Origin of the sequence: Phytohabitans houttuyneae (assembly GCF_011764425.1) — a bacterium.
GTDB lineage: Bacteria > Actinomycetota > Actinomycetes > Mycobacteriales > Micromonosporaceae > Phytohabitans > Phytohabitans houttuyneae.
The window spans coordinates 460,126-575,468 of sequence record NZ_BLPF01000002.1 but is presented as its reverse complement, the minus strand read 5'-3'; the positions used below and the strand labels follow the sequence as shown (position 1 = coordinate 575,468).

The 115,343-nt window shown below is 69.5% G+C and carries 79 protein-coding genes and 4 pseudogenes (2 of these 83 only partly in view); 25 read left to right on the top strand and 58 right to left on the bottom strand.

Annotation, left to right across the window (positions count from 1 at the left end):
- On the bottom strand, positions 1–2,652 hold the 5' portion of the coding sequence (locus Phou_RS25990; protein WP_173060031.1) for an endo-1,4-beta-xylanase. 441 nt of this gene lie to the left of the window's left edge; the window shows 2,652 of its 3,093 coding nt (coding positions 1–2,652); it begins with the start codon at positions 2,650–2,652; its stop codon lies off the left edge, out of view.
- A gap of 326 nt (positions 2,653–2,978) precedes the next feature.
- Here Phou_RS25990 and Phou_RS25985 point away from each other — a divergent pair, with 326 nt between their 5' ends.
- The gene (locus Phou_RS25985; RefSeq protein ID WP_173060028.1) at positions 2,979–3,404 is read left to right on the top strand and encodes a cellulose binding domain-containing protein; all 426 of its coding nucleotides are present in this window, start codon (positions 2,979–2,981) and stop codon (positions 3,402–3,404) included.
- Positions 3,405–3,479: 75 nt separating this feature from the next.
- Here Phou_RS25985 and Phou_RS25980 read toward each other — a convergent pair whose 3' ends face one another.
- Positions 3,480–5,969 (bottom strand): ATP-binding protein, encoded by a 2,490-nt coding sequence (locus tag Phou_RS25980; protein ID WP_173060025.1) that lies wholly within the window; start codon positions 5,967–5,969, stop codon positions 3,480–3,482.
- Positions 5,970–6,039: 70 nt separating this feature from the next.
- On the bottom strand, positions 6,040–7,035 hold the full coding sequence (locus Phou_RS25975; protein ID WP_173060022.1) for a cellulose binding domain-containing protein: 996 nt from the start codon (positions 7,033–7,035) through the stop codon (positions 6,040–6,042).
- 141 nt (positions 7,036–7,176) lie between these two features.
- Here Phou_RS25975 and Phou_RS25970 point away from each other — a divergent pair, with 141 nt between their 5' ends.
- Complete coding sequence (locus Phou_RS25970) at positions 7,177–7,614, top strand: VOC family protein (protein WP_173060018.1); 438 nt, start codon at positions 7,177–7,179, stop codon at positions 7,612–7,614.
- 5 nt (positions 7,615–7,619) lie between these two features.
- On the opposite strand, the gene Phou_RS25965 is transcribed toward Phou_RS25970, so the two are convergent.
- Both Phou_RS25965 and Phou_RS25960 read right to left on the bottom strand, forming a co-directional pair.
- Complete coding sequence (locus Phou_RS25965) at positions 7,620–8,519, bottom strand: universal stress protein (RefSeq protein ID WP_173060015.1); 900 nt, start codon at positions 8,517–8,519, stop codon at positions 7,620–7,622.
- Positions 8,520–8,535: 16 nt separating this feature from the next.
- Positions 8,536–9,369: a SigB/SigF/SigG family RNA polymerase sigma factor gene (locus Phou_RS25960; RefSeq protein WP_173060013.1), complete on the bottom strand. Its 834-nt coding sequence runs from the start codon at positions 9,367–9,369 to the stop codon at positions 8,536–8,538.
- Positions 9,370–9,527: 158 nt separating this feature from the next.
- On the opposite strand from Phou_RS25960, the gene Phou_RS25955 reads away from it, so the two are divergent.
- The gene (locus Phou_RS25955) at positions 9,528–10,445 is read left to right on the top strand and encodes an LLM class flavin-dependent oxidoreductase (RefSeq protein WP_173060010.1); all 918 of its coding nucleotides are present in this window, start codon (positions 9,528–9,530) and stop codon (positions 10,443–10,445) included.
- A gap of 67 nt (positions 10,446–10,512) precedes the next feature.
- Here the strand turns inward: Phou_RS25955 and Phou_RS25950 are convergent, their stop codons facing one another.
- Positions 10,513–11,577: a Gfo/Idh/MocA family protein gene (locus Phou_RS25950; protein ID WP_173060007.1), complete on the bottom strand. Its 1,065-nt coding sequence runs from the start codon at positions 11,575–11,577 to the stop codon at positions 10,513–10,515.
- A gap of 413 nt (positions 11,578–11,990) precedes the next feature.
- Here Phou_RS25950 and Phou_RS25945 point away from each other — a divergent pair, with 413 nt between their 5' ends.
- Together Phou_RS25945 and Phou_RS25940 are read left to right on the top strand one after the other, a co-directional pair.
- Positions 11,991–13,100, top strand: coding sequence for a cellulose binding domain-containing protein (locus Phou_RS25945; protein ID WP_246273869.1), 1,110 nt, complete (start codon positions 11,991–11,993; stop codon positions 13,098–13,100).
- A 116-nt stretch (positions 13,101–13,216) separates the two neighbouring features.
- Entirely contained in the window at positions 13,217–13,594 is a 378-nt protein-coding gene (locus Phou_RS25940; protein WP_173060004.1) for a DUF1304 domain-containing protein, read from the top strand.
- Between the two features lie 45 nt (positions 13,595–13,639).
- On the opposite strand, the gene Phou_RS25935 is transcribed toward Phou_RS25940, so the two are convergent.
- From Phou_RS25935 to Phou_RS25905, 7 genes are all read right to left on the bottom strand, one after another.
- Positions 13,640–13,879 (bottom strand): hypothetical protein, encoded by a 240-nt coding sequence (locus Phou_RS25935; protein ID WP_173060001.1) that lies wholly within the window; start codon positions 13,877–13,879, stop codon positions 13,640–13,642.
- A 256-nt stretch (positions 13,880–14,135) separates the two neighbouring features.
- The gene (locus Phou_RS25930; protein ID WP_173059998.1) at positions 14,136–15,659 is read right to left on the bottom strand and encodes a non-reducing end alpha-L-arabinofuranosidase family hydrolase; all 1,524 of its coding nucleotides are present in this window, start codon (positions 15,657–15,659) and stop codon (positions 14,136–14,138) included.
- 331 nt (positions 15,660–15,990) lie between these two features.
- Entirely contained in the window at positions 15,991–17,004 is a 1,014-nt protein-coding gene (locus tag Phou_RS25925) for a LacI family DNA-binding transcriptional regulator (RefSeq protein ID WP_173059995.1), read from the bottom strand.
- A gap of 37 nt (positions 17,005–17,041) precedes the next feature.
- Positions 17,042–18,751: an amylo-alpha-1,6-glucosidase gene (locus Phou_RS25920; RefSeq protein WP_173059992.1), complete on the bottom strand. Its 1,710-nt coding sequence runs from the start codon at positions 18,749–18,751 to the stop codon at positions 17,042–17,044.
- A 33-nt stretch (positions 18,752–18,784) separates the two neighbouring features.
- The gene (locus tag Phou_RS25915) at positions 18,785–19,594 is read right to left on the bottom strand and encodes a carbohydrate ABC transporter permease (RefSeq protein WP_173059989.1); all 810 of its coding nucleotides are present in this window, start codon (positions 19,592–19,594) and stop codon (positions 18,785–18,787) included.
- On the bottom strand, positions 19,591–20,484 hold the full coding sequence (locus Phou_RS25910) for a carbohydrate ABC transporter permease (RefSeq protein ID WP_173059986.1): 894 nt from the start codon (positions 20,482–20,484) through the stop codon (positions 19,591–19,593). The genes Phou_RS25915 and Phou_RS25910 overlap by 4 nt, the downstream gene beginning before the upstream one ends.
- A gap of 17 nt (positions 20,485–20,501) precedes the next feature.
- Positions 20,502–21,755 (bottom strand): sugar ABC transporter substrate-binding protein, encoded by a 1,254-nt coding sequence (locus Phou_RS25905; protein WP_173059983.1) that lies wholly within the window; start codon positions 21,753–21,755, stop codon positions 20,502–20,504.
- A 255-nt stretch (positions 21,756–22,010) separates the two neighbouring features.
- Here Phou_RS25905 and Phou_RS25900 point away from each other — a divergent pair, with 255 nt between their 5' ends.
- From Phou_RS25900 to Phou_RS25890, 3 genes are all read left to right on the top strand, one after another.
- Complete coding sequence (locus Phou_RS25900) at positions 22,011–23,849, top strand: RICIN domain-containing protein (protein ID WP_173059980.1); 1,839 nt, start codon at positions 22,011–22,013, stop codon at positions 23,847–23,849.
- Between the two features lie 640 nt (positions 23,850–24,489).
- Entirely contained in the window at positions 24,490–26,301 is a 1,812-nt protein-coding gene (locus tag Phou_RS25895) for an alpha-galactosidase (RefSeq protein ID WP_173059977.1), read from the top strand.
- 81 nt (positions 26,302–26,382) lie between these two features.
- Positions 26,383–27,417, top strand: coding sequence for a LacI family DNA-binding transcriptional regulator (locus Phou_RS25890; protein WP_173059974.1), 1,035 nt, complete (start codon positions 26,383–26,385; stop codon positions 27,415–27,417).
- Here the strand turns inward: Phou_RS25890 and Phou_RS25885 are convergent.
- The 4 genes from Phou_RS25885 to Phou_RS25870 all read right to left on the bottom strand — a co-directional run bounded on the left by Phou_RS25885 (position 27,410) and on the right by Phou_RS25870 (position 34,607).
- Positions 27,410–28,390, bottom strand: a complete 981-nt coding sequence (locus Phou_RS25885; protein WP_173064519.1) for a LacI family DNA-binding transcriptional regulator — start codon at positions 28,388–28,390, stop codon at positions 27,410–27,412. The two genes, Phou_RS25890 and Phou_RS25885, sit on opposite strands and share 8 nt — an antisense overlap.
- Before the next feature lie 179 nt (positions 28,391–28,569).
- Positions 28,570–29,961 (bottom strand): glycoside hydrolase family 10 protein, encoded by a 1,392-nt coding sequence (locus tag Phou_RS25880; protein ID WP_173059971.1) that lies wholly within the window; start codon positions 29,959–29,961, stop codon positions 28,570–28,572.
- Positions 29,962–30,046: 85 nt separating this feature from the next.
- Complete coding sequence (locus Phou_RS25875; protein ID WP_173059968.1) at positions 30,047–32,872, bottom strand: glycosyl hydrolase family 95 catalytic domain-containing protein; 2,826 nt, start codon at positions 32,870–32,872, stop codon at positions 30,047–30,049.
- Positions 32,873–32,999: 127 nt separating this feature from the next.
- Complete coding sequence (locus Phou_RS25870) at positions 33,000–34,607, bottom strand: glycoside hydrolase family 27 protein (protein WP_173064516.1); 1,608 nt, start codon at positions 34,605–34,607, stop codon at positions 33,000–33,002.
- A gap of 357 nt (positions 34,608–34,964) precedes the next feature.
- On the opposite strand from Phou_RS25870, the gene Phou_RS25865 reads away from it, so the two are divergent.
- Both Phou_RS25865 and Phou_RS55645 read left to right on the top strand, forming a co-directional pair.
- Entirely contained in the window at positions 34,965–36,002 is a 1,038-nt protein-coding gene (locus tag Phou_RS25865) for a methyltransferase (protein ID WP_173059965.1), read from the top strand.
- Positions 36,003–36,172: 170 nt separating this feature from the next.
- Positions 36,173–36,232: pseudogene (locus Phou_RS55645) on the top strand (VOC family protein); the annotation flags it as partial.
- Between the two features lie 487 nt (positions 36,233–36,719).
- Here Phou_RS55645 and Phou_RS53045 read toward each other — a convergent pair.
- From Phou_RS53045 to Phou_RS53035, 6 genes are all read right to left on the bottom strand, one after another.
- Positions 36,720–37,808, bottom strand: coding sequence for a GGDEF domain-containing protein (locus Phou_RS53045; RefSeq protein WP_281365120.1), 1,089 nt, complete (start codon positions 37,806–37,808; stop codon positions 36,720–36,722).
- A 1,988-nt stretch (positions 37,809–39,796) separates the two neighbouring features.
- Complete coding sequence (locus tag Phou_RS51280; protein WP_218579201.1) at positions 39,797–41,506, bottom strand: serine/threonine protein kinase; 1,710 nt, start codon at positions 41,504–41,506, stop codon at positions 39,797–39,799.
- A gap of 256 nt (positions 41,507–41,762) precedes the next feature.
- On the bottom strand, positions 41,763–42,587 hold the full coding sequence (locus Phou_RS25850; protein WP_173059962.1) for a carbohydrate ABC transporter permease: 825 nt from the start codon (positions 42,585–42,587) through the stop codon (positions 41,763–41,765).
- Positions 42,584–43,492 (bottom strand): carbohydrate ABC transporter permease, encoded by a 909-nt coding sequence (locus Phou_RS25845; RefSeq protein ID WP_173059959.1) that lies wholly within the window; start codon positions 43,490–43,492, stop codon positions 42,584–42,586. Before Phou_RS25845 ends, Phou_RS25850 begins: the two co-directional genes overlap by 4 nt.
- Positions 43,489–44,004, bottom strand: a complete 516-nt coding sequence (locus Phou_RS53040) for a type 2 periplasmic-binding domain-containing protein (protein WP_246273868.1) — start codon at positions 44,002–44,004, stop codon at positions 43,489–43,491. Before Phou_RS53040 ends, Phou_RS25845 begins: the two co-directional genes overlap by 4 nt.
- Before the next feature lie 77 nt (positions 44,005–44,081).
- Entirely contained in the window at positions 44,082–44,852 is a 771-nt protein-coding gene (locus Phou_RS53035; RefSeq protein WP_246273867.1) for an ABC transporter substrate-binding protein, read from the bottom strand.
- Between the two features lie 243 nt (positions 44,853–45,095).
- Between Phou_RS53035 and Phou_RS25835 the strand changes: the two genes are divergently transcribed.
- Together Phou_RS25835 and Phou_RS25830 are read left to right on the top strand one after the other, a co-directional pair.
- A complete protein-coding gene (locus Phou_RS25835; protein WP_173059956.1) occupies positions 45,096–46,118 on the top strand; it encodes a LacI family DNA-binding transcriptional regulator in 1,023 nt (340 codons plus the stop codon).
- Between the two features lie 53 nt (positions 46,119–46,171).
- Positions 46,172–47,158 carry a glycoside hydrolase family 68 protein gene (locus Phou_RS25830; RefSeq protein ID WP_173059953.1) on the top strand — a complete coding sequence of 329 codons (987 nt, stop codon included), beginning with the start codon at positions 46,172–46,174 and terminating at the stop codon, positions 47,156–47,158.
- On the opposite strand, the gene Phou_RS25825 is transcribed toward Phou_RS25830, so the two are convergent.
- From Phou_RS25825 to Phou_RS25795, 8 genes and pseudogenes are all read right to left on the bottom strand, one after another.
- Complete coding sequence (locus tag Phou_RS25825; RefSeq protein WP_173059950.1) at positions 47,107–48,426, bottom strand: hypothetical protein; 1,320 nt, start codon at positions 48,424–48,426, stop codon at positions 47,107–47,109. The two genes, Phou_RS25830 and Phou_RS25825, sit on opposite strands and share 52 nt — an antisense overlap.
- Before the next feature lie 150 nt (positions 48,427–48,576).
- On the bottom strand, positions 48,577–48,855 hold the full coding sequence (locus Phou_RS25820; protein WP_173059946.1) for a hypothetical protein: 279 nt from the start codon (positions 48,853–48,855) through the stop codon (positions 48,577–48,579).
- A 333-nt stretch (positions 48,856–49,188) separates the two neighbouring features.
- Positions 49,189–50,052 carry an amidohydrolase family protein gene (locus Phou_RS25815; RefSeq protein ID WP_173059943.1) on the bottom strand — a complete coding sequence of 288 codons (864 nt, stop codon included), beginning with the start codon at positions 50,050–50,052 and terminating at the stop codon, positions 49,189–49,191.
- 5 nt (positions 50,053–50,057) lie between these two features.
- A complete protein-coding gene (locus Phou_RS25810; RefSeq protein WP_173059941.1) occupies positions 50,058–51,104 on the bottom strand; it encodes an ABC transporter permease in 1,047 nt (348 codons plus the stop codon).
- Positions 51,097–51,738 carry an ATP-binding cassette domain-containing protein gene (locus tag Phou_RS53030; protein ID WP_246274073.1) on the bottom strand — a complete coding sequence of 214 codons (642 nt, stop codon included), beginning with the start codon at positions 51,736–51,738 and terminating at the stop codon, positions 51,097–51,099. Before Phou_RS53030 ends, Phou_RS25810 begins: the two co-directional genes overlap by 8 nt.
- A 407-nt stretch (positions 51,739–52,145) precedes the next feature.
- Positions 52,146–52,619: pseudogene (locus tag Phou_RS53025) on the bottom strand (ATP-binding cassette domain-containing protein); the annotation flags it as partial.
- A gap of 25 nt (positions 52,620–52,644) precedes the next feature.
- Positions 52,645–53,712 carry a sugar ABC transporter substrate-binding protein gene (locus Phou_RS25800; RefSeq protein ID WP_173059938.1) on the bottom strand — a complete coding sequence of 356 codons (1,068 nt, stop codon included), beginning with the start codon at positions 53,710–53,712 and terminating at the stop codon, positions 52,645–52,647.
- A gap of 59 nt (positions 53,713–53,771) precedes the next feature.
- Positions 53,772–55,073, bottom strand: coding sequence for an enolase C-terminal domain-like protein (locus Phou_RS25795; RefSeq protein ID WP_173059935.1), 1,302 nt, complete (start codon positions 55,071–55,073; stop codon positions 53,772–53,774).
- A 250-nt stretch (positions 55,074–55,323) separates the two neighbouring features.
- On the opposite strand from Phou_RS25795, the gene Phou_RS25790 reads away from it, so the two are divergent.
- The 4 genes from Phou_RS25790 to Phou_RS25775 are packed head-to-tail and all read left to right on the top strand — an operon-like array spanning position 55,324 to position 58,819.
- Positions 55,324–56,028 (top strand): FadR/GntR family transcriptional regulator, encoded by a 705-nt coding sequence (locus Phou_RS25790; RefSeq protein WP_173059932.1) that lies wholly within the window; start codon positions 55,324–55,326, stop codon positions 56,026–56,028.
- A 20-nt stretch (positions 56,029–56,048) separates the two neighbouring features.
- The gene (locus Phou_RS25785; protein ID WP_173059929.1) at positions 56,049–57,074 is read left to right on the top strand and encodes a zinc-dependent alcohol dehydrogenase; all 1,026 of its coding nucleotides are present in this window, start codon (positions 56,049–56,051) and stop codon (positions 57,072–57,074) included.
- Positions 57,071–57,832, top strand: coding sequence for an SDR family oxidoreductase (locus Phou_RS25780; protein ID WP_173059926.1), 762 nt, complete (start codon positions 57,071–57,073; stop codon positions 57,830–57,832). The genes Phou_RS25785 and Phou_RS25780 overlap by 4 nt, the downstream gene beginning before the upstream one ends.
- Before the next feature lie 6 nt (positions 57,833–57,838).
- Positions 57,839–58,819, top strand: coding sequence for an aldo/keto reductase (locus Phou_RS25775; RefSeq protein ID WP_173059923.1), 981 nt, complete (start codon positions 57,839–57,841; stop codon positions 58,817–58,819).
- A gap of 45 nt (positions 58,820–58,864) precedes the next feature.
- Here Phou_RS25775 and Phou_RS25770 read toward each other — a convergent pair whose 3' ends face one another.
- The 9 genes from Phou_RS25770 to Phou_RS25735 form a co-directional block, all read right to left on the bottom strand.
- Positions 58,865–59,494 carry a hypothetical protein gene (locus Phou_RS25770; RefSeq protein WP_173059920.1) on the bottom strand — a complete coding sequence of 210 codons (630 nt, stop codon included), beginning with the start codon at positions 59,492–59,494 and terminating at the stop codon, positions 58,865–58,867.
- Positions 59,495–59,531: 37 nt separating this feature from the next.
- Positions 59,532–61,934 (bottom strand): family 43 glycosylhydrolase, encoded by a 2,403-nt coding sequence (locus tag Phou_RS25765; protein WP_173059917.1) that lies wholly within the window; start codon positions 61,932–61,934, stop codon positions 59,532–59,534.
- Between the two features lie 63 nt (positions 61,935–61,997).
- Positions 61,998–64,424 carry a glycoside hydrolase family 43 protein gene (locus Phou_RS25760; RefSeq protein ID WP_246273866.1) on the bottom strand — a complete coding sequence of 809 codons (2,427 nt, stop codon included), beginning with the start codon at positions 64,422–64,424 and terminating at the stop codon, positions 61,998–62,000.
- 259 nt (positions 64,425–64,683) lie between these two features.
- The gene (locus Phou_RS25755; RefSeq protein WP_173059914.1) at positions 64,684–65,577 is read right to left on the bottom strand and encodes a sugar phosphate isomerase/epimerase family protein; all 894 of its coding nucleotides are present in this window, start codon (positions 65,575–65,577) and stop codon (positions 64,684–64,686) included.
- A 4-nt stretch (positions 65,578–65,581) separates the two neighbouring features.
- On the bottom strand, positions 65,582–66,766 hold the full coding sequence (locus tag Phou_RS25750) for an ABC transporter substrate-binding protein (RefSeq protein ID WP_218579200.1): 1,185 nt from the start codon (positions 66,764–66,766) through the stop codon (positions 65,582–65,584).
- A 10-nt stretch (positions 66,767–66,776) separates the two neighbouring features.
- Positions 66,777–67,757, bottom strand: coding sequence for an ABC transporter permease (locus tag Phou_RS25745; RefSeq protein ID WP_173059911.1), 981 nt, complete (start codon positions 67,755–67,757; stop codon positions 66,777–66,779).
- The gene (locus Phou_RS53020; protein ID WP_246273865.1) at positions 67,754–67,894 is read right to left on the bottom strand and encodes a hypothetical protein; all 141 of its coding nucleotides are present in this window, start codon (positions 67,892–67,894) and stop codon (positions 67,754–67,756) included. The genes Phou_RS25745 and Phou_RS53020 overlap by 4 nt, the downstream gene beginning before the upstream one ends.
- Before the next feature lie 17 nt (positions 67,895–67,911).
- A complete protein-coding gene (locus Phou_RS25740) occupies positions 67,912–68,727 on the bottom strand; it encodes an ABC transporter permease (protein ID WP_246273864.1) in 816 nt (271 codons plus the stop codon).
- A complete protein-coding gene (locus Phou_RS25735; protein ID WP_173059908.1) occupies positions 68,724–70,229 on the bottom strand; it encodes a sugar ABC transporter ATP-binding protein in 1,506 nt (501 codons plus the stop codon). The genes Phou_RS25740 and Phou_RS25735 overlap by 4 nt, the downstream gene beginning before the upstream one ends.
- A 459-nt stretch (positions 70,230–70,688) precedes the next feature.
- On the opposite strand from Phou_RS25735, the gene Phou_RS25730 reads away from it, so the two are divergent.
- The 3 genes from Phou_RS25730 to Phou_RS25720 all read left to right on the top strand — a co-directional run bounded on the left by Phou_RS25730 (position 70,689) and on the right by Phou_RS25720 (position 77,165).
- Positions 70,689–74,234, top strand: a complete 3,546-nt coding sequence (locus tag Phou_RS25730; protein WP_173059905.1) for a ThuA domain-containing protein — start codon at positions 70,689–70,691, stop codon at positions 74,232–74,234.
- 74 nt (positions 74,235–74,308) lie between these two features.
- Entirely contained in the window at positions 74,309–75,778 is a 1,470-nt protein-coding gene (locus tag Phou_RS25725) for an arabinofuranosidase catalytic domain-containing protein (protein WP_173059902.1), read from the top strand.
- Between the two features lie 28 nt (positions 75,779–75,806).
- Entirely contained in the window at positions 75,807–77,165 is a 1,359-nt protein-coding gene (locus Phou_RS25720) for a ricin-type beta-trefoil lectin domain protein (RefSeq protein WP_173059898.1), read from the top strand.
- Positions 77,166–77,216: 51 nt separating this feature from the next.
- Here Phou_RS25720 and Phou_RS25715 read toward each other — a convergent pair whose 3' ends face one another.
- The 12 genes and pseudogenes from Phou_RS25715 to Phou_RS25660 form a co-directional block, all read right to left on the bottom strand.
- Positions 77,217–80,729 (bottom strand): ThuA domain-containing protein, encoded by a 3,513-nt coding sequence (locus Phou_RS25715; protein WP_173059895.1) that lies wholly within the window; start codon positions 80,727–80,729, stop codon positions 77,217–77,219.
- 140 nt (positions 80,730–80,869) lie between these two features.
- Complete coding sequence (locus Phou_RS25710; RefSeq protein WP_173059892.1) at positions 80,870–82,192, bottom strand: extracellular catalytic domain type 1 short-chain-length polyhydroxyalkanoate depolymerase; 1,323 nt, start codon at positions 82,190–82,192, stop codon at positions 80,870–80,872.
- 32 nt (positions 82,193–82,224) lie between these two features.
- Positions 82,225–83,538, bottom strand: a complete 1,314-nt coding sequence (locus Phou_RS25705) for a CE1 family esterase (RefSeq protein WP_173059889.1) — start codon at positions 83,536–83,538, stop codon at positions 82,225–82,227.
- A 56-nt stretch (positions 83,539–83,594) separates the two neighbouring features.
- Positions 83,595–84,890 (bottom strand): annotated as a pseudogene (locus Phou_RS25700) (glycoside hydrolase family 43 protein); the annotation flags it as partial.
- A gap of 335 nt (positions 84,891–85,225) precedes the next feature.
- A complete protein-coding gene (locus tag Phou_RS25695) occupies positions 85,226–86,548 on the bottom strand; it encodes an endo-1,4-beta-xylanase (RefSeq protein WP_246274072.1) in 1,323 nt (440 codons plus the stop codon).
- A 387-nt stretch (positions 86,549–86,935) separates the two neighbouring features.
- Positions 86,936–88,501, bottom strand: a complete 1,566-nt coding sequence (locus Phou_RS25690) for a sigma-70 family RNA polymerase sigma factor (protein ID WP_246273861.1) — start codon at positions 88,499–88,501, stop codon at positions 86,936–86,938.
- Between the two features lie 11 nt (positions 88,502–88,512).
- Positions 88,513–89,559, bottom strand: coding sequence for a zinc-dependent alcohol dehydrogenase (locus Phou_RS25685; RefSeq protein WP_173059883.1), 1,047 nt, complete (start codon positions 89,557–89,559; stop codon positions 88,513–88,515).
- 17 nt (positions 89,560–89,576) lie between these two features.
- Entirely contained in the window at positions 89,577–92,444 is a 2,868-nt protein-coding gene (locus Phou_RS25680; protein ID WP_173059880.1) for an NEW3 domain-containing protein, read from the bottom strand.
- Between the two features lie 130 nt (positions 92,445–92,574).
- Entirely contained in the window at positions 92,575–93,798 is a 1,224-nt protein-coding gene (locus Phou_RS25675) for a mandelate racemase/muconate lactonizing enzyme family protein (protein WP_173059877.1), read from the bottom strand.
- A 1-nt stretch (position 93,799) separates the two neighbouring features.
- On the bottom strand, positions 93,800–94,627 hold the full coding sequence (locus tag Phou_RS25670; protein ID WP_173059874.1) for a carbohydrate ABC transporter permease: 828 nt from the start codon (positions 94,625–94,627) through the stop codon (positions 93,800–93,802).
- Complete coding sequence (locus tag Phou_RS25665; RefSeq protein ID WP_173059871.1) at positions 94,627–95,595, bottom strand: carbohydrate ABC transporter permease; 969 nt, start codon at positions 95,593–95,595, stop codon at positions 94,627–94,629. Before Phou_RS25665 ends, Phou_RS25670 begins: the two co-directional genes overlap by 1 nt.
- A gap of 4 nt (positions 95,596–95,599) precedes the next feature.
- Positions 95,600–96,868, bottom strand: a complete 1,269-nt coding sequence (locus Phou_RS25660; RefSeq protein WP_173059868.1) for an ABC transporter substrate-binding protein — start codon at positions 96,866–96,868, stop codon at positions 95,600–95,602.
- Between the two features lie 144 nt (positions 96,869–97,012).
- Here Phou_RS25660 and Phou_RS25655 point away from each other — a divergent pair, with 144 nt between their 5' ends.
- Complete coding sequence (locus Phou_RS25655; protein WP_173059865.1) at positions 97,013–97,783, top strand: FadR/GntR family transcriptional regulator; 771 nt, start codon at positions 97,013–97,015, stop codon at positions 97,781–97,783.
- A gap of 19 nt (positions 97,784–97,802) precedes the next feature.
- On the opposite strand, the gene Phou_RS25650 is transcribed toward Phou_RS25655, so the two are convergent.
- A complete protein-coding gene (locus tag Phou_RS25650) occupies positions 97,803–100,178 on the bottom strand; it encodes an RICIN domain-containing protein (protein ID WP_173059862.1) in 2,376 nt (791 codons plus the stop codon).
- 243 nt (positions 100,179–100,421) lie between these two features.
- On the opposite strand from Phou_RS25650, the pseudogene Phou_RS56080 reads away from it, so the two are divergent.
- A pseudogene (locus tag Phou_RS56080) lies at positions 100,422–101,762 on the top strand (extracellular catalytic domain type 1 short-chain-length polyhydroxyalkanoate depolymerase).
- A gap of 61 nt (positions 101,763–101,823) precedes the next feature.
- Here Phou_RS56080 and arfA read toward each other — a convergent pair.
- On the bottom strand, positions 101,824–103,332 hold the full coding sequence (gene arfA, locus Phou_RS25635; RefSeq protein ID WP_173059859.1) for an arabinosylfuranosidase ArfA: 1,509 nt from the start codon (positions 103,330–103,332) through the stop codon (positions 101,824–101,826).
- A 597-nt stretch (positions 103,333–103,929) separates the two neighbouring features.
- Here arfA and Phou_RS55625 point away from each other — a divergent pair.
- A complete protein-coding gene (locus tag Phou_RS55625; protein WP_173059856.1) occupies positions 103,930–106,185 on the top strand; it encodes an endo-1,4-beta-xylanase in 2,256 nt (751 codons plus the stop codon).
- A 79-nt stretch (positions 106,186–106,264) separates the two neighbouring features.
- On the opposite strand, the gene Phou_RS25625 is transcribed toward Phou_RS55625, so the two are convergent.
- Positions 106,265–107,092, bottom strand: coding sequence for a PaaX family transcriptional regulator (locus Phou_RS25625; protein ID WP_173064499.1), 828 nt, complete (start codon positions 107,090–107,092; stop codon positions 106,265–106,267).
- Between the two features lie 309 nt (positions 107,093–107,401).
- Between Phou_RS25625 and Phou_RS25620 the strand changes: the two genes are divergently transcribed.
- On the top strand, positions 107,402–108,550 hold the full coding sequence (locus tag Phou_RS25620) for a CE1 family esterase (RefSeq protein WP_308784494.1): 1,149 nt from the start codon (positions 107,402–107,404) through the stop codon (positions 108,548–108,550).
- Positions 108,551–108,576: 26 nt separating this feature from the next.
- Here Phou_RS25620 and Phou_RS25615 read toward each other — a convergent pair whose 3' ends face one another.
- The 3 genes from Phou_RS25615 to Phou_RS25605 all read right to left on the bottom strand — a co-directional run bounded on the left by Phou_RS25615 (position 108,577) and on the right by Phou_RS25605 (position 112,063).
- Entirely contained in the window at positions 108,577–109,602 is a 1,026-nt protein-coding gene (locus tag Phou_RS25615) for an SMP-30/gluconolactonase/LRE family protein (RefSeq protein ID WP_246273860.1), read from the bottom strand.
- Between the two features lie 87 nt (positions 109,603–109,689).
- The gene (locus tag Phou_RS25610; protein WP_173059853.1) at positions 109,690–110,946 is read right to left on the bottom strand and encodes a cellulose-binding domain-containing protein; all 1,257 of its coding nucleotides are present in this window, start codon (positions 110,944–110,946) and stop codon (positions 109,690–109,692) included.
- Positions 110,947–111,106: 160 nt separating this feature from the next.
- Positions 111,107–112,063 carry a PaaX family transcriptional regulator gene (locus tag Phou_RS25605; protein ID WP_173059850.1) on the bottom strand — a complete coding sequence of 319 codons (957 nt, stop codon included), beginning with the start codon at positions 112,061–112,063 and terminating at the stop codon, positions 111,107–111,109.
- Between the two features lie 223 nt (positions 112,064–112,286).
- Here Phou_RS25605 and Phou_RS25600 point away from each other — a divergent pair, with 223 nt between their 5' ends.
- The gene (locus Phou_RS25600; protein WP_246273859.1) at positions 112,287–113,306 is read left to right on the top strand and encodes a LacI family DNA-binding transcriptional regulator; all 1,020 of its coding nucleotides are present in this window, start codon (positions 112,287–112,289) and stop codon (positions 113,304–113,306) included.
- A 100-nt stretch (positions 113,307–113,406) separates the two neighbouring features.
- A protein-coding gene (locus Phou_RS25595) for an alpha/beta hydrolase (RefSeq protein ID WP_173059844.1) crosses the window boundary here: on the top strand, positions 113,407–115,343 show its 5' portion. It continues 280 nt past the right edge of the window; 1,937 of the gene's 2,217 nt are visible here — the first part of the coding sequence; the start codon lies at positions 113,407–113,409; the stop codon falls past the right edge of the window.

Below are 115,343 nucleotides of genomic sequence, written 5' to 3'. Positions count from 1 at the left end.
CACCGGGTCGGCCACCTCGGCCAGGACGTAGAGCGTCTGGTCCTGCCAGAGCGTGCGTACCGTCGCGATCGCACCGCCGTCACCCTCGACGGACTTGGCGGTCGTGACCGCGTTGGCGTCGGCCCACACCTGGTCGACCGTGCCGTCGACCGTCACCGCGCTGCGGGCCTGCCGAACCTCCAAATAGGACAGCTCCTCGACCAGCGAGAGCGTGCCGGTGACGCCCGGACTGTTCCAGCCGACCGTGCTCGCGCCGTCGGTGGCCCGTACGTCCAGGGCGAGCGTGTCGCCCAGCGCCGCTCCGGACAGCGGCAGGTGTGCCACCACGGCGTACCCGCCGTCGCGGGCGGTGACCACGGCGCTCGCGCCACCGGCGGTCGCGCCGTCACGGCCGACGGTGTACGTGGCATCGCCGAGCTCGAACGTCACCGCGTCCGCGGCCTCCACGTCGCCGTCGGTGACGGTGACGTACGCCGTGAGGTGATCGGGTGCCCAGCGCAGCTGGAAGCCGGCCACCTCCTCGACGGGGTGCAGCGGAAGCTTGGACCACTCCAGCGACCTGGTCGCCGCCGCGTCCAGCGGGACCGTGCCCGCGAACACGTTCGCGGTGCGCAGCCGGGGTGGCAGGTCCTGCCCGCCGACCGCGCCGTAGTAGGCCGGCTTCGCCCGCAGCGAGTCGTTGAAGATCAGCGGGGCGCCGTTGGCCGACCGCCAGCTGCGGCCGTCGGTCAGACCCCACACGGTCACGGAGAACATGTCGTCGGCGTACTTGCGGAACACGTTGAACGCGTCCCGGAAGTAGTACCCCTGCTCGATGCGGAGCGCCTCGGTGACCGGCGTGCCGGTCGGCACGTCGAACTCGGTCACCGCCTGCGTGACCGGCATGTCCTCGAACGCCGCGAGCGCGTCGTCGAGGGCGGAGACCGGCATCGAGAGGTTGACGTGGAACTGGTGCCCCACGCCGTCGACCGGAACGCCGCGGGCGAGAAGCCGCTCGACCAGGGCAATGTAGCGGCCCCGCTTGCCGGCCTGCTCGGTGTTGTAGTCGTTGATGAACAGCTTGACCGGGCGGGTCACGCCGTCCGCGGCGTAGACCTCGTTGAACGCCTCCTCGGCGTACTGGAAGGCGAGATCGATGTACTGCTCGCCGAGAATGTTGTACCAGTTGCTGCGGCGCAGGCCGTCGGCGAAGTCGCCGGTGTCGGCGATCACCTCGTTTACCACGTCCCACGCCACCAGCGGGTTGGTGTCGCTGCCGAACGGGCCGTAGGTCTCGCTCATGTGCTCGGCGATGGCGAAGACGTGCGTGCGCAGCCGGTCACGCAGGACCTGCTGGTCGGCCGCCGAGTTCGTCAGCGGCTCGCCGGCCTCGTTCTGGAAGAACCACGCCGGCGTCTGGCTGTGCCAGACCAGCACGTGCCCGTACACCGAAAGGTCGTTCTGCTGCGCGAACCGCATGATCGCCGTGGCCTGCTCGTGCGGGGTGAAGGCGCGCTCCGCGTTGTACCAGGACTCGGGCTTCATGTGGTTTTCGGCCGTGACCTGGTTGAAGTGGCGCAGCAGCAGCTCCGACGGACCGCCGGCGGTCTCGCGGCTGTCGATGGCGACGCCGAGCGGGAAGTCGACGGTCTCGTGGATGCCGGTGAGGTCCTCGATGACCGGGGGCTCGGGCACCCGCACGAGGACGTCGTCGACGAGGAAGGGGCTCGTGTTGCCGGTGGCCCCGTTCTGGTAGCGGGTCTCGAAGTAGAGGAACGCGCTGTCGGCGACCGGCGCGGTGAAGCTCGCCGTCACCTGCGTCCACCCCGTGTTCGTGATCGTGTCGAACCGGGCCAGCGTGCTGAACGACTGGCTGCCGCCCGCGCTGCTCTGCAGGCTCAGCCAGATCTCGTCGGTCGGCTGGTCTTCGGCAAACCGGAGCCAGGCGCTCAGCTCGTACGTCGCGCCGCCCTCGATCTGGCCGGTCACGTCGTGCCCGATGCCGGCGCCCTGGTTTGGCCGGTTCGTCACCAGCGCGGCGGCCGCGCCGCCGTGCGCCACACCGCTGAGCTCCAGCGCCGGCGCGCCCTGGCCGCCGTCGCGCGGCACCCAGCCGTCGAACCCGTCCTCGAAGTCGGTGTCCAGGACCACCGTGCCCGGCTCGGGACCGCCGTCGCCGGGCGCGGTGATGAGGATGTCGTCGACGATCAGCGTATACGGCGCGGCGAGGTTTTCACTACCGATGTAGATCTGGAACTGGGACGGGTCGGTGCCCTCCGGCGCGGTCCAGCTCCCGGTGAGGGTGGTCCAGCCGGCGGCGCTCACCGATCCGTTTCCGATCCAGGTGAAGGCCGGCTTGGCGACGAAACGGACGCCCGGCGTGCCGGCGGTGCCTTCGGGAAGCCGTGCCCGCATCGACAGCGTGTACGTGACGCCGGGCTCGAAGATCCCGGCCGGCGACTGGATGCCTTCGAAGTCGTTGTCGCGGTCGACGATGTGCAGTGCCTTGCCACCCTCGGGCTGGTCAGCCACCTCGAGGGTGACAGAGCCGCTCTGGGTCCAGGTACCGGTCGTGCCGTCCTCGAAGTTGGCGGCGCTGACGGTGACCGTGTCCGCTCCGGCGGCCAGGCCGGCAACGGCGACCGAACCGGTGACGGCCAGACAGACCGCCACTACCGCTCTCAATCTGCGCGAAAACCTATGTTTGCGGCGCATGGGCATGCTCCTAGATCGGGCTTTTTTGGGGCGCACCAACGCCCGGCGTGCCCAGGCACCAGGAGATGGAACGGCCCGCATCTTATCGATGTCCTATGCGGCCGTCGATGCCCGCGGTCCCACCGTCCACTTTGTCCAGATGACATCGAGGAGTGCCGGCGAGCGGAACACTCGCCGGCCTCCGCGCCATGACATGCGGCAAGCCGATCGGCCGATTGACAATGGCACCGACCCCACGAGACTTTGACGTTGGTCGATTAGTTTACGGTCCGGGAGGCAGCACCATGACGGGATCGTCGGCGCGTAGAGCGATCCGGTTCGCGGCGATGGTCGCGGCCGTGCCGCTCGCGGTGGCCATGTCGGGCACCGCGAGCGCCGCGCCGGACGCGGCAACCTCCGACCCGGGCGGCGTGACCTGCGAGTACATCGTGTTCGGCGCCTGGTCCGGCGGCTTCAGCGCCGACCTCAAGATCGTCAACAACGGACCGACGATCAACGGCTGGACGGTCCGCTGGACCGCGCCCGTGCCGACCAGCAACGTGGTCGGCTGGTCGGCGCGGATGACCCAGCAGGGTTCGCAGATCGTCGCGGTCAACATGGTGTGGAACGGCGTGGTGCGCACCGGCGAGACGCGCGCGTTCGGATGGAGCGCCACGGCGCCGTCAGCCGACGTGCCGACCGACATCACCATCAACGGCACGCCTTGCTAGGGCGCGGCCACTGACGTTTCCGGATCCGGCAGGGCCTGGTCGCCGGGAGACCGGCGAACCACAGTGGACACCGCACTAGCCGAGTCGTCCTCGCACCCGCTCGGTCTCCGGCACGCCCAGCGCCGCGTAGATCTCCAGCGCCCGCCGCCACCACGCGCACGCCTCCTCGCGCTCGCCGAGCAGGTCGAGTGCTTCGGCGCCGCCGTCCAGAGCGCGCGCCAGCTCGAACCGCTCGCCGGCCGCCTCCGCAAGGTCGGCCGCGGCCCTGTGGTGGCCCAGCGCCGCCTCCAGCTCCCTCAGCGCCCGCAGTGTCTCGCCGAGCGTGTTGAGCGTTTCGATCTCCAGGCCGCGGTCACCGGTCGTCCGGCTGATCGCCAGCGCCCGGTGCAGGTGGTCGCGCGCCTCGTCGAGCCGCCCCTGCCGCCGGTGCACCGCACCGATCGTGCCCAACGCGCTGCCCTCACCGCCGCGGTCACCGGACTCGCGGCAGTGCGCGAGCGCCCGCCCCAGGTGGGCCAGAGCGTCGTCGTGGCGGCCGAGGAGGCTCTCGACCGCGGCGAGGTTGCCCAGCGCGTACCCCTCGAGGCGCCGGTCGCCCACCGCCACGAAGAGTTCGGCCGCCCGGCGCTGGTGTTCGGCCGCCTCGGCGTACCACCCAAGCCGCCTGAACAAGGTGCCGAGGTTGACAAGCTGCGAGCCCTCGCCGTGCCGGTTGCCGGTGCGCCGGTAGCCGGCCAGTGCCTCGGTGAGGTGAGCTTTCGCCTCCCGGTAGTCGCCGAGCCGCTCGTGGACCAGCGCGAGCCGCGCGAACGCCCGCGCCCGCCCTTCCGGATCGTCGAGCTCCTCGTATCCCGAGATGGCGCGCTCGAAGTGCGCCCGTGCCTGCTTGTGGTTGCCCAGCCACCAGTGGATGCCACCAAGGTTCGTGAGCACCGCCGGAAGGCCGCACGCCACACCCGACCCGCCCTGTGCGAGAGCCGCCGAGAGGGCCGCTTCGTGTACCGCGAGCGCCTCCTGGTAGTGACCGCCCACCTCGAAATGGCGCCACAGGATCCGGGACAGCTCGACGCTGTACCGCCCCCAGCCGTGCGCGGCCGCGTGCCCGGCCACCGCGACGAGGTTGGAGCGCTCATCGTCGAGCCAGGCGGTGGCGGCGACCGGCTCGTCCAGCACCGGCCGTGGCGTACGTGGCGGCGCGACCGCGGGCCGCCCCCGCCGTTCGTGCGGGAAGAGGGCGTCCATCGCGGCGCCCGCGGCGCCCAGGTAATGGTCGAACAGCCGGGTCAGGGCCGCCTCCGGCTCAGCGCAGTTGGCCGCGTGCTCCACGGCGTAGGCACGCAGCAGGTCGTGCATCCGGTACATGGCGGCGCCGGCCGGCTCGACAAGGTGTGCCCGGCCGAGTTCGGCGAGCAGCAGCCGCGCCTCGGCGAGGCCGGTGTCGGCCAGCGCGGCCACCGCGTACGCGTCCACCTCCCGCCCGGGGTGCAGGCCGAGCCGGGCGAACGCCTCCCGGCCGGACGGGGAGAGGTGGCGGTAGGACCACGAGAACGCGGAGCGGGCCGCGGTGCGCGGGTCACCGGCCGCGTCGAGCAGGTCGAGCCGCGCCTGCTCGTCGTGCAGATCCGTGGCGAGGTCGGCGAGGGGCATCCCGGGGTGGGTGGTCGCGAACTCGGCGGCGATCCGCAGCGCCAGCGGCAGGTGGGCGCAGCGTCCGGACAGCGCCGTCGCGGCCGCCGGGTCCGCGTCGACCCGGGCGCCGACGAGGGTACGCAGCAGGTCGACCGCCTCCGCGTCGGTGAGTGCGCCGAGGTCCAACCGGCGCGCTCCGTCGCGCGCCACCAGGCCCGCCAGCGAGTCGCGGCTGGTCACCACGGCCAGGCATGAGGGGGTACCGGGAAGCAGCGGCCGGACATGGTCGGCGCTCGCGGCGTTGTCGAGCACCACGAGCACCCGCCGGTCGGCGAGGACCGTCCTGAACTGCGCCGCACGCTCGTCCGGTTCGCCGGCGATCTCCCCGGCCTCGACGCCGAGCCGCCGCAGAAACCCGGCGAGCGCGTCGGCCGGCGCGACCGGCGGACCGGGATCGTAGCCGCGCAGGTCGACGTAGAGCTGGCCGTCGGGGAAGCGGCCGGCGACCCGGTGCGCCCAGTGCACGACAAGGGCTGTCTTGCCCACCCCGGCCGTGCCGGTCACCGCCGCGAGACGGGCGTCGCCACCGACGAACGCGTCGAGCGCGGCCAGCTGCGCCGCCCGGCCGGTGAAGCCGAACACGTCGGCCGGCAGCTGCCGCGGTACCCCGGGAGACCCGCCGCGGCGCCGCTCCTCCTCGACCCGGTCCCGCACGGTGGCCAGCGCGCCCTGTTCGGCCGGGGTCGCGCCGAACAGGCGGATCAGCGCGTCGAACCGCCCGGTGGGCGGCAGGATCCGGCCGGTGAGATATTCGCCGATGATGCCGCGCGACCACCCGGTGGCGGCGGCAAGCTCCCGGTAGGTCAGCTCGGCGCCGCCGGTACGGCGGGCGTGCCGGCGGCGCAGCGCGCGAAGAACCCGGGCGAGGTCGTCCAAAGTACGTGGCTCGACCTCGCCCCACAGGTTCAGCGAATAGACACGGCGGTCAATGGATAGAGCGTACGCATCACGCGGCCGGGCAGGGCAGCCCGTCGACGGTGAAGCCGCTCGGTGGGACGGCCGCCACCCCGCCGCCGGAGAAGCCGACGGTGATCTGGCCGCCGGGTCCGATCCGGGCCGAGTAGGCCAGCGGGGTGAGCATGCCGCTGTCGCCGTCCCGGGTCAGTGCGCCGTTGAACGCGCTGCCCGCCGCCATCGTCGCCGGCAACGTGAACCGGATCGTCCAGCCGGTGGTGGCGACCGCTGTCGTGTTGACGAGCGTGACGTTGGCGACGAACGACCGCCCCGTGCCGTAGGAGATGACCTGGGTCCGGCAGGTCATCGTCGCGGTGAGCGCGAGGGTCGTGAAGCTGACCGGGTCCGAGCGCACGGACTGGTTGCCGTTCGCGTCAAAGGCGATGACCGCGAACGTGTACGTGGTGCTCGGGCTCAGCCCGTACATGGTCTGGAACCGTTCGCCCCACCCGACCGTGCGGATCGTGGTGAAGGCGCCCCCGATGAGTTGCTGCAGGTGGTACCCGGTGACCCGGACGTTGTCGGTGGCCTCGCCCCAGAAGACGGTGGCCACGGTGGTGGTGAGGCTGACGCCGTTGGACAGCGGCGTCGGCGGCTTCGCCGGCGGCACCGCGTCGGGCGCGGCCAGCGTGGTGAACGTGACCGGCGCGGAGTACGCGCTGCGCGTGTTGTCCAACCCTTCGTGCGGCAGGGAGTAGACCCGGAACGTGTACGTGGTGGCCCGGCTGAGCCCGCTCAGCACGAGGTGGCCGGACGATGCGCGGGTGTACTCCCGCCACGCCCCGTTGACGTTGCGCTCGACCACGTCCTGTGCGGCGAGGCCGTCACTCAGCCAGTCCAGCTCGGCGCTGGTGTCCGCGACGTAGAGCGCCTTGAGGTTGGTCGGCGTGGCGAGTGGGGTGGCGGCGTGGGCGGGTGCCGGTGCCAGTGCGGAGGCCAGCACGACGACCAGCACCGGTACGGCGGCGCGGGCGAGGCGGCGGAGCACGGAAACCTCCTAAGGTCGATCGATGGCCGCCAGTGCGAACGGGCGCCCAGGCCCGAATGATCCGTCGATCCGCGCGCCCGCCGGCGCGATGCTGGACGTGATTGGACACCGTTGGACGCCTGCTCTGGCAGGATCCGAGGCATGACCGGAATTCCCGCACGACTGTCGATAGTCACGCTGGGCGCCCGGGACATGGGCGCGCTCCGCGGCTTCTACCGGACGCTTGGTTGGCAGGAAATGCCCGGCGCCGACGACACCTGGGCCGGCTTCCTGCTCGGCGGCGTACTGCTGGCGCTGGCCCCGATGGGTGACGTCACCGACGAGGCCGCACCCGGCAGCCCTCAACCGACCGGCTGGTCGGGCGTCACCCTCGCCTGCACCGTCGACACCCGCGACGACGTCGACCGGGTCTTCACCGCAGCCGTGGCCGCGGGCGCCACCCCGGTCGCCGCCGCGACCGATCGGTCCTGGGGCGGCCGCTCGGCGTTCATCGCCGATCCCGAGGGCAACCGGTGGGAGATCACCTGGGGCCCCGAGGCCGCCTTCGACGAGCGCGGCGCCCTGCTTACCTGGGGCTGACGAGGTCAGTCGCCCGCCGCCGCCGGCCGGATGACCGCGACCGGGCACGAGGCGTGGTGCAGCACCGACTGGCTGGTCGACCCGAGCAGCAGCCCGGCGAACCCACCGTGGCCGCGAGACCCGACCACGACCATGGCGGGGCGCTCATCGGCGGCCAGCAGCGCGTCGGCGGCGTTGGCCTCGACGGTCCGCGCCTCGACCGGCAGGTCCGGGTAGCGCTCCCGGCCGGGCCGCAGCGCGCCGGCGAGCACCTGCTGGGCGGCCTGCTCGTACCGCTCCCGGTTGTAGCCGCTGCTCAACATCGCGGCCGCTTCGGCCGGTCCGGTCGGCAGTGGGACGCTCCAGGCGTGTACCGCCACCAGCCGGGCGCCGAGCCGGCTGGCCTCGGCGAACGCGAACGCCACAGCCGCGTTCGAGGGCTCGGATCCGTCGACGCCGACGACGACCGCGCCATCGGAGGGCGCTTGGCCGCGGACCACCACGGTCGGGCAGTGGGCGTGCGTGGCCAGCTGGGAGCTGACCGAGCCGAGCAGTAGCCCGGCGAACCCGCCGTGGCCGCGCGAGCCGACCACCACCAGGTCGGCTTTCGTCGAGGCGTCCACCAGCACCGCGGAGGCACCGCCGGGCTCCAGGTCGGTGGTAACCGCGGCAGCGTCCACCCGGTCCCCGGCGACCTGGCGCGCAGCCTTCAGGACGGCCTCACCCGCGCGGAGGTAGTCCGCGAGATCGCCCTCCGACGCGGGATCGGCCGCGAAGAACGGGATCGCCGGTACCGCCATCGGCGCGGGATGAGCGTGGACGAGTCGCAGCCGCCCGCCGTGGTGCTGGACCCGGGCAGCGGCCCACCGGACCGCCGCGTCCGACTCGACGGAACCGTCGACGCCGACAACAACAAGATCGGACATCGCCACCTACAAGTGCTTAACCGAGGTCGGCCAACTGGCCGCGCAGTTTGACCAACGCCTTGCTCAGCAGCCGGGACACGTGCATCTGCGACACGCCGATCTGCTCGGCGATCTGGCTCTGGGTGAGGTTGCCGTAGAACCGCAGGATCACGATCTTCTGCTCGCGCGGGTCGAGTGTCGCCAGCGCGGGCTCCAGCGCGACCTTCAGCTCCGCCTGCGCGAACTCGGGGTCCGCCTCGCCCAGCATGTCGCCGAGCTCGGAGCCGCTGTCGGAGGACATCGGCGTGGACAGCGACACGCTGTTGTACGCGCGGGCGCCTTCCAGCCCTTCCAGAACCTCTTCCTCGGTGATGTTCAGGTGGGCGGCGACGTCCGCGACCGTCGGCGAGCGGCCCAGGCTGTGCGACAGGACGGTGTTGGCCTCGGAGATGGCCAGCCGCAGCTCCTGCAGCCGCCGCGGCACCCGCACACCCCAGGTCCGGTCCCGGAAGTGGCGCTTGATCTCGCCGATGATGGTGGGGATCGCGTAGCCCACGAAGTCGACACCGCGCTCGGGGTCGAACCGGTCGACGGCCTTGATAAGACCGATCATCGCGGTCTGGACCAGGTCGTCGAGGGGCTCGCCGCGGCCGTGGTAGCGGTTGGCCAGGTGCTGGGCCAGCGGCGCGAACGCGTTGATCGTCTGCTCCCGCAGGGCAGGCCGCGACGGGTGGCCGGCGGGCAGCGCCGACATGGCCGCCAACAGGTCCGCGCCTTCGCTGCGCGGCTTCGGCTCCTTGACCGCGCTGGCCGGGGCAGCGGTGGTGGCGGAAGGGGAAAGAAGGGTGTCAGTCACGGTGGGTCCTCCCATAGTGGCGTCCCTCGTTTCCGGGGTGCCGGTCACCTTGATCACCCTCACGGTAGACCATTCAGCCACTCGAAGGGTAGCCGAAAGGCTGAGTATTTTAACAGACTAAAGCATGGAAAACCGCGCAGATCGCCCAACGGTTGTTCGGTAGGGTCTCGGCCATGCGGTACGGCGCGCATCTACCGTTGATCGACTTCGAGGATCAGGGCTGGCAGCCGCGAGCTTTGGCCTCCTACGCGGCCGCGGCGAGGCACCTGGGGTACGCGTGCGTCACCGCCAACGACCACCTTGTCTTCCAGCGGCCCTGGCTGGACGGCCTCGTCGCCCTGGCGGCGGTGGTGGAGGCCAGCGGCGACCTGGAGCTGGCCACCTCGGTGGCGCTGCCGGTCGTGCGCGGGCCGGTGGCGTTGGCCAAGGCGGCCGCCGCGCTGGACGTCGTGTCCGGCGGCCGGCTCGTCCTCGGGGTGGGGCCGGGCTCGTCCGCGCACGACTACGAGGCCGCCGGCGTGCCGTTCGGCGAGCGGTGGCCGCGCTTCGAGGAGTCGATCCAGGTCCTGCGGGCCTGCCTGACGGACGGCGCGCCGTTCGAGGGCCGTTTCTACGCGGGCGGGCCACCGCTGCGGCCGCGCCCGCCGCGAGTGGACGGACCGCCGATCTGGGTCGCCAGCTGGGGCTCGGACGCCGGCCTGAGACGCGTCGCGCGCCTGGGCGACGGCTGGGTCGCCTCGGCGTACAACACGACGCCGGCACGGATCGTGGACGCGCGCGCGAAGCTGGCCGCCGCGCTCGAACGGGACGGCAGGAGCCTCGACCGTTTCCCGTGCGCGCTGGCCACGATGTGGACCTACGTCACGGACGACAGCCGCGCCCGCGACACGCGGCTGGCAGAGCTGGCGGCGATGCTGAACCGGCCGGTGGAGCAGCTGTCCGGCCGCGTGCTGGTGGGCCCGGCGGAGAGCTGCGCCGCCCTCGTACGGCGGTACGCCGAGGCCGGTGTCGACCGGATGTTCATCTGGCCGTTGGCCGACGCCGAGGTGCAGCTGGCCCGCTTCATGCGGGACGTCGTGCCCCTGGTCTGACGCCAGCCCGGCTGCTGGGTCGGGTTCTACGATCGGGCAATGCCCTCGCGGCGAAGGGCATCCGCGATCACATCCGCGTGAAGGTCGACGTGACGTCCCGGAAGGTGCCGTGCTCGGCGGAGTCGTGGATTGCGGTCATGACGTCGACGATGTGTGCGGCGAGGTCGCCGTTTGCGTGGTGTGGGCGATTGGTGCGGATGCCGACGGCCATGTCGCAGATGCCGATGCCGCGTCCGTCGGTTGGGGAGTCCGGTGTGGGGATGGTGGTCCAGTCGCTGTCGCTGGTGGCGCGTAGGCGTACCGGGCCGGTGAAGGTGTTGGGGTTGGGTGCGGCGAGGGTGGCTTCGGTGCCGGTGATTTCGAAGAAGTCCTGGCGGGGCAGGGTCGCGTCGAAGCTGAACACGACGGTGGCGACCGGGCCGGAGGCGTACTCGATGAGGGCGGTGACGTGGGTGGGCACGGTGACCGGGAAGCGTTGGCCGGTGCGGGGGCCGGCGCCGATGACGCGTTCGGGGAATCCGGTGCGGTTGAGCGCGGCGACTCGGGTGACGGGTCCGAAGAGGGCGGCGAGGGCGGTCAGGTAGTACGGCCCCATGTCGAACAGCGGACCGCCGCCGGCCTGGAAGAGGAACTCCGGATCGGGGTGCCAGCGATGGGGTCCGGGGCCTTGCTCGAGGACGATCGCGGACAGTGGTGTGCCGATCCGCCCGTCCGCGACCGCCTGGCAGGTGGTCTGCATGCCCGCGCCGAGGAAGGTGTCGGGCGCGCCGCCGGTGCGGACGCCGGCGGCCTGCGCCGCGGCGAGCACGGTGCTGGCCTCCGTCGGGGTGAGGGCAAAAGGCTTTTCGGTGTACACGTGTTTGCCTTCGGCGATCGCGGCGAGTGCCACGGGTGCGTGTGCGGCTGGCACGGTCAGGTTGACGACGAGTTCGACCTCGTCGTGGGCGAGCACGGTGTCCAGGTCGCCGTGGACGGGGACGCCGTAGCGGGCGGCGGCGCTGGCCGCGCGGGCCGGGTCGAGGTCGGCGCAGGCGACGACGCGCACCTCCGGCCGGTTTGCGAGCGTGGCCAGGTATTGGTGGCTGATCGTGCCGCAGCCCACGACGGCCACACCGACCGGGTTTACCGCCATGCCTACCTACCTGCCTCACGGTCGCTCGTGGGTTGCGGCACCCCCAGGGCGGGCCGCGGCCGTTGACAACATTAACTTCGCCCGAAGAGGTGATCGATCCCATCGACTACGCCTGCGTCGAGTCGTACCCGATGCGCAACACAGTGCGTCCGTACGTCGAACAGACCGTCGACGAGCTCGCGGTCGCCGACATCCGCGCCGACGTCAGGTTCACTGTGGACAATGTCCGGATGCTGTACCTGCCGGCGACCCGGAGTCAGTACGAAAAGACAAACCGGCGTGCGGCTCACGCCGTACGCCGGTTTCCGCGCACGCATTTACGCAGAGACCTTGACGTTCGTCGATTGATGGGCCATCTTTCTGCCATGTTTGGCGCGCTCTCACGTCCCACTCGACGCCTTCTCCTGGGCCTCGTGGCCACGGTCACCCCGGCCGCGCTCCTCGGGGCGGTCCTCGCCGTCCCCAACGCCGGCGCCAGTGCCACACCGCTGGCCGTCCTGAGCACCGCCCCGCCCTCGACCGTCCCGCCCTCCACGCCGTCCACGTCGCCGTTTCCGCCGAACCCGCCGACCAACCTGACCGCGACAAGCGTCAGCCGATTTTCGATCACGCTCAGCTGGACCGCCGCGCGACCCGGCTGCTGCCCGGTCACGGGGTATCGGATCTCCTACATCGAGGCGTTCTACGACGTCGGCAGCAGCATGACCGTCGGCAACGTCACCACGGCCACGCTGACGGTCAAGTCCGGTACTGAGTACCTGATATATGTGACGGCGGTGGACTCCCAGGGACGTACGTCGTCGCTCTCGCCGCCGTTGAAGGTCGTCACGCCGGTGACCGACACCGGTCCCGACACCACGCCACCCGCGGCGCCGACCGGGCTGGTGGCCAACGACGTCACCGGCGCGAGCGCCGCGCTGAGCTGGTCGCCGTCGACCGACAACGTGGGCGTGACCGCGTACAACGTGTACCGGTTCGACGGCGTTTTCATCTCCTCGCTGCTCGCCACGGTCACGGGCACCAGCTACACCGTCGCGCTGGAGTCACGGCGCTTCGACTACTACGTCCGTGCCCGCGACGCCGTGGGCAACGTGTCGATCGCGTCCAACGTGGTCACCCTGACCGGCACAGGAACGTCACCACCGTCGGTGACCACCGCACCGCCGGTCTCGCCCACCTCGTCCAACCCGCCGAACAGCACCTGCCTGGTGCGGTACGACGTGGAGGCGACCTGGACCGGTGGGTTCGTGGCCAGGGTGACCGTCGCCAACACCTCGCCGGCGCCGGTCAACGGCTGGATCCTCACCTTCACCTTCGGCGGCGACCAGCGCATCCGCAGCGCGTGGAGCGCCCAGTACACCCAGACCGGAGCCGACGTGACGGCGCACTACATGGACTGGAACCGGACGATCTCGGCCGGCGGCAGCGTCTCCTTCGGCATGCACGGCTCCTGGTCGGCGAGCAACGCGGCACCGTCGACGTTCGCCCTGAACGGCTCCCCCTGCCGCGCGATCATCGAGTAGGTCCCGAGGACAACAGGCGCCCTCCCGAAGACCATTCGGGAGGGCGCCTCCGTTCGTCCGTAAGGTGTCGGGCGAGTCGTGTGCGGATTGGACGGCGCGGCGGTGACAATCGCCGGATGAACGCCGTCGCTCAGTTCGCCGCCGTGGTCGCGGGGCTGATCCACGTCATGATCTTCGCCATGGAGAGCCTGCTGTTCACCCGGCCGGCCGCGCACCGCAGGTTCGGTGTGCGGGCCGATGATGTGGCGGCGGTCCGGCCGTGGGCGTTCAACCAGGGTTTCTACAACCTGTTCCTGGCGGCCGGCGCGCTGGGAGGGCTGTTCGTCCTCTGGGGCGGCGCTGAGTCGGCGGGGCGGGCGGTGGTGGTCTTCGCCTGCGCCAGCATGCTCGCCGCCGCGCTCGTGCTGCTGGCCACCAACCTCCGGATGGCCTCCGCCGCGGCCGTGCAGGGACTGGCGCCGCTGGTCGCCCTCGCGTTCGTCGTGTTCGGCTGAGCGCCCGTCCGTCAAGGAAGAAAGGGGGCGCGCCGCCTCCGGCTCTCAGTACGTGAAGGTCCAGAGGAACCAGTACGAGTAGCGCTGCTCGCAGTAGTACCAGTCCCACGAGCCAGCCGCCGCACCCTCGAAGCCGTAGTTGTTGCAGAACGAGTAGTCGAAATAGACACCGCGCAGCACGCCGCCCGGCGGGTCCGCGGCGGCCGGGGTGGCGCCGAGCCCGACAATGCCACCCAGTGCGAGCGTCGCCGCCACGGCCAGCGTCGCCAATCTACGTCCGCGCATGAAGCCTCCCTCGCGAGCGTCCACAGTGCACGGCGACTTTCCGTCGAGCCGGGCACCAGGACATCGAAGTCTGTAAAAATAAGGCTCACATGGGCCAGACGCGGCGCGGCTCCCGACAACGGCCAATGCCGCCGCGATGATCCGCCAGCACGCGCTCGGACGAACGGGCATTCATCCTTGTCAATAGCTGAATGCGCGAGCCGCGAAAAGACGGGCGGGCCCGGTTTTGTGCCGGGCCCGCCTGTGTGGGTGGTGTTTAGCGTTGGAGGGTGAGGAGGCCGGGGCGGTAGGGGAGTAGGCCGTAGTCGCCGCCGGAGTTGGGGGAGCGTCCTTGGTAGAGCAGTCGGAGGTTGCAGGGGTCGATGGTCATGGTTTGGTCGGCGTTGGTGCGGATGAGTTCGCCGTGGCTGATGTCGTTGGTCCAGGTGGCGCCGCTGTTGGCTTTGCCGGCGAAGGGGTTGTTTTCGGTGGTGGCTTGGGGGGTCCAGGTGCCGCCGAGGTTGGTGGCGGTGAAGGAGCGGAAGTAGCGGCCTTGGGAGCCGATGGCTTCGACGATCATGAGGTAGAGGTTTTGGTTTTGGATTTTGTAGACCTGGACGGCTTCGAAGAGGTTGTTGGTGCTGTCGGTCATGATCGTGGTGTAGTTGCTGCCGAAGCTGCCGGGGAAGTTGCCGATGGGCATGCTGGCGCGGTAGATGCGGCCGTTGTCGCCGGCGAAGAACAGGTACATGTTTTGGCTGTCGCCGATGAGTGCTTGGTCGATGGGTCCGGTGCTGGAGTTGGAGATGCTGCCGGAGAAGAGGGTTTGGTGTGCTGACCAGGAGTTGACGTTGGTGGGGTCGGTGGAGGTGCGGTAGGAGAAGGCGGGGCCGCCCCATTGGTAGGCCAGGACCCACAGGTTGCGGGGGGCGAAGTAGAACAGTGAGGGTGCGACCGCGGAGAACGGCATCTGGTTTTGGCTGGCCGAGCCCATCTCGGAGAAGTTGGTGAACAGGCCGAAGTTCATCGACCCCCACGAGGTGCCGGTGTCATGGGTGGTGGCGTAGACCAGCTGCCGACCGTTGTACGGCGCGTGCGTGAAGTCCTTCAACGACACCCACCCGGACCGCGGGTTCGCCAACACACCCGACGACGACCACCGGTAACTCGACGGCAGCGAACACCCATTCGGCGGCGGCGTCGTCGGTCCTGTGGTCGGATTCGTCGGCGTCGTCCCGCCCATGCGGACCAGCTGCCACTGCTGGTTGGTGCCGCCCCAGTCGCGGTACTGCACGACGTTCGCACCGTCGTTGGTCGCGGCGCCCTGCACCTCGACCGCCTTGCTGCTGTTGCGGTTGATCAGCCGGACGTAGCCGCCGTCCGAGTCGGCGAGGCGGAACTGCTGGTTGGTGCCGTTGGTGTCGGACCACTGCACGATCGCGCCGCCGTCGGCGGTCGACCAGTTGTACACGTCGAGCACCTTGCCCGAATGGCGGGACTTGAGCCGGTAGTAGCCGCTTCCGGAGTCGACGAACTGCCACTGCTGCTGGGCGCCGTCGTTGCGCGTCCACTGCGTGATCCGCGCGCCGTCGTTGGTGGCCAGGTTGTACAGGTCCAACGCCTTGCCACTGTTTCGATTCACCAGCACGTACCACGCGGTGGTGTCCACCGTGGCCGCCGACGCAGACGTCGCGGCGACCGTGATCACGCCGCCGCCCACGACCACCGCGGCAGCGACGGCGGCTAAACCAGACCGCCATCCGCGCCGCCACCTCGCATTGCGCGCAGACCCAACCGGCATAGCGTCTCTCCTTTCGAGCATCTGGGACCGTGCCGTGGGGCGCGTCGCTGGCGGCGCGGACACCGGCGACCTGTCACGACTTGTTAGCGTTAACAGTTCCTCAACGGCGGGGTTCAGGAATGAACTTGTAGGACTGACAGCGACTGTGAACGATAACAGTGACATCCGTCAAGATGTAACGGGAATGTTTCGGAAGAAGTCTCGGCCCGGCGCCGTCAAGCTAAACCGATCCGGCACAAGGCTTCGGCGTCCGGTTCGAGCTGCGCAAACCGCCGCGGCACGGGGTGCCACGGACTGCGGCGGGACACCTACCGCAAGCCTTACGGGAGGCTCAGCGCCGCGGCACCGGACCGGTGCTGGAGCGCAACGAGACCGGCGGGATGTACAGCCGGTGTCGCCGCGCCGCCCCCGGCGTGGCGATGCTCTCCAGCAGCAACGTCACCGCCTCGGTGCCCATCTCCACGATCGGGACGTCCGCGGCGGTCAGGGGCGGGCGGAAGTCTTCGGCCCAGTGCCTCGCGGCAACGCCGGTGATGGAGAAGTCACGCGGCACGACCAGCCCGGCCGCGTCCAACGCCCGCTGCATGCCGGGCAGAGCCGCCTCGTTGACCGTCGCGATCGCGGTCAGCTCCGGATGCGCGGCCAGCAACTGCTCGACACACGCCTCCCCCGCCGCGGCGTCGTCGCCGCAGCACACCTCGACGCCGGTGAGTCCCCGGTCGGCCACGGCCGCGGTGAAGCCGGCGAGGGCGCGATGGCCCGGCCCGTACCCGGCGGCGACAAGCTCGGCCGACCGGTTCACCAGGGCGACGTGCCGGTGCCCGAGGTCGGCCAGGTGCTCGACACAGCGGGCGATCAGGCCCGCGTAGTCGACATCGACCCACGCCGTGTCGTGCGGATCTGCGGTACGGCCGATGGTGACGAACGGCAGCCCGGTCTGCTGCAGGCGACTCACGCGGTCGTCCTCCAGCCGGATCTCCATCAGGATCACGCCGTCGACCCGCCGGCCACTGACGATCCGCTCGAACGACCGATCGTGGTCTCCGCCCGACGGCGAGAGCAGCACGTCGAGGTCGACGCGCGCGGCCGCCTCCACCACGCTGGCCACGAACCCGAGCTGCATGTCGGTCAGCCGCTGGCTGGCCGGCGGGATGACAAGCCCGAGCGTGTGGGTGCGTCCCTCCCGAAGGGCGCGGGCGCTGGCGTTGGGGCGGTAGCCCAGCTCGTCGATGACGGCTTGAATCCGCTGCCGGGTCCCTTCGGACACCGCCCGCTTGCCGCTGAGCACGTACGAGACGGTGCTGCGCGACACGCCCGCCCGGCGAGCGATCTCCCCGATGTTCATCCCACTCCCGGCCCTCGAACCGATTCGCCCGCCCATTCTAGTGAGGGGTCGTCCGGCGCCGCTCGTGCGCGGCGGCGAGGATGAGGTAGCTGCTGGCGGTCCAGGTGTACGCACGATCGCGCAGGCCGGCGCCCGTTTCGGCGTCGAAGTTCTCGGCGAAGCCCGACTTTTCGCACAGCGCCCGGAAGCGCTGGCTGACCTCGTCGGCGAGCGTGGTGTACCCCGCGCGCCGCAGGCCATCCTCGATCAGCACGGTCGAGGGTGCCCAGATCGGGCCGCGCCAGTAGCCGTCGGCGGTGTAGTGGCACGAGTCGAGCGGCTCGGTGGCCAGGCCGTGCGCGGTCAAATGGGTCTCGATGCGGGCGGCGAGCGCGGCGGCGACCGGGCCGGGCAGGTCGTCCCCGAGCACGATCGGCATGAGGTCGAGCAGGCTCGTGCTGGCGTGACGCTGTCCCGTGCGGGCACCGCGGGCGTCGAACCGGTCTCCGGTCCACAGCTGGTCGAGCAGGGCGGCGCGGATCTGCTCGGCCGCCTGGCTCCACCGGGTGTTCGGTTGGTCAAGCTCCGCGGCCAGGTCGGCCAGGCAGCGCAGCTGCACGACGAGGAACGCGGCGAGGTCGGCTGTCTCGATGACCCGGTCGCCGTCGAAGGTGGTGGCGTTGTCCCAGCCGCTGTCGTTGCCGTGCTGGTAGTGCGGCAGCTCGTGGCCGGGCACCCGGCGGGCGGTCAGCCAGAACCCGGTCCACCGGGCCAGCCGCTCGTAGGTCTCGGTGAGGGCCGCCCGGTCCACGGGCGGGTCGAGGCGCTGCCGGAGATGCCGCAGCGCCCAGCCGTGGATGGGTGGCTTGACGTAGTTGTAGAGGATCTCCGAGTGGGTCACCGAGTCGGGCAGCGCGCCGGCCGGATCCTGGTGGTCGAAGGGCAGCTGAAACTGGTGCCACGCCAGCTCGGGGTCACCCGCGGCCAGGGCGATGGCGTTGAAGCAGTGATCCCAGCTCCAGACCTTGTCCATCCAGTGTTTGGACATCAGCACGGCCGGCCGGGTGACGAAACCGGCGGGCGCGACGGTGGCGGACCACAGCACGTAGGCGGCCAGCTCGGCGGCCGGTGTCTGTGCCGTGCGCCAGGGCGCGACAGCGTCGACGAAGCCGGCGAAGTCCGCGGCGGCGTGGCGGTGAAGCTCGTCGAACGGGACGTTCTCGGCGTACGGGAGCCGAGCGGTCTGGTACTCCTCGATGGCGATCTCCCACGCTCGCCCGGCGTTCAGTGTCAGGGATCGCGGTGCGGCACCCAGCGCTTCGACACCCTCGGCCCGGTCGAGGTCGCCGCGCAGCACGGTGACGCGGTACCGGCGGCCGGTCTCGTAGGACGTGAACACGTGCGAGCCGTCGACCGGATCGCAGTAGAGGTAGGTACCGCTGAAGGGGGTGAGCGTGCCGGCGGCAGCTTCCACGCGCATGCCGAGTCCGTCGCCGCGCAGGCGGACGGTGTCCGGGCCGTCGTAGACGAGCTCGACGCGGCCACCGTCGTGGCGCCAGGTCAGCAGCGCGGGTGTGGCGACGGCGGTGGCGGGCGCCGACGGCGTGAACCGGAGGATCGCGTGCAGCCCGGTCTGGTGCGAGACAAGGTGCAGGTCGTCGGCGTACGTTTTCTCGGCTACCACCGGGGAGACGTTGAGCCAGGATCCGCGGTAGCTGAACGGGATGTCCTGGAGCGAGAACGCCGGACCGGATGGGGCGACGGTCATGGGTGGCAGCTGCCTTTCCTCGTACACGATGGGTCAGTCCTTGACGGCGCCGGCGGTGACACCGGCGGCGACGTACCGCTGGGCCAGGACCAGCAGGATGGTGGCGGGGACGGAGGCGACGACCGCGGTGGCCATGATGGCGTTCCACTGCTGGTTGTTGTTTCCGATGTAGTGGTAGATGCCGAGGGTGATCGGCTGATGATCGCCTCCTCCGTCCAATGTGGAGGCGAAGATGAAGTCGGACCAGGCCCACAGGAAGGCGAACAGCGAGACGGTGACGACCGCGTTCCGGCTGACCGGCAGCACGACCGACCAGAAGGCGCGCAGCCGGCCGGCACCGTCGATGACGGCGGCCTGCATCAGCTCGTCCGGGATCCCGGACATGAAGGCGGTGAAGATGAGTACGGCAAACGGCACCGCCAGCGTGGAGTCGGCCAGGATCAGGCCGGGCACCGAGTTGAGCACGCCCAGGTTGAGGTAGATGGCGTAGAAGCCCATCGCCATGATGATGCCCGGGATCATCTGCGCGATCAGCAGAACGAAGCTGAAAGCCCCGCCGCCGACCGGCCGCAGCTTGGCCAGCGCAAACCCGGCCGGGGCGGCGAGCGCCACGGTGAGGGCGACCGTGCCGAGGCCGATCAGCAGGCTGGTGCCGAGGTAGGGCAGCTGCTGGTCGAGCACCGCCCGATAGCCCTCCAGCGTGCCCCGCAGGGGCACCAGGTGTGGCGGGTCGGCGCGCATGTCCTGGTCGCGGGTCAACGACACGTTGACCATCCAGTACACCGGGAAAAGCATCACGGCGGTCAGCGCCAGCCCGACGGCTGTCTTCAGCAGGCGCTTCATGCCCACTGCCTTCGCTGGAGCCGGATGTAGACGAGCCCGGCGGTGAGGGCCATGACGATGAGCAGGTTTCCGACCGCGGCGCCGGGCCCGAAGGACGGCAGCAGGCTGCCGAACCCGAGCCGGTACGACCAGGTGGCGAACGTCGTGGAGGAGTCCGTCGGCCCACCCCTGGTCATGATCCAGATGATGTCGAACACCTTGAGCGTGTAGATCAGTCCGAGCAGCAGCGTGATCGCCGAGACCGGCCGCAACAGCGGAAACGTCACCCGCCAGAAGCGCTGCCACCCGGTGGCGCCGTCCAGCGCCGCCGCCTCGTACAGGGCGACCGGGATCGACTGCAGCCCGCTGTAGAGCACGACAAGGTTGAACGGGATGCCGATCCACACGTTCGCGATGATCACTGAGGCCAGTGCCCAGTCCGGTGACGTGAGCCAGTTGACCGGACCGACTCCGACGGTGCCGAGCGCGGCGTTGACGACGCCGGCGTCGCTGTTGAGCATCCACGACCACGTCGACGCCGACACGATCAGCGGCAGCAGCCACGGCACGAGAAACAGCGCCCGCAGCGTGCGGGACAGCGGGAAGTGCTGGTGGAAGAAGACCGCCAGCGCCATCCCGATGCCGAACTGGAACGCCAGCGACGCGACGGTGAAGACCACCGTGTGCGCCAGCGCCGGGCCGAAGGTCGGGTCGGACAGGATCTTCTGGTAGTTGTCGAGGCCGGCGAACGGTGCACCGCCCTGCACGAACGAGCGGACGGTGTACTCGCGCAGGCTCAGCTCGATGTTGCGGTAAAGCGGGTAGGCGTAGAAGGCGAGCAGGTAGATCGTCACCGGGGCCAGAAACAGCCACGCCGTCCACCGCCCGTCGACGTGACGGTCGCGGTTCATCGTCCGGGCTTCTGGCACTACTTCGTGGCACCGGCCGCGGCGGCCTGCGCGTCGGTCAGCGCCTGCTGCGGTGTCCTGGCACCGCTGAGCGCCGCCTGCATGGCCGTCCACAGTGGTTCGGAGATCTTCGGGTACTTGGTACCGAGGTTGTCGCCGGTGCGTCCCTTGGCGGCCTTGACCGCCTCCACCCAGACTTCGAGCTTCGCGTTGGCGGCCACCTGCTTGGTCTGCACGGCGGCGACCGGCGCGATGTACGACAGCGTGGTGTCGGTGGCCAGCAAATTGTCGCCGCTGGTCAGGCAGGTGACGAGCTTCTGGCTGGTCGCGTACCGCTCGGTCTTGCCCTGCACCGGGATCGACACGAACTCGCCACCGGTCGGCGCGGGCGCGGTGCCCCCGGAGCTGGCCGGGATGGGGATGATGCCGTACTCGAAGTCGAGCTTCTCCGCGTTGGCCAGCTGCCACGTGCCGTTCTCACTGAAGGCGTAGTCGCCGCTGGCGAACTCCTGCCAGCTCGTCGTCTGGGTGTTGTTGATGACCGAGTTCGGCGCGTACCCCTGCTTCAGCCAGTCGGTCCACAAGGCCAGCGCGGACACCGCCTGCGGCGAGTCGAGGTCGGTCAGCTGCGCGCCGGATCCCCAGAACCACGGCAGGAACTGGAAGCTGCCCTCCTCGGTACCGATGGCCGAGAAGGTGATGCCCTTCTTGCCCGCCGCCTTGACCTTGGCCAACGCGGCGGTGAGGGTCGGCCAGTCCCGCACCGACGCCACGTCGACGCCGGCCTTGCCCAGCAGGTCTTTGTTGTAGTAGAGCGCCAGCGTGTTCGCGCCGATCGGCACCCCGTAGGTCTTGCCGGCGACCTGGCCGGCGCCGAGCAGGTTCGGCTCCATGGTCGAGGTGTCCAGCTTGTTTTCCTCGGTGGTGGTGAGCGCACCCGCCTCGGCCAGGGTCGAGATCACCGGGTTGTCGACGATCAGCACGTCCGGCGAGTTGTCCTGCTGGGCCGCCAGCAGCGCCTTGTTGGTCAGGTCGGTGGTGTCGTAGCCGGTCCGCTCGACGGTCACCCCGGCGGACGTGCCGCAGCCTTTGAGCAGCTTGACCCACTCCGAGTCGTCAGCGAACTGCGGATAGGGGTCCCAAATCGTGTAGGTGCCGCCGGCTTCGCCACCGGCCGGGTCGTCGCCGGAGGAGCAGGCGGCCAGGCCGGCGGCGACCGAGACCGCAATCGCGGCGGCGCTGACCACGCGCCACCTGAACGTGGATGTCGTCATCTGGTGCCTCACTTGGGTGTCGATCTTCGAAGTGCGTCCAGAGGGTGCGTGTCCTGCCGCCGCGTGCCTCCCGAGGCCGGCGACCACCGTGCGAACCGATTCGCCGAATCGGTTCGCCAGAACATAGGCCCCGGCGCCGCGGTCGGTCAAGGCTGACTAAGCGGCATCCTCAACAACCCATTGACACACGTGAGAACCGAACCTAAGCTCCCCGCGAATCGATTCGCGATCCTTCCACCCCCGAGGGAGTTGCCCATGAGACCCACGCTCAGGAGCAGACTCATCCCCGCCCGGACCGCCGCCCGGGTGGCGATCGGCCTGCTCACGGCCGTCGCCGCCGTCGCGGTCGCGCCATCCCCGGCCCAGGCGGCCGACGAGTCGATCAGCGTCAACTTCGCCACCGCAGGCAGCGCGCCGACCTACCGCGCGTCCGGCTGGATCTACGGCATGACCGAGAACGCCTCCGGACCGGCGGACCACTTCTACCGCGACGTGAAGTTCCGGTACATGCGCGCCGGCGGCGCCCAGCTCGCCTCGCCCGGAGGCTGGGTCAACGGCGGCTACGAGCGCCGCTGGAACTCCACCGTCGCGCAGGCCCGCCGCACGATCGCGCTCGGCGGCGAGTTCATCCTGCTCCCCCACGACCTGTGGGGCGCCGACGGCTACCCGATCTCCCGGTTTCCCGGCGACAACAACAACTGGACCGACTACGACAACTTCCTCACCCGCCTGATCAACGACGTCCGCGCCGCGGGCATCACCGTCCAGTGGGACATCTGGAACGAACCCAACATCACCCTCTTCTGGAACCGGCCCCAGGCCCAGTACTTCGAGCTCTGGCGCCGCAGCTACCAGCGCATCCGCGCGGCGTTCCCCAACCAGCTCATCGTCGGGCCCAGCTGCGCCTGCGTGCCGTCCACCTCGCACGCCTTCTGGAACCAGTACCTGGACTACATCCGCGCCAACAACGTCGTCCCGGACATCATCAGCTGGCACTCCCTGCCCGGTGACCCGGTCGCGAACGTGGCCGCCGCCAACGCCACCCTCGACCCGCGCGGCATCCCGCATCCCCGCCCGTACCAGATCAACGAGTACGGCGACCCCAACGAGCAGAACCCCGCCGACGGCGCCTGGTACATCGCACGGCTCGAGCGGGCCGGCGCCGACGGCCTGCGCGCCAACTGGGCCGGCGGCAACAACCTGCACGACTTCCTCGGCAACCTGCTGCTGCGCAACAGCGCCGGCCAGCACGTGCCGAAGGGCGAATGGTGGGCCTACCGCTTCTACGGCTCGCAGACCGGCCAGATCGTCGCGGTCACGCCGAGCGCCAACTACGACGCGTTCGCCACCAAGGCCAGTGGGTCGGCGAAGATCCTCGTCGGCGGCGGCAGGACCACCGGCAACATCGCCGTCAACCTGCAGCGCCTGGACACCACCAGCGGCATCGTGCAGAACAACCAGGTCCGCGTGCGGGTGCAGCGCATCCCGCACAACAACGGCGGCGCCGTCCAGAGCCCGATCACGGTACAGAACTCCGTGGTGACGCTCTCCAACAACGGCACGACGGTCAACCTGCCGCACACCGCCATCGACGACACCTTCACCGTCACGCTGCTACCGCCGTCCGACAACGACTTCCAGTCGGTCGCCGTCGCCCAGCACTCCCAGCAGTGCCTGGACAACACCAACCGCGGTACGGCGGACGGCAACGTCCAGCAGCAGTACTACTGCGAGGGCGGCGACCAGCAGCTGTGGAACTTCCGGCCGGTCGCCGGCGTCGCCAACACGTACACCGTCGTCAACCAGCAGACCGGCAAGTGTCTCGACGTCTCCGGCGTCTCAACCGCCGACGGCGCCACCGTGCACCAGTGGACGTGCATCGGCGGCGCCACCAACCAGCAGTTCACCCTCCGGAAGGTGACCTACTCCGGCAACGACAGCCACGACTACCAGCTCGTCGCCCGGCACAGCGGCAAGTGCGTGGACGTGAGCACGATATCCACCGCCGCGGGCGCCCGCGTCCACCAGTGGACCTGCAACCCCGCCGGTCAGGGCAGTCCGCTCAACCAGACCTGGCGGCTGTGGGGCCGCTAGGCCCCGTTTAAAAGAGAGAATCGTCAAGGCGTGCCGGGATCCAGGCGACTGTGGCCTGGGCCCGGCGCAGCCCCGCAAGGACTCTCCAAACAGGACCCTGGGCCGATCCGCGTCGCGAGCTTTGGGTCGCGGTGGGCGAATCCGTCCACAACCGAGCGGGGTGGTCGCCGTTGTCTGTGCCGAGCTGGGGCGTCTTCCCAGCTCACGGTGTCGACGCCGCAGTGGCTGGCTTTACGGGGTAAGGCATTGACCAGGATGCGAGCCCGCCCGCGGTTTGGCGCCGTCGTCGCGGTCTGTGACTGCCGATCAGGTGCGGGCGGGGCGACCTTCGAGACCTTGGTGAGTTTGCACGTTATTTCGGCGCTAACTTGCCAAGATCTGGCGGAGCGGGCTCCCAAGCTGAGCTGGGCGCACCGCGGAGGGTGAGGCCGCGGGAGCAACGGTCCGGACCACGACGGACGTCGCGGTAGCCCGGATCTGTCTTGAATTGGATCTTCTGAAACCCCGAGCGGTCCGGCGCCGCGCCGACCCCTTGACGAGTCGATCGCCATAGTTCACAGTCAATGGACCGGGTAGTGGCAAACGTCGATCCATGCGTATGTAGCAGGATGTTCACGCTAACAACGGTCTGGGAGATCGGATGTCTCACCTTCGTCGGCACCTGGCGCTGGTCGCCATCGCTGTGCTCGTGCTCGCCACCGCCGTCGCGGTCGAACGGCCCGCACCAGCCGCGGCCTGGGACAACGGCACCGCCAACACCCCGCCGATGGGGTGGAACAGCTACGACGCGTTCAACTGGAGCGTGACCGAGGCGGACGTCCGCGCCAACGCCGACTACATGCGTGACAACCTGCGCCAGCACGGCTGGCAGTACATCGTCATCGACTGGGGCTGGTACTACCCCGGCCGGCACAACAACAGCCCCAACCAGGATGCCAACCTCCAGCCGCGGCTGCGGATGGACGCCAACGGGCGGCTGCTGCCGGACACCACGCGCTTCCCGTCGGCGGCCGGTACCAACGGGTTCAAGCCGCTGGCCGACTACGTGCACGCCCAGGGCCTCAAGTTCGGCGTGCACCTCATGCGCGGCATCCCCCGCCAGGCCGTGGCCGACAACGTGCCGATCCTGGGCACCTCCTGCCGGGCCAACCAGATCAACAACAGCACCACGGCCGCGTGGCTCAACCTCATGTGGGGCCTGAACATGTCCAACTCGTGCGCGCAGGCGTACCTGGACTCGGTCTTCCAGCTCTTCGCCTCCTGGGGCGTCGACTTCGTCAAGGTGGACGACATCGCCGCACCCACGTACCGGCAGGCGGAGGTCGAGGGCTACCGGACCGCCATCCAGCGCAGCGGCCGCCCGATGGTGCTCAGCCTGTCGCCCGGCGCGACACCGCTGGCCAGCGGCGCCCACGTGCAGGCCAACGCGCACATGTGGCGCATCGTCAACGACCTGTGGGACAACTGGCCCGCCCTCGACGCGCTCTTCGACCAGCTGCGCAACTGGACCCCGTATCGCGCCACGGGAGCCTGGCCTGACCCCGACATGATCCCGATCGGGCGGCTGTCCAAGTTCGGGCCGGTCGGCGCCACCCGATACTCCAGCCTCACCCCGGACGAGCAACGCACGCTCATGACGCTGTGGGTGATCAACAGGGCGCCGCTGATGTGGGGCGGCAACCTTGTCGAGAACCGCGCCGCGGAGCTCGCCCTGATGACGAACGCCGCGGTGCTCGCCGTGGACCAGAACAGCACGAACAACCGCCAGCTCTACGGCGGCACCCGGCAGGTGTGGACCGCCGACGTGCCCGGCACCGACCACCGGTACGTCGCCTTGTTCAACCGGGAGGGCGCGGCGGCCAACGTCACGCTGAACCTCGCCGACCTCGGCATCGGCTCGGCGACGGTGACCGACCTGTGGTCCGGTGCCGGGCTCGGCACGGCGTCCGGCACGCTCACCCGCTCCATCCCGGCGCACGGTGCGGGCCTCTACCGCCTGGCACCCCAGAGCACCACGCCGGTCCCCACCGGGTACACGTTCACCGCGCGGCACAGCGGCAAGCTGCTCGACGTCTACAACGCCTCCACGGCGGACGGCGCGAACGTGGTGCAGTGGGCGGCGAACGGACAGACCAACCAGCGGTGGCGGGTCCAGGACGCGGGCGGGGGCTACTCCACCGTCGTGAGTGCCAGCAGCGGCAAGTGCCTCGACGTGTACGGCGGCAGCGGCGCCACGGCCGACGGTGTGCGGGTGGTCCAGTGGACGTGCAACGGCGGCACCAACCAGCAGTGGCAGGTCCAGGATGCCGGTGGCGGCTACGTACGCCTCGTCGCCCGCCACAGCAACAAGTGCCTCGACGTCCTCAACTCCGCCACCGCCGACGGCGCGCAGGTCGTGCAGTGGGCCTGCGGCAGTGGCACCAACCAGCAGTGGGCCCGCACCGCCGTCTGACGGGCCGCGTTGCCCCGGAACAGCGCCGTGGCCAGCACATTGTGCCCGGACGGCGCTGAACCGGGGCCGTAGACTCCACCCGTGATCCAGGAGGGTGAGTCACAGGCGCACGGCGCCGGACGGCGCGGCGACGTGTCGATCGCGACGATCGCGAGGCTGGCCGGCGTGTCGCGTCCGACGGTGTCCAAGGTGCTGAACGGCCACCGTGGCATCAGCACCCGGACCCGCCAGCGAGTGGAGGCACTGCTGCGCGAGCACGGATACCGCTGGCCGATGCCGGCGACGACGCCCTGCCTGGAGGTGGTCTTCCACCAGATGCTCGGATCGATCGCGATCGAGATCTTGCGGGGCGCCGACGAGGTGGCCAGCGCGCGGGAGTGCACCGTCGGGTTCACCGATATCCGTCAGCAGACGGTGGCAGGTCTGTCCTGGGTCGAGCCGATGCTGCGACGGCGCCCCATCGCGGTCATCGCGGTCTCCTCCATGGTCACCGTCAGCCACGGGGAGCAGCTCGTGGCCAGCGGGATCCCGCTGGTGGCCATCGACCCGATCGACGAGCTGTTTCCCACCCCCGCCGTCGCCTCGAAAAACGTGGACGGAGCCCGCACCGCCACCCGCCACCTGCTCGACCTGGGTCACCGGCGGATCGGCGTGGTGACCGGTCCTGTCCGCGACCTGTCCGCGCGGGCGCGGTTCGACGGGTTCCGCGACGCCCTCGCCGGCGCCGGCATCGCGTCCGACACCAGCCTGCAGCGGCACGGCGCCTTCACATTCGAGGACGGGCGAGATCTCGGATTGCAGCTCATCGCACTCCCCCAGCGGCCGACGGCCATCGTGTGCGGCGACGACCTGCAGGCGCTGGGCGTCTACGAGGCGGCCCGGCAGGCGGGCCTGCGGATACCCGACGACCTCAGCGTCGTCGGCTTCGACGACATCGGCCAGGCCGCCTGGGCCGCACCGCCGCTGACCACGGTGCGGCAGGAGTTCGCGCAGATGGGCGCGGCGGCGGCGCGGCTCGCGCTGGCCCTTGCCGACGGCGAGCGGCTGACCCAGGACCGGTACGAGCTGGACACCACGCTGATCGTGCGGGGCAGCACCTCGACCGCTCTCAGCTGACCCACGCGGTGCTGGCCCGCACGACAAGCGCGGGTGGCAGCTGTACGTGCGCCACCGGCGGCACGCCGTCGAGCCGGTCCAGGAGCATCGCGAGGCTGTGCCGCCCCAGCTCGGCGAAGTCCTGGCGAACGGTGGTCAGCGGAGGCAGGAAGTAGCCGGAGTCCGGTGTGTCGTCGAAGCCCACCACGCTGACGTCTTCCGGCACCCGCCGCCCGGCCTCGTGCAACGCCCGCAGCACGCCGAGCGCGATCTGGTCGTTGGCACAGAAGACAGCCGTCACCGACGGGTTTCGCGCGAGCCTCTGCCCCCGCTCGTACCCGGATCCGGCGCTCCAGGACCCGGGCCTGATCACGGGTACCGGCGCGCCGGCGTCCAGGAGGGCACTGCGCCATCCCACGATCCGTTCACGGGCCTCGGGCCAGTCGAAGGGTCCGGCGACGTGGTGGACGGTCGCATGGCCGAGGGTGAGCAGATGCTGGGTGGCAAGGCGGGCGCCGGCCAGGTTGTCGACCCGCACCGTGGGTACGGCGCCGTCGACACCCCCACCCACGCCGACCGCCGGCGGGCCCGTCAGCACCGCGGCGATCGCGTCCAACAAGGCCGGCTTCGGTGCGACCGCGATGATTCCCTCGACGGCGTGCTGGCAGAGGCGGTCGACGGCTCCGTGGACCACCTGGCGCTCCACCGTGCGGACGTTGGCGACCGTGACGAGGTACCCGGCGGCGCGTGCCGCTTCCTCGATGCCGAACAGCATGGAGGCCGGGCCGAAGAGCGTGGTCTCGACGCCGATGACGCCGAGGATGCCGGACCGGCGGGTGACCAGGGTGCGGGCGGCCAGATTTCGCCGGTAGTCGAGCGCCTGCATCGCCGCCAGCACCCGCTGGCGGGTCTCCGGCCGCACCCTGGGATGGCCGTTCAGCACACGGGACACCGTCTGGTGTGAGACGCCGGCGTGCCGTGCGACGTCGCGCATGATGACCGAGCGCGGGCGCTCGTCGACGGCGAGCACGGGTACGGACCCGCTGGGCGTGCGGTCCACCGGCCGCGCCTCGCGTTCGTCTTCCAACGCTGGGAAACCTCGCATTCACCGGGCTCCGCGGTGGCCGGTGCGGAGCTTGCCCTCTCCGCACCGGCCTTTCCCGCGGAGGTAGGTCAGGTGGCTGTGCAGGATGGCGTCAGCCCACCGGCGGTGCCGGTGGCCTGGAAGCCGAACTCGGCCGACTGCCCGGCCGCGACCCGGCCGTTGTAGTCCACATTGGTCCATTGAACGGTCCCGCTGCTGCCGCTGCGGTTGGCGCTCCAGGCACCGGTGACGGTGACACCGGATGGCAGGGTCAGCGTGACCCGCCAGCCGTTGATGGCCGCGGCGCCGGCGGTGACCCGGATGTTCGCGACGAATCCGCCGTTCCACTGGTTGACGGTCGCCGCGGCGGTGCAGCCACCGGATGGTGGCGGCGTGGTCACCGGCGGGGTGGTCACGGGAGGAGTGGTCACCGGCGGTGTGGTCCGGGGCGAGGTGTTCGGCGTGGTCGGGATGGGGGTGCCCTGGTTGAGCTCGCGCAGGACGGAGTCGTAGGCGGCCTTCTTGTTGCCGGCGCAGTCGAACAGCAGCGCGTTGTCCGAACCCCGCCACGAGTCACAGTCACGCACGCCCCACACCGTGATGCCCGTACACCGCGACACCGCAAGACAGGCCCGCGTCACCGTCGCGTAGATGTTCGCCTGGTTACCACCCTGCATCACATCCAACTCGGTGATCTGCACATCCACACCCAGGTCCGCGAACCGCTGAATGTTCGCCTGGTACGACGAGTCAATCGTCGTACCCAAATGCGACTGCAACCCCACACAGTCAATCGGCACACCACGAGCCTTGAAATCCCGCACCATATTGTAGATACCGGTCGACTTCGCGTTGATCCCATCAGTGTTGTAGTCGTTGTAACACAACTTCGCACCCGGATCCGCCGCCCGCGCCGCCCGGAACGCCGCCTCAATCCAATCATTACCCGTCCGCTGCAAATTCGAGTCCCGACGACCACCAGACCCACCATCAGCGAACGCCTCGTTCACCACATCCCACGAATGAATCTGCCCACGAAAATGCGTCGCCACCTGCGTCACATGATTAATCGCCGCATTACGCAGATCCCCACCCGACAAACCCTGCGCCCAACCCGGCTGCTGCGCATGCCACAACAACGCATGCCCACGCACCGACATACCCCGCGACCGGGCATGACTCACAATCCGATCACCCGCACCATAACTAAAACTCCCCCGCTGCGGCTCAGTCGCATCCCACTTCATCTCGTTCTCCGCGACCAAACTGTTGAACTCACGGTTCAACACCGTCATGTACGTACTGTCATTGAACTTGTACGTACCAACCGCCGCACCAAAGTAACGACCCTTCTCCGCAGCCGAACCGCCCAGCGTCGTGCCGGCCGCCGCCGAGGAAGCCAGGACCATCGCCAGGCCGGCGGCCACAGCGCCGGCGGCGACCGCGCCGATTCCGAACCTAATACGTTTTGAGATTCTCATGTGGACTGTGCCCTTCAGGGGTGGTGAGGGAGGGGGTGGCGGCGCGGGGTCGCCCGGACCCCGCGCCGCCGGGTGGGGAGTGTGGTCAGGTGGTCGTGCACGTGAGGTTGGTCGGTGGGTTGTTCACGCCGCCGGCCGAGGCGATGAAGCCGAACGTGGCCGAGCCGCCGGCGGGAAGCGCGCCGTTGTAGGCGACGTTGGTCACCGTCACGTTCGCGCCGCTCTGCGTGTGGGTGCCGCTCCAGATCTGGTTGATGACCTGCCCGTTCGGGAAGGTCCAGGAGACGGTCCAGCCCCGGATCGGCGACGACCCGGCGGTAACGGTGACCTCGCCCTGGAAGCCGCCCTGCCACGAGCCGGTGACCGCGTACGTCGCCCGCGCCCCGGACGGCGGCGGCGAGCTGGTCGCAGTCACCGATGGGGACGCGCTCGCCGTGGGCGTGGCGGTGAGGCTGGGTGAGGCCGTCAGGCTGGGTGAGGCCGTCACGCCGGGTCGCGCCGCCCGGTAGGTGTGGCCGGCCCGGACAGCGAGCTGGACGACATCGCTCTCGGGCCGGGTGGTGGCCGGTGTGGTGCCGTCGGTGGTGTCGACAAGGGTGAAGCTGCCGGTGAACAGCCGGGCGCGCAGCCGGACGGTGCCGTCGCGGTCGGCGCGGACCAGGAGCTCGTCGGCCTGGCCGCTGGTCCAGGCCGCGCCGACGGTGTACCCGCCCCGACCGCGCAGGCCGGCCACCTGCCCGCTCGGCCACGCGCTCGGCAGCGCCGGCAGCAGGTGGAGCTCGCCGTTGTGGCTTTGCAGCAGCATCTCGGCGATGCCGGAGGTGGCGCCGAAGTTGCCGTCGATCTGGAACGGCGGGTGCAGGTCGAACATGTTCGGCGCCAGCCGGTCGGTGCGCACCAGGTCGCGGATGAGCTTGTGCGCGCGGGCGCCGTCCTCCAGCCGCGCCCAGTAGTTGATCTTCCAGGCGAGCGACCAGCCGGTCCCGTCGTCACCGCGCAGCTCCAACGTCCGGCGCGCCGCCTCGTACAGCTGGGGTGTGCCGCGCCGGGTGATCTGGTTGCTGGGGTGCAGGCCGTACAGGTGGGAGACGTGCCGGTGCGCGGGCTCGGTCTCGATCCAGTCGGCCAGCCACTCCTGGACGTTGCCGCGAGAGCCCACCCGCATCGGTGGCAACCGGTCCCTGGCCGAACGGACCTGCGATCGGAAAGTGGTGTCCACCCCGAGCACCTCGCTGGCCCGGGCGACGCCGTCGAACAGGTCACGCAGGATCTGGTTGTCCATTGTGGGCCCCGCGCAGACGCTGACGCCCGAGTGGTGGGCCAGCTCGGGCGAGTTGGACGGGTTGGTGACGAGGTACCCGAGCGTCGGATGGGCGACCAGCGTGTCGAGGAAGAACTGGGCGGCGCCCTTCATCGCCGGGTAGTTAACGCGCAGGAACTCGGCGTCGCCGGTGAACAGGTAGTGGTCCCAGACCAGCGTCGCCAGCCAGGCGCCGCCTGTCTGCCACATGCCCCAGAACGCCCCGTCCACGACCGACGAGCCGCGCCACCCGTCCGTGTTGTGGTGCGCCACCCAGCCGCCCGCGCCGTACTGCGCCTGTGCCGTGCGGGCACCGGTCACCGCCAGGTCCTTGACCATGTCGAAGACGGGTAGGAAGCACTCGCCGAGGTTTGTCGTGTCGGCCGGCCAGTAGTTCATCGGCAGGTTCGCGTTGATCGTGTACTTCGAGTCCCACGGCGGGGCCATCGAGTCGTTCCAGATGCCCTGCAGGTTGGCCGGCTGTGTACCCGGACGCGACGAGGAGATCAACAGGTACCGGCCGAACTGGAACAGCAACGCCGAGAACTGCGGGTCGTTCACGCTGGCGTGCTGCGCGATCCGTACGTCCGTCGGTTGGTCGGCGGCGGCCGTACGGCCGAGGTTGATCGAGACGCGGCCGAACAGGGCCTGGTAGTCGGTGACGTGGCGGCTGCGCAGCTGGTCGAAGGCAATGTTTCGGGCGGCGTTGAGGCGGGTGCGTGCGATGCCCTGGTAGTCGCCGTTGACCGTGCGGAAGTTGACGTAGCTGGAGCCGATCGAGACCAACAGCGTGACGCTTGTGGCACCGGAGACCCGCAGCGTGCCGCCGGAGCTGCTCGCCGTGCCGCCGGTGACGGCGGCGTTGGCCAGGGCGAGAAACCGCACCGTGCCGTTGAGGCCCTCCATGTTGCCGGAGATGCCGTCCAGGCCGATCGTGGCGCCGTCGGGGCTCGACACGGTCGTCCGTTGTGGACTGTCGAATGTGGCGTTGAACGTGATCGAGTTGGCGCGGTCGGCGGTCAGCCGGATCACGATCACCTGGTCCGGTGCGCTCGCGAACACCTCACGCTGGTAACGCACACCGTTCAGCACGTACGTGGTGGTGACTGTCGCGGTGGTGAGGTCCAGTGTCCGGGTGTACTGCGAGGCGCCGCTGGCCGAGCCGAAGGCCAACCGCAGGTTTCCCACGGGTTGGTAGGCCAGCTGTCCGCCAGGCGTGCCCATCATCGTCTGGTTGATCAAGTCCTGCGCCTGGCTCCACTGGTCGGCGTAGACCCGCCGCCGGATCTCGGCAAGGTTGGCCGCGCCGCGCGTGTTGGCCGAGTCGTACGGTCCGCCGGCCCAGATGGTGTCCTCGTTGAGCTGCAGCCGCTCGGTGTCGACGTTGCCGAACACCATGGCGCCCAGACGTCCGTTGCCGACCGGCAGCGCTCGCAGCCAGTCGGTGCCGGCCGGCTCGTCGTACCAGAGAGCCAGGTCGTCAGCGGCCAGCACCGCCGGCGGCGGTGCGGAGTTGGCGCGGGCGACCGCGGCCCATCCCGCCGGTAGCAGTGCGGCTCCGGCACCGGCCGCACCGGCGGCAAGGAGCTTCCTTCGTGTCACGTCGGGCATGGCGATTCTCCAAAGCAGCGTGATCGGCTGCCGCCGTCACCGCGGGCAGAGCCGGCGTGAGGGCGGTGCCCGCCCCGCCGGACGGCCCCTGCCTACGGGCCGTCCGGTCGAGGCGGTGTGGGTCCGCTCAGGCTCGGGTCCAGCGCTGGTTGGTCCCGCCGTGACAGGTCCAGACGATCACGGCGGTGCCGTTGGCCGTGCCGCCGTTGTTGACGTCCAGGCAGAGCCCGCTCTGGCCGTTGCTGACCGTGCCGTTGCTGTTGAGCGTCCACCGCTGGTTGGCGGCGCCGTTGCAGTCCCAGATCTGCACCCGGGTACCGCCGGTCGCGTTGGCGGGCACGTCCAGGCACTTGCCCATCACCTGCAGCGCCTGCCCGTTCTGGGTGAACTGCTGGTTCGAGTTGCTGTGGCAGTCCCAGATCAGCATCTGCGCGCCGTTGGCCGTGGACGCCTGGTTGACGTCGAGGCAGCGACCGGATCCCTCACTGCGCAACCGGAACGTGGTCGCCGGTGGCGTGGTGCCACCCCCGCTGACCCGGTAGACGGCGGTCCCGTGCCCCGGAACGGTGGCCGAGATCGCGCCCGTGCTGGTCGAGGTGCCGCCGGTCCACAAGTCGCGCAGGGTGAACGAGGAGCCGCTCTTTCCGATGGCGGCGGCGGTGGTCGAGACGGTCGTCGAGGAGCTGCCCTGGTTGAACAGCGCCACCGCGACGTCACCGTTGGCGAGCCGCTTGGCCAGCACGCGCCGCGTACCGTCGTTGGAGACCTGGACCGCCTGCAGCCCCAGCGTGTCCTGGTTGACGGCGATCAGGTCGGCGTTGTTCAGGATCGCCAGGGTGGCCGCGCTCGACGCGCGCACGTCGTTGCCCGCGATCAGCGGCGAGGCCATGATGGCCCACAGCGCGAAGTGGCTGCGCTGCTCGGTGTCGGTCATGCCGCTGCGGCCGACCTCCATCATGTCGGGATCGTTGAAGCCGCCCGGTGCCGCGTACCCGGCCAGCGGCACGTTGACGTTGACGATGTTCTGGATGCCCATCGGGTACCCGTTGGTCTGGCCGGTGTCCCAGGCGTTGGTGATGTCCTCCGTGGTGCGCCACATGTTGGACACGTCGCTCCAGTTGCGCAACGGGCCGGTCTTCTCGTGGATGCTGTTGGGATTGATGCTGTAGACGATCGGGCGTCCGGTCGCCGCCAACGCGTCCCGCATGCGGGCGAAGGCCGTCACCTGGTCGTTGATCGTGCCTTCCGGCGAGCACCAGTCGTACTTGAGGAAGTCGACGCCCCAGGCCGCGAACTGCCGGGCGTCCTGCGCCTCGTGGCCACGGCTGCCGGTGGCGCCCGGGTAGGAGTTGAAGTACTGGGCGCAGGTCTCGGCCGCCGGCACCTGGTAGATGCCGAACTTCAGGTTGCGGGCGTGCAGGTAGTCGCCCAGCGCCTTCATCCCGGACGGAAACCGGCTCGGATCGCCTTGCAGGTTGCCCGCGGAGTCACGGTTGGGGTTGAACCAGCAGTCGTCGACCACCACGTACTGGTATCCGCGGTCCCGCATGCCGGTGCTGACGATGGCGTCGGCCATCTGCCGGATGAGAGCTTCGTTGATGTTGCAGCCGAAGGTGTTCCACGAGTTCCAGCCCATCGGCGGGGTCCTGGCGACGCCGTTGTTCAACGCCTGCGCGGGCTGGCTGGCGCCGACTGCCACGGCGCCGACAGCTGCTGCTGTCACCGTTGCCATCATCAGCGCGGCGCGTGCCCAGCGGGCACGCGCGACCTTCGTCGATCTCACGTGGTCCTCCGTGTCGATGGGAGTGCCGGCAGCAACCGGCGAGTTGTTCACGTTCACATAACGCGGCCGCATAAGTCGGCGATCGACCGCTATCACTGCGAACCGTACGACGATCGTCAGATGTAAGTCAACAGAATGCGTAACCTTGTGGAAATCATTCGAGTGGACTCCACAGAAGAGTTCGTCATAACAAAAATTGGTCAGATAGTTCGGGCCAATGGTCGAGGCGCGCCCTCCTTAACACGCCCCGCGCTTCGCTAAGATGGCGCGGGGAAAGTTCATTGATCATCGGCGATCGGATGATGACTCATGGCGGATGAGCCGGCGCAGCGGGTGTTCGATGCGGCGACAGAGGCCGACGCGGCGGCACCGGCCGGGCCACCGGCACCCACGCGGATCATCGAGCTGTTCGCCGGGTTCATGGTGTCCAAGACGCTCTTCGCCGCGCTCGAGTTCGGCTTCTTCGGCGCGGTCGGCCCGGACGGCGCCACCACGGCTGAGCTCGGCGAGCGGTGCCGCATCCCGGAGCGCAGCGCCCGGGCGATCGCCGACCTGATGACCGACGCGGGTCTGCTGATCCGCGACGGCGACAGGTTCCGCAACGCCCCCGACGCCGAGGCGTTCCTTGCCGGCCGCGGACCGTTCGACCTGCGTCCGCTCGCGCGGTATTGGGACATCGTGAGCTATCCGACGTGGACAAACGCCGCGACGGCGTTCCGCACGAGGCAGGGCGTGCGCACCGAGCTCACCGAGGCGCAGACCGAGGCGTACGAGGCGGCGGTCGCGCTGGTCACCGCCGAGACAGCCGCCGACCTCGCCGGTGCCTACGACTTCAGCGGCCACCGCCGGCTCCTGGACGCCGGGGGCGGCTTCGGCACCTTCGCCAAGCCCATCCTGGAGCGCAATCCGCACCTGGAGGCCACCGTCGTCGACCTGCCCGAGGTGGCGACGATCGTCGCGGAGGAGGCCGCGTCCGGGGCGTTCGCCACCCGGCTGACGGCGGTCGGCGCCGACCTGTTCGCCGACCCGATCCCCGGCGACCACGACGCGATCCTCGTGGCCAACGTGGTGCACCTGTTCGCACCCGAGCGCATCGTCGAGCTGCTGCGGAGGCTGCGCGAGGCCATCTCCGCCGACGGCCGCCTGCTGCTGGTCGACTGGTGGCGCACCGACGTGGCGCCCCACCCGTCCGCACGCTTCGGCGCCGGAGAGTTCCTGATGATCAGCGGTGGCGACCTCTACCAGGTGGACGAGGTCGCGGGGTGGCTCGCTGAGGCCGGCTGGCGGTTTCTCGAGCTCCAGCCCCTGCCGCCGCCGTCCGGCCTCATCCTCGCCGCACCCGCGTAGCCGCCGGCAGCGTGCCCGCCCCGCCGGTCGTGGTCTGGGCCGTTGCTCCCGCGGCGGGGTCAGGACGTGCCACAACAGTTCCACCTGGATTTCCGCGCTGACGACCTCGATGCGATGGAAGAGCTGGTGCTGAGCTCGGCGCGGCCAAACCCGGCCACCAGCCCGGCGACGGACGCTGGCGGGTGTTCCTGGATCCGGCCGGCCACCCCTTCTGCCTGACGTCCTCCTGACATCACCGGCGTGAGTCCGGCCCCGAGTTAGAGGTGAGCTGCCGCTACACCCGCGGTTGCCGCCTCACCCTCCGCGGGGGCCCAGCTCGACTCAGGAGCCCGCTCCGGCAGATCTTGGCAAGTTAGCGTCGAAATAACGCGCAAACTAACCAAGATCTCGACGCTCACACCGACCCAACTGATCGGCCGTCACAGACCGCTACGACGGTGCCGAACTGCGGGCCAACCCCGTAATGCTGGCCCCTGCGGCGCGGACATCGTGAGCTGGGAGGACACCGGAGTAATCCCAGCTCGAAGTCGAGAACGCTAAGTCGCCAAGATTTGCGGGAGCGGGGTAAGCAGGGCGACCGCGGAGGGTGAGGCCGCGGGAACGCACCCCAAAACGCCCGCTGCGCTCCACGTTTCCCCGGGGCCCGCGCAACGGTCCGGACCAGCGCGGACGTCGCGGTAGCTCGCGTCTCGTTTGGGTCTCTTGGTCGAGAGCGGCCTAGGCACCATCCGTGTCGGCGCACCTGACGCGGTTGCGGCCGGCGCGCTTGGCCCGGTAGAGCTCGACATCCGCCAGCTCCACGAGGTGGTCGGCGCTGGTGCCGGCAGTGGGCACCGCGGCGGCCACGCCGATGCTCGCGGTGACCACCCCGGCGGCGACCATGTGGTGCGGCACCCCCAGGCCGAGCACCGCGGTCCGCAGCCCTTCGGCGATGTCACCTGCGACGTGAATGCCGGTGTCGGGCATGATGACGGCGAACTCCTCACCGCCGTAACGGGCGACGAGGTGGCCGGCGAGGCTGCGCTGCCTGAGCAGATCCGCGACGCGGTGAAGGCACTCGTCGCCGGCCGGGTGTCCATAGTGGTCGTTGTAGCGCTTGAAGTGGTCGACATCGATCATCGCCAGCGCCAAGGAGCTGCCGGCCCACACGGCGCGATCCCACTCGGTGTTGAGCACCTCTTCGAAGCGCCGCCGGTTGGCCAGGCCGGTGAGAGCGTCGGTGACGCTGAGCCGCTCGAGGTGCTCGTTCGCGATGGCCAGCTGCCGGGTCCGCTCGGCCACCTTGCGCTCCAACGACGCGTACACCAAGGCGTTGTCCAGCGAGACGGCGAGCTGGCCGGCGATGAGCATGAGGCCGTCGAGGCGCTCGGTGGAGAACGCCCCGCGGATGAGCCGGTTTTCCAGCAGCAGCAACGCCTGGAGCGTGGCGCGGTTGAGGATCGGCACCGCCAGCAGCGAGCAGCAGCTGTGCCCGTCGAAGTACGGGTCGCGGGCAAAGCGGTCGTCTGAGAGCGCGTCACTGAGCAGGAGGGGCTCACGGGTCCGTTCGACGTACCGGACCGCGGAGAGCGGGACCAGGCGGCGGTGGACGGCCTCGTCGAGCGAGATCGAGGCGGTCTCGGACGTGGCCGCGGGCAGGCGCCAGGTGCCGGTGTTCGCCTCCCACAGCAACAGCTGGACGCCCGTGGCGCCGGTCATCGCCGACAGCACATCGACCACGCGGTGCCGCAGGCCGTCGAGGCTGGTCTCGGAGCTGAGCGCCTGCGAGGCGGCCAGGATGCCGAGCAGGTCGATCGCGCCGGTCATGATGCTGGCGCGGTGGGCGGGGGCGTCACCGGCCGATCCGGGTGCCGGCAGCGCTCGCACGCCGTCGGCGACGAGCAGGTCGGGGTTGGCCTGGCGCAGCCGCTCGACCTTCGCCGTCGCGCCCCAGTCCAGGTAGCCGCGGCAGGCGTCGGCGAGCAGCGCGTGACCGGTGTGCGCGACGCCGTGGGCGAGGTAGAAGCGGGCGGCGCGCTCGGCGATGAGCGCCCGGTGCCACGGCCGTTGTGGCACGCTGGCGTCGCGCTGGGCGCTGTCGAAGGCGGACACCGCGGCGCGGAAGTCGCCGGTCGCCCACGCCCGTTCGGCCTGCACCAGGTGCCAGAGGTGCCGGAAGTTGGTCGGGGCGTCGGCCGCCCGCGCCCTCCACCACTCCGCGACGGTGTCCAGCTCCGCCAGCAGCGCGCTGCGCTGCGGGGCATCCGCTTCGGCGGTCCGGACGCCGGCGGCCAGGGCCAACGCGCGGGTCAGGTACGCCGGCACGGACAGGTACAGGTTTTCCATGAAGGGAAGCAGCGCCATGGCCGCCGCCGAGTGCCGGTCCAGCTCGGCCGGCTCGTCCAGCACGGCGGCCGCCAGCGCGCGGGTGATGTGCACGTTGCTGGCCACGGTGGGGTTGTCCGCCAGCCGATCGGAAGGGGCGGGCGCGTCGATCGGCGCACCGCGCAATGTGGACAGCAGCCACGCGTACGGCTGGGTGAGTGCGGCGCTGTGCTCGTTTCCGGTCCGCCGGGCGATGCCCAGCGCCGCCTCGACGTCGGGAATGTAGGCGTCCAGCGTTGGCGCGCAGTCGAGCATCGCGTACACCAAGACGTTGGCGGTCCAGCACGCGTTCTGCACGTCGCCGCCCTGCAGCAGCCCTTCCCATGCCCGCCGGGCCTGTGCGACGCACTCCTCCAGCGGGGCAAACCAGTGCCCGGCGGCGAACGCGTACAGGAAGCGGGCCTGTGAGGTGTCGGGCTCGTAGCCCCGCGCCTCACTCACCGCGAGGACCCGCCGCATCATCCGGTACCCGGTGCGGTAGTCCTGCCGCCGCCGGGTCGTCGCGAACGGCAGGTGCGCGACCGGGCCGACCAGCGTGCGGCCGGGGCCGTGCTCGACCCACATCCACACCGCCTGCAGCACCAGCCACACCATCGTGGCCGGGTTGCTCTGGAACGCCGGCGGCAGCATCCGGTTGATCAGCGCGGCGGCGGCGAGCAGCGACGGGTCGGTGATCTCCGGGCGGGCCAGGTCGTCGTCCTCGCTGGTGCGGTCCAGCCACCGGTACAGCGCGTCGAGGCTGCGGTCGACCTCGCCCTCGAGCTGCTCCACCGCCGGCATGGCCACCCCGAGCCGCCGCAGCACCTCGATGCCGACCTCGATCGCCTCCTGCGGCCGCGACCGGTTGGCCAGGCTGGAGACCTGCACCAGCGTCGCCCCGGTCCGCTGCACCGGGTCGGTGGCCAGCCGGTCGATGACCCGGTACACCTCGTCGGCGTCGTCCAGCCGGCCGAGGCCGTACAGCGCGGCGAGCCGGCCGGTGTGCAGCGCGATCAGCAACGCGCTGTCGTCGGCATCGGCCAGCCGCACCGCCGCCGACAGCAGCCTCTCCACCAGCGAGTAGTTGCTGACCAGGCGCGCCTCTTCCGCCGCTCGACGCAAGAGTGCGACCGCCCGCCGGCGCTCGTCGGGGTCCCGCACGATGTCGACAAGGTGCAGGTACTGCTGAGCGGCCACAGTGGACAGCTCAGGCCGCGCGGCCAGTCGCCTGGCCAGGTGGAGCCGGACCGTCCGTTGCCGCTCCGGTGTCAGGTACGCCAGGGCGCCTTCCCAGACGCGGTCGTGGCGGAAGCGGACCGCCTCCTGATCGGCGGACTCCATCACCAGCAGCCCGTCTTCCAGCGCGGGACCGAGCCGCTCCCGGACCGTGGAGGCGGGAAGGTCGGTGGCGGCCCGGAGCAGGTCGACCTCCACCCGGCCGCCGAGACAGGTCATGAGCTCCAGCAGGCCGCGGGTCTCCGGCGGCAGCGCCGCGACCCGCGTGGTGAACAGGTCGGGCAGGTCCACCGGCCCGGCTGCGCCGCGCAACGCGGACGGGTCCCACTCCCAGCCCTTGTCCGCGGGCCACAGCACCCCGTCGCGCCGCAGCGAGTTGAGCAGCTCCACCGTCTCGTACGGGTTGCCGCCGGTGCGCCGCAGGAGGGACTCGGCGAGGGGGCGACCTCGTCGACCTCCATCCGCAGCATGTCGGCCACCAGCGTCGCGAGGCTCGTGGCGCTCAGGTCGCCGAGCCACAGCCGGGCCGGACCGGTCTTTTCCCGCTGCCACCGGGAGATCAGGGCGGCCAAGGGGTGGTCGGCTTCCGGCTCCCGGTAGGCGCTGACCAGCAGAAGTCCGTCCACTTTCTCGTGCCCGCCGAGCACCATCTCGACGAAGCCGACCGGCGTCCGGCCAGCCCACTGCAGGTCGTCGACGACGAACACGACGGGCCGCTCGCGGGACGCCACAGCGCGCAGGATCTCCAGCGAGTTGCGCTGTGCCCGCGCCTCGGCGGTCAGCGGGTCGCCCCGCTCCGGCTCCACCCGCAGCAGCGTCGCCAGCTCGGGCGTGACCGCCGTGGCAAGACCCGCGCCGTGTCCCAGTGCCCGCAGGATGCGGCCGCGGACCTCGGCAAGCTCGTCTTCGGGCAAGGCGAGCAGCAGCCGGCCCAGCGCCCGGAAGGCCTGATGGACGCCGTCGAACTCGAGGTCGCGGCGGTACTGGTCGAACTTGCCGGACACGAACCAACCACCGCTGGCCGCGACGAGGGGTCGCAGCTGTTCGATCAGCGACGTCTTGCCCACGCCGGGGGCACCGCCGACGAGCAGTCCCGGACAGTTGCCGACCTTGCTCGCCTCGAACGCCGCGGCCAGCGCGTCGATCTCGCTGTCTCGCCCGACGATGCGCGAGGGTGGCCGCAGGCGCAGCGGGAAGTCCCGCTCCCCGATGTGCAGGTGCTCGGCCGAGCCCTCGCGCACCCGCACCAGGTCGTGGATCAGCCCTTCGGCGGTTTGGTAGCGGTTGTCCGGTTCCTTTTCCAGCAGGTGCATGATGATCGCGGAAAGGGAGCCTGGGATGGCCGGGTTTACCTCTGCCGGCGGCACCGGCACGCGGGCAAGATGATCATGTACCAGCTGCAGCGGGTCTCCGGCTCCGAACGGCGGCTTGCCGGTCGCCGTCTCGTACAGCGTGGCGCCGAGTGCGTACAGGTCGGCGCGCTGGTCGACGGCCCGGCCGGTGCGGCCGGTGAGCTCTGGCGCCAGATAGGGCAGGGTGCCCACGATCTCAGTCGGGGTGAGATCCGGACGAGTCTGCACGAACGTCGTCGCCAGGGCGAAATCGATCAGCCACGGCTCCCGGGTCTTATCGCTGACGAGGATGTTCGTCGGGCTGATGTCCGTGTGCATCACGCCTCGCTGATGCATCCCCGCGACCGCCCGCCCGAGGCTCAGCGCGAGGGCGATCAGGTCGACCGGACGCCAGGGCAGCGCCGTGCCGCCCAGCGAGACACCGCCGACGTCCGCCAGCAGGATGGCTCCGGGTCGCGCCGGCGCCGCCGCCAGCTGCGCGATGCCTGGAAGCCCTGACAGCCGGCTCAGGATGGCGAGCTCGTGCCGCAGGCGGCGGTCGGCGTCCGGACCCAGCGGTTCCTTACTGATCACACTGCCATCGGCAAGGAACACTCGTGTCACCCGACAACGGGCGCTTTCGTGAAGAAGCGCCGTTTGAGCAGCGGCCCCGCGTTGATCGTTTGTCACCGCTTCGCCGATGCCTCCATCCGACAGATCAGGATGCGTGGGTGCCGGCGCGGCGGCATGAATCACGACCAACGGCGCCAAGACGCGATCAGTCTAGACTCACGTTAACGTTCACGGGATTCCCACTCGCCCACTGGATGAGTTTTCTTCGGTTGCATCTTCACCCCTTCAGCGAGCCCTGGAGCAGTGCCTTGATGAACTGGCGCTGGAAGATGAGGAACACGATGAGCGTCGGGGTGAGGATGAGTAGCGAACCGGCGCACAGAAGTACCTGATCGGTCCCCCATTGCCCCTGGAAGGCGCCGAGCGCGCCGGCCATCGTGCGTTTTGCCGGGTCGTCGACGAGCACGATCGCGAGCAGGAACTGGTTCCACGTCCACAGGAACAGCAGGATCGTCAGCGAGGCGATGGCCGGCCGGGCGAGGGGCACCTGCACCCGCCAGAAGAGCTGCCAGGTGTTGCTGCCGTCGACGCGGGCGGCGTCGGCGAGCTCCTGCGGGACGTTGACGAAGTGGGCACGCATCCAGAACACGGCGAACGGCATGTAGAGGCCGATCAGCGGAAGGATGATCGCCCATCGGGTGTTGAGCAGGCCGAAGTCGCGCACCTGGTAGTAAATCGGCGTGATCACGGCCTCGAACGGCAGCGTGAGGCCGAGCAGGAAGAGCAGGAAGGCGAACCGGCCGCCGGGCACGCGCAGGTGGCCGAGGCCGAAGCCGGCCATCGTGGCGATCAGCACCGCCACCGGTACGACGCCGGCGACGATGAGCAGGCTGGAGCGCAGCAGTGCGGACATGTTCGCGACGTCGAACGCGTCGACGAAGTTGCCCCACTGTGGGTCCGAAGGCCAGGCCAGGCCGGTGGGGACCGTGCCGCGCGGCTGCAGGGCCGCGGACAGCATGCTGACGAACGGCAGCAAGGTGACGAGCACCAGGGCGATGAGGAACAGCCGGCCGGTCAGCTGCTCGCGTCGGCTCAGGTTCATCCCTTGTCCTCCCTCGTCAGCCGCTGGATCGGCAGCACGCACAGCAGCACCAGCGCCATGAGCACCACGCCGAGGGCGGAGGCGAGGCCGACCTGGCGCTGGGCGAAGGCGAGCCGGTAGATCTCCAGGCCAGGCACGGTGGTCTGCAGGCCGGGGCCGCCGCCGGTGGCGATGTAGACGATGTCGAAGCTGGCCAGCGCGGCGATCACGGTGACGGTCAGGCACACACCGATCTCCTGGCGCAGGCTGGGCAGCGTGACGGCGAGGAACTCGCGGACCGGACCGGCGCCGTCGAGCCGGGCCGCCTCGTACAGCGCTGGGTCGATCTTGCTCATGCCGGTGACCAGCAGGATCGTGCACAAACCGAGCAGCACCCAGGCGCCGATCACGCCGACCGCCGGCAGCGCGGTGTCGAACTCGCCGAGCCACGCCCGCGTCAGCCCGCCCAGGCCGATGCCTCGCAGCAGCTGGTTGACCAGGCCGTTCGACGACAGCAGCCAGCTCCAGGCGATGCCGGCGGCAACCAGCGGGATCACCTGAGGCAGGAAGAGGATGGTACGCACCGTGGTGCCGAACACGCCGGTGGTGATCCGCCGTACCAGGGTGGCGACCAGCAGGCCGAGGCCGACCGGGATGAAGCTGAAGAAGATGATCAGGATGAACGCGTTTCCGATGATCTTCAGCAGGTCGCGGTCGGTGAAGACCGTGACGTAGTTGGACAGGCCCGCCCAGCGCGCCACGCCGATGCCGTTCCAGTGGTAGAGCGAGTACTGGAACGTCAGCGCGAGCGGCCGCAGCACGAATACCGCGTACATGAGCAGTGCGGGCAGCACCCAGAGCCACCCGCTCCACCGGGCCGTGCGGGCCCACCGGCGTCGGCGGGCCCGCACGGCTGGTGCGGTCACTGGGACAGTTCCTTCTCGTACTCGGTCTGCACGGCCTTGACGTACCCCTCGGGGGTCTGCTGCCCGGCGACGAGCTTCTGCATCTCCGGGGTGATCGCCGAGGCGAAGATGGCGCCGGTGGCGTTTGCGGTGAAGTCCACCGCGCCGTTTTCCGCACCGAGCTGCTGCGAGGCCTTGAGCGTCTCGGACAGCACGGTCCCCTCGGCCGCGGGCGGGACGGTCAGGTCCGGCGGTCCACCAGGGCTGGAGCCGCCGAGCTTCACGGTGATCTCGCGGGCCTTGTCGTTCGTGTGAACCCAGTTGAGGAAGAACGCGGCCGCGTCCGGGTTCTTGGCCTTCGCGCCGACGCCGAAGGTGTTCGGCGCGGACATGGCCACGTGCTTGGCACCGGCGCTCTCGCCGGGGAAGAGGAAGAAGCCGACGTTGCCCGGCATGCCCTTGTCGAGGTTGGCCGACTCCCAGTCGCCGTTGAACATGAACAGGCCGCCACCCTTCTGGAACTGGCCCATCATGGCGGTGTAGTCGATCGCGTTCGCGTCCTTCGGGAAGTACCCGGACTGCGCCCACTTCTGGATGGTCTGGGTGGCCTTCAGCGCGGCCGGTGTGTCGAACGTGGCGCCCGGCTTCTGGAAGATCCAGTCGGCGATCTGGGCCGGGTCGCCGAACTGGTTCTGCAGTGCCTGGTGGGGAAGTTGATACCCGCCGTGTTCTTGTTGAACTGCATGATGGGCTGCACGTTGGCCGCCTTCGCCTTGGCCAGCAGCTGTTCGAACTCGGCGACTGTTGCCGGCGGCTGCGTCATGCCCACCCTCTGGGCGAGCTGCTTGTTGTAGAAGACGCCGGTAACGCTGTACCCGAGCCCCATCGCGTAGAGCGAGCCGCTGCCGCGCGGCCGCCCGCCCTCGGCGACCCGCAGCTGCACGAGCTGGGAGGCGGGAAACTTGTCCCAGCCGTACGCGGTGAAGTACGGGTCGAGGTTCTTCAACAGGCCGTCCTTGACCAGGTCGACCATCGTGGGCAGGCGGATGATGTCCGGCGCGCTGTCCGAGGCGAGCACGCGTGGCGCGTTCTCCACGATGACCGTGAACTGGTCCTCGCGGACGTTGAACTTCACGTTCGGGTGCTGTTTGGTGAACTCGTCGGCGAGGGCCTTGGCCAGCGGGAAGCCGGTCTCGGCGTACATCTCCAGCGTGATCTGCTCGCTGCCGAGCTCGGTGCTTACCGTGCCGCTGGCCGGCCCTGACGCCGGCTCTTCGGCGCCGGGCGCACTGCACGCCGCGGCCGCCATAACCAGGGCCATCACCGGTGCGGCGAGTACCACGCCGCGCCGCGACAGGCGCTTTGCTGTGTCTTCAGGCATCTATGGCTCCTTGCTCAGCATGAGCGAATGAGTTCGCTAAACTGATTTAGCACGAGCATGGCCGCGACGATGAGCACTGTCAAGGACCATTCGGCAACGACCCGGAAACAGCCGGTTCACGTGCTGGCGCACAAGGGGCACGACGCTACGATCGCCGGCAGAGGGCCGCCTTGCCGCTTCCCCGGGCACCGGCATCGCATCATGATGGGGCGAAGCGGCGCAGCCGCCTGATTCGGAGGACTGATGGGGCACAAGCGAGCGACCCTCGCGGACGTGGCACGCCGTGCCGGGCTGTCCAAGACCGCGGCGTCGATGGTGCTCAACGGGCGCGAGGGCACCCGCCTGTCCGCCGAAGCGCACCAGCGGGTGTTCGCCGCGGCCGAGGAGCTCGGCTACCGGCCGAACGTGGCCGCGCGGAGCCTGCGCACCCGCAAGACCGCCACCATCGCGTTCGTCTCCGACATCGTCGCCACCACCCGGTTCGCCGGCGACCTCATCCGCGGCGCGCTGGACGCCGCCCGCGAGCACGACCACGTGCTGCTCATCGCCGAGACCCAGGGCGACGTCGCCTTCGAGCAGTACGCGATAGACGCGATGCTGGACCGCCAGGTCGACGGGGTCATCTACGCCGCGATGGCCACCCGCCGCCTCACCGTCCCGCCCGCCCTGCTCGCCGGCCCTGTGGTGCTGCTCAACGCCACGAGCCCGGAAGGCCTGCCCTGCGTGCTTCCCGACGACGAGCGCGCCGGGCGCACCGCGGCCGGCGCGCTGCTGGACAAGGGCCACCGGGACCGGATCGCGATCATCGGCCGAAACCGGCTCAAGGAGACCGATCCCGAGGTGTCACTGGCCGCCGGCGCCCGGCTGCGCGGCATCCACGACGCACTCGACGAGGCCGGCACGAGCGTCCACCGCGAGGTCTCCTGCCCCGACTGGCTGCCCGAGCACGGCTACGCCGCCATGCGGACCCTGCTGCGCAGGCCGGACCGGCCCACCGCGGTCGTCTGCATGAACGACCGCCTCGCGTTCGGCGCATACCAGGCGCTTGCCGACGCCGGGCTGAGCGTGCCGCAGGACGTCTCGGTCGTCTCGTTCGACGACGACCCGATCGCCGCGTGGCTGCGCCCGGGCCTGTCCACCGTCGCCCTGCCCCACGAGACGATGGGCCGCCGCGCCGTGGAACTGCTCCTGGACGGCCGCGCCGCCGGACCCACCGTCGTCCCGATGTCGTTGCGCAGGCGCCGGTCCATCGCGTCGCCGGCCTGACCAGACCGGCTCCGGCGTCGCGCTAAACCGATTTAACTGCTACCTTTCGGCGCATGCTTCGACTCCCCGACCACTGGGTGTGGGACAGCTGGTACGCGCAGGACGACAGCGGCGCCTGGCACGCCTTCTTCCTGCGCGCCTCCCGAGCCCTGCTCGACCCCGAGCGCCGGCATCACCGTGCCACGATCGGCCACGCCGTCTCCGACGACCTGCGCTCGTGGCGCCTGCTGCCGGACGCCCTTGTCGCGGCCGACGCACCGGCCTGGGATGACCTGGCCACCTGGACCGGTTGCACGGTCCGCGGGCCGGACGCGCGGTGGTACATGTTCTACACCGGGGTCAGCCGGGCCGAACGTGGCCTGGTCCAACGGGTCGGGCTCGCGGTCTCGGACGACCTGATCACCTGGCACCGGCACGGCACCGAACCCTTGGTCGAGGCCGACCCGACCTGGTACGAACTGCTCGACCCGACCGCCTGGTACGAGCAGGCATGGCGCGACCCATGGGTTTTCGCCGACCCGGACGGCGACGGCTGGCACATGCTGCTGACCGCACGCGCCCGCACCGGGCCGGCCGAGGGGCGCGGTGTCATCGGGCACGCGACCTCACCGGACCTGCTCACGTGGACTGTCCAACCCCCACTGTCCACTCCGGCCGGCTTCGGCCACCTCGAGGTACCTCAGGTCGCTGTGGTCGACGGCCAGCCGCTGCTGCTCTTCTGCACCAACGCCGGTGCGGTCGAGGACCGCGTGTGGGTGGTGCCGGGTGCCGGCGTCACCGGTCACTGGGACGTGGCGTCCGCGCAGCCGTTCCCGCACCCGCACCTCTACGCGCCCCGCCTCGTCCCGTACGGCCGCGACGGTTGGGGTGTCATCGGTTTCGTCGACCGTGTGGACGGCGCGTTCGTCGGCGAGCTCAGCGACCCCATCCCGGTCGGGTACCACCCGGCGGCGGGACTGGTGGCCCGCACGCCGGATGGCACTCCCGATCAGGCTTTGCTCTGGTCGAGCAGCCAGCGCAGCGCCGTACCGTCCTCATAGGTCGGTCCGTACGCGGCGTGGTAGTCCGGCAGCGTGAACGCGGCGTCCTCGTACTCGACGTAGTGCAGCAGCGCCGCGATCTGCTCCGGGCTCTTTCCCCGCGCCGTGTACGCGTTCGTCAACAGGGCGCGGGTGTTGCGGGCGAGGTTGATGTTCAGCAGGTGGTCGTGCACGCCATGCGTCACCCACAGCGGGATCTCGGCGGCCGCGATGGCCGCCGCCTGGTCGGCGTTCACCGCGAACCCACCTGTCACCAGCCCACCGGCGAACAGGTCCGGCCGCTTGGCGTACGCGTTCCACAGCAGTTGCGCGCCGTAGGAGACGGTGGTCGCGTAGATCCGCCGCTTGTCGACCGCGAAGTCCTTGGCGAACTGGTCCAGCATCTTCACCAGCAGGTCCGCCTCGGCGGCGCCGCCCACCCGCTGGTTTTGCGGTGCGAGCACGATGACGTCCTCGTTGCTGCCCGTCCACTCCGGCTGCAGCCAGGCGGTCGCGGGGATGTCGGCGGCCACCTGGACCAGCGAGTTGTCGCCGTCCCAGCCCATGCCGTGGCCGGGCAGCACGACCATCAGCGGGTACCTCTTGGCCGGGTCGTAGTTCTTCGGTAGGTGGTAGTGGTACGGCAGGACCATCCCGCCGCTGAGGTACGAGCCGTAGGTGAACTCGTCGACCAACTGGTTGACCGGCTTCGCCGTCATCTCACGCGAGGTCGTCGGGGTCGCCTTGGCAAGCACCGCGCCCTTGCCGATGCCGAAGCGCGGCTGGCCGTACACCGCCTTGCGCTGCACCAGGCGGGTCGGCAGGTCCGGGTTCACCTTGACCGTGCACAGGAAGGTCGGGCACTTGGAGACGATGACGGTCCAGCCCGCGTTCTGGTCCGCGTCAAGCTCGACGATGACGTAGCGGCCGGATACCGAACGGTGGTCCGCCCGGGTCGCGGCGGCGTTGTTGACGTAGGTGCGGGTGACTGTGCGGTCGGTCAGCTTGGGCAGGTCCTCGATGGGGTTGAACCGGAAGTTGTAGAGGGTGTCCTGGACCGCGAAGGTGGAGTTGTCCAGCTCGCGCGGGTTGACGTTGGCGCCGTACTCGACCGCCACCGCGGAGACCTTCTGACCGTACGTGTAGACGGTCGTGATCGGGGTGATGCTGCGGATCCCCTCGTCCGCACCGCCACCGCCAGGACCGCCGGCCTGCCCCCCGTACGCCAGGCCCGATGTCGCCAATGCCAGGGTCGAGGCGATCGCCACGGCCCGTCTGCCGATCTGCATCCAGCTTGTCCTTTCCGGGAGCTAAACTGATTTAGCAGCGAGCATGCTAGGGAAGATCGAGACGTGTCAAGCAAAACCTGCGGTGCCGGCTGCCGATCGCACAGACGATTGCGCCCGCCCTCACGTTGATGGAGTGCCCGGTTGTCCGCACTACCAACGGCCACCGCGGGGCCAGGTGAACTCGCTGCCGCGGCGGCTAATCGTGAAGAAGCCCAGATAGGCGGCGCCGACCAGGCCGTGTGCGAAGAGGAGCTGCCAGATCTGGTACGCGCCGAGACGACCGCGCTCAGCGCCCTGTCCCACGTCGGCCTGCGCGACGTGACCGTACCGAGGGCGCTGGGGCGTCCCGCCGACCTGTGCGAGTGCCTGTGCGGAGAGGAGCCGCTTGGCGTCCCCGCAGACGCCGACGTCGGTGAAGCTCTCCGGCAACGGCGCTCACGACCGTGACCTCGAAGTCGGCTGGATGGGAGGCAGCGTCGCCGGTCAGGCACGCTGACCCTATTGGTCTAGCCGGTGCTGACCTCGGCCGGCGTCCGAAGCCGCATGGCCGATCAACTCGTAGCGACGGGCGAACAGTGCGCCGCGCGCCTGACCGGACCGCGTCGATTCACGGTGACGAGCACCCCATCAGTTAGTGCCTCGCCCACGCGGTGCCCATGGTGTGCCGGCCGCGGAGATAGACGCCGACCTTGAGAACGTACCCTCGCGACAAACCTGACATGGAAGCCCTCGCGGACGCTGTTTGCGCGCGCGTAGGCCGACCTACCGGTCGGAGGCCGCGAGCTGGTAGACCCGCTGCGCGGTCTGTCGCCAGATCTGGTCCTGCTCGCGCTCGTCGCAGCCGGCGAGCAGCCCGCGCACGACGTCGATCCAGCCTTGATAGGTGGTGGCGAGCAGGCAGACCGGCCAGTCGGAGCCGAACATGAGGCGGCTGGGCCCGAAGGTCTCGAGCGCCTGGGACACCGCCGGTGCCAGATCGGCCGGCCGCCACGACGACCAGTTCGCCTCCGTCGCCAGACCGGAAAGCTTCGCGGAGATGTTCGGCAGCTGGGCCAACGTGCGAAGGTGGTCGGCCCACTCTCGCAGGTCACCGGTGGCCAGCGGCGGCTTGCCCAGGTGGTCGAGGACGAACGCGACCTGTGGAAGGCTTTCCACGAGACGGATGGCCGCGGGCAGCTGATGGTGCCGGATCACCAGGTCGAAGACGAGGCCGGCATCCGCGACCGCGGCCAGGGCGCGGCGGATGGTGTCGTACTCCAGAAAGGCCGGGTCGGGCTCGCCCTGCACGAGGTGGCGGATGCCGACCAGCTTGCCGCCGCCGGGTCCGCCCTGGAGGCGGCGGATGCGGTCGGCGACGCCGGGGGTGGTGAGGTCGACCCAGCCGACTACTCCCCTGATCAGCTCGCTGCGTGCCGCGACGGCGAGCAGGTCGATCGTCTCAGCTTCGGAGTGGATCGTCTGCACGACGACGGTACCCGTGACGCCGGACGGCTTGGCTTCCAAGGCGAGATCCGCCGGTTCGAAGTCGGCGTCGATCGCGGCCATGCTCGCCGGGTCGATCCAGGGTTGGGGAAAGCGCTCGCGGTTCCACAGATGGTGGTGCGCGTCGATGATGTCTCCGGGCATGAGCGTCACTCCTGTGCCTTGCCGCCGGTGATGCGGGAGACGACGAGCGCGATGAGGATGATCGCCCCGTTCAGTGCGCCGATCCACTGCGCCGGCACGCCGGCGAGTGTCAGCACGTTCTGGATCATGAAGAGCAGCAGGATCCCGGTGAACGCGCCGAACATCGTGCCCTTGCCGCCGTTGAGGCTGACACCACCGATGACTGCGGCGGCGAAGACGGTGAAGATGGCGCCGTTGCCTTGGGAGGCTGCGACCGAGGCGAGCCGGCCGGACAGCAGCAGGCCGCCCAGCGCGGCGAGCACACTCGCGCCGATCAGGGCGATCCACAGCACGCGGTCGGTGCGGATGCCCGCCGCTTTGGCCGCGTCGACGTTGCCGCCGATCGCGTAGAGGGAGCGGCCGAACCCGGTGTATCCGAGCAGCACGATCCCGGCCGCGAAGAGGGCGACACAGATCCAGATCGACGCCGGGACGCCGAGCCAGACGGCGGTGCCCAGGTACATCATCGACTCGGGCAGGTTGAAGAAGGTCTGCCCGCCGGAGATCCCGGTGAGCAGGCCACGCAGGACGATGAGCATGCCCAGCGTCACGATGAACCCGTGCAGCCCGAACCGGACGATCAGTGCCGCGTTCGCGATGCCGATGAGCGCCCCGACCAGGAGGGTGATCGGGATCGCCCAGGCACCGGACAGCAGTCCGGTGCCGTGGCCCGCGCCGACGGCAACGGTCATCCACGCGGCGACGCCCGGCGCGAGCCCGAAGGTGGACTCCAGTGACAGGTCCATCTTGCCCGCGACCAGGACGATCGTCTGCGCGAGCACCAGCAACGCGACCTCGGACATGGTCTGTGCGATGTTGATGAGGTTGTCGGGCTGGAGGAACACCGGGTTGACGAGCTGCCCGACCACGGCGATGAGTGCGATCGCCGGTACCAGGGCGAGGTCTCGTAGCCGCGCGAGGGCGAGCCTCCCCAGCGGCCGGCGAGGCGGTGGCCCGGCTGCGACCGCGGAGCCGTCAGGAACGGCGGCCGCGGCGGTCATGGTCTTAGGCATCGACGGTCAGTCCTTCCATCGCGGCGACAACGTCGTGGTCTCGCCAGCCGCTGGGCAGTTCGGCGACGATCCGCCCCTGGAAGACCACCAGGACGCGATCGCAGATACGGAGGTCGTCGAGCTCGTCGGAAGCCACGATGACGCCGGTACCGGCTGTCGCGACCTGGTCGACCTTGTCGAGGAGGAACTCCTTCGACCGCACGTCCACACCCGCGGTGGGCGTGATGAGCACCAGCACCTTGGGGTCGTTGGCGAGGGCGCGTGCCATGACGACCTTCTGCTGGTTGCCGCCGGAGAGCCCGGAGACCGGCAGGTCGGGTCCGGGCGTCTTGATGGCGAGGGCGTCGATCAACGTGTTGGCGACCGCGTCACGCCGGCGTGTGCTGAGAAAGCCGGCCGTGCCGAGCCGTTCGGGGATCGTCATGGTGGTGTTGTCGGCGATCGACATGTTCGCCACCAGGCCTTGGTGGTGACGGTCCTGCGGCACGAACCCGACGCCGCTGGCGAGGGCGGCGCTGACGTGACCCGGCCGCGGCGACTGGCCGTCGACGGTGATCGTGCCCGCGTCGGGCGTGCGGAGTCCGACGATCGTCTCGGCCACCTCCGTCTTGCCGCTCCCACCGGCGCCCGCCAGCCCGACGATCTCCCCGGCGCCGACCTGGAACGAGATGTCGTCGAACAGGCCGTCCAGGCGTAGGCCGGCGACGTCGAGAACGACATCGGTATCGCCGGTCTGGGCCGTCCGCGACCGGGGACGTCGAGCGCTGTGGCCTCACCGGTCATGGCCGCGACGAGTTCGCCGCGGGGGAGGTCGGCGACGGGTGCGGTGACGATGTGGCGGGCGTCGCGAAAGACGGTGACCATGTCACAGATCTCGTAGATCTCCTGCAGATGGTGGCTGATGAACAGGAAGGTGACGCCCTGGGTCTGCAGGTCGCGGATGTGGTCGAAGAGCCGGGTGATCGCGCCGGCGTCGAGCTGGGCGGTCGGCTCGTCGAGGATGATGAACCGCGCGCCGAACGACAGTGCCCGCGCGATCTCCACGAACTGGCGCTGCTCGACGCTCAGGTCCTTGGCCTTGGCGTCGACGTCCACACCGACCGACCAGACGTCGAGCAGGTCGCGCGCACGCTGGCGCAGGGAACGCCAGCTGATCAGTCCGAGGCGGCCCCGGTCGTAGCGGTTGAGCAGAAGGTTTTCGGCGACGGTCAGCTGCGGGATGATGGTCGACCTCTGGTAGACGCAGGCCACCTGCCGCCGCCAGGCGTTTCGGTCGGACAGCCGTGGCGCCGCCGCGCCGGCGAACAGGACATGTCCCGCGTCCGGTGCCTGCAGGCCGGTCAGGATCGACACGAGGGTGGACTTGCCCGCCCCGTTGCGGCCGACGAGGGCGTGGGTCTCCCCCGGCAGCACACGGATCTGGGCCTGGTCCAGCGCGACCGTCGAGCCGTACCGCTTCGTGACGGTGACCGCCTCCGCCACGGGCGGGCCTGATGGTTTCTCGTTGCCGCTCATGTACCCGCCTCTCCTCCGCGGCCGGCTAGCCGATGTTGTTGCCCCACAGGGACTTGTCGTCGGGCTTGAGGCTCGGCACACCGCCGTACTCCGCGCCGTCCGCGGTGACCAGGGGTGCGGAGAGCTGGTCTTCGAGCACGCCGTCGCGTACCTGGATGATGGTGCTGTCGTGGTCGGTCGGGCCAGGCTGGAAGGTCTTGCCCTCGATCGCGGCCTTCAGGTACTGGAGCGCGTACTTCGCGTAGAGGTCGGCGGGCTGGGAGACGGTGGCGTCGATGTTGCCGGCGGCGATGTCCTGCAGCTCCTTCGGGATGCCGTCGTTGGAGACGACGAAGACGTGCTTCGGGTCGCTCGGCGGTGCGAGCAGGCCGCGCTGCTTGAGCAGCTGGAGCGTGCCGGCCAGGGCGAAGCTCGACTGCATGTACACACCCTTGATGTCCGGGTGCTCGGTCAGCCGGATCTGCAGCTTCTGCGAGGCGAGCGCGCCGTCCCAGTTTGTCGCCTCACCGAAGACCGTGATGCCCGGGTAGCTCTTCTTCATGCAGTCGTTGAACGCCTCGGTGCGGTCGCGGCCGTTGATCGATGCCAGATCGCCCTGCAGCATGACAACCTTGCCGGCGCCCTTGAGCTTGGTGCCGAGGAAGTGGCACGCCTTCTCGCCGTAGGCGCGGTTGTCCGCCCGGACGACCATGAAGACCTCGCCCTGGTCCGGGCGGGTGTCGATGGTGACGACCGGAATCTTCTTGGACGCCAGCGACTGCAGCGCCGGTGCGATGGCGGCGGTGTCCTGCGGTGCCATCGCGATGCCCTTGACGCCCTGGCTGATGAACGACTGCACGTTCGAGGTCAGCTTCGCCACGTCGTTCTGCGAGTTGGTGGTCTTCAGATCCAGCCCCAGCTCGGTGGCGAACTGCGGGGTGTACTTGATGTACGAGTTCCAAAAGTCGGTGTCGGAGCGCGGGTAGTCGACGCCGACCACTGCTGCCTTGCTGCCGCCGTCGGCACCCGTCGTATCGTCGCCGCCGCACGCGCTCAGCAACGCTGCGGCGGACAACAGGACTGCCGCGGTCGCGGCGATGCTTCTCGGTTTCATCACAACTCCTATGTGGAAGATGCCCGGAGGTGAAGCGTGGGGAGCTGAGCGTGCCGCTCTCAAATCTCGTTGTTCCACTGTGGACCGTCAGGGAACCGGTACGCGACCACCGACTCCTGGTGCATCCGCGCCCCGATGCCAGGAGCCTGCGGTGCGAGGTAGCGCCCGTCCCGGACGGTGACCGGATCGACGAAGTGCTGATGCAGGTGGTCCACGTACTCGATGACCCGGCCCTCGGTGCTGCCGCTGACCGCCACGTAGTCGAACATCGCCAGGTGCTGGACCATCTCGCAGAGCCCGACCCCGCCCGCGTGCGGACAGACCGGCACCCCGAACTTGGCGGCCAGTAGCAGGATCGCGATGTTCTCGTTAACACCAGCCACGCGCGTGGCATCCAGCTGGAGGACGTCGATCGCGCGCGCCTGAAGCAGTTGCTTGAACATGACCTGGTTGTGGCAGTGCTCGCCGGTGGCCACCTTGATCGGCGTCACGGCCTCGCGGATCGCGGCGTGGCCGAGCACGTCGTCAGGCGACGTCGGCTCCTCGATCCAGTACGGGTCGTACGGAGCCAGCGACCTCAACCAGGTGATCGCCTGCTCGACCCCCCACGCCTGGTTGGCGTCGATGGCGATGCGCACGTCACCGCCCACGGCTTCGCGGGCGAGCGCGACCCGCCGGATGTCCGCCTTGTTGTCGGCACCGACCTTCAGCTTGATCAGACCGAAGCCCTCGGCGACCGCCTCCCTGGCGAGCCGGACGAGCTTCTCGTCGGTGTAGCCCAGCCAGCCAGGCGTGGTGGTGTAAGCCGGATAGCCGTGGGCGAGCAGGTCTCGCTGTCGCTGCTCCCGACCCGCCTGCGCCCGCTGCAGCAGGTCCAGCGCCTCTTCCGGTGTCAACGCATCGCGCAGGTACCGAAAGTCGACCAAGCTGACCAGCTGCGCCGGGGACATCTCGGCCAGCAGCCGCCACAACGGCTTGCCCTCGCGGCGGGCGTACAGATCCCAGGCCGCGTTGACGACGGCACCGGCGGCCATGTGGATGGCTCCCTTGTGCGGGCCGAGCCAGCGCAACTGGCTGTCGCCGGTCAGCCGCTCGGAGAACGCGCGCAGGTCACCCAGGACGTCCGCGACCGGCAGGCCGACGACCAAGGGCGCCAGCGCTCGGATCGCGGCGACCTGAAGATCGTTGCCACGCCCGACCGTGAACGCCAGCCCGGTCCCTTCCTCGCCGCCGCTGGTGCGGATCGTCACGTACGCCGCCGAGTAGTCCGGCTCCGGGTTCATCGCGTCGGAACCGTCCAGCTCGCGAGAGGTGGGGAAGCGGACGTCAACCGCGTCCACCGAGGTGATCACCTCAGACATTGCGCCCGCCCATCTCAGCCGTAGACCGCCTTGCCCACGAAACCATGGGCCATGGGATGTCTTTATAGCCCTCGACCACCTCGCCGTCTAGACACGTCCTGGAAATCTGGCCCACTAAAGGGCTTTCACTCCGAGGCACGGCATCCACGAAAACGCGAATGTTTCCAGACATGGGATCACCTGCTACGGTGAGCACGCGAAATCGTCGACCGCTGGCCGCCTCGCCGGCGAGACCAGCCAAGGGACCCACATGTCGCTGACCGACAAGGCGATGACACGCCTCCGCGAGATGATCCAGTCCGGCGAGCTCCCGCCGGGCTCTCGACTGCCGCCGGAGCAGCAGCTCGCCTCCGATCTGGGCGTGGGGCGCAACATCATGCGCGAGGCCGTGCGTGCGCTGGTGGCCGCACGGGTGCTCGAGGTCCGGCGGGGCAACGGCACCTTCGTGACCAGCCTTGAGCCACGCCTCCTGCTGGAAGGCATCAGCGGCGCCGTGGAGCTGCTGCGCGGCGACACCATGCTGGAGCTGACCGAGGTGCGGCGGCTCTTCGAGACCGCCGCCACCGGCCTGGCCGCCACTCGCATCTCACCTCAGCAGCTGGCCGAGGTCAAAGGCCACCTCGAGGCGATGCGCGCGGCGGCCGACGACGTAGAGCTGCTCAACCAGCACGACGCCGCGTTCCACCGCGCGGTGGTCGCGGCCACCGGCAACGAGACGCTGTCGACCGTCCTCGAAGGCATCTCCAGCCGGACCGTGCGCGCACGCGTGTGGCGGGGTCTGGTCGACGCCGACGCGGCCGGGCGGACGCTGCGCGAGCACGAGGCGATCTACATGGCGCTGGCCGCCGGCGACGCGATCCAGGCGCAGGCGGCCGCCCTGATGCACATCACCACCACGGAGACCTGGCTGCGCGCCCACCTTCGCGACGACCCGGACGCGCCGAGCGGCTCCTGACATCCCGAGCGAGGGTTCCTATGCGTTCAGCCCTGTACACCGGCAACTCGACCATCGTCGTGGAGGACCGTCCGCCCGTCCCGCCGGCCGCCGGCGAGGTGCAGATCGACGTCGCCTACACCGGCATCTGCGGTACCGATCTGCACATACTGCACGGCCACATGGACCATCGCGTGCGTGTCCCGCAGACGATCGGCCACGAGATGTCGGGCCGGATCGCCGCCGTCGGCGCGGGAGTCACCGACCTCGCCGCCGGCACGCCGGTGACCGTGATGCCCCTGCGGTGGTGCGGCACCTGCCCCGCCTGCCGGGCCGGTCACCAGCACATCTGCCAGCGGCTCGACTTCATCGGCATCGACTCGGTGGGGGCCATGCAGCAGCGCTGGACGGTACCGGCCGATGTCGTCGTGCCCCTGCCGGCCGGCCTGCCGCTCACCCACGGCGCCCTGGTCGAGCCGACCGCGGTCGCCGTCCACGACGTGCGCCGTTCGGGCCTGGGCGCCGGGGAGACGGCGGTCGTGATCGGCGGCGGGCCGATCGGTGTGCTGATCGCACTCGTGGCTCGCTCGGTCGACGCGGACGTCGTTCTGGTGGAGGTCGACGCGCAACGGCGGGAGATCGCCGGACAGCTCGGCATCCGGACGCTTGACCCCGCGGTCGACGACCTCGCCGGCGAAGTCGCGGCGATGACCGGCGACGCGGGCGCGGCCGTGGCCTTCGAGGTCTCCGGCTCCGCCGCGGGCATCGCCACAGCTGTCGAACTGCTCGCTGTCCGCGGCCGGCTCGTCGTCGTCGGCATACACAGCCAGCCACGGGAGATCGACGTGTTCCGCTTCTTCTGGCGCGAGCTCACGATGATCGGCGCCCGTGTGTACCAGCGTGCGGACTACGACACCGCGATCGAGCTGCTGAGTGCCGGCAGGGTCGGCGCGGAAACCCTGATCACCCACGTGGAGCCACTGACGAACACCGCCGAGGCCTTCGCGAGACTGCGCGGTGGCGGCAATGTCATGAAGGTCCTCATCGACTGCCAGGAGACCTCGTGAACCCGTTCGACCTGTCCGGCCGGCTCGCTGTCGTCACCGGAGCCCGCCGCGGTATCGGCCTGGCCATCGCCGACGCGCTGGCCGCCGCCGGCGCGGACATCGTCGCCGTCAGCGCACAGCTGGAGACCACCGGCAGCGAGGTGGAAAAGCGCGTCCGCAGCCACGGCCGGGGCTTCACCGGGTACCGGGTGGACTTCGCCGACCGTTCCGCCGTCGCCGACCTCGCCGCACGGCTCGAGGACCGTGACCAGGCCGTGGACATCCTGGTCAACAACGCGGGGACGATCAAGCGCGCCCCGGCCGCCGAGCACACCGACGACATGTGGGACGAGGTTGTCGCGGTAAACCTGTCGGCACAGTTCATCCTGAGCCGCGAGCTCGGCCGGGCAATGGTTGCCCGCGGCCGCGGAAAGGTCATTTTCACCGCCTCGCTGCTCAGCTTCCAAGGTGGAGTCAACGTGCCCGGCTACACGGCGGCGAAGTCCGGCCTGTTGGGGCTCACCCGTGCCCTCGCCAACGAATGGGCTCCGCACGGCGTCAACGTCAACGCTGTCGTCCCCGGCTACATCAGCACCGACAACACCCGGGCGCTGCGCGACGACCCGGCCCGCAACACCGCCATCCTCGATCGCATCCCCGCCGGCCGATGGGGCCGCCCCGAAGACCTGGCCGGTGCCGTGGTCTTTCTCGCCTCGCCGGCAGCCGACTACGTGCATGGCGCCGCCATCGCCGTCGACGGTGGCTGGCTGGGGCGGTAGGCCGCGATGAAGACCGTGGCCGTACAGCGCCGACCCGAGGTCCACCTCACCGAGCTCGGCTTCGGCGCCTCCCAGGGCGGCAACATGTACCGCGTGCGCAGCGACGAGGAGTTCGCCGCGGCGGTCGACACGGCCTGGGACGCCGGGATCCGATACTTCGACACCGCCCCTCACTACGGCCTCGGGCTGTCCGAGCGGCGCCTCGGAGCCGCGCTGCGCTCGCGACCACGAGACGACTTCGTGCTCTCGACCAAGGTGGGACGGCTGCTGGTGCCGTCGGCGGACACCGCGCATCTGACCGACACCGAAGGCTTCGAGGTGCCGGCCGACCACCGCCGCGTCTGGGACTTCAGCCGCGACGGCGTGCTGCGCTCCCTCGAATCCAGCCTCGAGCGCACCGGCCTGGACCGCATCGACGTCGTGTACCTGCACGATCCCGACGAGCACTGGCAGCAGGCCGCGACCGAGGCGATACCGGCGCTGGTCGAGCTGCGCGCCCAAGGGGTCATCCGCGCCATCGGTGCCGGCATGAACCAGTCTCCGATGCTCACCCGCTTCGTCCAGGAGACCGACATCGACCTGGTGATGTGTGCCGGCCGGTTCACGCTGCTCGAACAGGGTGCGCTGGATGACCTGCTGCCGGCCGCCGAGGCGCGTGGCGTGGCGGTGGTGATCGCCGGCGTCTACAACTCGGGGCTGCTGGCGCGCGACTGGCCCTCGGCGAACGCCACCTACAACTACCAGCAGGCTCCGACCGACCTGCTCGACCGCGCGACGCGCATCGCGCGGATCTGCCAGAGCCACGGCACCACTCTTCCCGAGGCAGCGCTGGCGTATGTGCGGGCTCACCCCGCGGTCACCTGCACCGTCGTCGGGATGGGCACGGCGACTCAGGTTCGGCAGACCCTCCAGCGGGCGGGCGCTGACGTCCCGGCCGCGCTGTGGCCGGCGCTGGCGGCGGCCGGACTGATCAAGACTGGGATCTGAGGGGGCAGGTGGAGGGCCGCGTCGCGGCGGCCCTCCACCGGTGCGTCATTCGAACAGGGACAGGGTCAGCGTCGACGTGTACGAGCCCGCCGCGACATCCGCCGGAGCCCGCAGGAACAGGTTGGCGTTGACCGAGTACGAGTCACCGGCGACAGCCTCGGAGTCGAACGTCGACACCAGCAACTCCTGGTCCACCAGACCGACATTGTTCCCCGGCTGCGTCGGCTCGTCGAGAACCGTCACCACCTCCTCACCCTCGGTCACCAACCCGGTGTCACCGCCATCGATCAGGTTCGGCGCCCAACCCAGATGACCGGCACTGATCGCCGGCTGCCCCCCATCACCCGCGAAGTCCGTCGCACTGCCCAGCACGGCCCACGCCGCACCCTCCGGCACCTCCTCCGCGATCCGCGTGTCGGTCACCGTGACCGTCGGCAACGTACCGACGAACTGCCGGACCAGCAGCGTCGAACCGTTTTCGGCCAGCGCCACCGAGTCACCCGCGATCGACATCGCCAGCACACCCGGCTCCCGGATCTCCTCGATGTCCACCGTGACCCGCACATCGTCACTGTCCCCCGGCGCCGCCACCGCCGGCGACGCCAGCGCGAGCGGCCCGGCCAGTACCGCCGCCGCGGCACCCGCCGCGACGAGCCTTCTGCGTCTTCTGCTCATGCGATGTTCCATCGTCCTTTCTGGAGTTGGTCCGGAGCTATCCGGTACAGGCGAGGCCGGGATAGGCGGCGGTGTGGACGGTGACCACGTCCGCGCCGTCGATGGTCCCGCTGGCGCGGATGGTCGCCGAGCCGGCCGCGATCGAGGACGTCCGGGTCGGGAACGACTGGTAGGCGTTGGCTCCGGGCGCGACGCCGGCGACGGCCCGGTCGCCGTAGACGGTCTGCATGGCGATGTCCACCGGCAGGTCGTGGCCGTTGCGCGCCTGCACCGCGAGGTACGCCTTGCCGGCGACGCACCGCGGCTGGGCGGTGACGGTTATCGGCAGCTCGGCCTGGCCGGGTGCGAATGCCCAGTTGTCGATCTCGACGAGGTCCTGGCCCGCCGGCCCGTCGTACGTGAAGTAGACGTCGTGGACACCGTTGACCCCGCTGAGCTCGGCAGTGGCCTCGGCCCATTCGCCGCTCGGCGCACCGGCCGTGATGGTGCCGACCACGGGGCCGGTGAGCGAGTCCAGGCGCACCTGAACGCGCGCACCCGCGGACAGCGCCCGCAACTTCGCGGTCACCGTCGCGGCGCCGCCGGTGCCGAAGTCGACCGATGACAGCGCGGTCCAGTCGCCGCTGTCGACGTCGCGCAGCACAAGGTTGGGTGCCGCCGCGCCGAACTCGGCGGACGCGCCGTCGACCTTCGCGGTGGCGATGCCCTTGCTCCAGCCGAGGGTTTCGGCTTCGAAGACCCGGTACGGGTCGAAGCTCTCGACCTGGTCCACGCCGGCGTAGGTGCCGACCACCTGCTGGATCGTGCCGTCCGGGTTGAAGGTCAGCTCCTGGATGTGCGGGCTGCGGTACCCCTGCGTGGTGTTTCCGTTGATGCGCTTGTTCAGCGTCGGCGCGTGGTAGGTGAAGTAGTACCTGCCCTGGAACTCGAACACAGACTGGTGGTTGTTGCCGCCGGTGCCGGCGCCGAAGAACTGCGACTGGTTCGGGAAGAGCACACCGGCGTAGGTCTCCTTCGGCCACGACATCGGATCGTCGGAGATCATGTAGCCGATCTGCCCGCCGCCCGGGTAGCCGGGCAGCGGGGTCTGCGAGCCGCCGAAGTCGTTGCCGCCGAAGTGCGAGGAGTACGAGAAGTAGTACCTCTCCCCGCGCTTGAAGACATGGCCCGCCTCGAACGACACCGGCGCGTCGACGACCACGGCGCTGCCCTCGGTAGAGACCATGTCGTCGCCGAGCCCGATCGCGCGGATGTTCTTCGGGTTGTTGAAGCGCTCGGCCGGCGGCATGCTCGTCGACGCCGGGCCCCCGCCGAAGTACAGGTACGCCTCGCCGTCGTCGTCGACGAGCGGAGCCGGGTCGAACTTCCACGCCACGTCCTCGGCGCCCGGTGTGGAGCCGTTGATCAGTGTGGTGGTGCGCTCGCTGGTCCACGGACCCAGCGGCGACGCTCCGGTGATCACGTTGCTCGAGCCGCCGCCGTTGGCGTAGTAGAGGAAGAACTTCTCGGTGCCGTTGACGACCTTCCGGGCCATGCCGGGCGCCCACGAGTTGCTGGTGAAGGGCGCCACGCCATTGGGACCGGCGACCTGGATCTCGCCGTGGTCCGTCCAGTTGACCAGGTCCGCGGAGGACAGGACGGTGATCTGGTTGATGTTGCCGTAGTTGATGGTCGGCGACACGCCGGTCACCGGGTCGGGCGCGTAGCCCTGCGTGTCGTTGGTCAGGTACATGTACACGCGGCCGCCGTGCACGAAGCCGAACCCGTCCGCGCCGAACTTGTGCCCGATCAATGGGTTGTGCTCTCCGGGCAGCTTGCCGACGACCTCGATGGTCTTCGACGGCGGCGGGGGTGGTGCCGCCCCGAGCACGGACACGTCGTCGAGCTTGAAGTCCATGAGGTGCAGGTCCGGATCCGAGGACGGTGTGCTCGTCCAGGGCGTCTCGAAGAACAGCCGCGCCGTCGACACGTTCTGCCCCGCCGGGATGGTGAAGGTTCCGTTGAACTGGGCCCACTGGCCCTTGCTCGCCTGGACGCTCACAAGGTTCGTGTAGGTACCGCCGCCGTAGTGCATGGTGGCGAAGAACTGTTTGGTCGCCGGCCCGTTCGCGTTTTCGTACTTGATCCGGGCGGTGAGGGCGTACGTCTGTCCGGCCTGCACCTTGCCGGACAGGTCCTGCATGGGCCCGGACCCGGTCGTCGCCCGGTTGGTGACGAGCACACCGCTCGCACCGGAGTAGGCGTCCGCCGTCGGCGTCAGCACCGCGCTGTCGGTCGCATTCCCGTTGTTTGCGAACCAGTTGGTGAGGCCGCTCTCGAACCCACCGTTCAGGATGAGGTTTTCCTCGGCGGCCCAGGCCGTTGACGGTACCGCCAAAAGCGCCGTCACCACGACGGCGGTGACCCGCCGGCGGGCTCTTCTTCGCAAGCGTTGACTCACCCGATGTCCTCCTTCGACGTGTGCAGGGTGTGCGCGCAGGGCCGCGGCCCGGTGCGCGGCGAGCTATCCGGCGCAGTCGACGCCTGGGTACTCGGCGGTGTGGCTGGTCGTCACCGAGGCGCCGTCGACGGTGCCGGTGACGCGGACCGTGGCCGAGCCGGCCGCGACCGAGGTGGCCCGCGTGTTGAACGACTGGTAGGCGTTGCCGCCTGGCGCCACGTCCACGAAAGAGCGCTCCCCGTACGGCGTCCGCAACGTGATCGCCACCGGCCGGTCGTGGTCGTTTCGCGCCTGGACCGCGACATGGGCCTTACCCGCGACGCAGCGCGCCAGCGCGGTGGCCGTCACCGGCAGTTCGGGCCGACTGGCCTTCCACACGCCGAGCCGAGCCAGCTGGTAGCTCAGTGCCCGCTCCGGCGCGTCGATCTGGTTCTGCGTGCCAGCCTGGCCGGCCCGTACCCTTGTCGCGTCGCCCAGCGCGGCCCGCATCGCGGCCCAGGCCGGCGGCGGGTAGTCGGCCTCCTCGAGGGTGCCGGCATGGGCGATGGCCGCGTCGAGGTCGCTGAAGTCCAGCGGCAGGCCTTGGGCGGTCAGCGTGTCGCTGAGCAGGTAGTGGTCGAAGTCGACCCGTCCACCGGTCTGCTGCGTCGCGTAGTTGAACAGGCCGACCCGGTGTCCCATGAAGTGCGCGAGGCTGCCGTCCAGCGTCTGCGGCCCGACCCGGCCGCCGAGCGGGCTCCACGCCAGCCCGTCCAGGCTGTAGTAGAACGCCGTCCACAGCTGCCCGGTCGGGGATGCGAAGTCGAGGTCGGCCTTGATGTGGACCTCGGTCGCGTCTCCCAGTGCCACGGCGGTGCCCGGCACGAAGCTCTCCAGGGACGGCTGGTCGAGGTCCACCGCGAACGGCTGGACCCGGTTGACCACGCCGATCGTGTTGGCGCCGCCCGCGCGCTTGACCGCGACGTACGAGAAACCTCGGTTGTACGCGGCCAGGCCGGCGACGTCGCCGTCCTTCATACCGGAGATGTCCATCCTGGTCTCGACTGACTGGCGCGGGCCGAACGTGCGCTGCGACAGCGTGTTGCGCGCTTCCTCGAACCAGGCCAGCTCCGCGCGGTTGGACAGCTTCGTGTAGACGTAGTCGCCGGTGACGACGCGGCCATTCGTCAGCCGCAGCCACCCCTCGCGGTCGGTCAGCGACCAGTAGCGGTTGTCGGGAGCGTGGTTCCACTCCCACACCAGATCCAGCCGGGACCCGTTGGGCGCGACCTCCTCCGCGGTCGGGTACTCCGCGGTCACCGGCCACCGCTCGTCCTGGTACGCCTTGTGCGGCGCGTCGTTGTCGAAGTCGTCCGAGGCGACCAGGCTCTTCTGCCGTTCGAGGCGCTCCTGCTCCGGGGTGAGGCGGATCGGCTTGTCGAAGAGGCCGTCGACCGGCACCACGCCGTTGTCGCCGAAGGTCGGCCAGCCGTCCTGCCACGTGGCCGGGATGAGCGCCGGAATGCGTCCGATCGGGAAGGTGTCGCGGAAGAACATGCCGTACCAGTCGGTCCGGCCGTCCGGGCGCGAGATCGGCACAAGGCTGCCCTGTGCGAAGCCGTTGGAGTTGAGCACCCCACGCGCCTCGTAGGTGTTCACACCACCCGCCGAGGTGTACCGGCCGAGCAGCTGGGTCGAGCGGAACATGACGACCTGGCGGCCCTGGCCCGACGGCCAGGTGATGATGACCGCGTAGTAGTAGCCGTCGATGTAGTAGAGCTGGGCGCCTTCGAACAGGCCGCCGATGAACGGCTGACCAGCGTAGTTGTTGGCGGTGAAGATGTTGGGGTAGTCCTGCGTGATGGCGGTCAGGTCCGCGTTGAGGCGCACCGCGCTCGTCCCGCCGGAGCCGTAGAAGATGTACGGCGTGCCGTCGACGTCGAAGAACAGCGACGGATCGTGCAGGCCACGTCCCAGCGCCGTGCGCTGCCACGCCCCGTCTTCGATGTCGTCGGTGCGGTAGAGGTACGCGCCGCCGAGGTTGTTGGTGTTGAACACGGCGTAGAACATGCCGTCGTGATAGCGCAGGGATGAGGCCCACTGGCCCTGCCCGTACGACTGCTGGCCGTTGCGCAGTGAGAACGCGTCGCCGATGCTCGCCCGGTCGAACACGTAGTTGACGATCTCCCAGTTGACCAGGTCGTAGGACTTCATGATCGGCGCGCCGGGGCTGAGGTGCATCGTGGTGCTGATCATGTAGTAGAGGTCGCGGCCCTCGTCGTTGGCCGCGGCCGGGACGCGTTCGACGCTGATGTCCGGCACGTCGGACCGGAGCAGCGGCACGGAGTACCGGCCGTCACCGGTGTCCGTCGAGGTGTACGAGGGCGGCGGAGACCAGCCGTCGGCGCGCGCCGCGTCGCCGGTCATGACGAGCCCCGCCCACGGCAGCGCCGCTGCCACGGCCGCGGCGAGGCCACGGCGCCAACCGGCGAGGTAGCCGGAACTCGGCACGGCAACTCCTTCACTCCTACGCCGGTATGGACGTGACTCATCACCGCGGGAGCTCGTGGAAGGTCAGGCCCGCGGCGATCAGAGCGGATCGGCAATGTTAGCGCTAACAACCCTTCTCTTAGCGGTCGGAGCCACACGTGCGTCTTGTTGGCCGGGTGCGCCGCAGCGCCAAAGCGACCTCGTTGACATGGACTCTGGCCGATGACGGCGCTGCTCGTCAAGACATGTCCAACATGTTTCGGGCTTGCAGAAAATCGTTTTAGCAGTCGGCGACGTGGACCCGCGCCCGGGCGTTGCCGATCCAGTTGGTGGCCGCGCGCAGGTACGACAGCGCGTCCCGGGCGAGCGCGTCCTGCGAGGAGGCGAGGGGACGCCAGATCGAGGCGGCGGTCGCGATGGTCTCGTTCTGCGCGGTGAAGGACTCGAAGCAGACCGCACCGGCGTAGCCGGTGGCGGCCAAGGCCGTGAAGAAGCCGGGCCAGTCGAAGTGGTCGGCGCCCGGCGCGCCGCGGTTGGTGCCGCTGACCTGCACGTGCTTGATGTGCGGGCCAGCGACACGGACGGCGCCGTATGGGTCGGCTTCCTCGATGTTCATGTGGTAGCTGTCGATCATGAGGCCGACGTTCGGCGGCAGGCCGTCGATCAGCTCCACCGCCTGCTCCACCGTGTTCACGACGCTTGTCTCGTAGCGGTTGAGCGCCTCCACGCCGATGCTCACGCCCCGCTCCCCCGCGTGTTCGGCCACCGGTGCCAGGGCCCGGCGGAAGTCCACGTGGCAGGCCGCGCGGGCCACCGCCGACATGCGCCAGGTGCGCCCGACCGAGGCGTAGACGGGACCGCCGACGCATGGCGCGCCGACCGCGGCGGCACTGTCCACACAGGTCTTCAGGTACGCCGCGGTGGCCTCCACCACGGACGGCGGGGCGTCCACGAGCTCCCGGCCCGGCGGGGTGACCGCGCAGACGGCCGCCGCGACAAGGTCGTGCGCGGCCAGCAGGTCCCGTGTGCGCAGCGGATCCCAGTCGCCGGGCTGCTCGATCGGCAGCTCGACCGCGTCGAAGCCGAACGCGGCGATGCGCGGAACCAGCTCGGCCAGGGCCTCGTCGTCGACCGGCGAGGCCCACACCCACGGGTTGACACCGATGGCGTACACGGTGCTACTTCCACCGCTGCGGGTAGCCGGGCAGATCCGTGCAGCCGCACATCGCGTAGTGCAGCGGCGGCATGTCCGGGTCGACGTACTGCTCGAGGTTGTCGCTCGTGATCGTGGGCTGCGGCAGCTTCCACGGGCTGGGCACCTGCTCGCCGTTGAGCACCTTCAACGCGGCCAGGATCGGTGTGCGCCACTGGTACGTCGGATAGGTCGGCGCGATCGCGGTGAGCTTCTTGTCCTTCCACAGCTTCAAGAAGTCGAGCTGGTCCTCACCGTTGATCGGCGGCACGGGCTGACCGGCGTCCTGGAAGGCCTCGACCGCCGCGACCGCGACCGCGCCGGCGTCCATCCAGACGCCGTCGATCGTGCCGTACCGCTGGATGTAGTCGTTGACGATCTTCTTGGTCTTGGCCGGGTCGCCGTCGGTGAACTCGACGCCCACCACGTTGACACCCGCCTTGTCGAAGGCCACCTTGGCGGCGGACCACCGGGTCTCCAGGACGTCGACGCCGGGCAGGATGCGCAGCGCGAGCACCTTGCCGCCCGGCTTCATCTTCTGGCTGACGAACTCCGCCGCGACGTGGCCGAAGCCGTAGCCGCCGATGGGGTTGATGAACGTCACCGGGCAGCTCGTGTCGACACCGCGGTCGAAGACGATGACCGGCAGCCCCTTCTGGCAGGCGGCCTCGACGGCCGGGGTGAGCGTCGCGGTCGTGTTCGGCGAGACGATGAGCGCGTGGCAGTCCTTGCCGAGCAGGTCGTTGATGTCCGCGATCTGCTTCTGGTCCTTGCCTTCGGCGTCGACGTGGACAAATTCCTTGATCTGGCCCCGATGCGTGTCCACCTCGGCCTGCATGGTCTTGAAGCCGACCTGCCGCCAGGGGTTGTTCAGGCCGGCATTGGAAAAGCAGATCTTGTACGGGCCGGGCTTCTTGAACTTCGCGGTGTCCACGGTCCGCGGGTTGAGCGCCTGCTCCCACGGCTTGTCGGCCGGCCCGGTGGCGGTGGCGTCGAGCAGCGCCAGCTCGTTGTCGTAGTCAGCCTGCACGAAGAACTTCGACTGCTCCCCCGTCCCCGAACCGGCGGCGTCGGACGCGGCACTCGACGGTGCGGCGGTCGGTTCGTCGGTGGCGCAGCCGGCGAGCGCCAGCACGGCGCCGGTCGCCAGGACGGCTATGGCACGTCTCACGGTATCCCCTTTACCTGGAGGAGGAACGCACGGATGACACCGCCACGGCGAGCAGGATGATCACGCCCTGGACGGTCGGTTTGAGGGCGCCGGAGACGCCGTAGAAGTTCATGAGCGTGAAGAGGGTCTCGAGGGTCAGTGCGCCGAGCATCGCCCCGACGACCGAGCCGCGGCCGCCGCCCAGTGCCACGCCGCCGAGCACGACGGCCGTGATCGCCCCGAACTCCAGCCCCGCGCCGGCCTGGAACGACACGCCGCTGTACCCGCCGAGCAGGATCGCCGCGAGCGCGGCCGCCAGTCCACTGAGGACGAATGCGACGGTCTTGGCGCGCCACACCCGCACGCCGCTCAGCTCAGCGGTCCGCGGGTTGCCGCCGACGGCGACCAGGGTCCGGCCGAAGTCGGACCGGGTCAGCGCCACGGCCAGCGCGCCCGCGGCCAGCAGGACGAGCAGCGCGTACGGTATCCGGCCCAGACCGGGCACATCTTCGAACGCGCGGCGGCCGAACCGGCGGAACTCCTCGGAGAGCCCGCCCTTCGGTGCGCCGTCCGACCACAGGTACACGGCACCGACGAGGATCAGGAACATGCCGAGGGTGGTGATGAACGAAGGCACCCGCAGTCGCGTGGTGACCAGGCCGTTGACCAGCCCGACGCCGGCACCGACCGCGAGCAGCAGCGCGACGACCGGCCAGGTGCGCGACGGCTCGCTGTCGATGAGCCGTGCGGCGATCACCACCTGCGCGGTGACCAGCGAGCCGACGGAGAGGTCGAACTCACCGGAGACGATGACGAAGTACTGGCCGGCGGCGAGCAGGATGAGCGGGGCCGAGCGGCCGAGGAACGACAGCAGCGACGGCGGGGACAGGAAGTCCGGTTGGCGGACGGTGATCAGGACCAGCAGCACCGCCAGGATCACCGCGATCGGCGCCACGCTGCCCGGGCTGAACCGTAGGCGCCGCGGGACGCGTTCGGCGAGCCGGGTCGTCACGACTCCGCCTTTCGCAGGGCTCGCCGTGCGTAGATGGCGACGGCCGCGATGATGATCAGGCCACGGATCACCTGCTTGAAGAACGCGTCGACCTCGAGCTGGTTGAAGATGGCGTCGACGCTGGCCAGCAGCAGCACGCCACCGACGGTGCCGATCACACCGCCGCGCCCGCCGGCCAGTGCCGTCCCCCGAGCACCACCGCGGCGATCGACTCCAGGTCGTACAGTCCCTCGGTGCCGACCCGCGGTGCGCCCGAGCCGAGCCGGCTGGCGAGGTAGATCCCGGCCAGGCCCGCGCAGAGCGAACAGAGCACATGGGCGGTGACGAGGACGCGGCCGTTGCGCACTCCGGAGAGCCGCGCGACCTCCGGATCGCCACCGACGGCGACGAGATGGTGGCCGAAGCGGGTCCGCGCGAGCGCGAACCACGCCGCGGCGACGACCGCGAGCAGCAGCAGGAACGACACGGGCACCGGCCCGACGCGCTGGTACCCGAGGTTCTGCACGAGGGAGGGCGCGGTCTTGCCGGCCGGGCCGTCGTACCCGTTGTCGAGGTACCCCTTCAGCAGCAGCCCGACGCCGACGGTCGCGATGAACGCGTTGATCCGCGCCTTGGTGACGAGCAGCCCGTTGAGCAGGCCGATCGCCGCGCTGACCGCGAGGGCCAGCCCGACCGCCGGCAGCACCGCGCCGTCGTCTCCGCCCATGGTCTCGGCCGCGACGAGGGTGCTGAGGCTGACGACGTAGGCGACGGACAGGTCGAGGGAGCCGCCGAGGATGACCATGGTCTGACCGACGGCGACGAGGCCGAGGCCGGCGGCGACGTGCAGCAGGCTCACCGTCGTCGGCAGGCTGAACAGCTGGCCGCCGTCGACGGTGACAACGATCCAGCCGGTCACCAGGGTCAGGGCAAGGGCGGCGAAGACGCCGAGCGAGCCGCCGCGGGCCCGCAACGCCAGCGCACCGGTCATGCGGCCGGCTCCCGCACGGTGCCGACCGCCAGCGCGACGACATCCTCCTCCGCGGCGCCCGCGGGTAGCTCGCCGGCGATCCGGCCGTCCCGCATGACGATGATCCGGTCGCTCATGCCGAGCAGCTCGGGCAGCTCAGACGAGATCATCAGCACCGCCGTGCCGTCGCGGGCCAGGCGGCGGATGAGGTCATGGATGGCTGACTTCGCACCCACGTCGATGCCCCGCGTCGGCTCGTCGAAGAGCAGGACCTTGGGACCGAGCGCGAGCCACCGGGCCAGCACCACCTTCTGCTGGTTTCCGCCGGACAGGAAGCGGATCTCCTGGCTCTCCGCGGCGGCGCGCACCTCGACGGCGGCGAGCAGCTCCCTGGCCCGCGCCGTGCGGGCGCCGCGGCCGGACCAGCCCGGAAGCACGGCGCGGCTGGCCAGCATCGCGTTGTCGAGCACGGACTGGCCGGCGACGATGCCCTCGCCCTTGCGGTCCTCGGTGACGTAGGCGATGCCGGCGCGCATCGCGGCGCGCGGCGAGCGGAGCCGGATCGGCGTGCCGTCGAGCGTGATGTCGCCCGCGGTCAACGGTGCCGCGCCGAACAACGCGCGGGCCAGCGCCGACCGGCCGGAACCCTGCAGGCCGCCGACGCCGAGCACCTCGCCGGCACGAAGCTCCAGGTCGACGCCGCGCAGCTTGCGGCTGCGGCCGTTGCGCACCGTGAGGCGGACCGCGCCGATCTCGTCCGGTCGGGCACGGTCGGGGAAGTAGGTGGACAGCTCGCGACCGACCATGTGCCGTACCAGCCGGTCGGCGTCGGTGTCAGCCGTGTCCAATGTGGTCACCTTGCGTCCGTCTTTGAGCACCGTGATCCGGTCGGACAGGTCGAAGACCTCCTTGAGGCGGTGCGAGACGTACAGCACGCCTATCCCCCGCTCGCGCAGCCGCCGCACGAGTGCGTAGAGCTGCTCGACCTCGTGGTCGGCGAGCGCGGCGGTGGGCTCGTCCATGATGAGCAGCCGCGCGTCCAGTGCCAGCGCCTTCACGATCTCGACGATCTGCTGCTGCGCCACACCAAGCCGCCCCACGCGGGCGCCGGCCGGCAGCGCGTCTTCTCCGATCGAGGCGAGCAGCGCCGCCGTGTCGCGGAGCATCGCCTTGCGGTCTACGAGCCCGCGGCGCGAGGGCTCGTGCCCCAGGTACACGTTTTCCGCGACGCTGCGCTCGGGCAGGAGGTTGAACTCCTGGTGCACGATGCCGATGCCGGCCCGCTGGGCGTCGCGCGGGCCGTGGAAGGTCCGCGCGGTGCCGTCGAGCTCGACGGTGCCGCCGTCGGGCGGGTACACGCCGGACACGATCTTCATGAGGGTCGACTTGCCGGCGCCGTTCTCACCGACGACCGCGTGCACCTCGCCGGGCCGGACGTCGAGGGCTACGCCGTCGAGGACCCGTACGCCCAGGAACGACTTACCGATACCTCGAAGCGAGAGCAGCGGCGAAGGGTCGGACATCAACGGCCCCTACGTTCGTCATCGTGCGGACAGGTCGAAGGACGGCCGAATCGGTTCGGTGGCCGGGATGCTGAGATTAGGTGCATCGATACGTTGCGGCAATCCCCCTCGATCGGGCTGGAGGAAAGTTCGTCCGTCAGGCCACTTCTGCGCCATCGAACCAGTCAGATGTCAGATTCAGTGCCACAAATGTGTTATCGAATCGATCCGAACAGAGTCGTATTGACTTCCTACGATATGTACCGGCATGCTGGCCGGGCAGACCACGGGACAAGGGCCGCCGCGCGCGACCCCGCGTCAAGTCCCGGAGGAACCTGACTGCCCGTCACGGCGGACGGCATGACGATCTGACTGGCACGCGCACGCCTTCAGCACGCCCCTGGCACCGGGCGCACCGGAGGTGTTGCCGACGCGTGCCCGTGGTCGCAGCCTCATTTCTCCGCCGAAGTAGGAGACGGCATGCGTCGCAGCACACTCATCATCGGGGCGATCGCGGGCCTGTTACTGTCGCTCGCGCTCGTCCATCCGGCGTCAGCGGCACCGGCCTTCCGCGCCCTGCTGTTCACCAAGACGACCGGCTACCGGCACGACTCGATCCCCGCCGGGATCAGCATGTTCCAGGAACAGGCGGCGGCCAACAACTTCGAGCTTGTCCACAGCGAGGACTCCAGCGTCTTCACGCCGGCCAACCTCGCCACATTCGACGTCCTCGTCATGTTCCAGACCTCCGGCATGGTGTGGACCACGGCGGCCCAGCGCCAGGCGGTGGAGGGATACCTGGCCAGCGGCAAGGGCATCGTCGCCATCCACAACGCCACGGACATGGGCATCGAGACCGAGTACCCGTGGTGGGACCAGACCATCAACGCCGGCGCGCACATGCCGGAGCACTCCCCCGGCGTGCTGCCCGGCACGGCCATCGTCGCGGACAAGAAGCATCCCTCGACGGCCAGCCTGCCCGACCGGTGGAACCGCAGCGAGGAGTGGTACAACTTCGACCGCAACCCCCGCGGCGACGTTCACGTCCTGGTCACGGCCGACGAGCGCACCTACAACCCGGGTTCGCGGGCGATGGGCCCCGACCACCCGATCTCGTGGTGTCGCAACACCGCCGGCGGCCGGGTATGGGCCACCGCCATGGGCCACGCCATCGCCTCCTACAGCGAGACGAACTTCCGCAACCACGTCCTCGGCGGGGTGAAGTGGGCGGCCGGCAACGAGCCCGGCGACTGCGGCGGCACGGTGTGGGCGAACTTCGAGAAGCGCACCCTGGACGACAACACCGCGGACCCGATGGCTCTCGCGGTCACGCCGGACGGGCGGGTGATCTACGTCCAGCGGGCCGGGCAGGTGAAGATCTTCAAACCGGCCACCAACTCCACCGTCACCGCGGGCACGCTCAGTGTCTACACCGGCGGCGAGGACGGCCTCACCGGGCTGGCGCTCGACCCGAACTTCGCCAGCAACGGCTACGTGTACCTGTACCACTCGCCGGCGAGTAGCACGACGGACATCAACCGCGTCTCCCGCTTCACGCTCACCGGCGACACCCTGAACACGTCCAGTGCGGTGACCATCATCGACATCCCGGCCTACCGCGACCGCACGTTCGCGGAGCCTGGGCACACCGGCGGGTACATCGAGTTCGGCCCCGACGGAAACCTCTACATCGGCACCGGCGACGACACCCCGCCCAACCTCGATCCCGCCTGGCAGGGCTACGCCCCACTCGACTGGCGGTCGGGCAAGGCCAACCTCGACGCGGCACGAAGCGCCGGCAACACCAACGACCTGCGCGGCAAGCTCCTGCGCATCCGGCCCTCGGCCGGTGGCGGCTACACCATCCCGTCCGGCAACCTCTATCCACAGGGGACGGCGCAGACCCGGCCGGAGGTCTACGCGATGGGCTTCCGCAACCCGTTCCGCTTCTCCATCGATCCGGCCAACGGATGGGTTTACCTCGCCGACTACGGCCCCGACCGGGGTGCGCCGGCGACCAACCGCGGTCCCGAAGGGCTCGTCGAGCTCAACGTCATCAAGTCCGCGGGCAACTACGGCTGGCCGTTCTGCCACGGCGACAACCAGGCGTACGCGCCGTACAACCCGGACACCGGCGCGGTCGGCGCGAAGTTCAACTGCTCCGCGCCGGTCAACAACTCGCCCAACAACACCGGCCTTACCAGCCTCAAGCCGGTGGTCGCGCCCAACATGTGGTACGGCTACGGCGCCTCGACGTCGTTCCCCGAGCTCGGCACCGGCGGCTCGGCGCCGATGGGTGGACCGGTGTACCGCTACGACGCGGCCAACCCGTCCTCGACCAAGTTCCCGCCCTACTACGACGGCGTCCACTTCTTCTACGAGTGGTCCCGCCACTACATCAAGGAGGTCCACTTCGACTCCGCCACCGCGGTCACCCGGACGAACGCGTTCATGCCGGCCGGCAACTTCGTCAAGCCGATGGACATGGAGTTCGGCCCGGACGGCTCGCTGTACCTGCTCGAGTGGGGCTCCAACTTCGGCGGCGGCAACAACGACTCGGGCCTGTACCGCATCGACTACGTCCATGGTGGACGCTCACCGGTCGCCAAGGCCACCGGGACGCCCACCAGCGGCAACGCGCCGCTGAACGTACAGTTCAGCAGCGCGGGCACCACAGACCCGGACGCGGGCAACACGCTCAGCTACCAGTGGACCTTCGGCGACGGGACCACGTCCACGGCGGCCAACCCGTCACACACGTACACCGCCAACGGAAACTACACCGCGCAGCTGAAGGTCACCGACAACACCGGCCGGGCGGCCTTCGCCAACGTGCAGATCACGGTCGGCAACACCGCGCCGGTGGTCACCATCACGCTGCCACCGAATGGCGGCATGCTCACGTTCGGCGACCGCGTGTCGTACACGGTCAGCGTCTCCGATCCGGGAGGCGCCGCCATCGACTGCACCAAGGTGTTCGTCAACCCGGCCCTCGGCCACGACGACCACCAGCACGAGACGACGGAGTACCCGGGCTGCTCGGGCACCATCTCCACGGACCTGCTCGGCGGGCACCCCGACGGCGCCAACCTGTACTACGTGCTCAACGCGCACTACACCGACAACGGCGGCACCGGCGGTGCGGCTCCGCTCACCGGGTACGCGCAGGCGGTCCTGCAGCCCAAACACAAGCAGGCGGAGTTCTTCACCAGCCAGTCCGGCGTCCGGGTCGTCGACCAGGCAGCAGCGGAAAGCGGCAAGCGGGTCGGCGACATCTCCAACAACGACTGGGTGGCGTTCAACCCGATGAGCCTGGTGGGTATCACCAACGTCAGCTACCGCCTCTCTTCACCGAGCGGCGGAGGGTCGATCGAGCTGCGCGCCGACTCACCGACCGGCACGCTGCTGGCCACCACACCGGTGCCGAGCACAGGCGGCTGGGACAACTACCAGTCCACCGCCCCGGTGAACACGGCATCGCTCGCCGGGAGCCACACGCTCTACATGGTGTTCAAGGGCACCACGACAAACTGGTTCGACCTTGACTCGTTCACCTTCGGCGGCAGCGGCGTGGGTACGCCCAGCACCGGCGGAGTGGCCGGCCGGACCTGGACCGTCACGGCGCAGCACAGCAACAAGCTCGTCGACGTCAGCGGGGTCTCCACCGCCGACGGCGCCCAGATCGTGCAGTGGGCGGCCACCGGCGGCAACAACCAGAAGTGGCAGGCCGTCGATGCTGGCGGCGGCGCCGTCTACCTGCGGGCGGTGCACAGCAACAAGTGCATCGACGTCACCGGCGGCTCCACCGCACAGGGCGCCTTCCTGCAGCAGTGGACCTGCAACAACAGCAACCAGCAGAAGTTCCTCGTCACGGCGACCGGCACGTCCGGCGTCTACACCGTCAAGAGCGTCCTCAGTGGACTCTGCGTCGACGTCAACGGCGGCGCGACGACCGATGGCGCTCGACTCTTGCAGTGGGGCTGCCACAGCGGCACCAACCAGCAGTGGCGCTTCAGCGCCGCCTAGCAGATGAGACCGGGAGGCTCCGGTGCGCCCACACGCGCCGGAGTCTCCCTTCCTTCGCCATGTGAGGATCCGTCATGGTAGTTGTCAGAACCAGGCGCCTTGCGGCGCTGGGCGCCGCCCTTCTCCTCGTCCTTACCACGGGCACCGCGGCGGCAGCGGCGCCCATCCAGCCGGGGCAAAGCGCACCCATCGCGGGCGTCCAGTCTGGACGCTGCTTGGACGTCCCCGGCTCCAGCACCGCCAACGGCACCCAGGCACAGCTTTCGGACTGTACCGGGGCGGCCAACCAGACCTGGACCTACACCTCGGGCAGGCAGCTGACGGTGTACGGCAACAAGTGCCTGGACGCCTACGGACAGGGCACCGCCAACGGCACCGCCGTCATCATCTGGGACTGCAACGGCCAGACCAACCAGCAGTGGAACGTCAACACGAACGGCACGATCACCGGCGTGCAGTCCGGGCTGTGCCTGGACGCCAACGCAGCGGGTACGGCGAACGGCACGAGGATCATCCTCTGGGCCTGCCACAGCGGCACCAACCAGCAGTGGAACTCGCCGACCACGCCACCGCCGTCCGGTGCCGGCCCCTGCGACATCTACGCCTCGGGCGGCACCCCCTGCATCGCCGCCCACAGCACGGTGCGCGCCCTCTACGGCGCCTACAACGGCAACCTCTACCAGGTCCGCCGCTCGTCCGACAACACCACCCGCAACATCGGCCTGCTCAGCGCCGGTGGCTCCGCCAACGCCTCCGCCCAGGACTCGTTCTGCACCGGCACCACCTGCGTCATCACCGTCGTCTACGACCAGTCCGGACGTGGAAACGACCTGTGGTACCAGGGGTCCACCGTGGTGCCCGGCTCGACACAGAGCCGCCCGGCGGTCGCCACCTCGGAGTCGCTGACCGTCGCCGGCAGCAAGGCCTACTCGCTGTACATCAACCCCGGCAACAGCTACTGGCGCGACGGCCACCTGACCGGAGTGCCCACCGGCAGCGCACCGGAAGGCATGTACATGGTCACCAGCGGCACCCACGTCAACGGCGGCTGCTGCTTCGACTACGGAAACAGCGAGACCACCCGGTCGGCCGACGCCGCCGGCGCCATGGACGCCATCAACTTCAGCACCCAGTGCTGGTTCGGCGGATGCTCCGGCAGCGGCCCCTGGGTCCAGGCCGACCTCGAATGGGGGCTCTACCCCGGCGGCAGCCAGACCTGGAACCCCAACCAGCGGGCCTTCACCAGCAAGTTCGTCACGGCCACCCTCAAGAACAACGGGACTTCCCGCTTTGCCATCAAGGGCAGCAACGCCCAGTCGGGCAGCCTCTACACCCTGTGGGACGGAGCGCTCCCGCCCGGTTACAGCCCGATGAAGAAGCAGGGCGCCATCATCCTCGGCAGCGGCGGCGACTGCTGCAAGCCCGGTGGTGGCGCCAACCTGAGCGCCGGCACCTTCTACGAAGGAGCCATGGTCGCCGGCTACCCGTCCGACGCGACCGAAAACGCGGTACAGGCCAACATCGTCGCCGCCGGCTACCGCTGACCCACCCCACCCCACGAAAGGAAGCACCATGCGACAAGGCACAAACCGCCATCGGTGGCGGGCATCATTAGCGATCGCCGCGACACTCGTCGTCGCCGGCGCCGGCATCGCCGGTATCCGGCTGACCGCGGCGTCGGCGGACGCTGTCCCGCTCGCGGCGACGGCTGGATGCGGCAGGGCACCGGGACTGAACAGTGGCACGCACACGATCCAGAGCAGCGGACAGAACCGCAGCTTCATCCTCCGGGTCCCCGCCAACTACAACAACAGCAACCCGTACCGGCTGATCTTCGCGTTCCACTGGCGCGGCGGCACCATGAACGACGTCTCCTCGGGCGGTACCAGCGGCAGCACCTGGTCCTACTACGGCATGCAGGAGCAGTCGAACAACAGCGCGATCCTCGTCGCGCCGCAGGGCCTCGGCAACGGCTGGGCCAACTCCGGTGGTCAGGACATCACGTTCGTCGACGACATGGTCCGGACGATCGACAATGCCCTCTGCGTCGACACGACGCAGCGCTTCGCCCTCGGATTCAGCTACGGCGGCGGCATGAGCTACTCGATCGCGTGCAGCCGGGCCACCGTCTTCCGGGCGGTCGCGGTCTACTCCGGCGCGCAGCTGAGCGGATGCAGCGGCGGCACCCAGCCGATCGCGTACTTCGGCCTCCACGGGATCTCGGACAACGTCCTCAACATCTCCCAGGGCCGCTCGCTGCGTGACACCTTCGTGCGCAACAACGGCTGCGCCGCCCAGAGCCCGCGCGAGCCGTCGCAGGGCAGCGGGCAACACTTCACCACCCTCTACTCGTGCCGGGCGGGCTACCCGGTGCAGTGGGCCGCGTACGACAGTGGCCACGGGCCGGCTCCGGTGGACGGGTGCTCCGGCTGTGAGGACGGCGCCCGCACCTGGACCAAGGCGGAGGTGTGGCGGTTCTTCGCGCAGTTCCAGGGGACGACGCCGACCACCAGCCCGACCGTGAGCCCGACGTCGTCGTCGACGCCGAACCCGACCGGCTTCCGGCTGCGCGGTGAAGCGTCCGGGCGGTGCCTGGACATCGCGAACGCGAGCTCGGCGAACGGTGCGCAGGGGCAGATCTGGGACTGCCACACCAATGCCAACCAGCAGTTCGCTCAGAACGGGCAGGAGCTGCGGGTGATGGGCAAGTGTCTGGATGTGGCGCCGAACGCTGCCGCGGGTACGCGGGTGCAGATCTGGGACTGCAACTCGGGTGCGAACCAGCGGTGGAACCTCAACAGCAACGGTTCGATCAGCAACGCGCAGAACGGGCTGTGCCTGGACGTCAACGGCGGCGCCACCGCCAACGGCTCCGCGGTGATCGTGTGGAGCTGCCACGGCGGCGCCAACCAGCGCTGGGCCCGCGCGTAGGGCAAAAGGTGGGCGCGGCACCCGCAAGGGTGCCGCGCCCTTTGCGTGCTCTCAGCTGGCGGTGCAGGTCAGCGACGGCGCGCTGCCGGCACTCCCCGAGCTGATGAAACCGAACGCGGTACTGGCGCCGGCGCCGAGCGACCCGTTGTACGAGACGTTCCGCGCGGTCACGCCGGTGCCGCTCGTGGTAACCGTGGCGTTCCAGGACTGGGTGACACTCTGACCGCTGCCGAGCGTCCAGGTGACCGTCCATCCGCTGATCGCCGATGTGCCGGCCGTGATCCGCACCTCAGCCTGGAAGCCACCGCTCCACTGGCTCGTCACCGTGTACGCCGCCGTGCACGACTTGCCGGGCGGCGGGGTCGTGGGGGGCGGGGTCGTCGGCGGCGGAGTCGTGGGCGGAGGGGTCGTGGGCGGAGGGGTCGTGGGCGGAGGAGTGGTCGGCGGCGGGGTCGTCGGGGGCGGAGTGGTCGGCGGCGGCGTGCCGCCCAGGGTGAACGCGTCGATGTCGAGCAGGTAGCCCGAGCCGCCGGTGAACACCAGGAACAGGTTCTGCGTCCCGGACGGTGGCGTGACCGTGCCGGTGACCGTGGTCCAGGTCTCCCACCCGCCGGTCGGTGCGACCGTGGCCGTGCCGATCACCGCTCCGGTGGCCGAGCCGGCGCGCAGGGTGATCGTGCCCCCCGAGCCGGCGGACGCGACCCGCGCCGAGAACGTCGCGGCGCCGGCCAGGTTGTACGGGTTGAACGAGATCCAGTCGCCGTTTTCGATGAACCCGACCGCGTTGCCGCCGTTGGCGGACGGCTTCGCCACGACCGTCGTGCCCGACTGGCCGCTGTAGTGCTCGGCCTGCCGGGTCCGCGGTTGCATGACCGCCTGCGACGAGGTCACCGGCGTGGTCGAGCCGACCGGCGTGTACTCGGCGACCATGACACCGAAGATGTTCGCGTTGGCGTCGTGCTCACCGTCCACCGTGGTCTGTATCGTGCCCGAGCAGCCGGTCGCGCTGGTCATCGGGTGGCCGTGGCTGTCGTGCCCGAGGATGTAGTTGACCCGCACCCGCGAGCAGTCGACGGCCGCCCCGCTCGGGTCGGTGACCGTGACCTGGAACGGGATGGCGTCGCCGAAGTTGAACAACCGGCCGTTGACCGGCTGGTTCAACACGACGGTCGCCCGCCCGACGCCGATCACCACACTCGCCGTCGACGTACGGCCGGTGCTGTCCCGGACTGTCAACGTCGCCGTGAAGTCACCGTTGGACGTGTACGTGAACGACGGGTTCGCCGCCGTCGAGTCGGTACTGCCGTTGGTGGTGAAGTCCCACGCGTAGGTGATCGCATCGCCGTCCGGGTCGCTGGAGCCGGCCGAGCTGAACTGCACGGTCAGCGGTGCGTTCCCACTCGTCGGGTTCGCCGAGATCGCCGCGATCGGTGAGCGCCCACCGCCGGAGTTGTACTCGATGCGGTACAGCGCCGAGTTCGCGTCGCCGCCGTACCAGCCGGTGCCGTAGTCGAGCACGTAGAGCGCCCCGTCCGGTCCGAACTCGTGGTCCATGACCTGGGTGCCGGTGTACGCCGGGAACGCCTCGATCGTGCCCACCCCGCCGGAGCTCGTCACGGTCACCGTCTTGATCCAGCGCCGGCCGAACTCACCGAGGAACACCTTGCCGTTCATCGACGCCGGGAACTTGACGTCCGAGGCGAGCGAGGCGTTGTAGCTGTAGACCACGCCACCCATCGGCGACAGGCCGCCGCTGCCCAACGCCGGCGGGTTCTGCTCGCCGCCGTACGGCAGCCAGGCCCGCTGCGACGGTGGCAGCTGGGTGATGCCGGTGTTGTTGCGCGAGTTGTTCACCGGACCGCCGGAGCAGTTGAACGCCGAACCCGACGGACCCGACGGGAACGTGAAGTCGATGTACGGCGTGTTGTAGTTCGAGCAGTACGGCCAGCCGTAGAAGCCCGGCTGGGTGATCCGCTCGAACGCGACGTTTGCCGCCGGGCCGCGGCTCGGATTGCTGGAGCCGGCGTCCGGTCCGTACTCGCCCAGGTACACCACGCCGGTCGCCCGATCCACGGCGATCTTGAACGGGTTGCGGAACCCCATCGCGTAGATCTCCGGCTTGGTGTTGGCCGTACCCGGCGCGAACATGTTGCCTGACGGGATCGTGTAGCCGCCGGTCGCGCCGGGCTTGATCCGCAGCAGCTTGCCGCGCAGGTCGTTGCTGTTGCCCGCCGAACGCTGGGCGTCGAAGGCCGGGTTGCGGTCCGCGCGCTCGTCGATCGGGGTGTACCCGCTGGAGTCGAACGGGTTCGTGTCGTCCCCTGTGGACAGGTAGAGGTTGCCGGCCGCGTCGAAGTCGATGTCGCCACCCACGTGGCAGCACATGCCCCGGCTCGTCGGAATCTCCAGGATCGTCACCTCCGACGCCGCGTTCAGCGTGAAGTCGGCGTTCACGGTGAACCGGGACAGCCGGTTGACGCCGTTGAACGGCGCGAACTGGGCCGCCGTACCGGTCGCCGGCGCGTCACCGGCCGGAGTGGACAGGCGCGGCGAGTAGTACAGGTAGACCCACCGGTTGGTGGCGAAGTTGGGGTCGGCCTTGATGCTCTGCACCCCCTCCTCGTCGTGCGTGTAGACCGAGAGCGTCAGTGCCACCTTCGTGTTGCCAGCCGCGTCCGTGTACCGGACCGTGCCCTCCCGCGCGGTGTGCAGCACACCCCGGTTCGGCAGGACGGTGAGCCCCATCGGCTCGCCCACCTCGGCGATGCCCTTGGCCAGGTTCACCTGGCTGTAGCCGGCCTGCGGCGGCGGAGTGGTCGAGCAGTTGCCGGTGCCCTGCGCCGCGTACCGGATGCCACCCAGCAGGTGGGTACGGAAGTTCGCCTCGCTGAAGCTCTCGTTCGTGTGACCCATCCCCGTGTACCAGGAACGGCCGCCGTCGTAGCCACGGCACCACGCGATCGGGTGGTCACCGCCCATCGACCCACCGGTGTACGAGCTCTCGTCCAGGGCGGCCAGCACGCGCACCTGGGAGCGCGGGTTGGTCCGGAAGTTGTACCACTCGTCGAACCGCGACCACGCCGTCGGCAGACCGGCCGTCGAGGGATGCGTCGTGTCCTCGATCCGCACCGTGGCGTTCTGGTTCGCCGGGTGGCTGGCGAAGTACGCGCCGACGAGGTTGCCGTACCACGGCCAGTCGTACTCCGTGTCGGACGCCGCGTGGACGCCGGCGTAGCCACCACCGGCCCGGACGTACGCCTCGAACGCCGCCTGCTGCGTCGCGTTTAGCACGTCTCCGGTCGTGGACAACCAGATGACCGCCTGAAAGCGCGCCAGGTTGCTGGCGTTGAACTGCGCCGCGTCCTCGGTGACCTCGACGGTGAAGTTGTTGGCGGCACCGAGCTGCTGGATCGCCGCGATGCCCGCCGGGATCGAGTCGTGCCGGAAGCCGGCGGTCTTGCTGAAGACCAGGACGTTGAAGTCGGCTGCGGCCCGCGCCGGGACCGCCGTGAAGCCCACTGCCGCCACAACCGTGGCAAGGCAGAGGGCCAATCTTCGGAACATGATCGGTGTTCTCGCTTCCTGTCGTGCGACCTAAATGACAGGCGTGCGCCGACCACGCCCGGGTGAGTTGCCTCTGGAGAGGCGGTGGGACCCCGCGCCGCGCGCGCCGGGCCCCACCGCAGCTCGTCGGCCGACAAGGGCTAACGCAGGGCCCATTGCTGGTTGCTGCCGCCGTGGCAGGACCAGAGGTGGATCCTGGTGCCGTTGGCGGTACCCGCGCCGCTGGCGTCCAGGCAAAGTCCGGAGTGGACTCCGGTGATGGTGCCGTTGGTATTGACGTTCCACTGCTGGTTGTTCTGGCCGTTGCAGTCCCAGATGATGGCTGCCGTGCCGTTGCTGGTGCCTCGCCCGGAGGCGTCCAGACACTTGGTGCCGTACACGATGAGCTGCTTGTTGGAGGTGTAGGTCCAGCCCTGGTTGGGGGCACCGGTGCAGTCCCACAGCTGGGTCTGCGCGCCGTTGGTGGTGCTGCTGCCCGGCACCTCCAGGCACCGCCCCGACGGCACGCCCACCACGCGCCCGCTCGGCGCCGGGCTCGGACCTTCGGTGTCCAGTCCGAGGAAGCGGATGGCCTGCGCCCCGTCGAACGGGATCGAGTGGCCGTAGCCCTGGAAGCTGATGGCTTCGACGGGCGCCGTGCCGCCGGTGCCGCCGTACCGGGTGCGGGTGGCGCTGGTCTGCGGGTAGTCGGTGTAAGCGGGAGTCTGTGACACGCCGTGCAGGTTGGTCCACTGCTTTATCTGCTCGCCGAAGTTGACGTAGCTCAGCGTGGTGTCCGTGGTGCCGTGCCAGATCTGTATCCGTGGCCGTGCGCCGGTGTAGCCGGGATACGCGGCGCGTACCAGGTCACCCCATTGCTGCGGGGTCCTGGTGATCCGGCCGCCGGAGCAGTCGCTGTTCCACTCCGAGCCGTTGGTGGTGGCGAAGCAGCCGAACGGGACGCCCGACGAGCTCACCCCGGCGGCGAAGAGGTCGGGGTAGAGACCGAGCATGACGTTGGTCATCATGGCGCCGGACGAGAAGCCGGCCGCGACGATCCTGCTCGCGTCGACGGGGTAGCGCTGCCGCACGTAGTCGATCATGGATTTGAGGCCGACGGGGTCGCTGCCGCCGTCCCGCCGCAGCGCCTGCGGGGACGAGACATCCCAGCATTTGCTGCTGCGGGTGACGGATGGGTAGATCACGATGTAGCCGTACCGGTCGGCCAGCGAGCTCAGGGGGAAGCCGGTGTGCAGAGCGGGTCCGCTGCCGGTGCAGTAGTGCAGGGCGAGCAGCAGGCCCGGCCGGGAGGCCACCCGATCGGGTACGTACAGGTGCATCTGCAGGTTGCTCGGGTTGGTGCCGAAGCCGGTCACCTGGGTGAGCGTGGCGGCGGACGCCGGAGCCGGTACGGCGACCGTGGCCGCCGCCGAGGCGACGGCCACGGCCGCCGCGGCGGCCAGCAGGGTGGTCCTGAGTTTCATGCGCGGCTTCCGTTCGGAGGGTCTGGGATCGTTCAGGTGGCGGTGCAGGTGGGCGTCATGCCGGATCCGCTGCCGCTGCCCTGGAATCCGAACTCCGTGACCTGGCCCGGGGTGAGCCGGCCGTTGTAGCTCACGTTCGTGAACCGCACGCTGCCGGTGCTCCCGCTGGCCGACGCACTCCAGGTGTTGGTGATGCTCGCACCGCTCGGCAGGGTGAGGCTGACGGTCCAGCCGTTGGTCCCGTTCGTGCCGGCGGTCACCCGCACCGTGGCTACGAAGCCGCCCGTCCAGGAGTTGAGCGACACCGAAGCCGAGCAGCCGGCACCGCCCGGCGGGGGCGAGGACGGCGGAGGCGAGGAGGGTGGCGGCGAGGAAGGCGGGGGCGTCGTGGTCGGCGGAGGCGTGGTCGGGTTCGGCGTGGTGTTCTGGAACTGGGCGAAGAACCTCCAGATCTCCCCCTTGGTCCAGGTCGTCACGCCGCTTTCGGTGTAGGTCCCGTCGACCGGCCCCGGCATGTGCCCGTTGTCGAACGCGGCCCACTGCACGGGGTAGCCCGCCCGGCAGCCGGTGTAGGCGGTGGTGATGTGCGTGCGGCTGCCGCCCGCCGGCTCGCGCGGGCTCTGCTGCGTACAGCCGTTGTTGCGCACGAAGGTGTCGCGCAGGGCACGGCCCTGGGAGATGTTCAGGACGTTGTCGGTGATGCCGTGCAGTCCGAAGTAGGCGATCGGCTGGGTGCCGCCGCTACAACCGCTGATCTGCGCGCCGGCGATGACCGCGACCGCGCGGAAGACGGTCGGCCGGGCGCACGCGAGCGCGTAGCTCATGCCACCGCCCCAGCTGAAGCCCGTGGCGAAGCGCTGGGTCGTGTCGACACACAGGTCCGCTTCGATCCGGCGGAGCATGTCGTCGACGAACGTGACGTCCTCACCGCCGGAGTTGGCCCAGCCGTTGCCCAGGCCCTGCGGCGCTACCAGGATGGCCGTGCCGTTCGACTGCTCGAGCTGGCCGTAGTACGACCACGCCCGGCCGCTCGTCCCGCCCGACTCGATCTCGTTGGCGGTACCGCCCCGCCAGTGGAAGGCGAAGATGAGCCGGTACGGGTTGCTGTTGTTGTAGTTGGCCGGGAGCCGCAGGATGAAGCTGCGGCTCTTTCCGTTGCTCTGGATGGTGTGCGTACCTGTTTGCAGGGTCGGCGCCCTACCGCATCCGGCGGTCGCGGCGGCGACGCCCACGTCCGCGGCGGAAGCGGCACCGTTGAGAGCGCCGCTCACCGTCACGCCGGCCGCGACGAGCGCCAGCAATGACGCGGCCGCGACGGCCCCGAAGAAGGGGCGATGCCTTGACATCACAAAACTCCTATGTCGTCCGTGTCGTGCTGTCGGTGGTGGGGTTCAGGGGGTCAGGTGAACTGCCACCAGTTGACGTTGAGCAGGTAGCCACTGCCGCCGGCGAAGCGCAGGTAGAGGTCCTGCGTGCCGGTGGCGCCGCTGACCGGGCAGCTGACGGTGGTCCAGGTCTGCCAGCCGCCGGTGCCCGGCACGGTGCAGGTGCCGACGAGGGTGCCGCTGGTGCCGCCGAGGCGCAGCTCGATGCGGCCGCCGCTGGTGCCCGAGGCGACCCGAGCGGTGAAGGACCTGGCACCGCCGCCGAACGCGACGCCCTTGACCTTGATCCAGTCGCCGTTTTCGATCCAGCCGACGTTCATTCCACCGTCGCCGGACGGCTCGGTCTCCACGCCGCTTTCCCAGGCGATCGTCTCGGCTTCCTGCCGGCCGAAGGGGTTCAGCGTGCCGACTTGAGGAGCTCCGGACGTGGTCATGTTGATGGTCGGTATGGTGCCGTTGGCGTTGTAGCTGAACTTCTCCACCGCCACGGAGCGGGTGAAGCCACCGCCGCCCGGCAAGGCGCCGTTGTGGTAGAAGAAGTACGAGCCGCCATTGAAGTCGATGATCCCGGCGTGGTTGGTGAAGCTGCTGCCCTGCCGTGGCATGACGGTCCCGCGGTAGGTCCACGGTCCGGTCGGCCCGGTGGCGGTCGAGTAACCGATGAACTCCGAGCAGCATTCGGCCGCGAAGACGTTGTAGTACAGGCCGTTGCGCTTGTAGACCCAGGGGCCTTCTTCGTACAGCGTGGGACGGCTGGTGTTTCCGCTACGGGCGCCGAATCCGGCCGCGGTCAGCGGGATCTGCGTCGCACCGCCGGAGTACGAGATCATGTCGGCGTTCAGCCGCACGTACCACAGGTTGGGGTTGCCCCAGTAGAGGTACGCCTGGCCGTTGTCGTCGATGAAGACCGACGGGTCGATCTCGCCGTTTTCCACGAGCGGGCGCCCCAGAGCGTCGCGGAAGGGCCCGGTCGGGCTGTCCGAAACACCGACGCCGATGGCCATCCGGCCGGTCGAGCGGTTCTTGACCGGCACGTACCAGTAGAACTTGCCGTTGCGCTGGATCGCCTGCCCGGCCCACGCGTCGGCGCTGGCCCAGCTGAACGTGGACAGGCTCATCGGCGAGCCGTGGTCGGTCCAGTTGACCATGTCCGCGGAGGACCAGACGCGCCACTCGCGCATCGTGAACCACGTCGAGCCGTCCTCGTCGTGTCCGGTGTAGAGGTAGACGCGGCCGTTGTGCACCAGAGGTGCCGGGTCAGCGGTGTAGATGGTCTGGACGATCGGATTGTCGGCTCGTGCCACCCCGGGCACCAGCACCACGAGGCACAGCAGCGCGGTGAGCCAGGCGATGCCCCGCCTGCCCGCGGCACGACCGGACGATACGTACTGCACTGTTCCCTCCTCATGGCCCGCCTCTGCGCGGACGCGTTTTCGTGGAGTGGCCGTGGTCGCCGGGCCGGCGCGGAGTTGCCCCAATCCGCGCCGGCCCTCTTCCAGCTCACTGGGGCGGCGGCAGCATGTCGGCGTCATGCCGCCGGCGCGTCAGTGCCCTGGAAGCGGAGCCCGGGTTTGCCCCGGCGCTACCGGGTGGCAGGTGCGGCTGCTCGGCGTGGGCCGGTTGAGCCCGCTTGCCGCACCGTCATGTCTCAGGCCCGCGCCCAGCGCTGGTTGGCACCGCCGTGGCAGGTCCACACGATCACCGCGGAGCCGTTGGCCGTGCCGGCGCCGTTGACGTCCAGGCACAGACCGGTCTGCGCGTTGCTGATCGTGCCGTTGCTGTTGAAGACCCATTGCTGGTTCGCGCCGCCGTTGCAGTCCCAGATCTGCGCCCGGGTACCGGTGCCGGCGTTGGAAGCGACGTCCAGGCACTTGCCCATCACCTGCAGTGCACGCCCGTTCGCAGTGAACTGCTGGTTGGCGCCGGTGTGGCAGTCCCAGATATGGACCTGCGCGCCGTTGGCCGAGGATGCGTTGGCGACGTCCATGCACCGGCCGGATGCCTCGCCGCGCAGCCGGTTGCCGGCGGGCGGCGAGCCGCCGTTGAGGGCGTCGAGGACGGCGTTGTAGGCGGCCTTCTTGTTGCCGGCGCAGTCGAACAGCAGCGCGTTGTCCGAACCCCGCCACGAGTCACAGTCACGCACGCCCCACACCGTGATGCCCGTACACCGCGACACCGCAAGACACGCCCGCGTCACCGTCGCGTAGATGTTCGCCTGGTTACCACCCTGCATCACATCCAACTCGGTGATCTGCACATCCACACCCAGGTCCGCGAACCGCTGAATGTTCGCCTGGTACGACGAGTCAATCGTCGTACCCAAATGCGACTGCAACCCCACACAGTCAATCGGCACACCACGAGCCTTGAAATCCCGCACCATATTGTAGATACCGGTCGACTTCGCGTTGATCCCATCAGTGTTGTAGTCGTTGTAACACAACTTCGCACCCGGATCCGCCGCCCGCGCCGCCCGGAACGCCGCCTCAATCCAATCATTACCCGTCCGCTGCAAATTCGAGTCCCGACGACCACCAGACCCACCATCAGCAAACGCCTCGTTCACCACATCCCACGAATGAATCTGCCCACGAAAATGCGTCGCCACCTGCGTCACATGATTAATCGCCGCATTACGCAGATCCCCACCCGACAAACCCTGCGCCCAACCCGGCTGCTGCGCATGCCACAACAACGCATGCCCACGCACCGACATACCCCGCGACCGGGCATGACTCACAATCCGATCACCCGCACCATAACTAAAACTCCCCCGCTGCGGCTCAGTCGCATCCCACTTCATCTCGTTCTCAGCGACCAAACTGTTGAACTCACGGTTCAACACCGTCATGTACGTACTGTCATTGAACTTGTACGTACCAACCGCCGCACCAAAGTAACGACCCTTCTCCGCAGCCGAAGCACCCAGGGTGGTACCCGCGGCGGCGGTGCCGGCCGACACCAGGGCCATGCCGGCCGCCAGCAGCCCGACCACGAGCAGAGGCAGGGCCGCGGCACGCCGCCGCCGGAGACGACCGCTCAAGAGACTCCTCATAGTCAGCACCTTCCGAATCCGATCAACTCCGATGCGTTAGCGCTAACATCGCTGGCCCGCATGGGTTTCCGCTTGCGCGGCTCAGGCTGTGGGAACGCTTCCATCGATGGTTGGGAGATTGCCAGATTGTTTCGACGCGTTCAAGAGGGAAACGTCGATACGTGCTCTCCTGATGGGCGGACCTTCTGCAGCCGCGATCCGTAACAGATTTCTCTGCCGCAATTCGAGGCCAGGGCGCGAAAGGTCACACGAAGTTTCTGTTATGACGACCGGTGTCCGTTGGTCGTGACGGCCGCGAGCCCGCTACCGGGCAAGTGCCGCCCGCGGCCGGAAGGAGGCGTCGGCGCCGAACAGCGGGGTGCCGTCGGACTGGTCCACCCACAGCTCGTGGTTTCGATGGCGCAGGAACCAACCCGGATAGTTGCCGGACTCCAGCCAGACCGAGTCCGGGGCCGCGCCCTCGCGGACGCAGAACGTCGCGTCGCCGCGGAACAGGTCGGTGCCCTCGTCCGGATCCAGCCTCAGGCGCCAGGAGGCGTGGCGCAGGTACCGGCCGTCCTTGACCCGGAACGAGACGCATCTCGGGTTTGCCAGACCGGACACCACCTCGAACGTCGCCCGCTCCCGCGACGGCGCGTCGGCACCGGCGTCCACGAACTCGAGCACACCGAGGTCGTCCCTCGTCGTTATCACGAATCCGACCTGGTTGATGGACTCCAACGACGCCAGCCCCAACGCGAACGGGGCCGTGGTCGACGGGTTGACGACCGTCGGGCTCGGGCGCCGCGCGTGCGGTGCGGCCGACGCCGGGGCCAGCGCCGGCGCCGCGCCCACCGGCCGCGCCGCGGGTGCCGTTGTCGGCGCCGCGACCACCGGCCGGCCCGGTGGGGTCGGCGTGGACCAGGTGACCGTGGTGACCGTCGCTCCGGCGACGAGCGCGCCCGCGGCAACGGTCGCCGCGACCGGGTGCGCGCTCACCGCCTGCGCCAGCTGGCTGAGGAGTCCGGCCTTGACGCCGGCCGCGACCGCTCCCGTGCCGGTCGCGCCCGCCATCGCCGTGCCCGCGCCACCGGTCGCTCCGGCCAGTGCGGCCTTGCCCAGCACCGCGGCCGACAGCGCCAGCGGGACGGGCAGCAGCGCCAGGCCGACGATCAGCCGCTCGAGGGGAAGCTGGCCGGCGGCCGCGCGGGTACACATCGGACAGTCGCGGGTGTGCCGAGTGATGCGCTTGCGCCACAGCGGACTCGGCACGCCGTCCCACTCCTGCAACGCGGCGTCCAGCTGGGCGCACCGGGGCCGCGCGTCCAGGGCGGCGACAAGCGAACGGCTCAGCTCCAGCTGGTGGCGCATCCGCTGGACCCGCACGCCGGTGTGCGCCACGCTCGCACCCAGTACCGCCGCGAGCTCCGTCCTGGTCAGTTCGCCCGCGGTCTCCAGCCACCACAGCGACAGCAGCGCGCGGTCGTCCGAGTCCAGCCAGCGGCTGGCGCGCGTCACCTGACGCCGGTGCCCGGACAGCTCCGCGCGGAGCACGGCCCAGTCTTCGGCGTCGGCGGCCGGCGGGTCGGTGACCTCGTCGAGGGCGGCGGAGCGATCGGCCTCGGCCTGCCGCCGGTGCAGGTGTGTGCTGACCTGGCGGGTGGCGATCGTTACCAGCCAGGGCCGGAAGCTCTCCGGACTGCGCAGCGTCCGCAGCTCCCGCAGGACCCGCAGCATCGTCTCCTGCACGACGTCGTCGGCGTCGGGACGTCCGTCCAGTGCTCTGCGCACGATGGCGTACACCAATGGCAGGTAGGCGCCGACGAGGCTGTCCAGTGCCTGCCGGTCGCCGGCCTGGGCGGCGGCGACGAGGCTGGTCTCTTCGGTCATGCCGGCTCGCATCATCGGCCCACCCCTGCGTCCCGGGCGCCGCCGTGCCAGTCGAGTAGGACCTTCATGACGTCGCCGCCCTTCTCAAGGGCCGCGAAGGCCGCGTCCACATCCTGGACCGGCAGCGTCTGGGAGATCAACCTCTCGGCGGGGATCGCGCCGGTCTCGATCAGCCGGATGGCCTCGGCGACGTCGTCACGGCGGTACAGGCGGGCCCCGAACAGCTCCAGCTCGCGCCAGAAGAACCTGTGCAGGTCGACCGGGCGGGGCTGCGGATGGATGGCCACCATGACCAGGCGGCCGCGCGTGGTCAGGACGTCGACCGCGGTCTCCAAACCGCCGGCGGAGCCGGAGACCTCGAAGGCGACGTCCGCGCCGGCGGTGGCGGTGCGCCTGTTGACCAGCGCCACCACGTCGGTGGCCTGCGGGTCGACGGCCTCGATCCCGGCCTGCTCGGCGACCGCGCGGCGGAACGGGTTGGGCTCGACGAGCAACACCCGCGCCGCACGGGCGCTGCAGAGCATGGCGATGAGCAGCCCCACCGGCCCGCCGCCGACCACCACGACACGCTCCCCCGTGCCGACGCGGGCCCGGCGCACGTCGTGTACGGCCACCGCGACCGGCTCGACGAGCGCGGCGTGCTTCAACGGCAGCGATGCCGGAAGGGGAAACACGAGGTTCGCGGGGACGTTCCAGGTCGACTGCATGGCGCCGGGCGAGTCGATGCCGAGGAAGTCCAGGGCGTGGCAGATGTGGTAGTGGCCGCGAAGGCAGGCCGCGCACCGGGTGCACGAACGGGTCGGCATCACGGTGACCGCCCGCCCGGCGCTCCAGCCGGCGACGCCCTCGCCTACCGCGGCGACACGGCCGGACATCTCGTGGCCGATCACCGCCTCCGTCCCTACCCTCGCGTCCAGGTCGCCGCGGTAGATGTGCAGGTCGGTACCGCAGATGCCGGTGTAGGCGACCTCGATCGCCACCTGGCCGGGTCCGGGTGGGTCGGCGTCGCGGCTCTCGATCCGGAGCGTACGGGCGCCGCGGTAGACGACCGCCTCCATCGATCCTCCGTCCAGAGTTAGGGGGTGACGGTGAAGTCGCTGAAGCTGAACTGTCCGGTCACCCCTGCGGCGTGCGAGGTGGCGATCAGTCCGGCGTCCTGCGTCGCGGAGATGCCGGCCAGGGTGACGGTGGGGCCTACCTTGGTCCAGGTGTCGCCGTCGGTGGAGTAGTAGCCGCTGACCGTGTCGCCGGAGCGGACCAACCGTACCCAGGCGGGTGCCCTGATGCCGCTGGCACCGCTGAAGGAGTCGAGGTAGCCGTTGCCGTTGGCGTCCCACTGGAAGGCGACCCCGTTGCCCGGTGTCACGACCACCACCGCGTAGCCGGGCGACACCCCGGCGCCGGTGAGGTCGTTGCGGATGGCCACACCGGCCTTGGCCCACGGATTCGTGTTGTCCATCGCGGTGACCCGCGCGGTCACCGTCGAGGAGGCGGTCACCGCGCCGTCGCGGTAGATGGTGCCGTACTCGTCGAACGAGCCGCCGCCGTCCTGCCAGATGTCGGTGCCGGAGGTCAGGATGGCGTAGCTGCCGCCCGCCTCGCCGAACTGGCTCGGCACCGACCCGTAGCCGGGCAGGGAGGTCAGCGGGTTGACGGCGGTGACGTTCAGCGTCCTGGTGACGCTGTACGGTGTCTGGCCGGCCCGGAGTTCCAGCACGGCGGTTACGGCCGCCCGGGCGACCGGGGTGGTGACCGAGGCGGGCGCGGTGACGCGCCAGGAGGCGGTCTGCGCGGTGTCCGGGGCGAGCCGTGGCCGCAGGGCAGGTCCGGCGCGCACGGCCTGCCAGCCGTCCGGCACCGTGATCGCCGCGGTGAGTCCGGACACCGCCTTGTCGCTGACATTGTGGACGGTGGCGGTGACCGTGGTGGTGCCGCCGGCGCTCAGGCTGGCCGGATCGGCCGCCAGGACCGCCCCGACCGGTGGGCGGTTGGGGTCGACCGGGTCACGGTAGGCACCTGCCGGTCCGGCGTTGTAGATGACGCGGCTGGCCTCGATCGGCGGGTTCCCCGCGGTGATCGTGAGGTTGGCGCGGGTGACGTTGCCGCGGCTGCCGTTGACGATGCCCGTGATGGCCGGGTTGGTGGCGTAGTTCTCGGTCAGGGTCAGGTCGCCGGTGTGGTTGCCGTTCTGGTTGTTGGCGTGCGCCCACTGCCCGGCCGTGCTGATGAAGACGTTGCGGCTGGCGGTCAGGTATCGGGAGCCTTCGTCGAAGTAGAGGCCGAGCTGGCCGCTGTTTTCGCAGAAGTTCTCCTCGATCGTGCTACGTGGCATGGCCGAGAGCGTGTAGATGCAGCCGGCGTCGAACATTGTCTGCACGACGTTGCGTACGTGGTTGCCGACCACGCGCACGTCGCTGGCGGTCGTCGGGGTCTGGTAGATCGGCTGGAAGTCGTACAGGCCGCGGTTGAGGTACTCTGGGCTGCCGCCCGGGTCGTTGGCACCCCAGCCGTAGCCGAGCCCGATTCCGGTGTACGGCATGTCGGAGACGTAGTTGTGCTCGATGCTCAGCCGCGCGACGTAGCTGGCAAAGATGGCGTCCTGGTCCAGGTACTCGAGTGCGGTGGCGAAGACGCGGTTGTTGCTGATCCGGATGTCGCTGTTGACCATCCGGGGGTCGGACGGATGGTGCGCGTCCGGGCGGACACCGCCGACCACGATGCCGCCGCCGGCGCTCGCCGTGAAGGTGCTGCCGACGACCGAGATGTTTCGGGCGCCGAGCCCGACGCCGGTGGCGTGGGCGTTCGCGTCGTTGCCGATACCGAGCCCGACCGATCCGAGGTTGACGAATGCGCTGTCCAGGAACGTGATGCCGTCCGCCGCCGAGACCTGCACGGCGGCCGCGGCCTGCGCCCACTGGTTGCGGGAGCCCTCGAAGCCGCGGCACCCGAACGCGCACGAGGTGAACGCGTCGGCGGGCCGGTCGGGCTGCACTCCGGTGATGAACACGCCGGTCTGCTGGTTGGCGTAGCCGTTCGGTGTGCTGGGGTGCAGCCACGTGGTGCCGGTGAAGGTCAGATTTTCGAAGCGGAGGTTGCGGGCGGGGGCGTCGTAGGTGCCGCCGACCTGGAGCAGGGACTCCAGCCTCGGCAGCTCGACCCGGGCGCGCTGGATGTCCTGGCCGGGTAGCGGTTTGTAGTAAAGAGTTCCGGCGGTGGTGTCCAGGTACCACTCCCCCGGCTCGTCCAGAAACCGCTTGGCGTTCAACAGGAAGAACGTCGGAGTCCGCAGTGGAGACTGTATGGTGTCATAGCCGTAGGTGTTATTGTCCCAGGCGGGTTGCTGCATGAGCACGGTGTTGCCGGTGATGCTCTGCACCGGTGCGAACCGGTTGGTGAACGACAGCATCGCCTGCAGGTCGATGCGCCGCTGGTCCGGCAGCGTGGCGAGGTAGGCGAGATCCGGGTTGTTGAGCGTGAAGCCCTCGGCGTTGAGCGTGATGTCGGTACGTGCCAGGCGGAGCCGGGCCCGCTGTGCCGGTACCCCGTCGACGTAGAGCTGCCGGGTGTCGAAGCCGGTGCCGACCTCCGCCTTGTAGATCCCGGTCGCCTCGTCGTCGAGCTGCCAGCCGGTGACCGGCTGTGCTCCACTGAGGACGGTGGTGTCCCGGGCTCCGCGCCAGGTGACGGTGCGCCCGTCGCGGCCGGAGTCCGCGGCGTCGAACCGCAGGGGCGCATCCAGCCGGTACGTTCCGCCGCGCAGGTGTACGACGACGTCACGGTTTGCCTTGGCGGCGGCCTGACGGGCGCGGCGCTGCGCTTCCTGCAACGACGCCAGCGGCCGGCCGAAGGTACCAGGGCCGTCGTCGCTGGCGTTGCCGGTACCCGGTGGTGCGACCACGATGACAAGTTCTGGCGGTGCGGCCTGCGCAGCCGGTGTGGGCATGCCGAATACTCCAGTCACGGTCAGGGCCGCGGCCACGGCGACTGTTCGTTGATGGGCCAGCCAGGGGCGCACAGCGAGGGTTTCCTTCCTGTGGGGCCGATCCGGGTCGGTACAGCCGGGCGTCTCAGACCTAGGCGACCTGCGATGTCTCGGCGGCCGCCGGTGCCTGACGGACGTCGACGGGATGCGGCTGCGGCTGACGCCCGTCGCGCTCGCTGACTGCGAGCAGCCGCCGGCCGGCCTGCTCAGGTCGCACGTGGGGTCCGGTGGGCGCCGTCGACCGGCCGTCCTGCGCGGCGGCTATCACGCCTTCGTCGACCCGGATGCCGAGCCCCGGCGAGTCTCCGAGGATGAACGCGCCGTCCTCCACGTGCAGGTCCAGGTGCAGCCCGACGGGGGCGCGCAGATCCTGCAGTTCGCTGGCGAGGTGGTTGGGCACGGACGTCGCGGCGTGCAGGAGCGCGACGGGCGTGTTGCCGATCGGACTGACGGGCAGGTCGTGGGCGTGGGCAAGGGCGGCGACGCGCAGGAAGTGGGTGACTCCCCAGACCGCCGCCGTCTGGACGATGTCCAGGCCGCCGGCGGCGAGCAGCGGGGCGAACTGTTCGAGTCCGGTCAGGTTTTCCCCGCTGGCGACCGACGCGCGTACGCCGCGGCTGACCGCGGCGAGGCCGTCGGCGTCCCACCGCCGCACCGGCTCCTCGATCCAGGTCAGGTCGATCGTGCGCTCGAGTTCGCAGACGTGGCGGACGGCCTGTTTGCGGGTCCAGGACTCGTTCGCGTCCAGCATCAGTCCGGGGCGCATACCGCGCGCCGCGTGGGTCAGCACGTCCCGCACGAGCGTCAGCCGGTGGCGGTCGCGCTCGATGTCCAGGCCACCTTTGAGCTTGGCCGCGCGCAGCCCCAGCTGCCCGTACGCCTCGTAGGCGGCGACGAGCTCGTCGTCGGTGAGGGCGATGTCCAGGCCGGACGCGTAGGCGTGCACGGTGCGGTCGCTGCCGCCGAGCAGCCGCCACAACGGTTCGCCCGCCGCCTGCGCCTTGATGTCCCACAGCGCCGTGTCGAAGGCACCGATCGTGCCGAACACGACGCCGGCGTGGCCGGCCTTGAACGTGTGCCGCAGCATGCGGTCGTAAAGCGCCACCACCCCGCGCGGGTCCTGACCGTCGATGGCGGCGAAGACGGCGTCGGCTTCCACGTGCGGCCCCATGCCGACTCCGGTGATCCCTTCGTCGGTGTCGACGAGGATGATCGGCACCGGCATGACGCCATCGGGGAAGACACCGTTGGCGTCACCGACGGGTCGCCCCCACCGCTGTGCCGTCCTCAGGGTCCGGTATCCGGTGATCCGCATGTCAGCCCTTCGTCGAGCCGGCGGTCACACCGTCGGCGATCTGTCGCTGCAGGAACAGGTAGGTCACCAGGACCGGCACCGCGGCGATGAGGACGCCGGCCGCGAAGGTGGGGATGTCGTCGGAGTACTGGCCCCGCAGTGAGGTCACGCCAACCATGAGCGTGCGATGGTCGGCCGACGGCATCATGAGCAGCGAGATGAGCACGTCGTTCCAGCAGAACAGCGCGTTGAGGATGCCCACCGAGAGCAGCGCGGGCGCACCGATCGGCAGCATGATGCGCCGGTAGACGCCGTACGGCGAGTTTCCGTCGATCCGGGCCGCGTCGATGATCTCCGCCGGCACCGCCCGGTAGTAGGTGGTCATCAAGAAGACGGTGAACGGCAGGAACTGCGCGACGTAGGCGAGGATCAGCCCGGGGTAGGTGTCGATCAGGCCGATGTCCGCCATGATCCTGGCCAGCGGCACCATGATCACTTGGAACGGGATGAACAGCGCCGCGAGGCACACCAGAAACAGCGCCGACGAGCCGCGGAAGCGCAGCTGGCTCAGCGCGAACCCGGCCATGGAGCCGATGAGCAGCAGCAGGACCACGGCGCAGGTGACCACGATGACCGAGTTGAGGAAGTACCGCGCCATGCCGACGCTGTTCCACGCCGTGGTGAGGTTTTCCCAGTGCAGCGTGCTCGTCAGGGAGAACCGGTCGAGGATGTACTCGCGGCGGGTCTTCATGGCGACGTTGGCGGTGAACATCAGCGGGTAGATCGTGGCCAGGGCGAGGACCGCCATCGGCAGCGCGACGAGCCACCGGCCCAGGCGTGCGCGGGGCATCAGGTTTCCCTTCCCGCGCGGCGCAGCAGGCTGACCTGCAGCAGACCCACCACCAGCATGATCACGAACAGCGCGGTGGACGCGGCCGAGGCCAGCGCGGGGCGGTTCATATGTCCCTGCTGGAACCAGATGTAGTACTCCGGCAGGTAGGTCGACCCTTCCGGTCCACCGCTGGTCATGATGTAGAGCAGCCCGAACATCGAGGTGAGCATCCCGATCATCGTGGTGACGAAGACGAACTGGATCGTGCGGGACAGGCCGGGGATGATGACGTGCCAGATCGTCTGCGGCAGCGAGGCGCCGTCGACGCGGGCGGCGTCCATCAGCGCGGCGTCCAGCGTCGCGAACCCGGCAAGGAACACCACCAGCGCCATGCCGAACGTCGCCCAGATGTGCACGCCGACGACGGCGAAGATGGCCACATCCGGGTTGCCCAGCCAGTCGACGGGCTGGATGCCGACGCCGCCGAGCACCGTGTTCAGCGGGCCGTCGAAGGCGAGCAGCAGGTTGAAGATGGCGCCGACGATGACCGGGGACAGCACGGCCGGGAAGAAGTAGACGCTCCGGAAGACGCGGTGTCCGGGCACGCGCAGGTAGATGAACGTGGCGAGCAGCCCGGGGATCGCGACGGCGATGGGTAGCAGCAGGACCAGCAGTCCGACGTTGCGCAGCGCGGTGCGAAACAGCGGGTCCTGCAGGAGTTCGGAGTAGTTGTCGAACCCGACGCTCGTGCCGTTGCGGTCGCCGTCGCCGGTGAAGGAGAAGTTGACGCCCAGGGCCAGCGGCCACAGCCGCAACACCACGATGATGAGTAGGGCCGGAGCGACGAGGACGTAGGGAGCCAGGCGTTCGGCGCGCCGGCCGTCCCGGGGCCGGCGGCGGCTCGTCGCCGCCCGCGCCGCCGACGCCGTCCCGTCGGTCCGCCCCGCCTCGGCGAGGCGGACCGACGATGAACTGCTTACCGGCACTGGATCAACCCGCCTGGTCGGACGCGGCCAGCTGTTCCACCGCCTTGTCGACGGTGACCGATCCGCTGAGCAGCTGCTGGGACAGGCGGCCCATCAGTTCGATCGTCTTGGAGGAAAGGGCCACGTGCAGAGCCGGCTTTCCACCGTCGAGATCGGACACGATGGTGGAGACGGCCGGTCCGGCTGTCGACACGTCGATCGTCTTGTCGGAGGCGATGGCGCCCGCGTCGGCGTAGAACGCCTTCAGTGCCTCCGTGGACGTGAGCGACCGCACGAGGTCGGCGGCGACCTTCGGATCCTTGGTCCACTTCGCGACCGCGTAGCCGATGCCGCCGTCGTAGGGAAGGCTCGGCGTGGTCCCGGCCGTCACGACCGGCGCCTTCATGACGCCGACGTTGCCGGCCTCAAGAAACTCAGCGAAGTCCTTCCAGTGCCCGATGTCGGACATCAGCCCGATGACGTGTGCGGCCTTGCTGGACTGGAACACCGCGAACGCGTCGTTGAACATCGCCGTCGAGTTGGCGCCTTCGTTGTTCAAACCCTTGTCGTTTACCTCTTTCCAGAGCGCGAAGACGCGTTTGACGGCCGGTGAGTTCCAGTTGCGCTTGCCGGCGATCCAGTCGTCGTACTCCTGCGGCGAGAGGATTCCCGAGCCGAGGCCGGACAGGAAGAACTGGATGCCGATGCCTTCCTTGTTTCCCTGTGCGAAGCACTTGGCCTTGGTCGCCTTCGCGATCTTCTCGCAGTTGGCGACGAACTCGCTCCAGGTGGTGGCCGGGCGCTCGGGATCCAGTCCCGCCTTCTGGTAGAGCGACTTGTTGTAGTAGATCGGGTGGCCTTGCAGGGTCACCGGGCCGGCGTACGTCTTGCTGTCCTTGGTGAAGGCTTCCCACCCGGCCAGCCGTTGCTTGTCATCGCCGATGTACTCGTCAAGCGGCAGGAGCGCGTCCACCCTGTCGCGGATCTGCCCGCCGCCGTTGAAGAGCATGACGTCCGGCCCCTTGCCGGCCTGGATCGCCGCACCGAGCAGCGTGTAGTACTGCTCGAAGGGCTGCGCGACGAACTCGACCGTCACGCCGGAATGCTTCTTGGCGAAGTCGGCCTTCGCCTTCTCGATGTATGAGGCCGCGGACACGTCGCCCGACTTCCAGTCCCAGACGACGAGCTTGCCGTCCGAGCCACCAGGCGAGGAGTCCGAGTCTGAGGCGCTACCGCAGCCGGCCAAGGCCAGCCCCGCGACCAGGACCACCGACCACAGTGCTCGCTGCTTCATTGCTGTCACTCTCCCGGGGGTGGCCGGCTGCCCGGCCGTTGGTGGAGGATCACACGGGAACGTAACTCGTATGACGTATGACGTCAACACAGTGACGTATAGTCAGGAGCGCTCGTGGTCACGCCGCGAGCCACGGAGGGTGATATGACGGCAGCAGCACGGCCGGTCGCGGGCGTTTCCGTTCCGCCCGCTTGGACCAGGCGGCCGGCCAACCTCGCCACGGCGGTGACGAGCGAGCTCGTGGAGCGCATCGTCCGCGGAGTCCATCCCTCGGGGTCATCGCTGCCGCCGGAGCCGGTGCTCTGCGAGACCTTCTCGGTGAGCCGCACGGTCGTCCGGGAGGCGGTGAAGGTCCTCCAGGAAAAGGGACTGGTCCAGGTGCGCCAGGGCACTGGCACCGTCGTCAACCCGCCGGCGATGTGGAACATGCTGGACGAGCTCGTTCTGGGCGCCGCCATCGCCGACGACGAAAGCCTCGCGATCCTCGACGACCTTGTCGTGACCCGCCGCGTGCTGGAGTCCGACATGGCAAACGTGGCCGCCCGCCTGGCCGACGACGCGGCGATCCAGCAGCTGCGCGCCCTGGTCGACCGGATGGACGAGCTCGTCGACGACACCGACTCGTACCACGAGCACGACCGCGCCTTCCACGACACCGTCATGCAGGCGTCCGGCAACCGCATCGCACGAGCCGTCGTGCGCGCCCTGGAGAGCCAGGTCGTCAACACCGCCCGGTACATGGGCCGGACCGAGCGCGCCCTGTGCGTGGCGTCCAACAAGGGGCATCGGCGCATCTACGAGCGCATCGCCGCCCGCGACCCCGACGGCGCGGCCCAAGCGATGTTCACTCACATCACCGAGGCGTGGGTGGTGCGCCGCAGCGGGCCGGGCGAGCCGACCCGGCTGCAGCGCTAGCCCTTTCACAACCCCGCCCTCACCGGCGGGTCCACTGCTGGTTCGTGCCGCCGTGGCAGGACCACAGGTGGACCTTCGTGCCGTTGGCGGTGCCGTAGCCGCTGGCATCGAGGCAGAGCCCCGAGTGCACGCCGGTGATCGTGCCGTTGGCGTTGACGTTCCACTGCTGGTTCGCCTGCCCGTTGCAGTCCCAGATGATCGCCGTCGTGCCATTGCTGGTGCCCTGCCCGTTGGCGTCCAGGCACTTGTTCCCGTACACCATCAACTGCTTGCCCGAGGTGTAGGTCCAGCTCTGGTTGGCGCCCCCGGTGCAGTCCCACAGCTGGGCCTGCGTGCCGTTGGTGGTCGAGCTGTTCGGGATCTCCAGGCAGCGGGCGGACGGCACACCGACGATCGCGCCGCCCTGCGGCGTGCCGGTTTGCGGCCCGGCGGCCGCCATCACCGCCTGCGCACCCGCGGGCCAGTTTCCATTGGTCACCGTGACGTTGTTGTTCACGACGTTGCCGCGGTCGCCGTTCGTCACGTTCGTACTGGAGTTGGTGGTCCAGTTGTTTGTCACGGTGAAGTTGCCCATGTTCTCGGCGAACCAGTAGTTGGCGGTGGCCCAGGTGCCGATGGCGGAGAAGACGTTGTTCCGCGCGGTGTAGTACCGGGAGCCCTCGTCGAAGTAGACGCCGAAGTAGCCGTTGGTCCGCAGGCAGTAGTTGTCGCTGATCACCGCACCGGGGTTCGCGGACAGCGTGTAGATGCAGCCACCGTCGTTCATCTGTTGCATGACGTCGTGCACGTAGTTGCCGACAAGCCGGTTGTTCGACGCCGTGGTCGCCGTGGTGTAGCGCGGCTGGTAGTTGTAAAGGCCGCGGTCGGCGTAGTGGTTGCTGCCGCCGGCGTCGTTGGAGCCCCAGCCGTACCCGATCGACATGCCGGTGTACGGCATGTTGTAGACCTCGTTGTGCGAGATGGTGGCGTTGGTGACGTAGGTGGTCAGCACCGAGACGATTCCCCGGTACTCCAGGCCGAGGTCGTGGATGCGGTTGTTGCTGACGGTGATGTCCCGGTTGACCATCCGCTGGTCGCTGGGATGGTGCGCGTCGGCACGCACACCGCCGACCACGATGCCGCCGGCCGAGTTGCGGGCGATCTCCGACCGGGTGATCGTGATGTTGCTGGCGCCAAGGCCGACACCGCTGGTGTGCCCGTTGGCGTCGTTGCCGATCCCCACGGCGGTCTGGCCGAGGTTGACAAACTGGGAGTCGCTGAAGGTGATGGTGTTCGCGGCGGAGACCTGGACGGCGGCGGGCATCTGCGACCAGTTCGGCCTGCTCGCCTCGAACTGCGGGCAGCCGTTGTGGCACGAGGTGAAGCTCGGCCAGCTCCAGTTGCCCGCGATGTAGGCGCCGGTCTGCTGGTCGACGAAGCCCTGGTTGCTGCTCGGCCCGAGCCAGCTCGTACCGGTGAAGGTGATCCCGCTGAACGTGAGGTGGTGCGCCGGCGCGCCGTACGTGCCGCCCACGCTCACCAACGACTGCAGTGCCGGCAGCTCCACGCTGACGCTGCTCATGTTCTGCCCGGCCTGCGGGATGTAGAACAGCGCTCCGGCGCCGGGGTTGAGGTACCACTCCCCGGCCGCGTCGAGGAACTCGTACGCGTTTGTCAGGTACAGCGGACCGGCCCGGTGCGGGCTGGTGAAGGTGTCGTAGCCGAAGTTGTTGTTGTTCCAGGCCGGCTGCTGCATCGTGATGAGGTTTCCGCTGATGCTCTGCACCGGCGAGTACCGGTCGGTGAAGGAGTTGACGCTCTCCATCTCGACCCGGCTCTGGTTGGCCAGGTTGTTGAGGTAGCTCAGGGCACTGCTGGTAAACCGCATCCCGGTGCTGGACGCGGTGAAGTCGGCCCGGTTCACCTGCGTGCGCGCCCGAGTGGCGACGGCACCGTTGACGTACAGCTGCCGCGCGTCCATCCCGGTGGGGACGCTGGCCCGCCAGATGTTGCGGCCCGCGTCGACCTGGGACCAGCCGGTGACCGCCCGGGCACCGCTGATCACCGGACGCGCCGAGGGTGCGGCCTGCCACACGACGGTGCGCCCGTTGGAGCCGGAGTCGTCGGCGGTGAACCGCAGCGGGGCCGAGAGCCGGTACACGCCGTCGGCCAGTTGCACCACGATGTCGTCGGACATGGCGTCGTTCAGCGACCGCACGGTCGTCTGCGCCTGTGTCAGCGAGCACGGCTGCGCGCTTGAACAGGCGGTGCCGCTGCCGGCCGGCGACGCGTAGAGCGTCGTGGGAGCGGCGAGCGCGGGAGTCGCGGAGGTGAGCACGGTGGCGGCCGCCATTCCCGCTGTGGCGAGTGCGGCCAGCGCCCGCCTTCGCACCGCGAAGGACGAGGTGACGAACATGGGTTCTCCTCACGTGGGTTAGGCGCGGTGCGACCCCAGGATTCATATGACGTATGACGTCATCAGAGCGCACTCTAAGTTGCGACACCCGCCTCGTCAAGCGAGGACCGTCGATCCATCCGCTCGCGCACACCCTCGATGTTGGGCACTCTGTTGACGGTCGACACAACAGTGACTAACTTCTATGAAATGACGACTGTCAATGGATGGCGACGGCCCGGCGTGCGCGGCGCCCTCGTCGCCATGGCCGCTGCCGCGCTCGCCGCCGCCGGCGGATTGGCCCTGCCCTCCCCCGCGTCCGCGGCATCACTGGTCGAGGTCACCAACTTCGGCGACAACCCGGGTGGCATGCGCATGCACGTGTACGCCCCCGACAACCGCCCCGCCAACCCGCCGATCGTGGTCGCGATGCACGGCTGCGGCGGCTCCGGACCCGGCTTCTACTCCGGCAGCGAGTTCGCCTCCCTCGCCGACCGGTACGGGTACGTCGTCATCTACCCCAGTGCCATGCAGGAGGCCGGCTTCGGCCGCTGCTTCGACACCTGGTCGGCCGCCTCGAAGCGTCGCGGCGGCGGCAGCGACCCGGTGTCGATCGCCTCAATGGTCGGCTACGTCCAGCGGACCTACGGCGGCGATCCCAACCGCGTCTACGCCACCGGTAGCTCTTCCGGCGGCATGATGACCCAGCACATGCTCGCCGTCTACCCCGACCTTTTCAAAGCCGGCGCCTCCTTCATGGGCGTGCCCTTCAACTGCTTCGCCAACGCCGCCGACTACCCGCCCGGCGCCAGCCAGTGCACCGGCGGCCGGATGGACCGCACCCCCAGCAGTGGGGTGACGCGGTCCGCCAGGCCTACCCGGGCTACACCGGCCCGCGGCCACCGATCCAGCTCTGGCACGGCACCGCGGACACTCTCGTGCCGTACCAGCTGCTGCAGGAGTCCGTCGACCAGTGGACCAACGTGCACGGGCTGAGCCTCACCCCGTCGACCACCGACACCCCCAGGCCAACTGGAACCGCCGCCGCTGGCTCGCCAACGGCAGCGTGCTCGTCGAGGCGATCGCGGTCAACGGCGCCGGCCACAGCCTGCCCTCCAGCGGCATGGCCATGGCCGCCATCCAGTTCTTCGGCATCACCGGCGGCCCGACCAGCCCACCGCCGACCACCAACACCCCGCGGCCACCGACGACGCCGCCGACCACACCCCGACGAGCGCTCCCCAACCAGCAATCCCCAACCAGCGCTCCCCGACGACCCCGCCGCCGGTGGGCGCCTGCCGGGCCGGGTACACCGCCAACACCTGGAACAACGGCTTCACCGCCAACGTGACCGTCACCAACACGTCGGCCAGCGCGGTCAACGGCTGGACGGTCCAGTGGAGCTGGTCGGGCAACCAGCGGGTGACAAACGCGTGGAACGCCACCGTCACCCAGTCCGGCGCCGACGTCACCGCCCGCAACGTCTCGTACAACGCCACGATCGCCCCCGGCGCCAGCGTGACCTTCGGGTTCCAGGGGACGTACAGCGGCACGAACCAGGCACCGGCCCGCTTCACGCTCAACGGCGCGGCCTGCACCAGCTGAGGTATCCATTGTCGACACCCGCCCCGATGACCGGGGCGGGTGTCGCGCGCCGGACTCGACGCTACCGCGCGGGCGACAGGCGCAGCATGGTCCAGGAAACCGCGGGCAGCACGAGCTCGACACGGCCTTGCTCCATCCGGGCGCTGCGATTGGGTCGCGGCGTGACCGCATCGGGCTCGTCGGCGGTGTTGAACCGGTAGATGTCCGGGTCGGAAAGCGTGACGCACTCGACGATCCGGGTCTCGCCGAGCGAGCGGGCGTCGACGGTGAGCGTGAGCGGCTCGGCCGGAGAGCGGTTGACCGCGAACACCGCGACCTGGCCATCTCCGTCCACCGTGGCCACCGCGTCGAGGACCGGCACGTCGCCGTACCGGCGGGTCTCCTGCTGGGGCGAGGTCGGCTGCACGGCCAGGACGTCGCCGGTGGCGTACCGGGCCGTCAGGGCGAAGGGATGGAACGTGGTCTGCCGCCACGCGCGGCCGCCCGGCTCCGTCATGATCGGTGCGATGACGTTGACCAGCTGAGCCAGCGACGCGGCGTGCACCCGGTCGCTGTGCCGTAGCAGGCAGATCAGCAGCCCGCCGACCGTGACCGCGTCCGCCACGGAGTACCGGTCTTCGAGCAGGCGCGGTGCCACGGGCCAGGAGGCGGTGGGCATCTGCGCGGGTGTGCGCGACAGGTACCAGACGTTCCACTCGTCGAAGGAGATCGCGATCCGCTTCTTGGCCTTCTTCTTCGCGCGCGCCAGATCCGCCGCGGCGACGACCGAGTCGATGAAGTAGTCCATGTCGACGGCCGAGGCGAGGAAGCTCGCGGTGTCGCCCTCGTGCTCCTCGTAGTAGGCGTGCGCCGAGATGTAGTCGACCTCGTCGTAGGTCTCCGCCAGCACGTCCGCTTCCCACGCGCCGAAGGTGGACATGCTCGAGCTGGAGCTGCCGCAGACCACCAGCTCCAGCTTGGGATCGACAAGCCGCATCGCGTGTGCGGTCTGTGCGGCGAGCCGGCCGTACTCGACCGCGGTGCGGCGCCCCACCTGCCACGACCCGTCCATCTCGTTGCCCAGGCACCACATGCGCACGTCGTGGGCGTCCTTGGCACCGTGCTCGCGGCGCAGGTCGGAAAGGTGGGTCCCGGACTCGATGTTGCAGTACTCGAGCAGGTCGACCGCTTCCTGGATGCCCCGGGTGCCGAGGTTGACCGCCAGCATGGGCTCGACGCCGGCCAGCCGGCACCAGCGCATGAACTCGTTGACGCCCACCGTGTTCGGCTCCGTGCTGTGCCACGCGAGGTCCAGCCGCACCGGGCGCTGCGCCACCGGTCCGACCCCGTCCTCCCATCGGTAGGACGACACGAAGTTACCGCCCGGGTACCGGATCGTGGTGACGCCCAGCTCCTGGACCAGGTCCAGGACGTCGCGACGGAAGCCTTCCGCGTCCGCGGTGGGATGGCCCGGCTCGTGGATTCCGGTGTACACGCAACGGCCCAGATGCTCGACGAACGACCCGAACAGGCGGCGCCGCACCGGCGCCACGCGCAGCTTGCGGTCGATCGTCACAGCGGCGTTCGTCATGAGCAGCTCCCTTTGGCAGCACCGCGGCGCTTGTCGGCGCGCCGCCGCGCGTCCGCGATGGCCGCACAGGTTCGCGTTAACATCCGGCGGTCCGGAGTATCCCCAACGACCACCTGAACCGTCAATCGTTCCGCAAGCTTTCCGGAACAGTTTGCGGGCCGGGCCACGCCTGGCCGCGGACACGTCCGTTTTCGCGTGGCCGCCAAGCCGAACCGATTTACCCAGGATCGTAGGCCATCCAGGAGCACCTGGTGCAGGGCGTGATCAGCGCGCTCCGCGCCGAGCCGGCGGTCCGGGGTGCGGGGCCACCAGATCCCATCGCTACGTAACCTTCCGAAATATTTTCGGAACGTCTTGACGGCTCCACACGACATCGGTCACAGTCCATGTGTGCAGGTCCGGCGGGGTAGTTTCGCCGGCCTGCGGCCACATCTGGTCGGCACAGTCCTCGACGAAGCGCGGCAGATGCGGCGACCACCAGTGACGTTAACGCTAACAACGCGATAGGCCGTTCCGTGCGCGGCACCCAGGGAGTGGGCAGACCTGGGATCGCGCCGCGCAGACACCCGCATAACTTCGATCGACGGAAGGAACGTCATGGATGGCAAGACGAGACCTGCCCGCTACCGCCTGGCATTGGCGCTGGCCGGCGCCGCCAGCCTGCTGGCGGTGGCCGGGACGACGTTGGTGGTGACGACGGCGGCGCAGGCGGGCACCACGTTGGGCGCCGCGGCGGCCGAGTCCGGGCGGTACTTCGGCACGGCGGTGGCCGCCAACCGGCTCGGTGACAACACGTACTCGACGATCCTGGCGCGCGAGTTCAACATGTGCACCGCGGAAAACGAGATGAAGTGGGACGCGACCGAGCCCTCCCAGAACAACTTCAGCTACGGCAGCGCGGACAACATCGTCAACCGCTGCAACCAGTTCGGCGCCCGCATGCGCGGCCACGCGCTGGCCTGGCACTCCCAGCAGCCCGGCTGGGCGCAGAACATGTCCGGCACCAGCCTGCGCAACGCGATGCTCAACCACGTCACCCAGGTCGCCAACCACTACCGCGGCCGGATCTACGCCTGGGACGTGGTCAACGAGGCCTTCGCTGACGGTGGCAGCGGCGCCCGCCGGGACTCCAACCTGCAGCGCACCGGCAACGACTGGATCGAAGCCGCCTTCCGCGCCGCCCGTGCGGCCGATCCCAACGCCAAGCTCTGCTACAACGACTACAACACCGACAACTGGAACGATGCCAAGACCCAAGCCGTCTACCGCATGGTCCAGGACTTCAGAAACCGCAGCGTGCCGATCGACTGCGTCGGCCTGCAGTCCCACTTCAACAGCGGCTCGCCGTACCCCAGCAACTACCGCACGACGCTGTCCAGCTTCGCCGCCCTCGGCGTCGACGTCCAGATCACCGAGCTCGACATCGAAGGCTCCGGCACGACGCAGGCCAACACGTACCGCAACGTCGTCAACGACTGCCTCGCCGTGGCACGCTGCACCGGCATCACGGTGTGGGGCATCCGCGACTCCGACTCGTGGCGCGCCAGCGGCACGCCACTGCTCTTCGACGGCAGCGGCAACAAGAAGGCCGCGTACCAGTCCACCCTCGACGCGCTCAACACCGGCGGCACACCGGTGAGCCCATCGCCGTCGAACCCGCCCACCAGCAGCGCGCCGCCACCCACGAGCAGCGCGCCACCCACTTCCGCTCCTCCGGGCGGCGGCAACCCGTACCAGCGCGGGCCCAACCCCACCGCCGCCAGCGTGTCGGCCAACCGGGGTACGTTCGCGACCGCCGAGATGAGCGTTGCCGCCGGAAACGGCTTCGGCGGCGGGATGATCTACTACCCGACCGACACGAGCCAGGGCACCTTCGGCGCGGTCGCCATCGTGCCGGGATACACCGCCCGCTTCTCCGTCGAAGAGGCGTGGATGGGGCACTGGCTGGCGTCCTTCGGGTTCGTCGTCATCGGGGTCGAGACCAACAGCACCAACGACTTCGACACCGCCCGCGGCGCCCAGCTGCTGGCCGCCCTCGACTACCTCACCCAGCGCAGCTCCGTGCGCGACCGCATCGACGCCAGCAGGTTGTCGGTCGTCGGGCACTCCATGGGCGGTGGCGGAGCGCTTGTCGCGGCAACCGACCGTTCCTCGCTGAAGGCGGCCGTCGCGCTGGCACCCTACAAGCCCTCCGGAAACCCGACAAACGTGCGGGTACCGACCTTGATGATCGCCGGTACGAACGACACCGTGGTCACGCCGTCCTACGTCACCGGCTTGTACAACTCGCTGCCGGCGACGACGGAGAGCGCCTACATGGAGTTCGTCGGCGCCGACCACCTCTTCCCGACCCGGGCGAACAGCCTCGAGATGCGGATCCTGATCCCCTGGATCAAGACCTTCGTCGACAGCGACAGCCGGTACACCCAGTTCCTGTGCCCGTCACTGATGGACTCCAGCGGCATCCAGGGCTACCGCGGCACCTGCCCGCTGCTGCCCAGTGACCCGACCACACCGCCGCCCACGACCACACCTCCGCCCACGACGGCACCTCCGGTCACGACGCCGCCTCCCTCGGGCACGTGCACCGCGACCATCACGCCGGGCCAGGTCTGGGGCGACCGTTACAACACCACGGTCAACGTCAGCGGTGCCAGCAGCTGGACCGTGGTCGTCGCCCTCACCGCGCCGCAGCGCATGTCGTCCACCTGGAACGGCACACCCAGCTGGGACAGCAGCGGCTACGTGCTCACCATGCGCTCCAACGGCTCCGGCAACTCCTTCGGCTTCACCACGATGTTCAACGGCAACAGCAGCGCACGACCCCAGATCAGATCCTGCACAGCCGGTTAGCGGCACAGACCTCGCCGGGCCTTCGATCGCGTCCGCGACGATCGCCCGGCGAGGTCGGCACCCCATCTGGAGGTTGGGGTTATGGCTCTTGGATTTCGACCGCGTCGAGGATCTCGTCGAGGATCTGCTGGGCTGGCCCCGAGAGGCGCTCGTGGCATCGGTGGAAGAGCGCCTCGGCGGCCTCGGCCGGCCAGTCCCGCGGAAGGTGCCGCACCGGTATCCGCGGGTCGTCACGCAGGATGAGCAGCCACTCGCTGACCAGCCACAGCTGGCGGGTCAGGTCGTCTCCCGCGGCCGGGTGCGGCCGCCGCGCGCCCCAGTGGTCCAGAAACCGCTGGTATCGCGCGGCTATCGCCGGCAGGTCGTACGCGTCGCGCATCATCTGGTCGATCGCGGCGGGTTCCGCCGCCCGGGCGTGGAACACGTGGACGTGCTCGCGCACCTGCTCGGGCAGCAGCTCGGTGACGTCGACGGTGCCGGGCGCGATCCAGAGGCCGCTGCGCAGCGGGCCGAAGCCGGCCCAGCGCAACCGGGATCGGAGCAGGTGCCGCTCGTCGCGGCGGGACTCCGGCAGCGAAAAGCCGAGCAGCGTCCAGTGCTCGTCGGCATCGCGGTTGACGGCGCCCACCTTCCACAGCCGCTGGGCGCCCTCGGTCAGCACCGCCTCGGCTTGCGCGGTGAGCCCGAAGTACATCTTGCGCCCGCGGCGGTGACGCGTCAGCAGCTGGCGGCTCACCATGCGGCTCAACGTGGAGCGGGTGGCCTGCTCGGAGACGCCCAGCCGGTCCATCACGGTCAGGTAGGTGCCGGAGAACACCGCGATGTCGTGTCCGAGGACCGCCCTGCCGAGAAAGGTGAGCAGCAGGGTCTGTGGCCGCACCTCGGTGGATTGGCTGTCCGGCAACATCACCGACCCAGGATAGCGGCATCGATGTTCGGCACTGTCTTGACGGTCGTCACGAAAGCGCCTACCGTACGGCAACGATAGCTGTCAATGGGTTATTGGCACCAAACTAAGGGAGGAACGTTGATAACGACAGCAGGTCGCAGGTCAACAGTGGCGATTTCGGCCGCCTTGGCCGCCGCCGTCGGCGCCGCCATGTTGGTCGCCACGGCCTTACCGTCGGGCGCGGCCGTCGAAGCGCGCGGCGAAGGCGTGGCCGGCGCTGATGTTGGCGTCCTCGCCACGACGGCCGGGTGCGGCAGGGCCCCGACGTTGACGAGCGGCACCCACACGCTGCAGAGCGGCGGCAGGAGCCGCAGCTACGTGCTCAGGCTCCCGGACAACTACGACAACAACCGCGCGTACCGCCTGGTCTTCGGGTTTCACTGGTTGGGCGGCAACGCCGGCAACGTGACGAGCGGAAACTACTACGGCCTGCTGCCGCTGTCGGGCAACAGCACGATCTTCGTCGCGCCCGAAGGTCTCAACAACGGTTGGGCCAACTCCGGCGGCGAGGATGTCGTTTTCGTCGACAACATGATCCAGACGATCCAGAACGCGCTCTGCGTCGACACGACCCAACTGTTCTCGCTCGGCTTCAGCTACGGCGGTGGCATGAGCTACGCGCTGGCCTGCGCCAGGTCCACCGTCTTCCGCGCGGTCGCCATCTACTCCGGCGGGATCATCAGCGGATGCAGCGGTGGCACCCAGCCCATCGCGTACCTGCAGGCGCACGGGATCAGCGACAACGTCCTGTCCATCTCCGGCGCGCGGACGATGCGCAACACGTTCGCCAGGAACAACGGCTGTACCGCACAGAACCCGCCCGATCCGGCGGCGGGCAGCGGCACGCACACCAAGGTCGTCTACTCCGGCTGCTCCGCCGCCTACCCGCTCATCTGGTACGCGTTCGACGGCGGCCACACCCCCACGCCGACCGACTCGGGCAACCGCGCCTGGCTGCCGCAGGAGACGTGGTCGTTCTTCACGCAGTTCCAAAGCAACCCGACGCCCGGACCCTCGACGCCCACGCCCGGACCCTCGACGCCCACGCCGGGGCCGACGACGCCCACCCCCGGACCCACCACGCCGACGCCAGGCACCGGGGCGTGCCGGGTGACGGCGACGGTAAACGCGTGGAACAACGGCCTCACGGAGAACCTCACCGTCACCAACACCGGCGGAGCCGCGGTCAACGGCTGGTCGCTGGTCTTCACCCTGCCCAGCGGGCAGAGCATCACCTCGGGCTGGAACGCCAGCTACTCGCCCGCCTCCGGCCAGGTGACCGCGCGGAACGTCTCCTACAACGCGGCCATCGCACCCAACGCCTCAATCACGATCGGCTTCCAGGCAACACACACAGGCAACACCGCCAGGCCGACGTCGTTCACCCTCAACGGAGCCGCATGCACCGTCGCCTGACCGATGGCAGCACCGGGAGCGGAGCCTCAGTACGGGTAGCCGGGAACGGCGAGCGCGATGCTGTAGATCCCGTAGTTGCCACTTTGGCCAGCGGTGATGTACAGGGTGCGGCGGTCGGGTCCGCCGAAGGCCGCGTTGGTGGCCTGCAGGCCCGACGAGATCGTGCCGAGCGTCTCGCCGCCCGGCGAGAACACGTGCACCCGGCCCGCGCTGTGCGAGACCCAGTAGACGTTGCCCGCGCAGTCCACGGTCACACCGTCCGGGCTGGCGATGGTGGCGAAGACTGTCCGCTCCCCGGTGCTGCCGTCCGGCCGCACCTGGTACGCGTAGATGCGGTTCTCCGCGAACGCACCGACGTACAGGATGCTGCCGTCGGGCGACAGGGCGATGCCGTTCGGCTGGCGGACCGTGTCGTCGACGAGGTCGACCTGCCCGTTCACGACCCGGAAGACGCCGGTCCGTCCACCCATCTGGTCGGGCCGGCGGCCCCGCTGGAAGGAGGGGTCGGTGAAGTAGACGACGCCGTCCGCGCGGACCGCGACGTCGTTCGGCGAGTTGAAGGCCCGCCCCTGGTAGCTGCCGGCGACCACGGTGCGGGCCCGGTCGGACAGGCTGAACGCCGAGACGGTGCGGTTGTCGTGGGTCGCGGCGATGATCTGCTGCCCGTCCGGGCTCAGCGCAAGGCCATTGCTGCCGGCGCCGGCGACGAACGTCTCCGCCGCGGCCGGTGGGACCAGGCGGTGGATCGTCGACGGCTGCACCTGCTCGGCGCCGCTGGCCCGGCCGAGGTCGGACACGAGCAGGTATCCAGGGTCGGCGACCCAGACCGGCCCTTCGAGGAACTGGAATCCACTTTGGACGCGCTGCGCGGAGAGGGTGGTCCCGGGCAGCGGCGGTCCCCAGCCGGTGCCGGCGTCGCAGACTCCGGGCGGCGCCCCGGGCGGGGTTTCGAGGGTGGTCGCGGGGATCGTCCCGGCGCCCGCGGGCGCGGCGCCGAGCAGCAGGCAGGTGGCGCCAATGACGGCACCCGTCTTCAAGACATTCATGGACATAGATGCAACCTAACAGCTTCCACTCGGGGTTGCCCCGCTGCGCGGCCGCTTCCACGTCCGTGTTCGCGGTGCGCAGCGGGGCTGTTCTCAGAGCGTCAGGTTCTTCTGCTGCACGCTCCACTGGGTGTTGCACAGGCCGCAGTTCGCGCCGACGAAGTACCTGCCGGCGGTCTGGTCACCCTTGAGGCGCCACCTGAAGTACAGCGCCGCCACCCGACCGAACTCACCACCGTCCGGCTGGGTGTACGTCCCGCCGTGCCCGACGTTGAGGTTGCCCATGAACGCGGGCAGGCCCGCCGGCAGTTGGGCCCAGTCGGCCATGGCGTTGCTGTACGCGATGTCGCTGGGTCCGCCGATGATGTACGCGATCGGCTTGGTCAACAGCCGCAGCTTGGCCCGGTCGGAGGCGTTCAGGTAGCCACTGCTGAAGATTCCGGTCGTGGTGACCCGCGGGTCGGTGGAGACGTCGTACGCCTCAAGGCCGCCGCAGGAGAAGCCGGCTGCGGCGATCTTGCTGGTGTCGAGCCTGCCGTAGTACTTGCCGCCCTGGCGGGCGTTCTCCGCGACAGCCCAGTCCATCGACTGGGTGAGCATGGCAGAGGTCGTGGTGCCGGAGCCGTTCGGGCTGCCGTTGGCCAGCACGAGGAAGCCGTACGAGGCGATGTACCGCAGGAACGGCAGCACGCTCGTGCCGTTGGCGCTGCAGCCGCCCTGGCCCCACACGACGATCGGCATCCGGTACGAGGGAAGGCTGTCGGGCCGGTAGATGGTGTGGTTGGGCAGCCCGCCGGAGGTCTCGTAGCCCGCGGGGTACGGACCGTCGCTGCCGCCAGGGCTGGTGGTCGGGCTGACAGTGGGACTGACGCTAGGGCTGACGGTGGGACTCGGCGAGCTTGTTGGCGTGGTCGGCGACGGCGACTCGCCGACGGCGCCCGTGCACGCGGTGCCGTTGAGGGTGAAGGCGGTCGGCACCGGGTTCGACCCTGTCCACGAGCCGTTGAAGCCGAAGGAGGCGGTGGCGTTGGTGGCGATGGATCCGTTGTAGGCGGCGTTGCTGACCGTGACCTGGGCACCGGCCTGGGCGTGCGTGCCGTTCCACAGCTGGGTGATGCTCTGCCCGGCGGCGAACGACCAGCTCAGTCGCCAGCTGGAGACCGGGTCGCCAAGGTTGGTGATGGTCACGTTGGCGCCGAAGCCGCCCGGCCAGGAACTCGAGACGGTGTAGTTGACACGGCATCCGGCGGCCGCGTGTGCGGTCGTAGCCAGCACGCCGGCCGCGGCCGCGACGGCGAGGCCGGCCGCGCCGGCAATCACCGCCCGGTACCGATGGTGGGAACGTTGCATCTGGTACTCCGTTTGATTGGTGGAGGTGCCGGCCTGCGCATCTGGACTGGGCGACGCGGACGAGCGTCGTGGCACCTGCGGTGGGGTGCGTGCTGCCTACCCATAGATGGGTATGACAGTTATCCTTGCGCCAGTGACACAAACAGTCAAGTGATGACCGTCAATCCCCGTCGGCGCGAACCGGTTCTTCCGCCGCCTGAAAGTGAGTGATCCATGACGCTGCCTCCGGCCAGTACGGCCGGACGACCTCGATCAGCCGGGCCTCGGCGAGCGGGCCGAGCGCGGAGTGAATCTCGAGGAAGACGTCCCTCGCGGCCCGGCGCGGCCACGGTGTGGGCAGCAGGTGCTCAGGGAGGTCCGGATCGGTGTCAGCGAAGGTTCGCCAGGAGTCCATGATGGACGTACGCGCGACGAGCGCCTCGGCCGCGCCGATGTCCCGGTTGCGGACGGAGGCCAGCAGCGGCGAGTACCGGTCGATGAAGGCCGAGTACGCCGCGGCCAGTCCCGCGAGATCGTACGCGGCGGTCGGCCCGTGCGGACCGGCCTCGTCCTCGAACTGGGCGCACATGACCGACCACCGCCCTTGGCCGGTGCCGCCAAGGACCTCGCGCACAGCTTGGCTCGCGACCGACAGGTCGCGTCCTGGCTTGATCCATACGCTGTCGTAGAGCCGCACGAAGCCCAAGGAGCTGAGTGTCTTGCGGATGTCGTGTCGCTGCGCCTGCCCGACGTGCTGCCCCTGCCGGGACTCCGGAAGGGAGAAGGTCACGACCGTCCAGTCACCGGTCCATCGGGGCGGGCGGGCACCGAAGGTCAGGAAGTGGTTCATCCGCGATCGGTGCCGGGCGATGGCCGCGGGCGTGAGGTGGTACACCGCCGGCCGGCCGGGACGCCGAGCCGCGACGAGCCCGCGCTTGGTCAGCCGCGACAGCGCTGCCCGCGCACTGGCCTCGGTGATGCCGAACTCCCGCAGCGCGGCGACCACCGCCGCCGACGGCAGGTCGGCGTCGGCGGACTCGAGGTACTCCCCGAGGATCGTGGCCAGCAGGTGCTGCGGGTTCGGCCCGGCCTGCACCCGCGGGACATCGATGTTGTCCGTCGCCACACGACCACGCATCTGGCCAGCTTGCACCAAGCGGCGCGTCCGCGAGCGTTCGGCCGTCGGCCGAGGCGGGTCCGGAAGGCCCAGAGACGATCAAGGAGCGCGCGATGCCGACACGGAGCGTCACATAATGCCGTTACGCTGCGATTCATTGACAATGTTAACGCGAACGGTTACGTTCAGGACACACATCGGAAACGTAATCGGTAACGTTTGCATCCCCACAAAGGGGGCGACGGTGGACAGGATCAAGGTCGCCGTCACGATGAGTGACGTCGCGCGGGTCGCGGGCGTCTCCACCGCCACTGTCTCGCGGGTCGTGAACGGTCACTACGGCGTCAGCGCCAGCACGGTCGCGCATGTCCGCGCGACCATCGAGGAGCTGGGCTACGAGTCGAGTCTTGTCGCCACGAGCCTTCGTCGCAGCCGCACCAACGTTCTGGGCCTCGTGGCGCACAGCTTCGAGTCGTACACGGCCGAGGTCCTCAAAGGCGTGATGAAGGCGCTGAAGGGATCCGGCTACGACCTGATCATCTACGTCAACAGCGATGTCTACGGCACGGACGCGGACGGCTGGGAGCAGCGGCACCTGAACCGGCTGTCGGGCACCCTCACGGACGGGTGCATCCTTGTCACGCCGTGGAGCACAGTGCACAGCAGCACACCTGTGGTGGCCATCGACCCGGTGAAGGACTCGACGATCCCCTCGGTCACCGCGGACAACCTCACCGGCGCCACGGCCGCGGTCGGGCACCTGATCGGTCTCGGCCACCGGCGCATCGGGTTCATCGCGGGCCGATCCAGCCTGCAGGCCGCGTCGTCGCGGGAGGAGGGGTACCACCGGGCGCTCGCCCGGGCGGGTATCGCTGTCGACCCTGGTCTGGTGCGTCGGGGCGACTTCCAGCCCGATACGGCGGTGCCGCTGGCGCGCGCACTACTCGACTCGCCGGACCGCCCGACCGCGATCTTCGCGGCGAGCGACGGCATGGCCCTGAAAGTCCTCGACGTCGCCCGGGAGCTCGGGCTCAGCGTCCCTGACGATCTCTCGATCGTCGGCTTCGACAACGTACCGGAGTCGGCGCTGGCGCAGCCGGCGTTGACCACCGTCGACCAATCCATGTACCAGCTCGGCTACGAGGCGGCACGTCTGCTCACCGCGTTGGTCACCGGCGCACCGGAAGGAGCGCACCAGGTGCTCCTCCCGGTCAAGCTCGTCGTCCGCGGTTCCACCGCACCCCCCGGAACCACACACCTGTGACAGCCGCAAGGGGCCTTGAGTGACCCCGCGGCCACCTCCACCGATCACCCGCCCGCCGTCGTGCGGGTCGGTTGTCGGCGCCAGGAAGGAGCGAAAGTCGATGGTGTCCACCCCTCAACACTGGCGAAACCGCCGGCAGCGGACGCGCGTGCCGGTCCTTGTCACCGCCGCGGTGGCGGTCGCGGGCACGGTACTCGCGGCATCCATGGTCGTGGCGACACCGGCGCTGGCGCAGACACCTTGGCTCACCGTGTCCGAGGACGGTTACGCGTCGTTCGCCGTGCCGACGGACTACGTCCAAAGCAACCTCGGCGAGGTCTCGCAGCTCGTCGTCGAGGGAAACTTCGGCCCCTCCTCCAGTTGGGCGGAGCTCGGACTGACGCGCCGGGGCAGCGCCTGGAGCGCTACGATCGGCCCGCTCGGGCCGGGGTCGTACACCTACGAACTCACCGCGGACGACACGAAGACCATCAAGGACCCGACGAATCCGACGCGAGTCACCTCGCAGCCGACCTGGAGCACCTTCTTCGTTTCCGGTGACTCAGCACGGCTGCTCGCCGATGTGCCGGCGGGGCGGGGCGGCACGGTCGACGTCCTTCGGTACCACAGCGGCGGGGCGGCCGAACGGTCCGCGACGGTGTGGACGCCGCCGGGGTACGCCGCCGGTCGCGGCAGGCCCTATCCGGTGCTGTACCTGCAGGCCGGCGAAGGCGGTGGCCACGCCGACTGGGTCGAGCTCGGGCGGGCCAAGCAGATCCTCGACAACCTCTTCCTCCGTGGCGCCATGGAGCCAATGGTGGTGGTGATGGGCGACGGTGGCGGGGCGGACCACCGCGCCGAGCTGGCGGCCCTCATGCGAGCGGCCCGCCTCGGCTACCACATCTCCCCCGATCCCGCGCGCCAGGCGCTCGCCGGAACGTCCTCGGGAGGATCCCAGGTGCTGCGCCTGGTGCTGGCTCACCCGGGAGACTTCGCTTACGTCGGCTCCTTCGCCGGCCTGGTGTCGGACACCCCCGGGCGCGTGGACCCCAGGGCGGTCAACAGAGCGACCAAGCTCCTGCGCCTCTACACCGGAAACGTGACCGACCCCGCGTACAACCCCACGTACCGGCTGATGCGGACCCTGGACAGGGCGGGAGTCAGGTACGAGTTCGACGGCGTCAATCCCGACGTCGGCCACACCTGGAAAGCATGGCAGGAAGACCTCATCGACTTCGTGCCCCGGCTGTTCAGGCCGGTCCGCGACCACGGCCCTAGCCGCGGTCACTCGAGTCTGGACAGAGAGTTCAGGCTGCCGCCCACCGGCACCACGCCGACGCCGTGGCTCACCAGGCAGGCCAACGGGGACACCTTCGTCACCTTCGAAACCAGCACCGCCTACTCGACCGCTCAGCACGTCACCGTGTGGGGCAACTGGGCGCCGGGCGGAAGCTGGCTGCGCATCCCGACCACCCGTCACGGCGACCGGTGGCGGGTGACCCTCGGGCCCCTCGACCCCTGGTTCTACTACCAAAAGTTCATCGTGGACCGCGTCTCGGTGAAGGACACGTCTAATCCGACCTCGGTCACCACGGAACCGACGTGGAGCACGTTCCTGGTGCCCGGCAAGGCGGCCAGACTACTCACCAACGTGCCCGAAGGTCGTGGCGGCACACTCGGGAAACTCACCTACGACAGCGCGGTGGTCGGACAGCAACGAACGGCGTACGTGTGGACGCCGCCCGGCTACCAGCCCGATCGCGCGACGCCTTATCCCGTCTTCTACCTGCAGCACGGCGGCGGCCAGAACTACACCGACTGGGTGGAGATGGGCCGCGCCAAGCAGATCCTCGACAACCAGTATCTCCGTGGGGACATCGAGCCCATGGTGGTCGTGATGGGTAACGGCAACGTACCCAACTTCACGGCCGAGCTGCTCGAAAACCTCGATCCGGCGGTACGTGCCGCCTACAACGTGTCCACCGACCCGGCACAGCGAGCCCTCGCCGGTCTCTCGATGGGCGGCGGCCAGACCTATCAGGTGCTCAGGACTCATCC

Coding starts and splice junctions, on each gene's coding strand:
- Phou_RS25985 (WP_173060028.1), top strand. CDS start 2,979: ATGACGGGATCGTCGGCGCGTAGAGCGATCCGGTTCGCGGCGATGGTC.
- Phou_RS25970 (WP_173060018.1), top strand. CDS start 7,177: ATGACCGGAATTCCCGCACGACTGTCGATAGTCACGCTGGGCGCCCGG.
- Phou_RS25965 (WP_173060015.1), bottom strand. CDS start 8,519: ATGTCCGATCTTGTTGTTGTCGGCGTCGACGGTTCCGTCGAGTCGGAC.
- Phou_RS25960 (WP_173060013.1), bottom strand. CDS start 9,369: ATGGGAGGACCCACCGTGACTGACACCCTTCTTTCCCCTTCCGCCACC.
- Phou_RS25955 (WP_173060010.1), top strand. CDS start 9,528: ATGCGGTACGGCGCGCATCTACCGTTGATCGACTTCGAGGATCAGGGC.
- Phou_RS25950 (WP_173060007.1), bottom strand. CDS start 11,577: ATGGCGGTAAACCCGGTCGGTGTGGCCGTCGTGGGCTGCGGCACGATC.
- Phou_RS25940 (WP_173060004.1), top strand. CDS start 13,217: ATGAACGCCGTCGCTCAGTTCGCCGCCGTGGTCGCGGGGCTGATCCAC.
- Phou_RS25935 (WP_173060001.1), bottom strand. CDS start 13,879: ATGCGCGGACGTAGATTGGCGACGCTGGCCGTGGCGGCGACGCTCGCA.
- Phou_RS25930 (WP_173059998.1), bottom strand. CDS start 15,659: ATGCCGGTTGGGTCTGCGCGCAATGCGAGGTGGCGGCGCGGATGGCGG.
- Phou_RS25925 (WP_173059995.1), bottom strand. CDS start 17,004: ATGAACATCGGGGAGATCGCTCGCCGGGCGGGCGTGTCGCGCAGCACC.
- Phou_RS25920 (WP_173059992.1), bottom strand. CDS start 18,751: ATGACCGTCGCCCCATCCGGTCCGGCGTTCTCGCTCCAGGACATCCCG.
- Phou_RS25915 (WP_173059989.1), bottom strand. CDS start 19,594: ATGAAGCGCCTGCTGAAGACAGCCGTCGGGCTGGCGCTGACCGCCGTG.
- Phou_RS25910 (WP_173059986.1), bottom strand. CDS start 20,484: ATGAACCGCGACCGTCACGTCGACGGGCGGTGGACGGCGTGGCTGTTT.
- Phou_RS25905 (WP_173059983.1), bottom strand. CDS start 21,755: ATGACGACATCCACGTTCAGGTGGCGCGTGGTCAGCGCCGCCGCGATT.
- Phou_RS25900 (WP_173059980.1), top strand. CDS start 22,011: ATGAGACCCACGCTCAGGAGCAGACTCATCCCCGCCCGGACCGCCGCC.
- Phou_RS25895 (WP_173059977.1), top strand. CDS start 24,490: ATGTCTCACCTTCGTCGGCACCTGGCGCTGGTCGCCATCGCTGTGCTC.
- Phou_RS25885 (WP_173064519.1), bottom strand. CDS start 28,390: ATGCGCGACGTCGCACGGCACGCCGGCGTCTCACACCAGACGGTGTCC.
- Phou_RS25880 (WP_173059971.1), bottom strand. CDS start 29,961: ATGAGAATCTCAAAACGTATTAGGTTCGGAATCGGCGCGGTCGCCGCC.
- Phou_RS25875 (WP_173059968.1), bottom strand. CDS start 32,872: ATGCCCGACGTGACACGAAGGAAGCTCCTTGCCGCCGGTGCGGCCGGT.
- Phou_RS25870 (WP_173064516.1), bottom strand. CDS start 34,607: ATGATGGCAACGGTGACAGCAGCAGCTGTCGGCGCCGTGGCAGTCGGC.
- Phou_RS25865 (WP_173059965.1), top strand. CDS start 34,965: ATGGCGGATGAGCCGGCGCAGCGGGTGTTCGATGCGGCGACAGAGGCC.
- Phou_RS53045 (WP_281365120.1), bottom strand. CDS start 37,808: ATGACCGGCGCGATCGACCTGCTCGGCATCCTGGCCGCCTCGCAGGCG.
- Phou_RS25850 (WP_173059962.1), bottom strand. CDS start 42,587: ATGAACCTGAGCCGACGCGAGCAGCTGACCGGCCGGCTGTTCCTCATC.
- Phou_RS53040 (WP_246273868.1), bottom strand. CDS start 44,004: ATGATGGGCCAGTTCCAGAAGGGTGGCGGCCTGTTCATGTTCAACGGC.
- Phou_RS53035 (WP_246273867.1), bottom strand. CDS start 44,852: ATGCCTGAAGACACAGCAAAGCGCCTGTCGCGGCGCGGCGTGGTACTC.
- Phou_RS25835 (WP_173059956.1), top strand. CDS start 45,096: ATGGGGCACAAGCGAGCGACCCTCGCGGACGTGGCACGCCGTGCCGGG.
- Phou_RS25830 (WP_173059953.1), top strand. CDS start 46,172: ATGCTTCGACTCCCCGACCACTGGGTGTGGGACAGCTGGTACGCGCAG.
- Phou_RS25825 (WP_173059950.1), bottom strand. CDS start 48,426: ATGCAGATCGGCAGACGGGCCGTGGCGATCGCCTCGACCCTGGCATTG.
- Phou_RS25815 (WP_173059943.1), bottom strand. CDS start 50,052: ATGCCCGGAGACATCATCGACGCGCACCACCATCTGTGGAACCGCGAG.
- Phou_RS25810 (WP_173059941.1), bottom strand. CDS start 51,104: ATGCCTAAGACCATGACCGCCGCGGCCGCCGTTCCTGACGGCTCCGCG.
- Phou_RS25800 (WP_173059938.1), bottom strand. CDS start 53,712: ATGAAACCGAGAAGCATCGCCGCGACCGCGGCAGTCCTGTTGTCCGCC.
- Phou_RS25795 (WP_173059935.1), bottom strand. CDS start 55,073: ATGTCTGAGGTGATCACCTCGGTGGACGCGGTTGACGTCCGCTTCCCC.
- Phou_RS25790 (WP_173059932.1), top strand. CDS start 55,324: ATGTCGCTGACCGACAAGGCGATGACACGCCTCCGCGAGATGATCCAG.
- Phou_RS25785 (WP_173059929.1), top strand. CDS start 56,049: ATGCGTTCAGCCCTGTACACCGGCAACTCGACCATCGTCGTGGAGGAC.
- Phou_RS25775 (WP_173059923.1), top strand. CDS start 57,839: ATGAAGACCGTGGCCGTACAGCGCCGACCCGAGGTCCACCTCACCGAG.
- Phou_RS25770 (WP_173059920.1), bottom strand. CDS start 59,494: ATGAGCAGAAGACGCAGAAGGCTCGTCGCGGCGGGTGCCGCGGCGGCG.
- Phou_RS25740 (WP_246273864.1), bottom strand. CDS start 68,727: ATGACCGGTGCGCTGGCGTTGCGGGCCCGCGGCGGCTCGCTCGGCGTC.
- Phou_RS25735 (WP_173059908.1), bottom strand. CDS start 70,229: ATGTCCGACCCTTCGCCGCTGCTCTCGCTTCGAGGTATCGGTAAGTCG.
- Phou_RS25730 (WP_173059905.1), top strand. CDS start 70,689: ATGCGTCGCAGCACACTCATCATCGGGGCGATCGCGGGCCTGTTACTG.
- Phou_RS25725 (WP_173059902.1), top strand. CDS start 74,309: ATGGTAGTTGTCAGAACCAGGCGCCTTGCGGCGCTGGGCGCCGCCCTT.
- Phou_RS25720 (WP_173059898.1), top strand. CDS start 75,807: ATGCGACAAGGCACAAACCGCCATCGGTGGCGGGCATCATTAGCGATC.
- Phou_RS25715 (WP_173059895.1), bottom strand. CDS start 80,729: ATGTTCCGAAGATTGGCCCTCTGCCTTGCCACGGTTGTGGCGGCAGTG.
- Phou_RS25710 (WP_173059892.1), bottom strand. CDS start 82,192: ATGAAACTCAGGACCACCCTGCTGGCCGCCGCGGCGGCCGTGGCCGTC.
- Phou_RS25705 (WP_173059889.1), bottom strand. CDS start 83,538: ATGTCAAGGCATCGCCCCTTCTTCGGGGCCGTCGCGGCCGCGTCATTG.
- Phou_RS25695 (WP_246274072.1), bottom strand. CDS start 86,548: ATGGCCCTGGTGTCGGCCGGCACCGCCGCCGCGGGTACCACCCTGGGT.
- Phou_RS25690 (WP_246273861.1), bottom strand. CDS start 88,501: ATGACCGAAGAGACCAGCCTCGTCGCCGCCGCCCAGGCCGGCGACCGG.
- Phou_RS25685 (WP_173059883.1), bottom strand. CDS start 89,559: ATGGAGGCGGTCGTCTACCGCGGCGCCCGTACGCTCCGGATCGAGAGC.
- Phou_RS25680 (WP_173059880.1), bottom strand. CDS start 92,444: ATGCCCACACCGGCTGCGCAGGCCGCACCGCCAGAACTTGTCATCGTG.
- Phou_RS25675 (WP_173059877.1), bottom strand. CDS start 93,798: ATGCGGATCACCGGATACCGGACCCTGAGGACGGCACAGCGGTGGGGG.
- Phou_RS25670 (WP_173059874.1), bottom strand. CDS start 94,627: ATGCCCCGCGCACGCCTGGGCCGGTGGCTCGTCGCGCTGCCGATGGCG.
- Phou_RS25660 (WP_173059868.1), bottom strand. CDS start 96,868: ATGAAGCAGCGAGCACTGTGGTCGGTGGTCCTGGTCGCGGGGCTGGCC.
- Phou_RS25655 (WP_173059865.1), top strand. CDS start 97,013: ATGACGGCAGCAGCACGGCCGGTCGCGGGCGTTTCCGTTCCGCCCGCT.
- Phou_RS25650 (WP_173059862.1), bottom strand. CDS start 100,178: ATGTTCGTCACCTCGTCCTTCGCGGTGCGAAGGCGGGCGCTGGCCGCA.
- arfA (WP_173059859.1), bottom strand. CDS start 103,332: ATGACGAACGCCGCTGTGACGATCGACCGCAAGCTGCGCGTGGCGCCG.
- Phou_RS55625 (WP_173059856.1), top strand. CDS start 103,930: ATGGATGGCAAGACGAGACCTGCCCGCTACCGCCTGGCATTGGCGCTG.
- Phou_RS25625 (WP_173064499.1), bottom strand. CDS start 107,092: ATGTTGCCGGACAGCCAATCCACCGAGGTGCGGCCACAGACCCTGCTG.
- Phou_RS25615 (WP_246273860.1), bottom strand. CDS start 109,602: ATGTCCATGAATGTCTTGAAGACGGGTGCCGTCATTGGCGCCACCTGC.
- Phou_RS25610 (WP_173059853.1), bottom strand. CDS start 110,946: ATGCAACGTTCCCACCATCGGTACCGGGCGGTGATTGCCGGCGCGGCC.
- Phou_RS25605 (WP_173059850.1), bottom strand. CDS start 112,063: ATGCGTGGTCGTGTGGCGACGGACAACATCGATGTCCCGCGGGTGCAG.